Genomic DNA, 114,385 nt, shown 5'->3' on the forward strand with positions numbered 1-114,385 from the left:
TTCACCCAAGCCCCGCCCCGCAGCGCCCCCCTTCGTTTATAGGGGGGGGTTATCCTTATGAAAAATACCGCGCCCCTCGCCCGAGGGCCACAAAAACGGGGGCGGGGGGCGGGGGCGGGCTACCCCCCGCCCCTTCCGCGATCCTCTGTTGTTGTGCCCATCGGTCGAGGTCCGAGATCTTGAACTTCAGCTTCCCACCGAAGTAGCACCTAGGGATGCCGTGCCGTTGCGGCTCTTCGGTACATCCAGCGCTCGGTCATGCCGAGATAGGCCGCTGCTTCGGCGACTCCCACATATTGGCGTTCCATCTGCCGCCTCCTGATCGACCTCGACCAGAGATATACACAATTTTCCCTGCCGCACCCAATGAAGGGACTCAGGACGAGCCGGGGCCCGACCCCCAGCAACCAGCAGGGGGTCAACTGCTGCGCACATATGTCGGTGAAGTACAAGGAGACGGCGCGCGGAGGCCTGGCGGTGAACATCATCGAGTGCTGAGGGAACAGGCCCTGACCTGCGCGTTCGTGTCTTTCAGCGCTGTCAGGGCCTTCCGTGCTTACGCGGCGGAAAGTCCCTGGAATCTCCCTGGGACAGACGCGAAAGTCCCTGAAAAGTCCCTGGGAAAATCCCGCCGATGGGCGTCTCGCCTGCAGCTCGGTAGGCGCCTTGTGCACCACGACGGCTCAGGAAAGCCCCAGAGGTCCCCGCGACGCCGACGACAAGCAGCCGTCCAGTCGATCGCCCGCTACGACCGTGTCGATCTCTCGTGCGGTCGCTATCGCTCGACGAAGACCTCCACCGTCCCGCGGCTCTGCGCGGCCATCGTCGACCGGCCGACCTTCGACAGCGCGATCATCCAGACCGGCGCCAAGTCCTACCGCCGCGCCCACACCAAGGCCTAGGCCGAATTCGCCGCAGCCAGCCGGCACCGGGCAGGCTCCGGGCATGACGGTGCGTGGTGCCCGGAGCCGCCCAACCGCCGGTTCCCCGGAGAGGATGCAGCCCATGCCCGCGCGCGAGAGCGGGACGCGGAGCCCCCGTCACAAGTGCACAACTTGTGTCGCGCCAGGTCAACGACACGTGCACCGGCAAGGACACGCATCCAGTACGGGCGGCACTCCGATCACGCTCGTCCTGCCGAAATGGGTGATGCGGGTTTCCGGTATTCTTGATCGCCCATCAAGCGGGAGACGGGGCGGCGATGACTGCTGACTCCACGGATCACCAGGACCGCCGGTGGACGTTCCTGACCAACCATGCGCGGGTGCTTGCCGCGATCGCCCGGGATCCCAAGGCACGGTTGACCCAGGTCACTACCGCCTGCCAGATCTCCGAGCGCTCCGCCCAGCGCATCGTGACCGATCTCGAAGAGGCCGGTCATCTGCGCAGACAACGGGGCGGCCGGCGCACTCTGTACATCGTCAATCGCGACGGGCTGTTCCAGCATCCGGCGGAGGGCGGCCTGACCATCGGTGCTCTCCTGGAGTTCATTGCCGACCAAGAGCTCCAGGACTCGGACGCCGACGCCGCGCAGTGAGAAAGGATTGCCAGACGTGAAGGCAAGAAACAGTGACATCGAGAAGGCGGCCGATGTGCTGCGCGCCGGAGGTCTGGTGGCCTTCCCGACCGAAACCGTCTACGGTCTGGGCGCCAACGCCGAGGACCCCGCCGCGGTCGCGCGCGTCTTCCAGGTCAAGGGGCGCCCGCCCTCCCACCCGCTGATCATCCACATCGGCGGCGCGGAGCATCTGGCCGACTGGGTCGAGGAGGTGCCCGCGACGGCGCGCCTGTTGGCCGAGCGCTTCTGGCCGGGGCCACTGACGTTGGTTCTGCGGCGTGGTCGCCGGGTGCCGCTGGAGGCGACTGGTGGGCTGGATACGGTGGCCGTCCGTGTGCCCGACCACCCCGTTGCGCTCACGCTGCTGTCGGCCTTCGGCGGTGGGGTAGCGGCCCCGTCCGCCAACCGCTTCGGCTCGGTCAGCCCCACCACGGCGGACCACGTCCGTGTGGAGCTCGGTGATGCCGTCAACTTCGTGCTGGACGGCGGCCCCTGCGAGGTCGGCGTCGAGTCGACCATCGTCGACGCCACGGGCGAGATCCCGAGCGTCCTTCGGCCCGGCGGGGTGACGCGCGAGGACCTCGAAGCGGTCCTGGGGTTCCCGATCACGGTGCCGTCGACGAGCCATGTCCGAGTGCCGGGCCAGCATCCGTCCCACTACGCGCCGCGAGCGTGGGTCGTACTCGTCGAGCCGGAGAAGATCATCACCGAAGCGGAGCTCGCGCAAGAGCTGGGGCACCAGGTGGGCGTCTTCCTTCCCCCCTCTCTCGCCGACGCCCCGGTGAAAGCACACGCCGTGGTGGCAGTCCCTAGTTCGATGGCCGCCTACGCGCGCGGGCTGTACGGGTTCCTACGCGAACTCGACCGACGGGGGTGCGACCTCATCGTCGCGTCCCTGCCGGCGGAGGAAGGGCTAGGACTGGCGATCGCCAACCGGATCCGCCGCGCCGCGGGGCCACGGCCCTCCAAGTGACCACGCCCCGCGATAGGTCGGCTCCCTTGGGAAGGAACCGTCTTGACCGGGCCCGCCAGGTATTGGTGGCTTGTCCTCACCGCCCCCGGACACTGGTGCCAGGCGGATTCGGCTGGGCGCTCACCGGTGTGGCAGGCGCACAGCTCGTGCCGCCAGTCGTCGGTGACGACCGTTCCCCCACTCCCGGCATAGTTCGCACGCCGTTGGCCCGCACTCGGCTGGCGCGGAGGGTGCTGGGCGCGCGGTCGGCTCCGTGAGCCGTCGGGGACGCTCCTCCATGGGTGATCAAAGCCGTGAGCCCCATGGGCTCTTCATCCACATGGAGAGGTGTCCTCTGGCTGCGGCACACCACGCTGAGCAGCCACGGTCGAGGCGGTCAGGATGCGGTCGGAACCGCCGCATCAAGGCCGCGGGCCGCAACGAGCTGAGCGCTGCCATCGGTCAGGCGGTAGTACAGGCCCACCACGGCGGCCTGGCCGGCGGCAACCTTCTCGGCAAGTACCCGGGAGCGGTCCAGCAACAGGTCGACGGTGTGCCGTATGTGCTCGGCGAGGATCTGCTCCTGCTCAACCCGTCCGGCAGCCCGCGCCGCCAGCACGCTGGGGGTCACCCGCTCGACGACGTCCCGGATGTACCCGGCCGGTGAAGGCACCGAGCTCGCCGGTGACGACGGTGATCGCTGTGCCGTGCCCGTTCCGTTCCACCTGCCAGCGTCACCGTCCATGCCGGCTCGGCCGTCGTGACCTGCACGGCCGCCTGGTCCTTGATCGTCTTCGCAGCGATCACGATCACGGCAGTCTTCAGCAGCCCGCAGGCCGCCCTGCTGATCAGGGCAGACCTTAAACGATCAAGAACCACGGCTCCTGTCTCTGTTCTGCCCGGTGTTCCTGGAGGTAGCTTGATGGAGAAGGCCCCTGAAGGAGGGCGATTCGATGCCGTGGTTCATGTGGCTGCTCGCCGCCGCGGCGCTAGGTGCTGCGGAGTTCTTCACCCTGACGCTGGTCTTCGGGTTGCTGGCGGGCGCTGCGTTGGTTGCCGCCGTGGTCGCTGGTGTGGGCATCGGCGTTCTCGGCCAGCTCGTGGCCCTCGGAGTAGCAGCGGCGGCGGGGCTCGTCATCGTCCGTCCTATCGCGCTGCGGCATATGGCACAGCAACCCATCACACGCGAGGGCAGTGACGCGCTGATCGGCAAGCGGGCCGAGGTCATGCAGGAAGTCACCGCGACCCGCGGCCTGATCAAACTCTCCGGCGAAGAGTGGTCGGCCCGCGCCCTCGACGAGAGCCTTGTGATCCCGGTGGGAGCGCTGGTGGACGTCATGGAGATCGAAGGGGCCACGGCCATCGTCTACCCCCGCGCACTCCTTCCATGAACGGCTGAACACACAGCAACGGAGGCACTGTGGATCCAGTTGTCATCCTCACTCTTGTGGCGGCCATCGTCGTCGTCTTCCTCGTGGCCTCCACCGTGCGGATCGTCCCGCAGGCGCGCCGCTACAACATCGAGCGGTTCGGCCGATATCGCCGGACGCTCCAGCCCGGCCTGAACCTGGTCCTGCCGGTGGCGGACCGCATCAACACCAAACTCGACGTGCGCGAGCAGGTCTATTCGTCCGACCCCAGGCCGGTGATCACCGAGGACAACCTCGTGGTGAACATCGACACCGTGCTCTACTACCAGATCACGGACCCGCGGGCGGCGGCCTACGAGGTCGCCGACTACCTGCAGGCGATCGATCAGCTCACCGTGACCACGCTGCGCAACGTCATCGGCAGCATGGACCTGGAGGAGACCCTCACCTCGCGCGAGGAGATCAACTCCCGGCTCCGCGCCGTCCTCGACGACGCCACCGGCAAGTGGGGCATCCGGGTCAACCGCGTCGAGATCAAGGCCATCGATCCACCGCACACCATCAAGGAAGCGATGGAGAAGCAGATGCGGGCCGAGCGGGACAAGCGCGCGGCCATCCTGCACGCCGAAGGGGAGCGGCAAGCCAAGATCCTTACCGCGGAAGGCACGAAGCAGAAGGACATCCTGGAGGCCCAGGGCACGCAACAAGCCATGATCTTGCGGGCGGACGGCGAGGCAAAGGCGGTGGAGCTCGTCTTCCAGGCCGTCCATCGCAACAACGCCGACCCGAAGATCCTGGCCTACAAGTACCTCGAGACGCTCCCGCACTTGGCGAAGAGCGACAACAACACGTTCTGGGTGATCCCCGGTGAGCTGACCGAGGCAGTTCGGACCGTCACGAGTGCGTTCGGTGATCAGGCGACGGCGGGTCCTCCCAAACCTGCGCAAGGTGAGGAAGCGGCCACCGCCGACGCTGACGACACTTCGCGCGGAAGCCGGATTCCAGAGCTCGATGCAAGCTCGACGGTTTCACTCGACGCCGCCACGGCTGCTGACGAGGCGGAGAAGCAGGCCGCCGCCGCGGTGAGCGACGCCAAGGCGGAGGCCGAGGCTGCGATGTCGCCCCAGGTGCCGCGCCGGGGGGAGACGTCCGGCGATTGAGCCCATGCCCGACTGTCGCCGACGACCGCCGTAAGGCTTCCAGAGCTCTCGGTCAGCCCGTGCACTTGATCACGAATGCCATTCATTGCCGGTGCCCGGCGATGAATTCGGCCTGCCTCTCGCGGGCAGCGCCGGTGCTGATGAACAACTCGTCGAAGCGGTGGGGTGTGCCGTGTTACCGCTTCCTCCGGTTAGCGGGCTGCGGGCATGTTGCCGTCGCGCCAGTCGTTCACGCGCTTGCGGATGCTGGGCACCATCGGAAGCACGTCGACTTCTGCGGGCTGGAACCAGCGAACATCCGTCGATTCCTCGGACACCGTGAGGCGCCCGGTCACGGGCCGCGCCAGGAAGCAGACGGAGAACTCTTGCCTCACCTCACCGTCGTCGTGAGCGAAGACGTGGCGCGGATTTGGTGTACGTGCCGACGATGCCGACGATCTCGACGTCGAACCCGGTCTCTTCCCGGGTCTCACGGACGGCGCAGTCGGGCAGCGACTCTCCGATATGCATAGCGCCTCCGGGCAGAGCCCACATGCCGTTGTCGCGACGGCGGGTGCCGCCCAGGGCCTCGGTGAAGCCGCGTGCGACCGCGAGGCCGAGCCCCACTCCGGCGCCGCGTGGTGCGTCGCCGTACCTCTGGAACGGCGCGAAGATCCGTTCCTTGGCCTCGTCGGGAACACCAGGACCACGGTCCACTACCCGCACTTCGACGCGGTCGGCGAGCGCGCTGGCGGAGACAAGGACCGTACTGCCGTCCGGGCTGTACTTGACGGCGTTCTCCACGACATTGGCGACCGCGCGCTCCAGCAGCCCCCGGTCGACGGCGACCATGGGCAGCGTCTCGGGAATGTCCAGCTCCACGCTGTCCTCCGGCACGCCGCCCAGGGCCATCGGCACCACTTCGTCGACGTCGATCTCGCGGATCAGCGGTGTGAGAGTGCCGGTCTGGAGGCGGGACATGTCCAGGAGGTTGCCCACCAGGTGGTCGAGGCGGTCCGCGCCTTCCTCGATGCCTTCGAGGAGTTCGGCTTGGTCCTCCTCGGACCACGCCACGTCGTCAGAGCGCAGCGACGACACCGCGGCCTTGATCGCGGCCAGAGGCGTACGCAGGTCGTGGCTGACGGCGGCCAACAGCGCCGTACGGATCCGGTTGCCTTCCGCCAGTTCCTTGGCCTGGTCGGCCTGGACCTGCAGGCGCTGGCGGTCGAGGACCACGGCGGCCTGAGCGGCGAACGCGGCAAGCACGCGGCGGTCCTCGGCGGGCAGTACGCGCCCGGACAAGGCGAGCGACATGTGTTCGCCGACCGGCATGTCGACGTCGGCGTCTTCAGGACGCAGGAGTGGGCGTGTGTTGCCGACGCCGGCGGTGACCTCCCACGGGTCGACGTCCGTTTCCCGTTCCAGCAGCGCCGCTGTGTCCATGCCGAAGGTTTCACGGACGCGCTCAAGGAGCGCCTCCAGGCTGGTCTCCCCACGCAGCACGCTGCCCGCCAGGTGGGACAGGATCTCTGCCTCAGCACGCAGCCGGGCGGCCTGATGGGTGCGGCGGGCCGCGAGGTCCACGACCGACGCCACCGACACGGCGACCGCGAAGAAGACGATGATGGCGACGATGTCGGCCGGGTCTGCGATGGTCCAGGTGTGCAGCGGTGGCGTGAAGAACCAGTTGAGCAGCAGCGATCCGGCGGCCGCCGAGGCGAGGGCGGGCAGCAGGCCGCCGAGCAGCGCCGCACCGACGGTCAGTGCCAGGAAGATCAGCACGTTGTTCGTGAGGTCGGGGCCCGTGTCGACGTGTCTGAGTGCGTAGGTGAGCAGGAGTGGGCCGAGCACGCCGACCAGCCAGCCGCAGATGATGCGCGAGCGTCCTAGTCGGGCGCCACGCGAGATGGGCAGCCCACGGCCCTTGGCGACCTCGTCGTGGGTGACGATGTGGACGTCCAGGTCGGGCCCCGACTCGCGGGCGACCGTGGCGCTCACGCCAGGGCCGAACATGTACTGCCAGGCTGTGCGGCGGCTGGCGCCGAGCACGATCTGGGTGGCATTGACCCCGCGGGCGAAGTCCAGCAGCGCGGTCGAGACGTCGTCGCCGATGACGTGGTGGAAGGTGCCGCCCAGGTCCTCGACCAGGGTGCGCTGGATGGCGAGTTCCTTGGGCGAGGCCGAGGTCAGCCCGTCACTGCGGGCGACGTAGACGGCGAGGACCTCACCACCGGCGCCCTTCTCCGCCAGCCGCGCGGCTCGGCGGATCAGGGTCCGGCCCTCCGGACCGCCGGTCAGACCGACGACGATCCGCTCGCGCGAACCCCAGATCTTCGACACCCGGTGCTCGCTGCGGTACTGCTGCAGGTAGGCGTCGACCCGGTCGGCCACCCACAGCAACGCCAGCTCCCGCAGCGCGGTCAGGTTTCCGGGCCGGAAGTAGTTCGACAAGGCGGCATCGACCTTGTCCGGCTTGTAGATGTTGCCGTGCGCCATACGGCGGCGCAGTGCCTCGGGTGACATGTCGACCAGCTCGATCTGGTCGGCTCGGCGTACGACTTCGTCCGGCACGGTCTCCTTCTGCCGTACGCCGGTTATGGACTCGACGATGTCGCCCAGCGACTCCAGATGCTGGATGTTGACCGTCGATATAACGTCGATGCCCGCAGCCAGCAGTTCCTCGATGTCCTGCCACCGCTTGGTGTTGCGTGAGCCTGGCACGTTCGTGTGTGCCATCTCGTCCACCAGGGCCACCTGCGGCTTGCGGGCCAGCACGGCGTCCACGTCCATCCCGGTGAACGTGGTGCGCCGGTACTCGATCTCGCGGCGCGGCACCTGCTCCAGGCCGTGCAGCATCACCTCGGTACGCGGGCGATGGTGGTGCTCGACGAAGGCGACAACGCAGTCGGTCCCGCGCTCGATGCGCCGGTGCGCCTCGGACAGCATCGCGTACGTCTTGCCCACCCCTGGTGCCGCACCGAGGTAGATCCTGAGCTTCCCGCGTCCCATGGTGATCGTTACTCCTCGAAGCGGTAGCCCATACCGGGCTCGGTGATCAGGTAGCGGGGATGAGAAGGGTCCGCTTCCAGTTTGCGCCGTAGCTGGGCCATGTAGACACGAAGGTAGTTCGTGTGGTCACTGTGCGCGGGACTCCACACCTCCTGGAGCAACTCCCGCTGCGGGACCAGACGGCCGGGGTTGCGCAGCAGCACTTCCAGCAGGTGCCACTCGGTCGGCGTGAGACGTACGTCCCTGTCACCGCGGGTGGCCTTCTTCGCCACCATGTCGACGGTGAAGTCCTTGGTACGGACGACTCGTGCCCCGGCGCCCGCGACGGGGCCGGCTGCCCTGTGGCGCAGGGCTACGCGCAGCCGGGCCAGGAGTTCCTCCATACTGAACGGCTTGGTGATGTAGTCGTCGGCGCCGCTGTCGAGCGCCTCGATCTTCTCGGCCTCGGCCCGGCGGGCGGAGACGACCAGGATGGGCACCTGGCCCCAGCCACGGAGGCCTTTGATCACGTCGAGGCCGTCGATGTCGGGCAGGCCGAGGTCCAGCAGGACCGCATCCGGCGGCCGGGCGGCCGCCAGCCGCAGGGCGGTGGCACCGTCTGGCGCGGCGTCCACCTCGTATGTACGGGCCTTGAGGTTGATCGTGAAGGCCCTTAGGAGCTGAGGATCATCCTCTACCACCAGCACCCGCGTCATGGCTGTGCCGCCTTCCGTCCGTAATCGTGTGGGGGTGGGTCCGGACAACGGGTTCTCCACCTTCGCCGGTCTTGTGTGCGACAGCTGAGGGACGAGACAGCGGCGGGAGCCGACGGCCGGAGGAAACACCCTGTGGCCGCGGGCTCCCGCACTCACCCCCGACCCCATCAGCTCTGGTCGGCCAGTTCCTTGAGCGCGATGTTGAGTTCGAGGACATTGACCCGGGGCTCGCCGAGGAAGCCGGCGGCCCGGCCCTGGGTATGGTCGTCGACCAGCTTCCGGACCTGGGCGAGGGTCAGGCCGTTCGCCTCGGCGACCCGCCTGACCTGGATGTCGGCGTACTCCGGGGAGATGTCCGGGTCGATGGCGGAGGCCGAGCCGGTGACCGCGTCGACGGGCACCTTCGACTCGGGCACACCGTTGAACTCGGCAACCTGCTCCTTGGCCGCCTTCACCGCCTTGACCAGCCGGGGGTCACTCGCGCCGAGCTGACTGGAGCCGGTGGCCAGCGGGTCGTAATCGCTGTTGGAGGGGCGGCCCTGGAACCACTTGGGGTCCGGCTTGTCGGTGCCCTTGATGTTCCAGCTCTGGCCGATCAGCTTCGAGCCGACCTCCTTGCCGTCGACCTTCACCATCGAGCCGTTGGCCTTGTCGTTGAAGAACGCCTGGGCGATGCCCGTGACGGCCAGCGGGTAGAGGATGCCGGTCACGACGGTGAGGACGAGCAGCATGCGCAGCGCCGCCCACACCAGACGTCCGGTGCTCGCTACAGAAGTGTTCATGGCGATCAGCCGATTCCAGGGATGAGGGAGATGAGGGCGTCGATGATCTTGATGCCGATGAACGGGGCGATCAGTCCCCCGAGGCCGTAGATCCCGAGGTTGCGGCGCAGCATCCGGTCCGCGCTCATCGGCCGATACTGCACACCGCGCAGGGCGAGCGGCACCAGCGCGATGATGATCAGCGCGTTGAAGATGACGGCCGAGAGGATCGCCGACTCCGGCGAGGACAAGCCCATGATGTTGAGCTTGTCCAGCGACGGGTACGCGACCGCGAACATCGCCGGGATGATCGCGAAGTACTTCGCGACGTCGTTGGCGATGGAGAACGTGGTCAACGCACCGCGGGTGATGAGGAGTTGCTTGCCGATCTCGACGATCTCGATGAGCTTGGTCGGGTTGGAGTCGAGGTCGACCATGTTGCCGGCCTCCTTGGCGGCCGACGTACCGGTGTTCATCGCGACGCCGACGTCCGCCTGTGCCAGGGCCGGGGCGTCGTTGGTGCCGTCACCGGTCATGGCGACGAGCTTTCCGCCGGCCTGCTCCCGCTTGATCAGCGCCATCTTGTCCTCGGGAGTCGCCTCGGCGAGGAAGTCGTCGACGCCCGCCTCGTCGGCGATCGCCTTGGCGGTCAGCGGGTTGTCACCGGTGATCATGACGGTCTTGATGCCCATGCGGCGCAGTTCCTCGAACCGCTCCCGCATGCCCTCCTTGACGACGTCCTTGAGGTGGATGACGCCGAGGATCCGGGCACCCTGGTCGTCCTGGACGGCCACCAGCAGCGGGGTGCCGCCTGCCTCGGAGATGCGGTTGGCGGTGGTGTCGGCGTCGTCGGCAACCGTGCCGCCCTGCTCCTGGACCCAGGCGATGACCGAACCGGCGGCGCCCTTGCGGATCTTGTGCCCGTCGACGTCCACGCCGGACATCCGGGTCTGGGCGGTGAAGGCGATCCACTCGGCACCGGCCAACTCGCCCTGGTGGCGCTCGCGCAGGCCGTACTTCTCCTTCGCCAGTACGACGACGGAACGGCCCTCGGGCGTCTCGTCCGCCAGCGACGACAGCTGGGCCGCGTCGGCCAGCTCGGCCTCCGTCGTTCCACGCACCGGCACGAACTCGGCGGCCTGCCGGTTGCCGAGGGTGATGGTGCCGGTCTTGTCGAGCAGCAGCGTCGACACGTCGCCGGCGGCCTCGACCGCACGCCCCGACATCGCCAGCACGTTCCTCTGCACCAGCCGGTCCATGCCCGCGATGCCGATCGCGGAGAGCAGGGCGCCGATCGTGGTCGGGATCAGGCAGACCAGCAGCGCGGTGAGCACGATGAGCGAGGTCTGCTCGTCGGCGCCCGCGTAGATCGCGAACGGCTTCAGTGTCACGACCGCGAGCAGGAAGATGATCGTCAGCGACGCCAGCAGGATGTTCAGCGCGATCTCGTTCGGCGTCTTCTGCCGCGCGGCGCCCTCGACCAGGTTGATCATCCGGTCGATGAAGGTCTCGCCCGGCTTCGTCGTGATCTTGACGACGATGCGGTCGGAGAGGACCTTCGTACCACCGGTCACCGCGGACCGGTCACCGCCGGACTCCCGGATCACCGGCGCGGACTCACCGGTGATCGCCGACTCGTCGACCGAGGCGACACCTTCGACGACGTCACCGTCGCCGGGGATGATGTCACCCGCCTCGCAGACCACCAGGTCACCGACGCGCAGTTCGGTGCCGGGCACCCGCTCCTCGCCCTTGCCGTCCTTCAGCAGACGGCGCGCGACCGTGTCGGTCTTGGCCTTGCGCAGCGTGTCCGCCTGCGCCTTGCCACGGCCCTCGGCGACCGCCTCCGCCAGGTTGGCGAAGATCACGGTGATCCACAGCCAGGCAGCGATCACCCACCCGAACCAGTCGCCCGGATCCTTGATCGCCAGCACGGTGCTGACCACCGAGCCGACCAGCACGACGAACATCACGGGCGACTTGACCATCACCCGGGGGTCCAGCTTGCGGAAGGCATCCGGCAGCGACTTGAGCAGTTGCTTCGGGTCGAACAGGCCCGCGCCGACGCGCCCTTCATCCTTGTGTCCGGTGGGCACGTCCGTGTGCGGTGCCAGAGTCGGAGTGGAGGGAGACGTCTGGGACACGGCGTCCTCTTGCTTCTGCTTCTTGATATCGGTCGTCATGCCGCCAGCCCTTCGGCGAGCGGGCCCAGCGCCAGGGCCGGGAAGAACGTGAGGCCTGTGATGATCAGGATTGAGCCCACCAACACACCGGTGAACAGCGGCTTCTCCGTGTGCAGGGTGCCCGCGGTGGCCGGGATCGGCTTCTGCCCTGCGAGAGAGCCGGCCAGGGCGAGGACGAACACCATCGGCACGAAGCGGCCGAGCAGCATGCACAGGCCGAGCATCGTGTTGTGGTACTCGGTGTTCGCCGCGAACCCGGCGAAGGCGGAGCCGTTGTTGTTGCTGGCCGAGGTGTAGGCGTACAGCACCTCGGAGAACCCGTGCGCCCCGACGTTCGTCATCGACGACTCGCCCTTGCCCAGCGCCATCGCCAGCGCGGTGCCGATCAGCACCAGCGCCGGGGTGATCAGGATGTAGCAGGCCGCCAACTTGATCTCGCGGGTGCCGATCTTCTTGCCCAGGTACTCGGGCGTACGGCCGACCATCAGACCGGCGATGAACACCGCGATGATCGCCATGATGAGCATGCCGTAGAGGCCGGAGCCCACACCGCCGGGCGCGATCTCACCCAGCATCATGCCAAGCATCAGCACGCCTCCCGACAACCCCTGGAAGGAGTCGTGGAAGGAGTTCACCGACCCGGTCGAGGTCATCGTGGTGGAGACCGCGAAGAGGGACGACGGGCCCTCACCGAACCGCTGCTCCTTGCCCTCCATGGCGCCGCCCGCGAGCTGCGAGGCGGTGCCCGGGTGGGCGTACTCGGTGATGGTCACCGCGACGACGCCGAGGAACCAGATGACGGCCATCGCGGCGAGGATGGCGTACCCCTGCTTGACCGCGCCCACCATCTTGCCGAAGGTGCGCGGCAGCGAGAACGGGATCACCAGCAGCAGGAAGATCTCCAGCAGGTTGGTGAAGCCATTGGGGTTCTCGAACGGGTGGGCCGAGTTGGCGTTGAAGAAGCCGCCGCCGTTGGTGCCGAGGTCCTTGATGGCCTCCTGGGACGCGACGGCGCCCGGGCTGATGGCCTGCTTGTCGCCGGTGAGCGTGGTGATCGAGTGGATGTCGCCGAAGTTCTGGATGGCACCGGCCGCGACCAGCACGATCGCTGCGATGAGGGAGACCGGGATCAGGATGCGGACGCAGCCGCGCACCAGGTCGGCCCAGAAGTTGCCCAGGTCTCCGGTGCGGGACCGGGCAAAGCCGCGCACCAAGGCGACGGCTACAGCGATGCCCACGGCGGCGGAGACGAAGTTCTGCACGGCCAGGCCCGTCGTCTGGGTGACGTGGCTCATCGCCACCTCGCCCGAGTACGACTGCCAATTCGTGTTGGACACGAACGATGCCGCCGTGTTGAACGCCTGGTCCGGGGTGATCGGCTTGAAGCCGAGCGACAGCGGCAGCTTGTCCTGCACCCGCTGCAGCAGGTACAGGAACAACACGCTCACCGCGGAGAAGGCCAGCACTCCGCGCAGGTAGGCGGGCCAACGCATCTCCGCGTCGGGGTTGGCGCCCACCGAGCGGTAGATCCACTTCTCGACCCGGAGGTGCTTCTTGGAGCTGTATACGGCGGCCATGTAGTCGCCGAAGGGGCGGTGCACCAGGGCAAGCGCGCCGATCAGCGCGATGACCAGGAGCACATCAGCAAGGACGGGGCTCATGTCGGGCGCTCAGAACCTCTCCGGGAACACAAGGGCGAGGACGAGATAGCCCAGCAGGGCGACGGCCACGACCAGGCCGACGACGTTCTCGGCGGTCACAGCTTCGCCACCCCCCTGGCGATGAGAGCCACCAGCGCGAACACCGCGATCGTGGCGATGACGAAGGCCACATCGGCCATCGCAAGCTCCTGGATGAGGTTCGGAGATGAACGGACCTCTAGAGGGAACCGCCTTCGACGCCGGTTTTCACCCGTCCTTAACGCAGCTCTTACGGGGAGCTGCGAGCCCTTGACGGATCCCTAGCGCGGGTCCTGCCTCGCTCTCTACGGCCGCCCATCCGCCTACGAGGCGGGGTCGGCCAAGAGGAAGGCGTGAATGCGCTCGGAGATGGTGGTCCAGTCCCTTCCGAACCAGATGAAGTGGCTGTCGGCAAGGCTCTCGACCAGCTCAGCGCGGCGCAGGCCCGCGGCAAGGGCCTGGGCATGCGCAAACGGAACCGCTCCATCATGGCGACTGGCGATCACCAGGGACGGCTGAGCGACTCCGGCCATGAGGCGGGTCAGTTCCTCCGTCGCCTTGAGCTCCCTGAGATCGTTCAGGAATCCGTGCCCCGAGCGCATGCGCGACAGGAGCGCGATCAGCTTCGCCCTGTCCCCCGGCCGCAGTGCTGCCACCGTGCTGGGGGCAGTCAGAAGCGTGAGGTCACGAAGGAGCATGCGCAGGCCCGCGTCAGGCATCCGGCGGAGCAGCGTGCGTACGAGAGCCCACGACACGGGCTCTGTCCGGGGAGCGAAGACGACCTGCGCGGCAGTGTGCGTACGGCGATCGGGCCACGGCAGTGGTCCTACCGCGCTCTGCAGGATCAGCCGTCGGCCCAGGGCGGGGTGCCGTGCGGCCATTGCCACTGCGGTGGGGCCACCGCCGGAGACACCGACCACGGCGGCGACGTCGGTGATCCCGAGATGTTCACGGAGAGAAGCGGTGACGTCGGCGAAACCGACCGCCGATCTGCCGGTTGAGACTGGCGTACGTCCGTAGCCGGGACGCGAGGGCACCAATACCGAGCAGTCAGCTTCTGCGTACACCTCCTCGCCGAGCGACAGGCCGGCCCTCATGTGACCACCGTGGAAGAGCACGACGGTGACCGGGCCACGACGCTCCAGGCGGAACTCCACGGCTCCGGCTCCCAACTGAGCCAACTGCGTAGAGCGTTCACCCTTCGCAGACCTGCCTGAGTGAGTCACTCAGGCATCCTGGCATCGACTGAGTCGCCTGTCGTCCCTCTCCACGATGAGGAGCAAGAGGGCGCCACCCTCGCAGCGGGAAGTCAGTCGAGTTCGGCGAAGGCTTCCACCGCCTGGGTCTTGCCGGTGACGATGATGACGTCGCCCTTGGTGATGACCGTCTCGGCGGTCGCGTAGGTGAAGCCCTCACCGGGGCGCTTGATACCGACGACGGTGATCCCGTACTTCGTACGGACCTGGCTCTCCCCGAGCGGCATACCGGTGGCGACTTCCGGGACGACGGTCTTGACCAGCGCGTAGTCGTCGTCGAACTCGATGAAGTCGAGCATGCGGCCGGTCACCAGGTGGGCCACGCGCTCGCCCATCTCGTGTTCGGGCAGCACCACATGGTGGACGCCGAGGCGCTCCAGGATCTGACCGTGCTGGCGGCTGATGGCCTTGGCCCAGATGTTGGGGACCTCCGCCTCCAGCAGGTTGGCGGAGATCAGGATGGACGCCTCGATGTCGGTGCCAATCCCGACGACCGCGCTGCTGAACTCGTGCACGCCGAGTTGCCGCAGCGCCTCGGGGTCGGTGCAGTCGGCCACGGCGGCGTGCGTCAGGTCGTCGCTCAGGCGCTGCACGAGGTGGGGGTCCGTATCCACGCCGAGGACGTCCCAGCCGCGGCGCATCAGCTCGTTGGCGAGGGAACTGCCGAAGCGGCCCAGGCCGATGACGGCGACCCGCTGGTCGCCGCCGTGCTGGTCGGAGGCGTACTGGGCGGTCAGCCGCTTGGTGCGGCGGCGGCGCAGGGCGTGCAGGTAGTTAACCAATGACGGGTCGCTCCTCGGGTAGCTGGTAGCGGCGGGTGCGCTCGCGCAGGGCGAGTGCGGAGACGAGGGTGACCGGGCCGAGTCGGCCGACGAACATGAGCAGGATGACGATCAGTTGGCCGGCGGTGGGCAGGTCAGCGGTGATGCCGGTGGACAGGCCCACCGTGCCGAAGGCGGACACGGCCTCGAAGAGCACCTCCTCGAAGGGTTTGTCCACGACGACCAGCAGGGCGAGGGTCGCGGTCATCACGAATCCCACGCCGGCCAGGGCGACGGTCAGTGCCTGGCGCAGCACGTGCGGGGCCAGCTTGCGGCCCATGACACCAGAGTGCGGCTCGCCACGGAATTCGGCCACCATGGCCGCGCCCAGCACGGCGAAGGTGGACACCTTGATACCGCCCGCGGTGCCGGCGCTGCCGCCACCGACGAACATCAACATGCACGTCATCAGCAGGGTGGCGTCGGTCAGCGCACCGATGTCGACGCTGTTGAAGCCGGCGGTACGGGACATGGCGGAGTGGAAGAACCCGGCGAGGATCTTCTTGTGCCAGTCGAAGGGGCCGAGTGTGTCGTCGTTGGCCCACTCCAGGGCGCAGGTCAGTACGGTGCCGAGGGCGAGCAGGACGGCGGTGGTGACCACCGTGAGCCGGAAGTGCAGCGACCAGCCGCGGCGTCCGGTGAGTCGCTGCCGCCTGTGGTGGCGCAGCAGTTCCAGCAGTACCGGGAAGCCGATGCCGCCCAGGATCACCGCCACCGCGATGGGCAGGGTCACCCAGGGGTCCTGGGCGTACTTGGTCAGGCTGTCGGCATGCAGTCCGAACCCGGCGTTGTTGAACGCCGAGACCGCGTGGAAGAAGCCGAGGTACGAGGCGTCCCAGATGGTCTCGCCATAGCCGAAGCGCAGCCGCAGCGCGAGTACGGCCCCTACTGCCAGCTCGACCACCAGCGTGCAGCCCGCGACGCCCAGGAGGACCTTGCGGACATCGCCGATACCCAGGCTCTTGGTCTCCGCCTGGGCGGTCAGCTGCATCCGCAGCCGCAGCTTGCCCGAGATCAGCAGCCCCAGCAGCGAGGCCATCGTCATGATCCCGAAGCCGCCGACCTGGAACAGGGCCAGGACCACGCCTTCGCCGAAACCGCTCCAGTAGGTGCCGGTGTCGACCACCACCAGCCCCGTCACGCAGACCGCCGAGGTGGAGGTGAACAGCGCCGTCACGAAGTCCGCGGACGAGCCGTCCTCACTGGCCGCAGGCAGCATCAACAGGCCGGTGCCCAGCAGGATCACCGCGCCGAAGGCCATCACCACGGTGCGCGCGGGGTGTGCCGTGAACAGCGACTGCCACCCCCGCCTCGCCCGGGTCGGCCGTGTCCTCAGCGCCGTACTTCCCGCCACCATCCGGCCCTCTCGCCTGTCGCCACCTCGCCAAGACATCGTCAAGGATCCGTCAGGTTCGCGCCAAGATCCCGGCGCCACACCTTAACCGAGGCCCGGAGGGGGCCGATGCGGGTGTAGCCGCGCGGGTTGTCGCCTTCATGGGCGCTGCCCAGACGCCCGGCGACGCCGGGCCCCTGTGATCCTCAACCAGTCTCTTCAAGGGGCCGTATGCGCATGCCAGACGTCTGTCAGGGATGGCCGTACCCTCTTACCCCTGGCCTGCGGCACGGTTTCCATGGATCCTGTGCACAGCGTCTGGCTCCCCCTCGACCGGCCGCCGAGTCCCGCTCGGTGCCCCGTCGTGTGCCAGGCAGTGCGGAAACCTCCGCGTCTGTTACCCGCTGACGCGCTGTCCGCATCCCCCGGGGCGCCGCGACATCCGTCCGGCTCCCCGTCTCCTTCGGATCCGCGCCATCAGGGCATGTCGCCGACCGAGGGGCCGCGTACGTGGTGGGGCTGTCTGGCCGTCGAGATCGTCAACGGGCGTACTACGACGGCGACTAACGCATCGCCCCAGCCCCGGCCCCCGGCCGCCACCGAGGACCGCACGGCGCCTGAACAAGCTCGCCGACCTCCTCATTGGCCGCATCGCCACCTGAAAGTCCCAGAACTCGCGAGGGCCGCTACTTGTCGGCGCGGTAGAGCTGGATGTCCTTGTTCACGAAGAGGTGGACGTACCCGCACCGCCAGCAGATCAGCCCGGTCGCGGGTTCGTCTGCCCATGCCATCTTCATGAATTCCAGGCCGACGCTGTTCAGCAGTACGCCTCGTTCGCGGAACAGGTCACTGCCGCAAACCTGGCAGGTGATCCATACGTCCCCGACTGCTGCCCGGACGGGCTTGCGCGCCATGGCACTTCCCCCCTCGCCCCGTGCGATCACCGGCCTCGGTCATAGGCCGGTGATCATGAAGGTTACCGGGCAAGGACGCTCAGAGACCCTGGCGGCACCTTCCGGTCAGCCGTTGAGATCGCGGTGGTTGAAGCGGTAAGTGCCCGCGGCCACCAGCACCGCGGAGGCTCCGGCGAGGATGCCTGCATCGGCCCACTGCATGCCGTGCTTCAGCGGCTCGCCGCCGATGTAGTAGTGGAAGGGCGAGAGGTACGCGGCCCAGTCGGCGCCCAGCTGGCCCGCGAAGGTGTGGGCGGCATAGGCGAGAATCCCGATGCCCGCGGTGGCGGCGAAGACCACGGCCCGGCGGCCCGTGGCGGCACCGAGCCCCATCGCGAGCGCACCGAACGCCACAGCGAGAAGGGCCAGGTTGAGGCACTGGGCGAGGAACTCGGCCGGGCTGATGGAGGTCAGGTCGGCGCCGTCCCGGATGGCGAGCATGGCGAGCCACACCGCGGCGGCGATGCCGAAGGCCCCTGCGGTCAGCGCACCGAAGCGTTGCAGGATCAGCCGGGTCCGGGTGACGGGGTGGGCAAGGAGGAGGTCGAGGGTGCCGGACTCCTCGTCGCCCGCTGTAGCGCGAGCCCCTGTGGCGGCGCCGTAGAAGAGGGCGAGCAGCGGCAGGATGAGGCCGAAGACGGAGGATTGCAGGTATCCAGCGGCCGAAGTGAGGTCGTCGAGGTGTAAGGCTTCGCGCATGGCCTCGGGAAAGTTCTGTACGGACTCGGCGCCGCCGGTGGCCATCTGGGGGTAGAAGCTCGCGTACATGGCGGCGGCCGGCGTGGTGCCGGCCGTCCAGCCGATCAGCGAGCGGCGGTTGTCGCGGAGGGCCTTGGTGAACACGGTGGCGCGCATGGTGGGTTGATCCCTTCGGGCTGTGGCTGGAACGTCGGTGTGGACAGTCAGACGGTGGCGGTCGAGTGGGGTGCGGCCACGGCGTCCGCGTAGTAGGCGTGGAAGAGGTCGCCGAGAGCGGGTTCAGTCGCGCGCAAAGCAGTGACGTGGTGTCGGGCCGCGGCCTTGACGAGGGCGTCGGGTTCGCCGGCGAGCCGGCCGCGCAGGGTGGTCCCCGCCGGGTCGAGGACGACGTCGTGTACGCCGGGCAGGCGGGCGAAGTCCTCGACTGTGACCGGCTCCGCGAAGGTGATCTCGATGTCCCGGACGGCTCCGGCGCGAAGGTTCGCGACAGCGTCCAAGGCGACCAGACACCCCTCACGCAGGATCCCGACCCGGCGGCGCAGCGCGACTCCGTCAGTGCGCGGGTCCAGACCTAGCACGGTGGCGCCGCCCGAGTTGGGGCGGATCAGGTCGAGCAGCAGCCGGATGGTGGTGGACTTCCCTGCGCCGTTCGGGCCGAGGTATCCGAACACCTCCCCCGCCCGCACCTCCAGGGACAGGCCGGCGAAGTCGAGCGCTCTGTCTACGCTGAGAAGGCCTCTTGCCCCTCCTCCTGAAGCCCAGGCAGGACTGCATGTAGCATCCACTGAACGCAGAAGGTCCAGGAGGATCGGTCATGGTGGAGTGGCGCCCGTGGCGCGCTGCCGTCCGGCCCGTGCCCGAGCCGGTGGCGACGCCGTTCGTCTGGGCAGGGGCCTTCGTCGGCTCGCTCCTCCTGGTGGCCGTACTGGGAGCCGTCGGGGGGCTGGCGAGTTCCGCCATCGCCCTTGTCGCGCTGTGTGCGTTCGCTGCGCTGCTCGGCCTGCCCGCACGCTTCCGCGCCGCTCCCGGCGTTGCCCTCGTGTGCTGGCTGTTCCTCAACGCCTACGCCGTCGCACCGCACGGCGAACTCGCCTGGCAGGGCCATCCCGACCTCGCCCGCGTCCTGCTCCTGTTGGCGGCCGCACTCCTCGGCACCCTCATCGCACGGATCATCAACGCGCTGGGGGCGCATCGACGCATCACACCGGGTCAGGGACAAGAACGAGAGGGACGGGGCCTGTGACGTCAGGCGCGGCACAGTGCGCGCAATTGCCGCCCGGCGGCTGGTCGACGCAACCCGTCCAGGTGAGCCATAAGAGCGAGACAGGAGCCGATCATGCGGGCACGTGACCTGGCGGTGGACTACGAGACGGTCGGCGTCGACAGCGACGCCCTGGACGCCGCGCGGCTGATGGCCGAGCATCGGCTGCCCGCCCTGCTGGTGGTGGACGACGAAGGCGCACCCAAGGCGATCCTGCCCGCCTCTCAGATGATCAAAGTTCTGGTGCCCGAGTACGTCATCGAGGATCCGACGCTGGCCGCGGTCGTCGACGAGCGCCACGCCGACCGGCTGTGCCAGGCCCTGGCGGGCCGCAAGGTCCGCGACTGCCTGTCGAAGAAGATCCCGGCTCCACCAGTCGCCGCGCCGGACGACACGGCGCTGGAGGTCGCGGCGCTCATGTCCCAGGTCCGCAGCCCCCTGGTGGCGGTCGTGGATCGGGACAAGGCCGGTGCGCATCTGCTGGGCGTGATCACAGCTGCGCACCTGCTGGAGCGGCTACTGGCCGCCGCGGCCTGAGCCGAGCGGGCCGTTCCCTTCGTACACGTCAAGGACGCGGAACAGCCCCAGCTGGTTGAGACTGCCGAGCGGCTGGGCCCGTACATGGGTGGCGATCACCCGGGTGCCCTGCGGGCGCGCCGCGCGCAGCACCGTGAAAAACACTGCGCCGCCGTCGTTGCTGAGGTACGTCACGTTTCCCAGGTCGATCTCGAGGACCCTGGGTTGCGAGCGCAGCGTCTGTTGCAGGCGCCGACCGATGCGCCCAGCGTTCTTGGCCGTGATCTCTCCCGAGAGACGGACGACCACACGGTCTGCGGCGGAGCTTTGCTCGCGCCCTCCGAAAGAGATGCAGCAGATGTTTTCCCGCCCGGCGTGGTCCGCCGTGTTCATGAGGTTCCCGGCTGGGAGAAGAGTCCGGCATCCGCGGCTCCAGAGCAGAGGTCTGTCGACTGCCGGCCAGCCTTCCCGGCGCACCTGCCTGTCAGCCTATGTCTTCCTCCTCCTGGCCGATCACCGCCCGAGGGCCGACCATCGGTCACCAGTCGGCCTCAAAGTTGCCAGAACCCGGCAGGGAACGCGCCTCTGCGATGCCCGTCAGCGATCTGTAAAAGACGCATCAAGACCGGGTAAGGTTCCCAGCGGTGTGCCGGGAAGCCTGGTCGGCGAGCAAGGACAGATCTCTCGTTTCCGATCGGGGCGTGTTCCATGGTGCTCGTGGTGGTGTTCGGCGTCGCGCTGTTGATAGCGGTGCTGTTGTCGGGGCTGGCGGCCCGGACCGTACTGTCCACCTCCTTCCTCTTCCTGGTCGGCGGCGCCCTCGTCAGCGACGGGTTCCTGGGGCTGATCCACATCACTCCGGACAGTGAGATCGTGTCCGTGACGGCAGACCTGGCGCTGTTCGCGGTGCTGTTCACCGACGGCATGCACGTCTCGCTGCCCAAGCTGCGGGCCAACTGGCGCAACCCCGCGCGTGCCCTTGGCCTGGGCATGCCGCTGGCCTTCGTTTTCATGGCGCTGGTCACGCACTTCCTGGTGGGCCTGGACTGGACGACGTCCTTCCTGGTGGGTGCCGTGCTCGCGCCGACGGACCCGGTGTTCGCCTCGGCGATCGTCGGGCGCAAGGAAGTCCCGGCCAAGCTGCGGCAGTTGCTGAACGTGGAGAGCGGCATCAACGACGGGCTCGCCCTGCCGGTGGTCCTCATCCTGATCGCCGCGGCCGGCCCTACGGCGGACAGCGCGGAGGCCTCGGGCTCCAAGATCGCCCTGGAGCTGGTGCTCGGCTTGGTCTTCGGAATCGCCCTGCCGCTCCTCGTCAACGGTCTCGTCCGCTTCCGCCTGTTGGGCGCGGAGCCGAAGCTGCAGCCGCTGCTGCCGCTGGCCACCGGCATCATCCTGTACGCGACTTGCCACCTCACGCACGCCAACCCCTACCTCGCCGCGTTCTCGGCGGGTGCGGCCCTCGTCCATGTCTCACCGGAGGCCAAGCAGTCCTTCGAGCCGCTCGGCGAGGCGCTGGCGGAACTGGCGAAGTTCGCGGCGCTTCTGGTGTTCGGCGCGCTGCTGACGCCGGCTCTGTTCGGCGACCTGTCATTCGGCGGCTACGTCGCGGTGGTCCTGGCCATCGTGCTGATCCGCCCGGCCTCGCTGCTGCTCTCGCTGATCGGCACGAGCCTCTCCCGCCGGGAGAAGCTGGTGGCGGCCTGGTTCGGCCCGAAGGGCTTCGCCTCAGTGGTCTACGGCCTGCTGGTGCTGCAGTCCGGGATCCCGCAGGCCGAGGAGGCGTTCACGCTGATCGCCGTCTGCATCGCCTTCTCGATCATCGCCCACAGCTCCACGGACGTCCCCATCGCCCGCGCCTTCGACGTCGAGGACCTCACCGGTATCCCGGACCGGCACGAGGCCGCGAACACCCGCCCCGAGGAGTCTCACGCCGATGCGCGCACGTGATCTGGCCCGACCGTACCCGGCCGTAACGGTCGACGACGACGCCCAGCAGGCGGCGCGTCTGGTCGCCCGTGACCGGCTGCCCGCGCTGCTGGTCGTCGACCAGCAGCAGTACCCGTTCGCCATCGTGCCCGCGGCCCAGGTGCTCAGGACCCTCGTCCCGCAGTACGTCCTGGAGGACCCGCTCCTCGCCGCGGTGATCGACGACCGGTTCGACGACGAGGCCCGCGAAGCGGTCACCGGGCAGTCGGTGGCCATGGGGGTCCCCCGGCTCGAACGAAGTTGAGAGCTGGGGGAGGCTGCCCCGCAACAGGCTCACCCCAGGCGTGGTCGGGCCGGACGTCTCCCCCATGCACATGGCCGCGCTCATGGCGCGCAAGGACTGCCCGGTGGTCGCCGTGATCGAACGCGACGGCGACACGACCAGACTGATCGGCGCGGTCACCGCGGACATCCTGCTGGAGCACTTCGTCGGAGGATCGTGAACGACTGGCACAGCTGGGCAGCGGTCGTCGTCTTCGTCGGCGCGTACGCCCTGATCATCAGCGAGAAGATCCACCGCGTCGCCGTCGCGCTCGGCGGCGCGGGTCTGATGCTGGCGATCGGAGCCACCGACGACAAGTCGGCCTTCTACTCCGAGCACAGCGGCGTCGACTGGAACGTCATCTTCCTGCTGCTGGGCATGATGGTGATCGTCGGCGTGCTGAAGCGGACCGGTATGTTCGAGTACCTGGCCATCTGGTCCGTGAAGCGGGCCAGGGCCAAGCCCTTCCGGGTGATGGCCATGCTCGTCGTCATCACCGCGGTGGCCTCTGCGCTGCTCGACAACGTCACCACCGTGCTGCTGATCGCGCCGGTCACCTTCCTGGTCTGCGAACGCCTCGCCCTGCCGGCCGCCCCGTTCCTCATCGCCGAGGTCCTCGCCTCCAACATCGGCGGCACCGCCACCCTGGTCGGCGACCCGCCCAACATCATCATCGCCAGCCGGGCCGGCCTGACCTTCAACGACTTCCTGGTCCACCTCGCCCCGCTGGTCGCGGTGCTGGTGATCGTGCTCATCGCACTGTGCCGGGTGATGTTCCGCCAGACGTTCGTGTACGACAAGGGCCGAGCTGCCGAGATCATGGCACTGGAGGAACGCGAGGCGATCCACGACCCGCGCCTGCTGATCCAGGGCCTGAGCGTGCTGGCGCTGGTGGTCGCCGGTTTCGTTCTGCATCCGGTGCTGCACTACGAGCCCAGCGTCGTCGCCCTGCTCGGCGCCGGGCTCCTCGTCGCGATCTCCACTGTCGAGACCGGCGATGTCCTGAAGGAGGTCGAGTGGCCCACCCTCGCCTTCTTCGCCGGCCTGTTCGTCATGATCGGCGGCCTGATCGAGACCGGCGTGATCAGCGAGATCTCGAAGACTCTGGCCGACGCGATCGGCGACAACGAGCTCGGCGGTTCCATGACCCTGCTGAGCGCCTCCGCGGTCCTCTCCGGCATCGTCGACAACATCCCCTACGTCGCCACGATGGCCCCCATCACCAGCGACCTGGTCCAGAACATGAACGGCGGCAGCGGTCACACCCTCTGGTGGGCCCTGGCCCTCGGCGCCGACCTCGGCGGCAACGCCACCGCCATCGGCGCCAGCGCCAATGTCGTCGTCCTGGGCATCGCCGAACGCAACCGCCAGCCCATCTCGTTCTGGCAGTTCACCAAGTACGGCCTCGTGGTGACCGCAGTGACCGTGGCCCTGGCCCTGATCTACGTATGGCTGCGGTACTTCGCCCTCGCCTGACCTGGCCGGGAACGCGGAAGGAGGTGTTCGTACGGAACCGTCTATGGCGGCACCAGTGATCCTGATCGCCATACTGGTGATCAGGACAGCGCTGGTGGAAATCCGTCACCCGGGAAGCGCACGCCGGCATTGGGCGTTCGCTGCCAATCCCCGAGCCGTCGGCTCGGGCGTGGTGACAGCGGGTGTCATCTGTGCCGCAGGCTGGCACGCCGCCGGGTACGCCGCTGTGGGATGGGCCGTACTCGCAGGCGCAGTCGTTGCTTACATGGTGGACATGGCGACCAGCAGAGAATGAGCCGCTCAGTGCTGTTGCCACCAACTCCTGTGCTGTGGCGCCCTCTTCAGGCCAGATGCCTCCAAGATCCCCTGGCACACTGCGTTGTCGATGCGATGTCCCAGCCGCTCAAGGACATCCGAACCGCAGACCAACGTTCCCCTCACGACGGAGCAACGGGCTCCCTGATCGAGCTCGTGCCACAGCAGTGGGTTGGCGGCCAGAACCCTTGGGTCCAGTGCGAGGCGTCCGCCCTCTGTGTCACGCAGCACCAGACGCTGCGACACACCCTCGGACATGTGGACCGTCGTCAAGCAGTCCACGCGCACACGGTAGTGGGCGAAGAGACCCCGTGCTTCCAGTCCGTGGCGCGCCGCGCTGATCCGGGGCGGCGTCAGAACGAGGAAGAGCCAACTGCTCGCCACCGACCACCACACGAAGTGCCCGACGGTGGGTTCCATCAGACTCAGGCCGAGCAACGACAGGGCAATGAACAGCAGTACCCCGCTGACAACCGCACTACGCAGTTCGCGAGGCCATGTTCGATCACGCACGGCGTCAACAGCCGTCGAATGAGGGAGAGTTACCGAGGCACGGTGTCTGTGGCGCCGTCTCATGTACTCCAGAGTAGAAACGACACCCTCCCGTGTCTGCCTCCGTGACACGATGGCCCTGGCATGGCCAAATCGCTGCTGGCACCGAGGATGCACGGTCCTGTCCACGCCGAAAGCGAGAACGGCCGACTGTCGGATCACACGTCGCTCTCCGGCCAGCCGAGGAGCCTGGCGCCGATCACCGCGGTCTGCAGGGTGTAGCGGTGCACGGGGTCGGCCGGGTCGGCGCCGGTGAGCTTGTGGATGCGTTCGAGGCGGTACGTCATGGCGCGCACGCTCAGGTTCAGGCGGCGGGCGGCCTCGGCACTCACACAGCCGGAGTCGAAGTAGATGGTCAATGTGTCCACGAGCGGCCGGGCTCCGCCGCGGGCGGCCTGGAGCGGTCCGAGGGTGTTGCGTACGAGGTCGGCCATGGCCTGCCGGTCACGGGTCAGGACGGGATAGACGAGAAGGTCGGCGGAACGCAGCACGGGTTCATCCAGGTCCAGACGGTCTGCCAGGTCCAGGGCGTTGAGGGCTTCCTCGTAGGAGTGGACGACGCCGCCGGCGCCGGGATGAGGACGGCCGATGGCGACCCGGCCGCCATCGGTGGCCGCGTGGGCCTGTTTGGCGAAGAACGTGAGGACGTCGTCCTGGTCACCGGGCGCAATGCAGATCAGCCGCCCGTCCTTGGTGGTGAGCAGGATGCGCCGCTCGCCGAAGCGGGCAACCAAGGCGCTCTCCACGTGCCGGGTCGCCGGGTGGGTGTCGTCGACCGGGACGTCGCTCTGCGCCACGGCGACCGCGTGGGCCCGGGACAGCAGCAGGCCGAAGCGCTCGGCACGCTCGGCGAGGCGGCCGAGGTCGCTGCGGCCGTAGAGGAGGTCGTCGATGAACTCCCGGCGGGCGGCCTCCTCCTGGCGTACGGCGAGCTTCTGCGCCCGCTCATGGCCTTCCGCGAAGGCATCGATCGCCTGCTCGACCGCTGCGAGGGCCCGATCGGTTCCCGGCTCGGGGAGGGATGGCCATACCTCACGGGCCGCGGCCAGATGGCGGCGCACGAGGGCACGCAGTCCGTGGCCGCCCTCTGCGGCGCGTTCCCCCTCAGCGCGCAGGGACTCCAACTCGTCCCGGGCGAGCCGACGGCCCGTCGTACACACGTCGGTCAGCATCCGGGCGTACCCCTCCCAGTACTCATCGGACATCTCCGGCCCTGTCACGCGCCCTCCCCTGATCCTGATGCGCTGATGACGTCTTCTTCACGCGCGGTTGACAAGACTGGCAGACCCCGGACAGATGAGCGCACCGGGTACCGGACAGGGCATCACTGTTGCCAACGGTCCCGAGCTACTTGCTCAACACCCGCACCTCACACCACGTGACGTTCGCGGGCCGCTCGGAGAGTCTGGATGCGCAGGGCCATCACCGCCGCCTACCCGCACTCCGTCGGGCTTCTGGTGCACCGCAGAGCTTCCTCGGTCTCCACGAGGCTGGTGTTGGCGTCGTTCGCCGTCTTCTGTTGCAGGGCGTTCGTCTTCTTGGAGTCGATGTCTTCACCCCGTGCGGTGCCCCAGATGTCGATGATCCGGGTGCTGTCGTTCTGGAGGAACAGAGTTCGGTCCGCATCGACCTGCTCGACGACCTCCTGTTGCCACCGGCCCACGATGTGCTGTGCGGGGTTCACCTTGTAGGGCGGCGGGCTGTCGGCGGTGTCCTTGAGACGCCGCAGTACGTCCGAGCGCCATTGTTCGGCATGTGACTCTGGGATGTCGTCGGCGATGCCGTCGTAGTAGCCGAGGCCGGCGGCGCAGCTACGCGCCGGCCAGGTGTCATCGGCTCCAGTGGCGTGCGCGGGGACGTCTGCGAGGCGTGTGGTGCACTGACGGACATGTGCGGCTCGCAGGTCGGCGTACGCGGCGGGGTCCTCGGACACTGCGCGCAATACGTTGACGAGGTCGTCGAGGCGGGCCGACATGCGGACGGTCGCGCCGTCCTGCCACGGCGCGCTGTCTTCTCGGTCCGTGTACTCGCCGTTGACGCCGTTGAGTATCTCCTGGGTGTCCTGGGCGTAGTCCACCAGAGCCGCCGCGAGTGGGGCGCGCAGGTCGGAGGCGATGGCGGCTTCCCGGCGTCGCTCGATGTCCCCGCTGACCGCGGCAAGGGTGGCCTGCATGGCACGTGCTTCAGCGAGCGTGTGCCGTCCCGGAGTCGAGCCGGTCGCGGCATCACGTATCGCAGTGCCCAGGGTGCGGCAATCCAGCCCCTCTCGGTACGCGGAGCCGAGGGAGCGTTGGACGGCGGTATCGGACAGCAGGCCGTCACAGTCCGACGTGTCCTCGCGCGCGATGAGGGTATAGCCGACCGCTCCGCCGCCGATCAGGACGAGAGCGCCTGCTGTCGCTGCGAAGAGACGTGTCCGGCGTGAGCGGGCTGTTTGGGGTGGCATGTTGTCGTTCATCGGCCGATCGCGTCGTTGGCCAGCTTCTCGCCGGTGGTGTGGTCGTTGCGCATGTCGAACTGAAGGTCGTTGACGGACTTACTCGTTCCACAGGTCCGGGTGCTTCTTCTCGGCCGCGATGATGTCGTCGGTCAGGCCGTGGGTGAGCCGCGGCGGGTAGTCGGCGGTGTCACCGTGCTTCAGCAGGGTGGTCAGCGTCTGGTAGCCGTAGGGCTGGGAGCCGTCGTCGCCGGTTCGCTCGGTGCCGAGTGCGCGCATGTCCTTGCGCCACTGGTCGGAGAATTCCTTGTCCTGGTTGGCGGTGGCGATGTTGTTGGCGAGGGCGTGCTGGATGTTGTTGTACCTGTCCTTGTTCTGGCCGTCGCCGCCCCGTTCGTGCTCCAGGTCCTGAGCCAGGCGCAGGGTGCCCTCGGGACCGAGGTCCTTGAGGAGCATCCGGCTGAACTCGGGGTCCTTCTGGTTGTGGCTCATCAGCCGGTCGAGCTCGTTGAGTTCGGCCGGGGAGAGCTTCTCGCCCTGCTCGTACTTCTGCAGCAGCCTGGACGCGCGCTGCGACTCGTCCTGGTCGACGGACTTGACGGTCTTGTCGTTGAAGCCCTCGTCGCCGCCCTTGCCGGTGTTGCGCCGCAGGGCGTGCGACGCGGAGATGTCGGCGTTGTCGGCGGCCGTGAGGATGACCGCGATCCTCGCCTCCCAGAACTCGATCTTGACCCGGTTGACGGAGGGCGCGTCCGGGATCAACCCACCGCCCGGGATGAGCGGTTCGTCGCCGTCCGGGTCGGGGTTGGTCAGCGACACCTTGCCGGTGGCGCTGATGGTGATGTTGTCCTTCTTGGCGTCCTGTGTGAGCTGGTGCAGGCGGTTCTTGTACTTCTTCAGCTCGTCGTAGGCGTCCTGGAGGACGGCGCGGATGCCCTTGGCCTCGGTCACCGCATCGGTGAACTCCTTGTTCGCCATGACGACCTGGGTCCGTGCGTACAGGGCCGCCGTGCCGTCCAGGCTGGTCCAGCCGGCCTGGTCGAAGTTCTTGACGACCTGCTGGTCGTAGGCCTCGTCCATGGAGTCGTAACGGCGGATGTACTCGCTCCAGGAGTCGACGGCGCTCTGGATGCCGTCAGTGTCGAGGTGGTAGAGCTGTTCGTAGGCGATCACTGGGCGGGTCCTGTCAGCCGAAGTCGGAAAGGGAGCTGCGGACGGCGTACATCTCCTGCTCGTTCGCCGACTCCGTGCGCGTGTAGTTCCCCGCGGTCGTGGTGCACCGCGTGCCGATCTCCTGGCAGAGCTTCTTCAGCTTCGTGGCCTGCTTGTCCCAGCTCTCCATCGTTTTGCTGAGCTCCACGCCCAGTTGTCCGCCCCACAGATCGCCGCTCAGGGCGCCGACCGCACCCCACATGCGCTCATCGCTGCCGACGCGTCCGTGGCTGTGTACGACGCTCGCCACTTCCGTGGACGCCTGACCTGCTCGGTTGAGCGCGGCGGACCTGCACGCCGGACATGCCGTTCGTCTGCACGCCGCCGGAGCCGCCCCCCGGCCGACATGAGCTGGATGCCACCGCTGTCCTGGCCGCCTCCCGTGGTCGCGCGCGGCGCGGGGTCCAGGTCGCGCACGTCGGTGGGATTGCTGGGAGCGGCGATGCGATGGCCGCTTACCGCGTCACCCTCCGCCGCCGAAGTGGTCTGTGTGCCGTCGTAGTTGAAGCCGGGATCGCTGCCGGCATCTGGCGCGGGATCGAAGTCGCGCACATCGGCCTGCGCGGGCGGGGCCGGCATCTGGTACACCGTGCGCAGGTCCACGCCGTTGGCGGACGCGGTCGGCGCGGATATGCGTGGATCCGGCCCGGTGGTCGGCGCGGACACCGGACGTATGTCGTCGAAATCGGAACTCACTGGCTACCCCCGTGGCCGATGGGATGCCCGCTACGGGCATCGCGTCAAATGTGATCTTCCAACGGAGCCTATCCATCCGTACGAGCCGCGATCCACTGGAGACATGTGAAGCTGACGTGAGCATGACTTCACCCGGGTCCCCTCTGGGGCATCCTCAGGCCTGTACCCATCGGGGATGGGCAGGATCAGTCGGAAGGCTGCAGGGGCCGGGAGGGCCAGTCCAGGAGGCGGGCGCCCAGTGCGGCGGTTTGCAGGATGTACCGCTGGTCGGGGTCGGTGGGGTCGTGGCCGGTGAGTTGGCGGATGCGTCCGAGCCGGTAGGTGACAGTGCGGACGCTCACCCCGAGCCGGCGTGCCGTGGTGGTGTTCAGGCAGCCGCTGGCAAAGAACGCGGTCAGGGTTTCCAACAGTGTCTTGGGCCCGCCGCGTGCACCCTCGAGGCCGCCGAGGACGGTGGCCACCAGGTCGGTGATGGCGGCGCGGTCCCTGCCGAGGACCTGGAAGACGAGCAGGTCGGAAGCGTGCACGCACGTGGCGGTCAGGCAGAGCTGAGTGGCGAGATCGAGGGTGCTCCGTGCCTCCTGGTAGGAGCGGACGATGCCGCTGGGACCGGGTCGGGGGCGGCTGACGGCGATCCTGTACTGCTCGTCGACAGCTTGGCGTACTGCGGTGGCGAAGAAGTCCGCAACATCCGGCACCGCGCCGGGCGACACACACACGAGCAGGCTGTCTTTGGTAGTGATCAGTACGTCCTGCGTACTGAACCGGGCGGCCAGAGCCTCTTCGACATAGCGGGTGGTGTCGTCGCCCGCATCGAAGGGGTTGCCTGCCCGGGCGACCGCCACGCTGTGCGGCCCGACCAGCCGCAGTCCGAACCGTTCGGCCCGCTCGGCAAGGCGCCCGAGGTCGGTTCGGCCGTCGAGGAGGTCGTCGACGAACTCCCGCCGCATCGCTTCTTCGCCTCGGATGGTTGCCCGTTGAGCGGTTTCGTAGCCTTCGGTGAGCGCCATGGTCGCGTCGCCGATCGATCTGATCAAGGCCGAGGCGACTTCCATGACGTCGTCGAATTCGCGAGCCCGCCCGGAGGCCGTGAGGTCGGTCCAGGCGTGGCAGGCTGAGTCGAGGTATTCGGCGACCAGGGACCGAAGGGCCGTTCCGTGGCGTGCCGCCGCGCCGGCCAGCCACCGAAGTGCCTCAAGTTCCCCTTCGGTAAGTCGCCGCTTCTTGAGAGAGGTGCCGACCAGCTGCTTCGCATGGCGGTCCATGTCCGCCATCGAGAACATGCCCTCCGCGTCGGCTGCGGCAACCGGGACGGGCACCGTGGCTCCCGGTGTCGCCGGACGCGGATCTCGGAGAGGCTTTCCCGTCGGCATACTCCCATTTTGCCGAGGGTTGGCAAAGTACGACGGGTCGAGACGGCCGTGTTTGCGCCCGCCCCGCAGGCGTCCAGGTGATCCCCGCGGGTAATGGGTGAGTAAAACGCCCGAGTGGAGAGCCATTCGAACAGGGGGTACTGCGTTGTGCCCCGACACCGTCTTGACACCTCGGCGCCAGGAGGATCATCCAGATCCTCCTGGCGGTATTGGGCTGCCTGCTCGCCACCCCCTCTGTGTCCGCGGCGCAGTCGTCACCGACGGTCTCACGAGGCGGATCGACGACACCATCACGCCGGTCGTCGCCGGTCACCTCAAGGCAGGACTGCGCACCGCCGAGCGGGACGAGCACGAGGCGCTCCTGGTCGAGATGGACACCAGCCCATGGCCCGTCAGGCAGAGGCCGAGCGCGACCGGCGCGCCGAGGTCATCCAGGCCAAGGGCATGTTCGAGACAGCCGCCCAGAGACTCGCGGACGCAGCGCAACGCCTCGACGGCACGCCGCGCCCATGCACCTGCGCCTCCTCTCCGCCATGGCCGAGACCTCCAGCGAGCGGAACTCCACCCGCATCTTCCCCGCCATCGATGGAGGTGCTGCGCAGACCAATCCCGTCGAGCGACCGTGCGCTCCGCGGACGAGTCCCTGTCCCCAGGACACAGGTGATCGGCATGAACCCTCCCATGGACGACCGGCGCATCCTCGCGGAGATGGAACGGCACCTCTCCCGGGACGACCCCGAACTGGCCGCACTGATGGACGCGCTGAACCACCAATTCCCCGACCAGCGCAAGGACATCGAGGGATGTGACGACGCCAGCGGCAGGCGGTTTGACTGGCGGTGGAAAGCAGGCATCGCCTTCGTCATCGTCGCGGTGGTGGGCCTCCTCCTCACAGCGATCCTCACTGCCCCGTCGCGCCCTGCCGACGACAATCACGGACCGCCGAACGGCCGACTTCCAGCCGTGACTGGTCACTCGCAGCGCAGGAGCCCCGGTCCCGGGGCGAGCCGTGGAGCAGCGCCCGCCCGGCAAGGGCGACGAAACCCCGAGCCTCCGAAGGGGGAACCTCATGCGCGCACGTGATCTCGCGCAGGCATACATCACCATCGACAAGGAAGCTGAGGCCCTGGAGGCGGTCGGAGTCCTTGTCGAGCACGATCTGCCCGGGCTGCTGGTGGTCGACTCCGCCGGGCAGCCCTACGCGGCTGTGCCCGCCTGCGACCTGATCAGGGCGCTGGTGCCCGGCTACATCCGTGAGGATCCCGTACTCGCTGAAGTGATCGACGAACAGCATGCTGATCATCTGTGCCAGGCGGTCGCTGGGCGCAAGCTCGTCGACTGCCTCCCGGTGGGCAGGCCGTTGCTTCCCACCGCCGCTCCCGACTGCACCGCCATGGAACTTGCGGAACTGATGGCGCGCACCCGAAGCCCCCTCATCGCGGTGATCGAGCAAGGCGCCACAGGCCAAGGCCGTCTCCTCGGCGTCATCACTGCCGCCCACCTGCTGAGACAGCTCCTTCATAGGTGATGGCCCGCCGACCCGGGAACGCGTTCCCGGTCACCGAAAGGCCGGCTCGATGCTCGGACGCAACCGCAACAACCGCACCTTCCTCGGCCGTCTGCCGCTGCCTGAGCGGACGTTCGTGGCGGACGCCCTGCGCACCGAAACGGTCGGCGGGGTGGTGCTGCTCGCTGCGGCCGCGGTGGCGCTGGTGTGGGCCAACACTCCGTTGAGCGAGGCGTACGAGTCCGTACGGGACTTCCACTTCGGCATCGGGGCCCTGGGGCTGAACCTTTCGGTGGCCCACTGGGCAGCCGACGGACTCCTGTCGATCTTCTTCTTCGTCGCCGGGGCGGAACTCAAACGCGAGCTGGTGGTCGGCGAGCTGCGCCGCCCGGGAACAGCGGCATTGCCCGTGATCGCGGCGGTCAGTGGCATGGCGATACCGGCCCTGGTCTACGGCCTTGTCTCGACCGGCCTGGGCGGCACCTGGAACGGCTGGGCCGTCCCCATGGCCACCGATATCGCCTTCGCCCTGGGCGTCCTGGCGGTGATCGACACCCATCTGCCCTCCGCGCTGCGTGCCTTCCTGCTGACGCTTGCGGTAGCCGACGATCTCGGTGCCATCGTCGTCATCGCTCTCTTCTACACGTCGACGATCAACTTCGCCGCCCTCATCGGCGCCGTCCTCGGCCTGTGGCTTTTCTTCCACCTGCACGACCAACGACGCGTGCACGGCTGGTACTGGTACCTGCCACTCGCCCTGGTCATCTGGGGACTGATGTACAACAGCGGCGTACACGCCACGGTGGCCGGGGTCGCCATGGGGCTGCTGCTGCGCGTGGCGAAGGACGGCGAGAGAGGCCGACGCCCGGCCGAACAGATCGCGCACCTGGTCCGCCCGGTCTCCGCCGGAGTGGCCGTCCCGTTGTTCGCGCTGTTCGCGGCCGGCGTCAGCGTCACCGGCGACACGCCGGGGGCGGTGGTCAGTGAACCGGAACCGCTGGGCGTGGCCGTGGGTCTGGCCGCCGGCAAAGTCCTCGGCGTCTTCGGCGGCTCCTACCTCGCCGTGCGCTTCACCCGGGCCCGGCTCAGCCCGGACCTCGCCTGGGCCGATGTGCTGGCCGTGGCCATGCTGGCCGGCATCGGCTTCACCGTCTCACTGCTCATCGGCGAACTCGCCTACCCCGACCCAGCGGACCTTGAGCAGATCAAGGCCGGCGTCCTCCTCGGCTCGCTGGCTTCCGCGCTCCTGGCCTGTGTGCTGCTGCGGCTGCGGAACAACAAGTACCGACGGCTGTACGAGGAGGAGAACCTCGACGCCAACGCCGACGGTGTCCCCGACATCGATCAGGAGAGGTGACCGCCCATGTTCAGGACGGCGACACCCGTCGGCCCTCGCCCTCGGCGAGTGACACTTGCAGTGGGCAGTCACCCTGCTGGTCCGATCCCGCACAGCCCGGCGCATCGGCTCCGACGGAGTGGTGTCCGCCCGGTTCGCAGGAGAAGGCCATGAACAGTTCGGTACGCATGGGACGCGTTCTCGGGGTGCCGCTGCGCATCCACTGGACCGTGCCCCTGCTGGTGATGCTCTTCGGCTACAGCCTGGGCAGTCAGACGCTCCCGGCCACGGCTCCGGACCAGTCGAACGCCACGTACACCATTGCCGGCCTGGCCGGTGCCGTGCTGCTCCTCGCCAGCCTCTTGGCCCACGAGGCCGCCCACGCGGTCACCGCCCGCAGGAGGGACATCAAGGTCCAGAGCATCACGCTGTGGGCCCTGGGCGGGATCACCGACATGGGCCGGCCACGCACAGCCGGAGGAGCTTTCTGGGTAGCCGTGAGCGGGCCGTTCGCCAGCCTGGTCATCGGTGCCGCGGCCCTCGGCGCGGGCATCGGGCTCGACGGCGTGGCCGACTGGGCGGCAGTGCCCGCAGCCGTGCTGCTCTGGCTCGGCTGGGTGAATCTCGTCCTGTGCGTGTTCAACCTGCTGCCGGCCGCGCCGCTCGACGGTGGACGGGTGGTGCTGGCGCTGGTGTGGTGGCGTACCGGGGACCGTGACCGTGCCGAGCGAGCGGCCGCACGTGCCGGGCAGGCCCTCGGGATCCTGTTGATCGCCGGCGGAGGGATCGCCGTGATGCGAGGCGGCCTGGCCGGTCTGTGGCTGGCGGTCATCGGCTTCTTCGTCCTGATCGTCGCCAGTGCGGAACACCAGCGCGCCCGGCTGGCCCCGGCTCTGCGCGGAATGCGCGCGGCGGAGGCCATGTCGAGTCCCGTGGAGACGTACCCGGACTGGCTGACCGTGCAGCGCTGCGTCGATGAGGTGGCCTTGCGAACCCGGCACTCGACCCTGGTCCTGACCGACTTCGAGGGGCGCCCCAGCGGTGTGCTCCACCTCCCGCGGCTCGCGCGGATGCCCGCGCCGCAGCGGGAGGCGCTGCGCGTACGCGAGGTGGCGACGCCATGGGCGCGGTGCACCACCTGCGCACCGGACGACTTCCTGCACGACGTGCTCGAACGGCTCTCCCCGGGCACCGGCCTGCCCATCCTCGTCACCGAAGGGCAGCATGTGGTGGGCATCGTCACCACACGTGATGTCTCACGGATCGTCCAGCGCCATACGCTCCGCGGCAAGGAGAACCACTGACAGCCGCAAGGGGTGGCGAGACTCCGCGACGGCGGCGGGCAGGGACCGGTCGGCGCGGCGCCTTGCCCCCGTGTTGCTCATCGACGGTGCGCACGGAGGTGCCGAAGGCATCGGCGTGCGAGCCTGCACAGCCCGCGCAGGGGATGCAGGGCAGTAGTGCCGTCCGCCCGGGAGGACACCTGTCGAGCGACGAGCGGCGCAACGGGGATGAGGTCGCGGGTGCCATCGATCTCCCACATGCACACGGGCCGGCCCCCGGTCCCTGTCGACCAGTCGACGTGGACGGAGAACGGCCGCGGCGGGTCGCTGGGCAGTTCTACGGCCAGCACCATGGCGTCCCTGCGGCGCCGCCGCTGCGAAGCCACGACTTTCCCGTCGACGAGGAGCTCGACGACGCCCGACGCCCCGCCCGTCTGAACCGAGACCGAATGCCCGTCCCGATCGAGGTGGAAGCGCTGGCTGCTGGCCATGAAGCACCTCCTGACGTCACCGAGACTCAATGACCGCCGGGCGCCGCAGCCGACCTCGGTGGCGGTTCGACCCAGACGGCCTCGGACCGTCCCAACCCAGACGGGGCAGGAGCATCGTTCAAGGACGTGTCCGCCCGGCCGGGTTCTTCGAGGTGACGCTGCGCGCCGAGCTGACCGGCACCTGTTGCGGCACGTACTGCTCGCAGTGTGGGTTGTGGCAGGGGCCTGCGGTCCAGACGGGCACGAAGATGCCCATGGTCTTGTGCCGTTCCACCACGGTTTCCACCGGCTGCTTGCACGAGCGGCAGACATGTCCGGACGGCGATGTCACTCCACGCTTCTGCTCGCTGTTCATAACCGGCATTTTACTGTCCTTTTAGGGTATTTTGGGATCCTTTTGTCTGGGTAGTCCGGCACTGCACCCGGCTCTCGCCGACGGCAGCACCTCCGCCCGGAGGTCACCTGTCATCAGGCGGTTCGGCGGCGTTCTGTGCACCGGTCGGCGGCTCCGGATCGGTTTCGCGAGAGGAGTGCTCTGCGGGAGTGGAGCCGATGGGCAAGCCGTTGTCCGCTTGGGGTCGGCCGTCGGCATGACTGGATGGCGGGGGGAGCAGCATGCTGAGCCCGACAGAGACGGCCAGGACGGTGGCGATGACGGCGAGGCTGAGAAGCGAGGGGATTTCGGGGACGGCGGTGCTGATCGTTTTGTGGGACGCCTGCAGGATGAGTTTGACGCCGATGAAGGCGAGGATGAGCGCCAGGCCCTTGCTCAGGTAGTGGAAGCGGTCGAGCAGGCCGGCGAGCATGAAGTACAGGGCGCGCAGGCCGAGGATGGCGAAGGCGTTGCTGGTGTAGACGATGAAGGCGTCGCTGCTGACGGCCAGCACTGCGGGCACACTGTCGACGGCGAAGACGAGGTCGGCGGCCTCGATGGCGGCAACGACGGCGAGCAGGGGGGTGGCAACGCGTTTCCCGGCTTCCTTGACGAAGAAGTGAGTACCCGCGTAGTCGTCCCGTACGGGGATGATCTTACGGAGGAGCTTGACGGCGATGCTCTTGCCGGGGTCGAAGCTGTCGTCTTCCTCTTTGAGGATCTTGTACGTGCTGTAGAAGAGGACGGCGGCGAAGGCGAAGAGGACGGCGGTGAAGCGGCTGACCACGGCCACACCTGCGGCGAGGAAGATACCGCGGAAGATCAGGGCGCCGAGAACTCCGAGAAACAGTACGCGGTGCTGGTAGGCGCGGGGCACCTTGAAGTAGCCGAAGATCAGCGCGAAGACGAAGAGGTTGTCGACCGACAGGCTCTTCTCCAGCAGCCACGCGGTGGTGTACTCCACCCCGGCGGTCGTCCCGACCACGAGGAAGACGACGGCGCCGAAGATGATCGCGAGTCCCACCCAGACCCCGCTCCAGGCGGTGGCCTCCCGGAAGCCGATGACGTGTGCCTCCCGGTGCGCGAGCAGATCGACCGCCAACGACACGAGCACGGTGACGGCGAACACCATCCACAGCCAGAACGGCACGTCATGCACAGGTCGGACCCCTTGAAGCGTGATCGACCAGCAGCCTTCTTCCGAGTCTGGAGCATGCGAGGGCGGTTGTCTCCCCGGTCCAGGTGCACGCTCGGTGATCCCTCGGCGCTGAGGACGAAGACCGCGCCGGAGATCGGATACCGGGCGCTGTAGAGGCCCACCACTTACGGAAGGTCAGGTGCCCGGGGAGAGAGCTTCCCCGCAGGATTCGCCACGTCGGACAGGCCCTAGCGGAGCCCAGTCAGGCGGTCTTCGACGACGTTCTCGAGCTTGTCGCGTTGTTCCTTGTTCGCGAGCGCGATCAGCCTGGTCTCGACATGCGGAGGCAGGTCCTTGATGCCGAGGTTGACGCCGGACTGGTGCGAGTGGTCGATGAAGGTCAGCAACGCCATCGCCCCGGACATGTCCACGTAGGTCACGTCCTTCAGGCTCAGGGACAGGTGCGACCGGTCGCCGCGAAGGGTGGTGAAGACGTGGTCAACGGACAGGAACGACAGCGGCCCGTCGATGCGGTAGTTGTCGGACCCGTCATGGACGACCGAGGCTTTCCGCCGGCGCGACTTCATGACGTGGACCATGAGCGCGAGGGCGACGCCGACGGCGACCGCCACGGTCAGGTCGACGAGGACAGTGATGATCATGGTCGCGAACATCACCACAACGTCGCCCCTCGGGGAGACATGCGCCTTGCGCAGGCTCTCCCAGTCGAACATGCCGACCGCGGTCAGGATCAGGATCCCGGACAGCACCGCGAGGGGAATGTATTGCACGACGGCCCCGAGGCCGACCACGAGGGCAAGGAGAATGACGCTGTGGGTGGCCGCCGAGAGCGCGGTGCGGCCGCCGCTTCTGACATTGACCACGGACCTGACGGTCGCGCCGGCGCTGGCCAGGCCGCCGAACAGTCCACTGACGGCGTTGCCGATTCCCTGGCCGATCAGCTCCTTGTTGCTGCGATGCCGGTTGCCGGTGATGTTGTCCATGACGACCGAGGTCAGCAGCGAGTCGATGGAGCCCAGCAGGGCGATGCTGAGCGCGGGCAGAACGAGAGTGAGGAGCACCGACCCACCGACGTCAGGGACGGTGATCGAGGGTATCGACTCCGGGATCTTCCCTATGTAGTCGATCGCCGTGTTGAGCGGGACCGGTCCGACGCGCACGTCCTGCAGCAGCGAGTCCGTGAGTCGCAAGGCCAAGGTCATGACCACGAGCGCGATCAGACTCGCCGGAATCGATCTGATCACTCGCGTGGCTACGAGCATGAGCAGGATCGTGCCCGCCACCACAAGGAAGCTGCTCTGCACCTGGTCCAGTTCGCCCAGGATGATGATCAGTGCGATGCCGCCCATGAAACCCGACACCACGGGGTGGGGTATGTAGCGGATGAACGATCCGAGCCTGCACAGCCCGAACAGGATCTGGAACCCGCCGGCCATGATGAACGCGAGGAACGCCCCCTCGAGCCCGTGTGCGGCGATCACCCCGGTGGCGACCACGGTGATGGGGCCGGTGGGGCCGGTCACCTGGGCGGGCGTACCACCAAACACTGCTGCGAAGAATCCGGCGAAGATCGCGCCGTACAGTCCGACCAGCGCACCCTCGGAAGTGCCGGTTGCCGTGATGCCGAAGGCTATGGCCAGCGGCAAAGCCACGATGGCAACGGTCAGGCCGGAAAGAATCTCGCGTGCGATGCGCTGGAACATCAGCCCCTACTTCGGTCGACGGCACACTGAACGCGCCCCCCATCGGGGGGCGTGTTGCCGACCAGGCTTCCCGGCGCTCCGCCCGTAAAGATGCCGTATGGATTGCATAAAGGCAAGACCAAAGCTCTCCATATGGGATTTGCTGACGTTTCATCAGCAATCATCGTCGGCGCACTTGAACTCTGTTACGCGATCAGTGGCCACCGAGGACAGACAGCCGGCTCCCAGTGCGACGCGCTCGAACTGACGTGGACGTTCACCGGTCGCTCCGCGCACCTCCGGCCGGAGTGCCCTCGTCAGTCGTGATCGTGGGCCGCACACACCTCAAGTAGGTGTCGAGGGAGGAAGTCTGGTGCGCCGAGAAGGTGCTGCAACCTGTACCCGCGGCAAGGACATGGTGTGGCGAAGGCGTGCATGCCAGCATCCGGTGGTGCAGCCGTTAGAGGTCATGACACGTATTTGCTACGACAGTCGCCTTCCGCAGCGCCGGAGCGCCGGCTCTTCGTCGGCTTCCCCTCCTCGGCGCCCGGACCGGCTCGTTGAGATCGTTCTCTTCGCCGGCGGACAGAATGTGGTCGGGCGGCTGCGTTTCCGAGTCTGCCCCGAGTGCCGCACAGGCCGGATCCTCGACATCTGGATCAGTGATTCGCGGCAGCGGGAGGGGCTGGGACGCGAGGCCCTCCACATCCTGCTCAACTTGCACCCGGACCACCAGTGGAGCACCACGCAGCAGTCGGGGCCCGGGCGGTCCTTCTTTTCGGCAATGTCCCAGGAGATGGGCACTGATTTCCCTTCCGCAGGCCCGCTCTGTCCCCATCTGCGGGGATGGATCAGGAGAATCTCGCCCGGTCGGAGGCCTGAGGGGGAAGGGTACGGCGGGCAGTCCCGACCCACGACCCGGACGCACAGGCCGCCCCGGTACCGGAGACAACGTGTCCGCGAAGAACCGCCAGTTGAGGGTGCTGTCCGTCCTACCCTTCGCCATGATGGGCACGGTCGCGGCGGTCGACGTTGCCGTCGGTCCGACCGTGGGTTTCCTGCCGTTGGTGGCGGTGGGACCGGCCTTCGCCCCACTGGTGGGCGACTGGCGGCGCACAGTGTGCATCGGAGTGATCGCATTGCTGCTCTGCGTCGGACTGAGCCTGTACGACAACCTGTTCACGCGCGGCGCGGCTACATGACCCTCGGGAAGCGGAGCTGGAAAGTGTCCGTTCGATCGCCGAGGCGGCCCGACGGGTGGTGCTCAAACCGGTGCCCCACCTGGCCGGACAACTACGTGCGGCCGTCTCGTACATGTCCGCCGTGGCCGAGGCCCGCATCGGAGGCGACCTGTACGAAGTGGTCGCCGCACCGCAGGGCGTGCGGGTGATCGTGGGCGACGTACAGGGCAAGTGGCTGGAAGCGGTGGAGACCGCTGCCCTGGCCCTCGGGGCCTTTCGCGAATCGGCCCTGGACGAGACGGACTTGACGCAGGTGGGGCGCAGACTGGAACGGTCCGTCACGCGGCAGTTGGACGGCGAGAAGTCCGTCACCGCGATCCTCGCCGAGGTGAGGGATCGCGAGGTCACGTTCCTCAACTACGGCCATCCCGCACCCCTGTTGATCCGCGCCGACGGAACTGTGGCGCTGCCCGAGCCCCCTTCTTACGCGCTGCCGTTGGGACTCAGCGCTCACGGCGCGGCAGAACCGGAGCCGTTCCACACGGACTTCCTCCCAGGTGACCAACTGCTGCTGTACACAGACGGAGTCACTGAGGCCCGCGACTGCACAGGCCGCTTCCATCCGCTCGCCGAACGCGCACACCTGCTGAAGGAACGTGACTCGGAAACGGCGCTGGAGACCCTGCGGCAGGACCTGCTCCAGCATGTTGACGGTCCCCTCCACGACGACGCCACCATGCTGCTGCTCCGCTACCGTTGACGTGACCCGCCTCGGGCCGAGACTGATCAGGGCTACCACCACCGCGAAAGCATCAGCTTGCCATCCCGTCTGCCGCTATCCGGTGAGTAGTGGGGCCACGGGAGATACGTGGCCCGGCCCGGTCAGTGACTCGGGGGATGCCGACGGCGCCCCCGGGTGGAATAACGGGTGCTGCGGCGTCGGCGTAGCCCGTCGCCGACCTCCCCAATGGCGACCAACAGCGCGGCGGAGGCCGCGCACGCCACGAGGGAGGCAGGCTGTTCCAGGACCTTGCCCAGGAGCCACAAGGCCAGGGCCAGCAGCATCCACCAGGCGGTAACCGACCAGACGAAGCGCCGCCAACGACGCGTGTCCGTCACGGCGCGACCTTCGAGGTCCGTAGCGCGGCAGCCGCCGCCAGCGCGCATCCGGCCACCGCTACCGCGCCGGCCGTCGCCGTTGCTGCCAAGGTGACCGAGGGCGGGGCGTCGGCAAGGCGAGGGATCGTGTTGAGCGGGGCTGCTGCCCACAGGCAGAGCAAGGCCCATCCGCGCGGTCGGGCTGGCGCAAGACGGACCTGCAGGCGGTGCGGTATCTGCCCTGTGAGCAGTGCCAGCCCGGCCGGAAGCAGGGTGAGGGAGGAGACGGCGAGGCCGATCCAGTGCCAGATCATCGGGTTGCGAACGCTCTTTCGTCGAGGCAGGGCGGTGGGGTCAGCTGCGGTGGCCGGCGACAGCCATGATCAGTCCGGCCGTCAGTGTGCCAAGGCCAATGACCAGGACGGGAAAGCCGGGGCCGGGCGAGACGTACATGGCTGTCCCGGCCGCCGTGAGCACGGCACCGATTGCCGTCACTGCAGTGCCGATGCGTCCTTCGGGCATAGCGTTCCTCATCGTATGGGCGGAAGTAGGACGCCAAAGGCAGTGTGCGGCCTGGTGCACGAGATGGCGCTGCGGGCTCCGTTGGCGAGCACCCGGGCCATTGCGGCGAGTCCTGTATGTGGCCGGCCGAGTGGCCGCGACGGCCATCGCCGGGAGGTCTTTCGCGAACGCCACTGCCGCCGACTGCTGCCCGGCCTGCGTAGCGATGCGGTGGCCATCGACACCACCCACCCTGCCCGGGAGCCACCGCCGATGCCGGTGGTGGGCAAGTGGAGGGCGACCGTTCGCGGCCGGTTCACGTTCCGGCTGCTCCCGGTCGCTGCCTGCTGAGTGGACCGAAACCAACGCCGACAGACGGACAAGTACTGGTCAGCGCAGGGCCGATCCCTCCCACTGGCATGGCGAACGGGCCCGTGCTCACCAAGGCGCGAGGTGAGCACGGGCCCGTTCAGGAGCCGGGCCGCGGGGGCGGTCAGACGGTGGTCTTCACCGACTCCTGGTCATCGTCGCCGTCGGCGATCTCGCCGGCCTTGCGGGCTCGGACGAACTCCAGGAAGGAGTTGAGCTCGCGCTTGACGACCGGGGCGAGGAGGTACAGGCCGATGATGTTGAAGACCGACAGCAGGAAGAGCGCGGAGTCGCCGAGGCTGATCAGCGAGTCGAGGGACATCAGGGCGCCCAGGACCACGAACAGGCTCCAGACGGCCTTGAAGACGGTCTCGCTGGTCTTGCTGTTGCCGAACAGGTACGACCAGGCCTTGAGGCCGTAGTAGCCCCAGGTCAGGATCGTGGAGAAGGCGAACAGCAGTACCGCGACGGTGAGCACGGCCGGGAACCAGGGCAGTACGGTCTCGAAGGCGTCGGAGGTGATGGTGACGCCGCCGATCTCCTTGCCCTCGCGGGCATCGCCCCAGCTGGCCGGGTTGGCGATGACGATGGTCAGCGCGGTCATGGTGCAGATGACGACCGTGTCGATGAACGGCTCCAGCAGGGCGACCAGACCCTCGCTCGCGGGGTGGTTGGTCTTGACCGCGGAGTGGGCGATCGGGGCGGAGCCCAGGCCGGCCTCGTTGGAGAACGCGGCGCGCTGGAAGCCGACGATCAGGGCACCGAGCACACCGCCGGCGACGCCGTCGGCCTCGAAGGCGCCCTGCAGGATCTCCTGGAAGGCGTCCGGCACTTGAGTGACGTTGCCCAGGATGACGACGAGGCAGGCCACGATGTAGATGCCGGCCATCGCGGGCACCAGCCGGCTGGTGACCGAGGCGATGGAGCGGATGCCGCCGAGCAACACGAGACCGACCAGCGCGGAGACGACCAGGCCGAAGAGGACGGCACCGGCGGAGGAGGCCAGGAAGCCGTCATCGCCGCCGAAGGTCGAGGAGATCTGCGCGTAGCTCTGGTTGGTCTGGAAGAGGTTGCCGCCGAACAGGCCGAAGAAGAGGATCATGATCGAGGCGAAGACGGCGAGCACCTTGCCCAGCTTGGCGCCGTTGCTGCCGAACCGGTCCTTGAGGCCCTTGGGCAGGTAGTGCATCGGGCCGCCGGAGACGGTGCCGTCGGCGTGCACCTCGCGGTACTTCACACCGAGGGTCACCTCGACGAACTTGGTGGCCATGCCGAGCAAGCCGCACAGGATCATCCAGAACGTGGCGCCGGGGCCGCCCCAGGAGACGGCGACGGCCACACCGGCGATGTTGCCCAGGCCGACCGTGCCGGAGACGGCGGCGGTCAGCGCCTGGAAGTGGTTGACCTCACCGGCCGACCCCTTCTCGTCGTACTTCCCGCGCACCACGTCGACCGCGAGTCTGAACTTACGCAGCTGCACGAACCCGAACCAGCCGGTGAAGACCAGGCCGGCTACGACGAGCCAGGCGACGATGAGTGGCAGTTCCGTTCCGCCGACGGGAACGGCGTAGAAGACGACGTTCTCCAGCCACTCGGCTATGGGCTCGAAGAAATCGCTGACAGCTTCGTCTACGGACTGGGTGACGGAGTCGAGTGACACTGTGGCTACCTCGCTGGCGCGGGACCGGGACACGGGGATCGGTGCCGCCGGTTGATGAGCGGTCTCCGAACGGACAACGGTGTCCATTCGGTGACTGAGGGCACGCGGTCCATGGACGCGGACCGTGATCATCCTGGTCGGAACTGCCGGTGCATACCGACTGCTCCGCACAGCGGCGTGGGATGGCGCCACCTGCGGAGTTGCGTAGTTCTACCACGGCCTTTACTGACTCTTTAGTGACCCAAATCACATGACCGTCAGTAATCCCCGAAAATGCCAGCGAGCGATATCGGACCGTTATCCGGCGACCGAGATCCGTTCAACGGACATCTATAGCTGCACGCTGCTCTGTCACCGTCTCCATGGGGCAAATGGATGTCGAAGGCGCGCAGCGCAGCTGCCTCTGGGCTGTTGGACGTCGGCCGGCCTGGGCAGCGGGGCGCTGGGAGACCATCGCCAGCGCGCCGTTCGCCGCACCCTCCGTGCCGACGCGTATGCGGCGGCCAATAGCTAGGCCAGGTTGACCGTCACGCGGATCGTCAGTGAGCGATGCGTCATGCCCTACTTGAGGTAGACGACACCGTCCGTCGTGATGGCGGGCCGCCCCGAAGTACCGACGACCACGATCTTGATCGTGTGTTTGGCACTCGTGGACCAGGTCTTGGCCCAGATCGCGTCACGGTACTTCGTCGTAGACGACTTCAAGTCAACCGTCGCAGCCTTCGTGCCGTCGATGTACACGTACGCCTGACCCGAGGTGGAGGCTCGGGAGACCACCCAGGCCACCGAACGGCCGGTGAGGGTCCACGTCAGTGAGGCGTTCTTGGACGAGCTGGAGTAGGACTTGCCCCCCAGGTAGCTGGTGGAGGACTTGGTCGTCCAGGTGCCGGACTTGGTAGCCGCCGACTCCTGCAGGATGACCGGGGTACCGGACACGGAGGCCGCCCCGGTGTTGCCTGCCTGGCCGTACGCCGTCATGGACCAGGTCGTCGCGGTGCCGGACTTGCCGGTGCGGTTCGCGCCGGTCGTCGTCGGGCCGTACGTCGCCGTAGCTGGCGCTGTCAGCCTGACCTCCTTCAGCGCGGCGTTGTCGGCGGCCTTCCAACTCAGCTTCAGCGGAACCGCCGTGGTGTTCACCGTTCCGGTGCGCAGGGCGAGGTTCGGCTTGGTGGTGAACGTCGGGGCAGTGGTCTCCGCGACGACCGTGACGGCCGGGGAGATGGCGGTCTTGCCTGACTGGTGCGTGGAGCGGACCTGCACCTTGTGGGTGCCCGCGCCCAGCGTTGCCTTGGCGGAGGTGGCGCTGCCCGCGACCGCGGCCGCGGTCTTGCCGTCGACCAGCAGCTCGTACTTCGAGATCAGTGACGACGGTGTGGTGGCCGCCCAGCTCACCGTGATGCCGGCCCTGGTGTAGTACGTCGTACCCGACAGTCCCGCGCCGGTGACGGACTTGATCGCGAGCCCGGTGACCGGCCCGGCGGCCCAGCTGCGAATCGTGTCCTCTGGCTCCTGGTGCCCGTACTGCAACATCGCCCGGCGCTCCCTCCAGCAGCACCACGACGCCATCACCGCACGCGGCGCCCGCCTCGTGGCCGTCTCCCCGCCGATCCCCGACGAGTCCCTGACCCTGACCGAGAAGCACGGCCTGGCCTTCGACGTCCTCAGCGACATCGGCTCCGGCACCGCCAAGAGTTACGGCCTCGCCTTCGACCTCCCCGACGACCTCGCCGCCGTCTACGACAAGCTCGGCTTCGACCTCCAGCGCGTCAACGACGGCCACCCGCGAACCCTCCCACTGCCCGCCACCTACGTCATCGACCGGGCTGGCGTGATCCGCTGGGCCTTCGTCAACACCGACTACACCACCCGCGCCGAACCGGTCTACATCCTGGCAACCCTCGACTCACTGGGCTGATCACGCCGCACTGCGTGAGCCGTCTGCGGACGAGGCCGTCACCTCACAAGTGGCACGGATTGCCGCACTCGGGTTAACCCGAACCGCCGTCAGGCGCGGGCGAGTTCGGCGGCACCGAAGGAGACGTCGAAGCGGTCGCACCAGATGCTCACGCTGGAGTAGCGGGACGGATCGACGTCGGCGGGCACGGTGTAGTTCTGGCTTCCCTTGTTGCCCTTGAGTTTGCCGAGGCTGACGTATTCGCCGTCGTCGAAGAGGTGCCAGCCGGCCTTCCCCTGCTTCACCGGCGCGTCGGTCAGCCATACCCGCAGGTCCGGGCCGTTGCTGGTGTCGAGGTTCTCCAGCCGGACGACATGGGAGCCGTCGGCGAGCCGTACGAGCTTCACCGTGCCCGAGGTCGTGTGCTCGTGGCTGATCAGCTCGCCGCCGGCCAGCGTCTTCGGGGCGGGCGCCGGGGAGGAGGACGCGGAAGGCTCCGTCGTGGGCGCAGCGGCGGTCTGCACGGCCCCGGGCAGTGCCTCCTGCACGGTCTCGTCCTGCCACAGCTTCCACGGCTGGAACCAGTACAGCCCGAAGCCGGCACCGGCGACAGCCACCGCCAGCACCCCGATGATCAGCGGCCTGCCCACTGCCTTCCGCACACGTCCCATTCCCGCCTCGTTTCCTGAGAGTCCTGTCGCTCCCCCATTCAACGGGGCGGGCGGCCGTCGTGTGTCCCGAGAGAGATGACGGAACCCTTACGTCGCCGGCGCGAGGGGCGAACGTATGACCATGCCCATTCGTCCGGAGTGACGGACTTGCGAGCCGCCGTCCCGTCGCCGCGAACCTGTCACCGCGCCCGGTCCCGGCACCGCGGCGGATTGGTTAGACCGTGATGGCAGTGCCGTCGAAACAGCTGAGGGTGAAGACAGCGTCTTCCAGGATGACTTCCTTCGCCTCGCGCAGGACGCCGATGGCGACCTCCTCGCCCAGTCGCACCAGCTTCGGTGTAGTCGGTGGCGTCAGTGCACGCCGGCCATGTTGCGGCCGGTGGCGATGTTGGCGTGTGAACACCTCCTCACCGACCTCCTCACCGACCTCCGGCTGAGTGCCGGGGAGGCGGCGCCGCCGTTTCCCGGTGGGGGGCTCGTGCGGTGTGGGTCAGGCGGTAGGAGCGTACGACCGCGACCAGGCAACCGGCGGCCAAGGCCGCGGCCCAGCCGCCCAGGGCCCGCAAAGGCCCGCCTGCGGACGCTCCCGGCTCCACACCGCGCGGTGGCACGCGCCCCTTGGGGTCGTACACGACGGCCAGCGCGTCGCCGGCTCGTGTGGTTTGTCCGCAGCCGCGCCAGATGCGGACCTCCAACTGCACACCATCCCGGCCGGCCACCGAGCACAGGTAGCGGCCGCGGCTGGACACGGCCGCCGGACCGCCCTCGACCGACGTCACCACCACGGACTCCACCCGTCCCCGCTCCGCCAGCACCAGGCCCGCCGCCGCCTGCGGCGCCTGGAACGCCAGGCACACACCGAGCACGGCGACGAGACCGATCAGCGCCCGGCCCGCCCGCACCAGGACGAGATAGAGGACGAGCGCCGCCGCGCAGACCAGGCCGGCCGTACCCTCCGCCAGCACGGGCAGCCCGTACCAGGCGCCGACGACCGTGACGCCGACGATGACCCCCACCCCAAGAGCTCCCGCGAGGAGCCCCTCACCGACCAGCCACCACGGTGGCAGGCCGACGAACTCCGCCGGACCCCAGACCGTGGAGCGCAGATGCGCCCTCAGGGCGAGCTCGGACGCGGGCAGGGGGCGGCCCGGTCGGCGCATGCGCATGTCCACCTCAAGCGTCGTTCCGAATCCCGGCCATGGCCTCGCATCCTGCCGCCACGAGCGGATGATCCGCACTGCCCGCGGCAGGACACACAGCTGCGGCCTCAGTTGCCGGGATCGGGCAGCAGGCCGCTTTCACAATTCCCTTGCATTATGCAAAACGTGCGGGCTGCGGAGAAGTGACGCCGGGATAGGTGGCCCACACCGCGTCAGGCGTCACGCGCCACAGGGACGTCGACCGCCCAGCCGAGCGGGGGCGGTTCCGCATCGTCCAAGGCCGGGGCAGGGGGCTCTCCTCCGGCCTCGTTGAAAGCAGCGAGGGCCTCGATGAGCGCCAGCCGCTGCGTCGGCGTGAGCCGTTCGACGATCGCAGCGATCTCGGCGCGGCGCCGGGCGGTGACGTCCGCGACTGCGCGCCGTCCCTCCTCGGTGAGCTGTAGCAGGGTCTCGCGGCGGTTGTCGGGGTTCGCCTTGCGGTCGGCGAGCCCGGCCGCGATCAGCCGGTCGACCATCCGCATCGCCGTGGACGGCGCCACCTGCAGCAGGTCGGCGAGCGCAACCAGCTTGGTGGCCCCGCGCGTGGACAGCACTACCAGCATCCGGAACTGCGGGAGCGTCACCCGCTCCTCGACCTCGGCCAGCGACCGGGCCGAGACCGCCACCAGCAGGCGCGACGCGGTCAGCACCGCCCGGGTGACTGCATCAACATCGTCCGTGGCCCCTGCAGGCATCTCTCGCTCCGGCATGCGTCCTTTCTACCGTGCTGAACTCCCTGCTCACTCACCCGGCGGGGGCAGGTGACGGTGTTCATGACCGTGGTAACGCAACAGGAGCATCGCGGCGTCGTCATGGTGCGGCCCGGCGGCATGCTGGACCAGGTCCTCACGCAGCGCCTCCAACGCGCGGTGCGCGTCGGGATCCTTCAGCAGGTGCGCGCGCTCGTCGAGCGGATAGAAGCGGCCGGCCTCGTCACGGGCCTCGGTGACCCCGTCGGTGTACAGCAGCAGTTGCTCCCCCGGCGCGAAACCCACCCGGTAGGGCTTGGGACCCTCACCGCCGTGGGCGCCCAGGCCCAGCGGGAGGGAACAGGAGGGCGGCTGCGGGAAGTCGGCACTGCCGTCACGGCGTACGAGCATCGGGGCAGGGTGGCCGTAGTTGAGGAGGACTACCTCCTGTTCCGAGCCGATCTCCGCGAGGATCGCGGTGACGAACTTCTCTCCCTCCAACTCCCGGTCCACACTGCGTTCCAGGCGCTCGCCGAGCCCCACCAGGTCCGGCTCGTCGTGGGCGGCCTCCCGGAAGGCGCCGAGCACGACGGCGGCCGTCTCCACCGCGGCCAGACCCTTGCCCTGCACGTCCCCGACGATCACGCGTATGCCGTGCGGGGAGGCCACCACCTCGTACAGGTCACCGCCGATGCGTGCCTCGGCGACCGCCGAGGTGTACGACACCGCCGCCTGCAGCGGCCCCGCCGTCAGCGGCACCGGGCGCAGCAGCACCCGCTGCGCGACCTCCGCGATCGACCGCACGCTGGCCAGCTCCGCCTCCCGGCGCGAGCGCATCACGGCCGCCGCGATACCGATGCCGGTCACGCCCGCCACCGACCCCATGGCCGCGAAGCCCCGGCGTTCCTGGAACAACCCGTTGTAGAGGCCGAGCCCCACGCACAGCAGTAGCGCCGCCACGCCGATCAGGGCGGTGCGGCGCCATCCGCCCAGCAGGCCGGCGAAGGCGGGCCCGAGCGACACCAGGGGCAAGAGCCCCACCCCGGGCCCGGCCACGACGTCCACGACCGCGACCCCCGCCATCGCCATGACCGGCATGCCCGACAACACCCTCGAGCTCGATGGCGGCTTCTTCGCGGTCATGGCGTACTCCAGCGGTGTCACAACACTGGAGAGCCGCCCGGTCCAGGCGCCCCTCCCCCGCCTTTAGACTATGCAAAGGTGACTTTGACGCGACGGCTCCCACCCTGACCCTTTACCCAATCGAGGCATGGGGCCGACTTCCACCGACCGCGGAAGGCCACCATGGCGCACTCAGACACCGCACCACACCGCCCTCGACTCCCTGCCGGATGGCGACGCCTGGCCCTGCGACTACCGATCATGCTCTTTCGGGCAGGGCTGGGGCGCCTCTTCGGGAAACGCCTGGTCCTGCTGCACCACATGGGCCGCGTCAGCGGCCTCGACCACATGACGGTCCTCGAAGCTGTGTCGTATGACCCGACGGGTGCGAGCTGGATCGTGGCCTCCGGTTTCGGAGTGAAGGCCGACTGGTACCAGAACCTGCGCGCCCGGCCGAAGACCCTCATCCAGTTCGGAAACCGCTACCACGCCGTCACCGCCCGCTTCCTCCCGCCCGACGAAGGCGCCGAGATCATGGCCGACTACGCACGCCGGCGTCCGCGGACGGCCCGCCGCCTGTGCGCGTTCATGGGCTTTCCCGTCGACGGCGGCGAGGCGTCGTTCCGCGAGGCGGGGCGGGCGATTCCCTTCGTACGGCTCGACGCCGCGGAGGGTCAACACCGGCACGGCCGCGAACGCGCGTGACGCCCCGGACCGGACCGACCGTCCGGGGCGCCGGGCCGCGGCGGCCGCTTTCCCTTACACCGCGGCGATGCCCTCCATGCCGGACTCGGCGAAGGCGGGCAGTCCGGTGGCGGTGGTGACCTTGGTGAGCGAGCCGTCCTGCCCTATGCGGAAGCCGTCGACCGTGCCGGAGACGGCGTTCTGCACGTACAGGAACCTCTCGTCCGCCGTCACCGCCAGATCGATGACACCCTGGGACTTCGCCGACGGCGGCGTGGCGATCCCGACGTCATTGGTGAGCACGAGCCTGCCGCGGCCGTCGGTGCGGTAGCCGGTGACGGTGGAGTTGCCGGTGTTGCCGCCGTAGACGAAGTCACCGGCGCGCTCCAACCAGCACAGAGTGTCCTGGCCGTTGGCCAGCGGTTGCTGCACGACCTTGAGGCGGCCGTCGGCGCGCACCTTGTAGGTGCTCACCGTGGACTTGGCAGCCTCGGCCACCAGCATCCGCCCGGACCTGTCGAAGGTAACGGCGAACGGCACCTCTCCGGCCGACTCGTTGACCACCGGCCGAGGCGCGGGGCTTCCGTCACGCTTCATCGGGAACACTTCGATGCTGTTCGCGGACTTGGTGGTGACGACCAGCGCACGACCGTCAGGGGTGAAGGCGACCTGGCCCGGCGAACTGCTGAAGAGCGGCACCTTTTCGTTGTCCAGTCCGAGGGAGCGTTGCGACCCTCGCAGCGGCTTCAGCCCCTCGGCCGTGATGCGGAAGCCCTGGACACTGCCCTCTTCCCCGGCGTTCATGACGTACGCGAGGCTGCCGTACACAGCGATCGAGGACGGGAAGTCCCCGCCGGAGTCCACCACTTGGCGGTCCGTCAGCCTATGGCCTTCGACCCTGAACGAGGTCACGGTGCCGCTACCCGCGTTGACGGCCAGCAGCCGTCCTGATCGGTCGTCGTAGACGAGCGATCCCTGTGAGGCGAGGGAGTCGGTCGGCGCGTCGACCTGGTCGCCGCCCTTGCCGCCGGTCGCGTGGCGGCCCGCGGCGGTCAGTTTGCCGTCGTCGCCGCGCTTGAAGACGTGGATCGTGTTGCCGTCGAGCTCGTTACCTTGGACGAAGACGGCGTGGTCGGCCCCGGCACCCCCCGCCCCTGCGTATGGGCGAGCGGTCTGCCCCGCCGAGGCGACGGTCACCGTCGTGGCGGCCGCCGCAGCGGCGAGGATCCCGGCTCCGGCGACCGTGAGCCTGACCTGTAACGGGGACTTACGCCTTGTGTGCCTGCTCATGCGTTGCTCCTCGGACCTCCTGCAGCCACCACTGGCCGGTGGCTGACAGCACCAGAGTTGTCCGTGGGGCCGGTGAGGCCAGGCACTTTCGCGACGGCGTCAGGTTCTCGTAAGGTCTGCGGGCCTCATCACTTGGCACGCCGTGCGGCGACCAGCGTGTGCAGCGCACGTCGACGCGGGAGCTGAGGACGCACGGGACACACATGGGCCGTCGGCGGGCTCCCCTCTCGTCTCGACCGCTTCACCGACCGTGCCGGAAGCGAAGCGATGTACACCGGCTCTCGCGGCAGTTTGCCGTCGGGGCCTCGCCGCTGAGGTCGCCAGCTGCTCACGAAGCTCTGTCGGACGTGGCTTCCCGCCGTGCCCGGCGGAGCTCTCTGACGGTGAAAGCACCTGCAGTTGCTGTCGCACCCAGCGGCAGGACCGGGAGCAGTGCCCCAATGCCCCACGAAATGAGACCTGTGTCCACGACTTCGTAGCTGCCCCACGGTTTCTGTGCGGCCCGGATGGTCTGGCCCTCGCGGCCGTCGTACTGGACCTTCACGGTGTGCGTGATCGTGGTGTCCAGTTGAGGGCCGCTGCAAACGGTGTGGCTCCCTCCGCGTCCGCCCCCTTCAAGGTGGCACTCTGTGAACCGGACCTCCACAGCGTTTCCCAGCAGATCCAAGCGCGCGAGCCCGGTGATCACCGTCCACGCTGTCGCTGCGGCGCACAGCAACGTGAGAGTGCTGTAGCCGACGATTGCTCGTCCCCGCCCCTTTGCCATATGCCCAGCATGCCGGTCTCTGCGGTCACGTTGGCGGCAGTCAGGTGACATCCCGACATTGCCGCCCGGCGCAGGCTGCGGGGAAGAGGTCAGTCGTGCGGCTTCTTCACAGCTTCACAAGCCGCAGAGACCCCGATGTGGGGACCATGGCGCCCCTCGCCTGCCACCCTGCGACAGCGCCTCCGGGGCGTCGCGTTCCGGGCAGCTCGGCTCGGACGGCTTGCACTCCGTTCTCGGCCGCGGACGACCGGGCGGGATCAGTCCTGCGTCGCGCTAGAGCCGACGGCCCCAACCGCACCGCGTCCAGCAGGCCATGAACAGCACACATGCCGGAGTCCGGCAGTGGGCGGACTTCCAGAGTGCGCGTCAAGGACGTGCCAGCGACGCGTTGAGCGCCTGTAAGGTTTCGTACTGGTTGCCCGGGAAGCCTGGTCGGCGATCTTGAGAGAAGAGTCACCGTCGATCGGAGGGCTGATCAATGGCTGCCGGCGTCAGTGCGATAGGCCGCGGTATCGCTGAGCCGCGGCCAACAGCCCATCTGGCTTCTGGCAGTTCGCCAATCACGTCGTGATCGTGGCCACCTTGCTGTGGCACGCTCGGCCAGACATGTGAGGCTCCGCCCCTTCGCCCTCGCCTGACCCGGAGGTGTCGTACAACATGGTCGTGTTCCCCCAGCCCACGCGAAGGGTTCCGCGTCCGGGACACATGATCGTGTGTGGTGACGATGCGCTCGCCGAGCGGCTGGCCGACGAACTCACCACGGTGTACCGGGAACGGGTCACCCTCGTCGTTCCGAACGCGCAACGCACCGGTGTCGCAGCTGGATGGGCGCGCGCTTCGGTCCTGCTCGACCGGATGCAGGCGGCCATGAACGGTGGCGACGGGGAACTCGGTGCACCCCACGTGGTCGAGGCGACTGCGCTCGACGAGGCCACCCTGGCCGAGGCGGGCGTGCGCGAGGCCGCCGCGTTGGCCCTGGTGCATGACGACGACGAGACCAACATCCGCGCCGCGCTGGCCGCCCGTCGGCTCAACCCCCGGCTGCGCCTGGTCATCCGGCTCTACAACCGCAAGCTCGGCCAGCATCTCGAGCAACTCCTCGACCAGGCCGCTGCACTCGCCGTCCCCGGCCTGGACCCGGAAGCCCTGGACACCTCCACCACCATCCTGTCCGACGCCGACACGGCAGCCCCCGCCCTCGCGGCCACCGCCGTCGCCGGTACCAGCAAGGTCGTCCAGGCGGACGGACTGCTGCTGCGCGCCGTGGAGCGCACGCCGCCGGGCCACGGCCACGTGGCCGATCCCGGCCTCTGCACGCTCGCGTTGCTGTCGTCGACCACCAACGACCCGGCGGGCGCGGAGGGTTCGGACGCCAGCGGCCAGGAGGGACCGATGCTTCTGCCCGACGACGACACGGTTGCCACCGCCACGGGACAGGGCATGGTGGTCCTCGAAACCGTCGCGCACACGGGATCCGCTCCCCCGACAAGCCGCCTTGCCGGGCGCGGGGTTCCGCTGGGCTCGTTGTTCTCGCGCCGGCTGCGCTGGTCGCTGGCCGGGCTGGTGGGCTGTGTGCTGGGCCTGGCGGTCGCGAGCTGGCTGACCGGTGACGACCATCCCCTGCACGCCGCCTACCTCACCCTGCTCGACCTCTTCGCGATCAATGACCCAGCCCTCGGCAAGTCCACTTCCCGCCAGGTACTCCAACTCCTCGCCGGCCTGGCTGGACTGCTGCTCCTGCCCGTCCTGCTCGCAGCCGTCCTTGAAGCGCTGGGCACCTTCCGCACGGCCTCCACGCTGCGCCGCCCGCCGCGCGGCATGTCCGGCCACGTCGTCCTGCTCGGCCTCGGCAAGGTGGGCACCCGCGTGCTGGCACGGCTGAGGGAGCTTGAGATTCCCGTGGTGTGCGTGGAGGAGGACCCCGAGGCGCGCGGCATCCCGCTGGCCCGCCGGCTGCGCATGCCAGTCGTTCTCGGGGACGTCACCCAGGAGGGGGTCCTGGAAGCCGCCAAGGTCCACCGCGCGCACGCCCTGCTGGCCCTGACCAGCAACGACACCACGAACTTGGAAGCGGCCCTGTACGCCCGCTCCGTCAAGCCCGACCTGCGAGTGGCACTGCGCCTGTACGACGACGAGTTCGCCGCGGCCGTCTACCGCACCCTGCGCGCCGCCCACCCCCGGGCCCTGACCCGCAGCCGCAGCGTCTCCACGCTGGCGGCTCCCGCCTTCGCCGGAGCCATGATGGGCCGCCAGATCCTGGGCGCCATCCCGGTCGAACGTCGCGTGCTGCTCTTCGCCGCCCTCGACGTCGCCGGGCATCCACAGCTCGAAGGACGCACGATCGCAGAGTCGTTCCGGCCGGGCGCCTGGCGCGTCATCGCCCTGGACACCGCAGAACCGGGCGAGCGACTGCCCGATCTCGCCGCCGCCCCGGCGCACGACGGCACCGACCGTCCCGCCGGACTCATATGGGATCTCCATCCCGGATACCTCCTGCGGCCCCAGGACCGGGTGGTGCTCGCCACGACCCGGCAGGGGCTGGCCGAGCTCCTCGGCCGGCAGCCGCAGCTCCGGGCGCGGCCTGCGGACACGTAGCCGCAGCCCTGTGGTCGCTCGCCCGGCCGGGGCCTCATGTTGTTCTCTGCCGGTCGATCAGCATCACCCGGGTGTCCAGCGCCGCACCGCCCGCGGCTGCGTCTCCGGTCGTGACGAGACGGTTTCGGGTTGTCGGGTCAGCCGAGCCCGCCGGCCTTGAGCACCACGGTCAGGTACGCGCAGAGGCCCACCACCTGTGCGAGGAACGCCATCACGGTGTGGACGGCGAGATGGTGGCGTGGACCGCCCCCCAGACAAGCGCGGGCCGCCGGGCTCACTCGGGGTCGGTGCCTCGGCGACTTGTCCCGCGTCTGCCGTTCGAGGGCCACGCGCAGGGCACGCCGCCCCGCGGCGGTGGTGACACCGAGCCGTACGCCGTGCACGTCGCGGACGAGCAGGGTGCGCTGCTGAACACCGCCGTACGTGAATGTCGTCCACAGCCGGACCGAGGTGATCCGGTCCAGGTCGATCGAGCGCGGGCCGGTCAGGGTGCGCGCGGTCATCACAGTCGCCGAACGGCGCGCCGGAGGACGTTCCTGGCAGAGGTCGGGCAGGAGCACCCATGCGGCGAGGCCGGCCACCAACCCAGGTGCCGTGGCCCATGGGCTTCCCCCGGTGAGGCGACTGAGCACGAGGGGAAGCACCGCCAGCGATGCCACCGTGCCCGCGACCGCGCGGGCACGTCGGCGGACGATGACCGCGGCGGGTGCGGGGTCGGCGCTCCGCATCTCAACGCTCGTCACGGACGGGGGCCGGCCGGGCCGCGTGCCGAGCCGCGGGATTCGCCATGAGACGGCGCGGATCGGCGGCCCGGTCGATCGCCGACTCGACGGCGGCGACCCGGTCGGCGAGCAGGCCGAGGGCCGCGACCGCGCGGGCGAGCGCAGCGAGTTGGGGGTCCCCCCGGCCGAAGGTTGGGGGAGGGTCGTCCCCGGGGCCGCCGAGGGACTGCGTGCGGACGTACGCGGTCTTCACCTCGGCCCAGCGCACGACCTGCTCGGGCGTCAGCGTGCCGCGCAGTTCGGCCAGCTTCAGCAAGTTGGCCTCGGCCCCCGTGGTGAGGGTCTGGGCCTCGGCGGTGTAGTGGTCGTCGATGACGGCGGCGAGCTCGGCGTCGTTCATCACGGGCTGGATGCGCTGGGCGATCTTGTTCATGTTGCGGTAGGAGCCCTGGAGCTGGAAGGGCGGTTCGGTGCGGGTGGCGTCGGTCCGGGCGGCCGAAGCGATGTAGGCGGCGTTTACGGCCAGGACCGTGTCCCTGGCTGTGAGCAGGTGGCGCAGCACGGCCAGGATCCGCTCCAGTTCGGCGGGCCCGTATGCATGCGTAAGCCTGTCGGCCCGTGCTGTGGGGTCTGCCGCGAGCCGGATCAGCAGCTCCACGTCGGTGCGGTCGCGGCCGGCGAGCGGGGCGAGGGCCGGGTTCGCGGTGAGCGCGTTCTCGACGAAGCTGAGCGCGAAGGCGTCCTCCTTACCGGTGAGGACGTCGCCGAGGTTCCATACGTCGGCGCGGTTGGCGAGCATGTCGGGGACGCGGAAGCGGCTGCCGGACTCGGTGTAGGGGTTGCCGGCCATGCAGACCGCGAAGCGCTTGCCCCGCAGGTCGTAGGTGCGCGGCTCGCCGTTCCACACGCCGTCGATACGGCGGGTGGCGTCGCACAGCGGGATGAACTTCTGCAGCAGCTCGGGCGAGGTGTGCTGGATGTCGTCCAGGTAGAGGAGGATGTTGTTGCCCGCCTCCAACGCGAAGTTGATCTTCTCGATCTCCTGGCGAGCCGTGGCGTTCGGGGCCTGCGCGGGGTCGAGCGAGGAGACGGCGTGACCGAGTGCCGGGCCGCTGACCTTGACCAGGATCAGGCCGAGCCGGTCGGCGACGTACTCCATGAGGGTCGTCTTGCCGTAGCCGGGCGGGGAGATGAGCAGGAGCAGGCCGCCGGTGTCGGTGCGCTTGGTGTCGCCGGTGGTGCCGACCTGCTTGGCGAGGTTGTCGCCGATGAGCGGGAGGTACACCTCGTCGATGAGGCGGTTGCGGACGAAGGACGACATCACCCGCGGCCGGAACTCGTCCAGGCGCAGGCGGGCGCGCTCCGCGGTCACCAGTGAAGTGCGGCGGTGCTGGTAGGCGCGGTGGCCGGGGACGTCGCGAGTGCGGAACGCCCTTGTGCGGGCGAGGAGTTCGTCGACGCGGACCGTGAGGGTGTCCTCGGTGATGCGCGGGTGCGTGCCGAGCAGTCCCTCGACGGTCTCGGTCAGCGGTGCGTCGGACTCGTAGCGGGGCAGGTTCCGGCAGAGCTCGGCGGCCACCGCCTCGGACAGGTCGCCGGGCGTGATGTCCATGCCGGTGGAGGCGGCGTACGAAGACAGCCACGCCTCGGCCAACTGGTGCCGTGCGGCGAGGTCGTCGAAGGCGGCAAGGTCCTCGGCGTACCCCGAACCGTCCACCGTGCGGTGGAACTTGTCGAGCAGGGTGCGGGCACCGGTACTGAGGACGAAGCCGTCGGGGCCACTGGTCAGCTCGTCGAAGAGGTACGACGCCGAGGCCGCCGGGAGTCCTTCGGCTCCCTCGCTGCTTCGCCCGGACCAGGTGTCGATCGCCTCCGCCAGCTCCGCCTGGAGGTCGGCTGTCGCGGGTGCCAGGCCGAACGTGTCCCGCGCGCGGGCGAGCGAGACGGCGCGCCGCCGCCAGTCGGCACGGTCCTGGTCCGTCGTGCCGTGGGCCCAGAACATCTGGGCCGCCGCCCGCACGGCGGGCTGGTGGCGCAGAAGGCCCGCCGCCTCGTGCAGGCGGAGCAGCGCGGCGAGGATCAGAGCCGCGTCGTGGTCGTGCACCCCGCGCTCGTACCCCTCGTCGTACGCCTGCTCCGCGGCGTTGCGCACCAGCGCGGGGAGGTCTGCGTCGGCCAGGTGCTCGGGACCGAGCTCGTCCAGCAGCCGGGCGGCGAGGTGTTCGGCGCGGTAGACCTCGGGCGACTCGGAGGGCAGCGGCCGGTCCCAGTAGGGGCGGGTGGCGGCGAGGTCGGGGTCCGTGACCGGGGACCGGTAGTCCGTGCCGGTGAGCGCGAAGGCGAGGGTGTCGCCGTGCGGGACCAGGGTGAGGTCCAGGAGCTGGGTGTTCACGGCGAAGCGGTGGCGGCCCAGGCGGAGGGTGCGGCCGTCGTCGGCGTACAGGTCGGTGCGGTCGCGCAGGGCGCGGGACGCCTCCTGGCGGGCGGCCTTGAGACGGCCGTCCACCTCCTCCGCCCGTACCGTGTCGCCGAGTTCGCGCAGCTCGTCTGCGATGCGGCGGATCTTGGCGACCAGCGGGTCGGAGGTGAAGTACGTGGCGACGGCGTCGGCGTCGGCGAGCGTGGCGGCCCGGCGCGTGACGGTCTGCAGGACGCGGCCCGCCGAGTCTGCGAGCCGTTCGGCACGGCGGGCGCGGGCATCGGCGAGGCTCTGCTTGCGGGCGGAGAACGCCTCGTAGACCTCCGTGCGCTTGTCGGCCAGTTCGCCGAGGAAGTCGTCGTACTCCGCGAAGCGCGACTCCAGGTTCTCCAGCCGGACCAGTAGAACCGCCAGCTGCTCGTCGCACGCCTCGGGTGTGTCCGCCGCGGCCAGCGCGCCGGCGACCGCCTGACCGAGCAGCGCGAACTCGGCGGTGAACTCGGCGCGCCCCTCGCGGTCGAGCAGTGCGCGACGGCGGGCACCGAGCATGGCGCGGGCGCGGTTGACGCCGCCGAGCACCTCGGCTATGCGCTCCAGGATGGACGTACGGACCGTGGCGTCGCCGATGTCGAGGCCGGAGACGACGTCCGTGATCGTCCGCAGCCCGTCGGCCAGTTCGTCGAGCCTGGCGGTGACCGGCGCGGCCTCGGCGACGGTGGTGATCGCCTCGGCGTCGGTGACCAGCCGCTCGATGTCCTCGTGATGGCCGGCGAAGGCGTCGTCGCGGGCCAGGTGGTCGACGGCCCGCCGGCCGAAGGCGACGAGGTCCGCCTCAGTTTCGGTGGCGAGTTCGTCGATGCGGGCGGCGTCCGCGTACCGCATCTCCTTGAGGGTGAGCAAATGCCCCTGCGCGTGGCGCAGTTCGGTGAGTCCGGTCACCCAGGCGGCAGCGCTGCGCGGAGCCTCACCGCGCAGGCGGCGCACCACCGTGGCGATACGGGCCGCGGCCTCGCCGAACGCGTCGGCGGCCTGCCGGGTCAGTGCCTGGACCGTCTCGAACTCGGCCAGCACCTGTTCGGCCGTGGCCCGCACCTGCGTGAGCGGTGTACGCAGATCGCCCAGCTCCGGCCGGTCCAGCCAGTGGTGGCTGTCGGCGGCGCGGACGCAGGCGGCGGCCAGCGCCTCGTACACCTCGCTCGTCGGGATGGTCTCGGCGACGGAACGCGTGATGGACAGGCAGTCGGAGATGCCGCGGACGAGGTCGGCGTTGCCGACGCGGGCCAGCGGTCCGGTGCCGACGGGCTGGGCGGCGGCGTGGGTGTCGGAGACGTACGGCGAGTTCCACAGCTGGACCGGATGGACGCGCTGCGGCTCGTCGCTGTCGGCGCGCAGCACCATGAGGGTGCCGTCGTCGAAGAGTGCCCAGCCGTGGCAGAACAGCGGGGTGGCGGCCTCCTTGCGGATCATGTTGTACGGCAGGAGCAGACTGCGGCCCTCATCGCGCGCGTGGAAGGCGAACAGCACGTCCTCGCCGTTGGGTGAACGCACTTCGCGCTCGAACTCCAGGTCGCTCGCGTCGAGCTCGAACGTCTTGTACGCGCCCGTGGCGAGGTAGTAGCCGCCCGGGAACACGATGCCCTGGTCCTCGGGCAGCCGGCGGCACGCCTGCCGGATGCCGTCGAGGCGTACGACGGTCCTGGTGAGGGTGTTGAACACCAGGTACCGGTGCGTGTCCTCCTTGTACGGGCGGATCCGGAGAAGGATCAGAGCGCCCACCCGTGCGTGGGCGATGTCCGCGTCGGCGAGCGACTGCAGCGGCTCGGCGACCGGTTCGCTGTGAATCCCCTCTCCCGTCTCGGTGTCGTCCTCGGTCTTGACGGTCAGCGCCCCGCCGACGGTCGCGACGAAGACCTCGCCCTGGACGGAGACGTGCGGGTGGCGGCCCAGGACGTGGTCCTCGCGGGTCGTCCGGGTCCATACGACGTCGTGGGAGGGCGGAAGGACGTAGTCGCGTTCGCCGCGCGCGTCCAGGAAGGCAGGCCGGCCGTCGTCGGTGACCGCCCAGCGCAGTACGCGGATGTCCCCGGCCTTCTCACCGGTCTGGAACACGGCCAGCAGCTTGCCGTCGACGCGGCGCAGCTGGAGGAGACGAGCCTGCCTGTAGTAGCGGTACAGGGCCGCGAACTCCCGCACGAAGCCCGGGTCGTCCAGCAGGCCCGGCACCGCGTCCGCGGACAGCCGGTTCCCGTCGCGGTCGTGCAGCGCGAGGACATCGCCCACCGTGATCTCGGACTCGATCGCGAGCGCTGCGTTGTAGCCGAAGAGCAGTGTGTCCCCGACGGCGACGATGTCACGGGGCACGCATCCGTGCCCGGTCCGCAGCCGCTCACTGCCGGCCAGTTCCAGCCGCATCGCGCCGAACTCCTCGACGCGGCGGGCGTTGAGTGCCTCGGCGCGCCGAGCGAGTTCGGCGGCCTGCGCGGCGAGCCGGTCGCGCAGCACCTCGTATGTGCCGGTGTCGACGGCGTCGTGCGTCACCGGGTCCAGGCCGGTTGCCATGGATCGTGCATCCCTTCGAAGAAGTGCGGGCCGGAGCCGCCGTCCCCTGTGCGGCGGCTCCGGCACCGCGGCTCATCAGGCCCTGACGCTGCCGTTGAGGGCGGCGAGAGGAGTGTCGGCAAGGCCCAACTCCCCCGCTTTGTCGAGCAGTTGCTGCACCTGGCCGACGTTCGAACCGCCTGACTTCATCAGCTTCATCAACAGCGCGGACACGGTCAGGTTCTGTACATCGGCGGTGGAGACCGAGCCGAGGATCCGGCTCAGGTCGTCGGTGAAGTTCGCCGTGCCGTCCAGCCAGGGCTTCGCCAGCGCCTGGGCGGTCTCGGAGTGCTGGACGAATCCGTCGACGCTCTTGCCGAGCGCGATCGAGGAGACCAGCCGGTCGAAGAAGACGGAATCTCCGCCGACGATGTTGATGTCGGCGTTCTCCAGCCCGGTGGCCAGCACCGTGGCCTGCGCCTCGGCGACCTGCCGCTGCACCTCCAGGCCGGCCAGCCGGATGTCCTTCTCGGCCTCCAGCCGCAGCCGGTACTCCTCGTGCGTACGGGACGCCTCGTCCAGCGCAGCCATCGCCGCTGCCTTCTCGGTGAGACCCGCGGCCTCGGCCTTCAGCTTCTCGCCGATGGCCTCCGCCTCCGCGAGCGCCTTCGCCCGGGCACCCTCCGCCTCGGCCCGCATCCGCGCCTCGGTGGCCTCGGCCTCCGCACGGCCGGCCTTCTCGACGACCTCGGCCTCCTTGTCGCGGACCTGGACGACGGCCAGCCCCTCGGCGGCGGACTCCGCCTGGATGCCCTCGGCGAGCCGCAGCTTGGCCCGGGCGTCGAGGTCGGCGCTCTTCAACCGGGCCTCGGCGAGGGTGAGTTCCTCGGCGGCACGGTGCACGGCGGCCTGCTCGGCGGCCTCCGCCGCCTTGATGTCCTTGACCAGCTTCTCCTGCGCCTCCGCCTCGGCGGCGATGATCACGGCCTGCCGTCCCCGCTCCGCCTCCTCCACGGCCCGGAGCTTCTTGATGGACTCCTCCTGCTCGGCGACCGTGCGGTCGACGGCGACGCGCTCGCGGACGACCTCGGCGATCTCCCGCTTCTCCGCCTCGACCTCCTTGGCGGCGGCGATCCGGGTCAGCTCTGTCTCCCGCTCCCTGGCGATGACCTCCAGGAGGCGGTCCTTCTCAATGCGCTCGTTCTCGATGGCGATGACCCGCTCGCGGTTCTTCGCGGCGACGGCGACCTCACGCGCCTGGTTCTCCCGCTGGACGCCGAGCTGCTCCTCCGTGCGCAGGAACGCGCCCTGCGCCCGCAGCCGCTCCTCCTCCACGACCCGCGCGGTCTCGGCCTCCTCCCGCGCTCGTACGGTCTCGATCTCCCGCCGCTGCTTGATCTCCGCGTCGGTCTGCCGCCGCTCCAGCTCCAGGATGGCCTCGCGGGCGTCGACGTTCTGCCGGGTGATCTCCTTCTCCTCGGTGCGCTGCGCCTCGTTGGTGCGCACGTGCTCCACGGCCGTCAGCTCGGTGATCTTCCGGATGCCCTGGGCGTCCAGCACATTGTTGGGGTCGAGCTGGGAGAGCGGCGTCTGCTCCAGGTAGTCGATCGCCGCGTCCTCCAGGTGGTAGCCGTTCAGATCGACGCCGATGACCTCGATGATCCGGTACCGCAGCTCCTCGCGCTTGGTGTACAGGTCGGTGAAGTCCAGCTGCTTGCCGACGGTCTTCAGCGCCTCGGAGAACTTCGCGTGGAACAGCTCCTGCAGAGTGTCCCGGTCACTCGCCCGCGCTGTGCCGACGGCCTGGGCGACCTTGATGACGTCCTCCACGGTCTTGTTGACCCGTACGAAGAACGAGATGCGGATATCGGCGCGGATGTTGTCCCGGCAGATCAGCCCGTCCCGGCCGGTCCGCGTGATCTCGATGGTCTTCACCGAGATGTCCATCGTCTCGGCCTTGTGCAGCACCGGCAGCACGACCTGCCCGGTGAAGGTCACATCGACCTTCCGCATCTTGGAGACGATCAGCGCCTTGCCCTGCTCCACCTTGCGGAACAGCCGGGAGACGACGAGCAACATGACGAGCGCGATGAGCAGGCAGGCGCCTATGCCCACGGTGATGGCATTCATGACAGACGTCCTTGCAGAGAGACGTGAAAGTGCAGAAACGGGTGAGAAGTTGACGCCGGGGGCGCGGGATTCAGGCGGCGTGGCCGCGTCGATCGAGCCCCGGGTCGCAGCGGAGACCGCGGATCTCCTCGTAGACGGAGAGCGGGCCGGTAGCGCCCATGGGCAGGCGGTCGGCGCCACCCCGGTGGAGCGGGACCACGGCGGTGGAGCCGTCCCATGCGGACATCTCGACGTGTCCGGCCCCAGCATCCGACTGTCCGGCGAAGCCCGACGGGGACGGCCCGGGTTCGTCAGGCAATCGCCGGCGCAGAGGTCGTAGGCACCGACCGGTCAGCCGCCAGGCGACGCACACTGCCCCGAACGGCAACAGCAAGCAAGTCAGGATGCGGAGGACACCGGCCGGCACTGCCAGGCCCAACAACACGGCGGCACCGAGACTCAGCAACCAGGCGAACCCGGTCAACAGCGAGAACGCGACCGCGACCGGCACCCCGCCCATCCCCCAGGCGTCCAAGTCGACGTCGGCGTCGAAGCTGTCGGACGCTGCGGCGCCTACAGCGACCAGCAACCAGAAGACGACCACCACCACGAGGGCGGCCGTGAACAGGAGGGTGGGAAATCCGGCTGCGGCCACAAGAACCGTCCGCATCCCCTAACCCCCAGCCTGTGTCCGGGCACGGCTCTCCTTCAGGTCCCGATGCCGAGACACCTGCCGGTGTCCGGCATCGGGACCATCCGCCGTGCTCCCCTGCCGTCATCCTGCACGCTCCGAGAGCTTGGCCGCATTGCCGGATACCGGCAGTGTTCCAACGGGTCTGGATGCCGGGGACTGCTAAGAAGTCGTCACCGGAGCGTCAAGAGAACAGGGAACGTGTGACAGAGCGTCAGCGGGAGTCATCAGACAGTCGATGAGCCGACAGAAGGCCTCCGGAGGCTGGTCAGGGCCGGCATGCGGCTCGGCCAGCATCGTTTCCAGAACGTCGGCCACCCAACGGTGCCGGGTCGAGCCGTCGTGCACCCAGTCCGTGCCGAGTTCGGCAAAGAACTCGGTGATGTACATGCTGGAGCGGTAGGGGAAGTACCTCGGTTCGGAAGAGCTGTCAGGTTCGTCCGAACCCAGATTTCCACAAACCAGATCGCCAAGAGATTCAAGCGTTCTCCTTCTGAACTTCACGACCGAGTCCCCTCCCCCGTCGCCGCACCAAGTCGGCTGTACACGCGCCGTGCCAGCCCAGCAGCATCCGCGCACGTGCCCTTCGCTTCCGCAAGGTCGATACTGCCGATAACAGGGTTCCCACCGAACCGTCTCCGGCCAACACCCCGAAACCTGACGAGCCGTCATTCAAGTCAGCATCGAGTCGGCATCGGCACCGCCAGGACCCGCTTCCGACCGACACGTACCGCCAAGATCGACTACCGGCCTCACCCAGTCCGACCTGCAAAAACGCAGGTCATGAGCCCGTCTGTTAGCCTGGCCGGGAGGTACCCACGAGTATGCGTGACATTCTCCCGGTGATCGGCGGCTGGTACGCGGCCCGGGCGCCGTTCGGGCTCGCCATGGTGGTCTCCACCAGCCGCAGCGCCCCGCGCGATCCCGGGGCCGCCATGGCGGTGGGCCCCGACGACGAGGTGGTGGGCAGTGTGTCCGGCGGCTGTGTCGAGGGGGCCGTCTTCGAACTCGCGCGGGAGGTCGTGGCGAGCGGCGAGGCGCGGCTGGAGACCTTCGGGTACAGCGACGAGGACGCGTTCGCGGTGGGGCTCACCTGCGGCGGCGAGATCACCTTGCTGGTACGTCCCGTGACGGCCGTGTCGGATCCGTCCTTCGGCGAGGTCGCCGAGTCGGTCGCGGCGGCCCGGCCGGTGACCGTGGCGACGGTGACCGACGGACCCGCGCCGCGCGGAGCGACGCTCGCGGTGTGGCCGGACCGGGTCGCCGGGACGCTCGGCACGTCCGGCCTGGACGCGGCGGTCACCGCCGACGCGCGCGGCGAACTCGCTCTCGGCGCCACGTGCCTCAGGCACTACGGTCCGCACGGCGAGCGCCGCGAGGACACGGTCACCGTCTTCCTGCACTCCTTCGCGCCACCGCCCCGCATGCTGGTCTTCGGCGCGATCGACTACGCCGCCGCGGTCGCCCGCATCGGCGACTTCCTCGGCTACCGGGTCACCGTGTGCGACGCCCGCCCGGTCTTCGCCACGCCGAAACGCTTCCCGGACGGCGTCGAGGTGATCGTGGACTGGCCGCACCGCTACCTGAGCGGCACCGACACCGACGAGCGCACCGTGATCTGCGTGCTCACCCACGACCCGAAGTTCGACGTACCGCTGCTGGAGGAGGCACTGCGCCGCCCGGCGGCGTACATCGGGGCGATGGGCAGCCGTCGTACGCACGAGGACCGGATGCGTCGGCTGGCCGGAGCCGGGCTCGGCGAGGGCGAATTGGCCCGGCTGCGCTCTCCGGTCGGGCTCGACCTCGGGGCCCGTACGCCCGAGGAGGTCGCCGTGTCCGTCGCCGCCGAGATCGTCGCGCTGCGCTGGGGCGGCAGCGGCGCCCCGCTGACGGCGACCGCCGGCGCCATCCATCCGCACGGGACGCGAGTCCGCCCGCGGGGAGCGTGAGGGAGGAAGCCATGGAAGTCGCCGCGTGTCTCGGCACCAGCAGGTGGCTCGAAACCAGTAGGTGTGAAACCGGCGCGAAGGGGTAGTCACGGCACATCGGAGGCGTAACGGAGGCAACCGTGCCCCCGGAACGACGCCTCTGAGCGGGAAGGAGGTCCATGACAGCGCATTGCAATGACCGGGCCGCTTCCCCAAGCAGGAGCGGCCCGGTCCCTGTGAGGCGCGGCTCCTTTTGAGACGCGGCTCCTGTTGGTGCCGGCCGTCAGCGCGGCGGCAGCCGGTGCAGTTCCACGTCCGCGAGACGCCCCTCGGTCACGGTGGCGGTCATATAGGTGCAGTGGGGCTGGCGGCGGCGGTCAGTCGGCGAGCCGGGGTTGAGCAGCCGCAGCCCGGTCGGGGCGGTGGTGTCCCAGGGGATGTGGCTGTGCCCGAAGACCAGGACGTCGAGGTCGGGGAAGCGGGCGGCGCAGCGCGCCTCGCGGCCCTTCGCGGGGCCGGTCTCGTGGACCGCGCCGAAGCGCAGGCCGTCGAGCTCGACGTACGCCACCTCGGGCAGCCGGGCGCGCAGGTCCGGTCCGTCGTTGTTGCCGTGGACGCCGACGAGCCGGGCGCAGCGGTTCTCCAGCAGGTCGAGCGTGGCCATGTCGACCCAGTCCCCGGCGTGGAACACGACGTCGGCGCGCGGGAGTTCGGCGAGCAGCGGATCCGGCAGTGCCTTGGCGCGCTTGGGCAGGTGGGTGTCGGACATCAGCAGCAGGCGCACACCGTCAGGCTACCCGCGTGCGCGATCCGCCGGCCGGTTCCGCACGCGTGGTCGCGGTGGTTGATCGGTGGACAAATCCACGGGCAGGGTTAGCATTTGGCCACGAGCGCCGTAATCCGACGCAAACGCCCAGCGACCCTCAGGGGGGCTCGAAGCCCGATGCCGGTCAAGGTCAGCGTGGTCGTTCCCGTGTACAACCCGGGGATCTATGTCGAGGACTGCGTCGCCTCACTGCTCAGACAGTCGCTGCCGCCGGACGAGTACGAAGTGATCTTCGTCGACGACGGTTCCACCGACGACACACCCGCCCGGCTCGACGCGCTGGCCGCCGCGGATCCCCGGGTGAACGTCGTTCACCAGCCGAACTCCGGCTGGTCGGGCAAGCCCCGCAACGTCGGCATCGCCGCCGCCCGGGGCGAGTACGTGATGTTCGTGGACCACGACGACCACCTCGGCGACGAGGCCCTGGAGCGGATGTACGCCTATGGCGTGGCCAACGGCGCCGATGTCGTGGTCGGCAAGATGGCCGGCAAGGGCCGCGGGGTGCCGGTCGAGTTGTTCCGCCGCGACCACCCTCGCGCCACCGTCGAGAACGCGCCACTGATCGACAGCCTCACCCCGCACAAGATGTTCCGCCGCGCCTTCCTCGACGACATCGGCCTGCGCTTTCCCGAGGGCAGAAGGCGCCTCGAGGACCACGTCTTCGTCACCGAGGCCTACCTGCGCGCGAGCAACGTCTCGGTGCTCAGCGACTACGTCTGCTACTACCACGTCCGCCGGGACGACGCCTCGAACGCCGGCTTCCAGCGCTTCGACCCCGGCGGCTACTTCAAGAACCTGCGCGAGGCCCTGGACGTCGTCGAGCGCCACACCGAGCCGGGCCCGCTGCGCGACCGGCTGTTCCGCCGCTGGCTGCGGGTGGAGATGGTCGAGCGGATGCGCGGGCGGCGGTTCCTGGCCCTGCCGGCCGACTACCGCCGGGAGCTGTTCGACGAGATCCACCAGGTCGTCGTGGAGCGTTTCGGTCCCGGGGTGGCGGCGGGGCTGCAGCCCACGCAGCGGGTCGTGGCGGCGTTCATCGCCGCGGACCGGTTCGAGGACGTGGAGGCCTTCGCCGGCTGGGAGGCCGGTATCGCCCTGACGGCCGTTCCGGAGCGCGTGGAGTGGTCGGACGGCACACTGCGGATCGGCTTCACGGCCGAGTACACGTCCGGCGGCGAACCGATGACCTTCGCCGCCGATCCGTCGCGCACGGCGCTCGACGGGCCCCCGAAGGACCTCGCCGCGGCGATCGCCTGGGTGGGCGCCGACACCGTCGCCCGGTTCGGCAAGGCCGGCGCGGACCTGCTGCTGCGCGAGCGTTCCAGTGGCGCCCAGTACTTCCAGCCGGTGGAGTTCACCCGGGAAGAGATGCCGTGCGGGGACGACGGCCCGGTCCGGCTGGTGCTTCACGCGACCGCCGCCGCCGACCCCGCCACGCTCACGGGCGACGGTCTGTGGGACGCCTTCGTCCGCGTGAAGCTGGGCGGCTGGACCAAGGAGTGCCGCCTGGGCCCCGCCCCGCGCCAGGACCGCCCCGCCCCGCACGCCGGTGTCGTCGGCGGCCACGTGGTCCTGCCGTACTGGACCGCACCGCACGCGCACCTGGCCCTGGACGTGGACCGCGCGACCCACCGCCTCGGCCTCGGCGCCCTCGCCCCGGACGACGTCACGGTCTCGGGCGACCGGCTGCGCGCACCGCTCCCGCTGTACGTCCCCGGCCACGGCACCGAGGTATCCCTCCGGCTCACCTCGTCCGGCGGCGCCCAAGACGCCCCCGCCACGCTGTCCCCCGAGGGGTCCGGGGCGGTGCTGGAGGCCGTCCTGCCCGTCGGTGATCTGCGGGGCGGGACCTGGCGGACGGCGCTCGGGGCTCCCGGGCCGCGGTTCCTGACGCTGCCGCTCGCGCTGCGCGCCGGGGCCGACGGCGTCCACGTGGTGCGGGCTCCGCGCCCGGGTGCCGTACGACGGTTCGCCCGCAAGGTGCGACGCAGTCTCGGTACGGCCCTGCGACGGGCGGCGGCCCGCGTCAGGGCCCACAGGAGGTGACGGACGGCATGCGCCCCCTTGGCATCGAAGGGGCCTGGGCGCTCGAGCCCGAGGTGTTCCCGGACGACCGGGGCAGTTTCCACGAGTGGTACCGGGGCGAGGAGTTCCGCGAGGCCACCGGCTACGACCTGTCCCTGGCACAGGCCAACTGCTCGGTCTCCCGCCGGGGCGTCCTGCGCGGGGTGCACTTCTCGGACGTGCCGCCGGGCCAGGCCAAGTACGTCACCTGTGTGCGCGGCGCCGTCCTCGACGTGGTCGTCGACCTCCGCGCCGGCTCCCCCGCCTTCGGCCGCTGGGAGGCGGTGCGCCTCGACGACGACAGCCGGCGAGCGCTGTTCGTCGCGGAAGGCCTCGGGCACGCCTTCATGGCGCTCACCGACGACGCCACCGTGATGTACCTGTGCTCGACCGGCTACGCTCCGGAGCGCGAGCACGGGGTGCACCCGCTCGACCCCGAGCTGGGCATCGCCTGGCCCGAGGACATCCCGCCGGTGCTCTCGGCGAAGGACGCGCGGGCACCGTCGCTGGCCGAGGCCGAACGGGCGGGGCTGCTCCCCTCGTACAAGGCCTGCACCACCCACTACGAGCGGTTGCGCAACGGACGGTCCGGAGGCAGCTGACGGTTCTGCTACGCCCCGAAGCCTCCGGTCACTCCTTCGACCGCCTTCCGCAACGGCTCCCACCCCCGCGACCGCCCGACCCCCAGTCCGCGAGCCCGCGCCAACGCCCGCCAGAAGCCCGCCCCGAGCAACTCCTCCGGCGCCACGGCCCCCGCACGGTCCAGGATCGTCTCAGGCACTTTCTGCGGATCGGGCACCTTGTACTCGGCCACGATCTCGTCGTACCGGTCCCGCAGCACCCTGTTACGAGGATCCGCGCCGAACACCACGAGCTGGCCGGTCGGCTGGGTATCGACGAGAACGGTCACCAGATCAGGACGATGGCGCCCCAGAATCTCGGCGATCTTGTACACGTCACCGGTCCACGCCCCGGTGTGCCGGTCCCGCGCCGCCTCGTCGACGTTGCGCGGCAGCATGTCGTCGAAGACGATCACGCTGGTCCAGTCGGAGTGCCGCTCGATGTTCATGAAGTCCCGCAGCGCGTACTCGAACAGGTGCATGCCGTCGATGAACGACAGGTCGAGCACGGTCCGGCGCCAGTACCCCAGCGGGCTGCGCCCGCGGCGCAGGTTGCGCAGGGGATGGCGGCCGCCCTTGAGGTGGATCAGCGGGTTGTCGCGGGCGAAGAAGTCGTCGCTGGTGGCCTTGACCAGGTGGACGTCGCAGCGGATCTCCGTGACGACCTTGAAGGCGGGGTCGACGGCGATGGTGGGGACGCGGGAGAGTCTGAGGCTGCGGCCGTCGTTGACGCCGATCTCCAGGTAGTTGCGGTTGCCGCTGACCTTGTGCAGCTCCTTCAGGAACTCATGGCGTTTCACGAAGGGTCTCCTTGCGGATCCGGGGCAGTGCTTCGTGCAGGGCGGTGCGCCAGTCCCGCGCTCGCGTGAGGCCGAGCCGCTGCCTGCGGCCCTGCGCGAGGACGCTGTACGCGGGACGGGGTGCGGGCCGGGGGAAGGCCGCGCTGGTGACGGGGTGCACCCGCTCGGGGTCGGCGCCGAGGAGCCGGAAGACCTCGCGGGCCAGGTCGTACCAGGTGGCCTCGCCGGAGTCGGTGGCGTGGATGATGCCGGTGGCGTCGACGCCGACGCGCGGGCCGAGGCCGGCGATGAGCGTGGCGACGTCGGCGCTCCAGGTGGGCTGGCCACGCTGGTCGTTCACGACGTCGACGGTGTCCCGGCTCCCTTCGAGCTCGATCATCGTCCGGACGAAGCTGCGGCCGTGGACGCCGTACAGCCAGGCGGTGCGCACGATGGCGCTCGCAGCGGGGAGTTCGTCCAGTACGGCCCGTTCGCCGGCGAGTTTGGTGCGGCCGTAGGCGGTGTTCGGGGCGGTGGGGTGGTTCTCCGCATAAGGGGTCCGGGCGTCGCCGGCGAAGACGTAGTCGGTGGAGACGTGGATCAGGCGGGCCTCGTACGTGGTGCAGGTGTGGGCCAGGAGGCCCGGGCCGTCGCCGTTGACGCGCAGGGCCCGTTCCTCGTCCTTCTCGGCGTCGTCGACGGACGTGTACGCGGCGCAGTTGACGACCACCTCGGGACGGTGCGCGGCGAGGGCGCGGTCGACGGCGTCGGGGCTGGTGACGTCGAGGGCACGGTGGTCGAGGCCGGTCACCTGCTCGCCGCGCGCGCGGAGTTCCTCGACCACGTCGCGGCCGAGCATGCCGCCCGCGCCGGTGACCAGCCACCTCATCCGTGCTCCTGACCGGCGCGGCGTTTGAGGGGTTCCCACCAGGCGCGGTGGTCGCGGTACCAGGCGACGGTGTCGGCGAGGCCCGAGGCGAAGTCGTGGCGGGGCCGGTAGCCGAGTTCGGTGCGGGCCTTGGTCCAGTCGACGGAGTAGCGCAGGTCGTGGCCCTTGCGGTCCTCGACGCGGCGCACCCGGTCCCAGTCGGCGCCGCAGGCCTTCAGGAGCAGGGCGGTGAGGTCCTTGTTGCTCAACTCGGTGCCGCCGCCGAGGTTGTAGACCTCGCCGGGGCGGCCCTTGGTGCGGACGAGTTCGATGCCGTGGCAGTGGTCGTCGACGTGCAGCCAGTCGCGGACGTTGAGGCCCTCGCCGTAGAGCGGGACCCGCTCGCCGTCGAGGAGGTTGGTGACGAACAGCGGGACGACCTTCTCGGGGAACTGGTGCGGCCCGTAGTTGTTGGAGCAGCGGGTGACGCGGACGTCGAGGCCGTGGGTGCGGTGGCAGGCGAGGGCGAGCAGATCGGAGGAGGCCTTCGAGGCGGAGTACGGCGAGCTGGGGCGCAGAAGGTCCTCCTCGGTGGCGGAGCCCGTCTCGACGGAGCCGTAGACCTCGTCCGTCGAGATGTGCACGAAGGGTTCGACGCCGTAGCGCAGGGCCGCGTCCAGGAGGGTCTGGGTGCCGAGCACGTTGGTGAGGACGAAGTCGCCGGCGCCGGCGATCGAGCGGTCGACATGGGATTCGGCGGCGAAGTGCACCACCTGGTCCGCCTCGGCCATCAGCTTGTCGACCAGTTCGGCGTCCCGGATGTCGCCGCGCACGAACTCCAGCCGGGGGTGGTCGAGTTCGAGGTTGTCCAGGGTGCCTGCGTAGGTCAGCTTGTCCAACACCGTGATCCGGGGCGCCTCGGGGGCGTCGCGGGCGAGCAGCGTGCGGACGTAGGTCGAGCCGATGAAGCCGGCGGCGCCGGTGACGAGAAGGTTCATGTGTGGATCTGCACCTTGCTGTGGTCTCCGAGGACGAGTCGGTGGGCGCTGGGGACGCTGGGCGCGGGGGTGACCTCGACGTGCCGGCCGATGAGGGAGGACTCGATCCGGCCCACCCCGTCGATCGAGGAGTCCCGCAGCACGATGGAGAACTCCAACTCGCTGTCGGTGATACGGCAGCCCTCCGCGATGGAGGTGAAGGGGCCGACGTAGGAGTCCTCGACGATCGTGCCCGCGCCGACGACTGCGGGGCCGACTATGCGCGAGTTGACGATGCGCGCCCCTTCCTCGACGACCACCCGGCCGATGGTCTCCGACGCGTCGTCCACGTCACCGTCGATGCGACGCGCGAGGCTCTCCAGGACGGTCCGGTTGACCTCCAGCATGTCGGTGACGTTGCCGGTGTCCTTCCAGTAGCCCTTGATGACCGTGCAGCGCACGTCGGCGCGGGCGTCGATCAGGTGCTGGAGGGCGTGGGTGATCTCCAACTCGCCGCGCCAGGAGGGGGTGATGGCGCGGACGGCGTCATGGATCACCGGTGTGAACAGGTAGACACCGACCAGGGCGAGGTCGCTCTTGGGGTGCTCCGGTTTCTCCTCCAGGCCGATCACCTGTCCCGCGTCGTCGAGTTCGGCGACACCGAAGGAGCGCGGGTCCTGGACGCGGGTGAGCAGGATCTGGGCGTCGGGGCGGTTGCCGCGGAACTCCTCGACGAGGTCGGTGATTCCGCCGACGATGAAGTTGTCGCCGAGGTACATCACGAAGTCGTCGTCGCCGAGGTAGTCGCGGGCGATGAGGACGGCGTGGGCCAGTCCCAGCGGCCGTTCCTGAGGGATGTAGGTGATCTCCAGACCGAACTTGGAGCCGTCACCGACCGCGTCCCGGATCTCCTCGGCGGTGTCACCGACGATCACGCCGACGTCGGTGATGCCGGCCGCGGCGATGGATTCAAGCCCGTAGAAGAGCACGGCCTTATTGGCCACCGGCACGAGCTGTTTGGCCGAAGTGTGCGTGATCGGCCTCAAGCGCGTACCGGCGCCACCGGACAGCACGAGAGCCTTCATCTGCTTCACCTTAGCCCCGATTCCGCCGATTTGACGGTGCCGGGATTGGCTTGTTCGCAACTTCCGGGCCGCCGGGCGTGCATCGGGATCCGGCCTCACCCGCCCAGGGCGATCTCGCTCCACACCTGTTTTCCGCCACTGACCGGCACCGTTCCCCAGGTCGCCGACACGGCCTCGACCAGGAGGATGCCGCGGCCGCCGGTGGCCTCCCAGCTGATGCCGGCCGGTTTGACCGGCGTGCGGGGTGAGGCGTCGGCGACCGCCACGCGCAGCCGGCGATTGATGAGGGTGAGGTCGAGGCGGACCCGGCCGTCGGTGTGCACGAGTGCGTTGGTGACGAGTTCCGAGACGACGAGCAGAGCGGCGTCCATGTCCTGCGGCGGCAGCCCCCAGGTGCGCAGGGTGCGCCGGGTGAAGCGGCGGGCGTGGCCGACGGCCTGCGGGACGCGCCAGACCGTCCAGCTCTCGCGCAGCGGGCGCACCGCCATGCCGTCGTAGCGCATGAGGAGCAGGGCGATGTCGTCGCTGCGGCGGGCTCCCACGAGCAGGGTGTCGGCGAGGAGCCCGAGGTGGGCGGGGTCGGAGCGGGCGAGGTCATGGGCGAACCGGTCCATTCCGGCGTCGATGTCGGCGTCGGGGGACTCGACGAGGCCGTCGGTGGTGAGGGCGACCACGGTGCCGCGCCGGAGGCTGAGCGGGCTCATCGGGAAGTCGGCCTGCCGCATCACTCCGAGCGGGGGTCCGCCCTCGGCCTCGGCGATCTCCGTGCTGCCGTCGGGGTGGCGCAGCACCGGCGGGAGGTGTCCGGCGCGCACGCACCAGGCGGAGCCCTCCTCCAGGTCGACGTCGACGTAGGCGCAGGTGGCGAAGAGGTCGGTCTCCATGTCCATGAGGAGGCGGTTGGCGTGGTGGACCACCACGTCCGGCGGGTGCCCCTCGGCGGCGTAGGCGCGCAGGGCGGTGCGCATCTGGCCCATGAGGGTGGCGGCGGCCGCGCTGTGGCCCTGGACGTCGCCGATGACGAGGGCCACGTGGTGGTCGGGCAGTGGGATCACGTCGTACCAGTCGCCGCCGACCTCCAGCCCGGCCGTGGTCGGCAGATAGCGGGCGACGGCCTCCGCGCCGGGCAGCCGGGGCAGGCGGCGGGGCAGCAGCTGGCGCTGGAGCATGCCGACGAGTTCGTGTTCGGCGTCGAAGGCGTGGGCGCGCGACAGGGCCTGCCCCGCGAGGCCGGCGGAGGCGGTGAGCAGGGCGCGTTCGTCGGCGCCGAAGTCGTGCGGGGCGTCCCAGCCGATCAGACAGGCGCCGGCCATGCGGCCCCCGGCGGGCAGGGGCAGGACGGCGAGGCCGCCGGGGCCGACGTCGGCGAGGGCCGGTTCCAGCGCACTGCCGGCGGGCCAGATCCGGGCGCGGCCCTCGCGCAGGGCGGCGGCGAGGGTGGGCATGGCGCGCACGGGCGCGTCGGGCCATTCGGTGCGCCACTCCAGGCGCCACAGCTCCGGCCACGACTCGGGTTCGGGCGGGTCGAGGACGGTGACGACGAGGCGGTCGTTCTCCAGCTCGGCGAGTGCGATGCGGTCGGCGCGCAGCGGCCCCCGCAGGGCGGTGACCACGGCATGGCTGACGTCCCGGACCGTGCCGGCGGTGGCGAGGGCGGCGGCGAGACGCTGGACGCGGGCCACGTCGGTGACCTCGGCGCGCAGGGTGGAGGTGTCGGCGACGGTGCCGACGAGGCGGGCCGGGTTGCCCTCGCCGCCGGGCAGGAGCCGGCCGCGCAGCCTGAGCCACTTGGGCGGTCCGGTGGGCTGCAGGACCCGGAACTCCAGCTCGCGTTCACCGATGGACATGTGGCCGGCCTCGACGACGGACATCAGCGACGGCAGGTCCTCCGGGACGGTCAGGCCCAGCAGGGTCTCCACCTTGCCGTCGAAGTCGTCCGGGCCGAGGCCGAACAGCTCCAGGATGTCGTCGCCGACCTCGACGCGGCCGCTGTCCATGGCGAGGCTGAACGCGCCGGCCGGCAGCTCGCCGCCCTCGGCGGTCGCGGGCAGGGCGGGAAACGCGACGGCCTCGGCGACCAGCTCCAGGCACCCGCGGTCCTCTCTGTCGAAGCCGCCCGGGCTCTCGCTCACGGCCACCACACAGCCGCCGCCGTCGTCGCCGTGGGCAGGCAGGACGGCCAGGTGGAAGTCCCGCGACGGCGCCCGCCGGGACTCCGCGGAGTCGGCGAGCTCCCGCGGGGTGAGCCACACGGAGCGGCCGGTGCGGTGGGCGTCGGCGACCGGGGACCGTCCGGCCAGGGCGTAGCCGTCGCGCAGCCCGTACAGGGCCCGGGGCACGCCCACGGACTCGATCAGGCACAGCAGCTCGCCGTCCTCACTCGGCGTGTACACGGCGGCGAAGGCGGCTCCGGCGAAGACGAGCGCCTGCTCCAGGACCCGGCGCAGCCGCTCGGGCGAGTCCGGCTCGACGGCAAGCGCCTTCAGGGCACCTTCGGCGCGCAGAGTCCTCGTCCTGCGTCCCGCGGCGCCCTCGTTGACCACGTCCGCCATTACAGCGCTTATGAGACACCTGCGCAGCCCCTGTGACGGTTCGATGGAACGTCGACGAGGGCCGCGATCGAAATCCTCCGAACAGTTCTTGACGCATGCGTTCCGCACGGTGATCTCGTGACAGGCATGACTGTCCGTGCCCGCCCGGCCGCTGAAAGTCTCGGCGTCGGGCCACGGAGGGGGACGCATGGACAAGCGGTACGAGGTGTACGCGCTCGCCGACCGGCACTTCTACGAGACGCCCGAGCGCATGCCGGCGCAGTCGCCGGGCACCGGGCTCGGCTACGAGCCGGCCCGGCGCGAGGTGCCGGAGGGCTGGGACGCGGCGCGGATCGGTGACTGGCTGACGCTCACGCCGCTCGACGCGGACGGAAAGCCGGTGCCGGGCCCGGCCCAGGGCTGGAAGATCCATGCCTCGGCCACCCGGGCCAACGCGGAGCGGATCGCCGCGATCGTGTGGGACTACTGCGTCCCGCGGCGCATCCCGTTCAAGTTCGTGCCCGGTCCGCATCTGCTGCATCTGCGCAACACCAAGTACGCGGCCCGCGACACCAGCGGCAAGTTCGTCACGATCTACCCCACCGACGAGGAACAGCTGCACGTCGTGCTGCGCGAGCTCGGCAAGCTCCTGGAGGGCTTCGAGGGGCCGTACATCCTCACCGATCTGCGGTGGTACGACGGCCCGCTGTACGTCCGCTACGGCGCGTTCGCCCGCGCCTTCGTCGTCGACGAGCGCGGCTCGCTCGTGCCGGCGGTGGTGGACGGCGAGGGCAAGCGGGTGCCGGACCGGCGGGCGCCGTCCTTCCAGGTGCCGGAGTGGGTGACGCTGCCGGCGTTCCTGGAGCCGCATCTGACGGCACGCAACACCACGACGGTGGGCGAGCTGCCGTACCGCATCGAGAAGGCACTGCACTTCTCCAACGGCGGCGGGGTGTACGCGGGCACCGACACCCGGGACGGGCGCAAGGTCGTGCTGAAGGAGGGGCGGCCGCACGCGGGGCTGGCCGCCGACGGGGCGGACGCGATCGCCCGGCTGGAGCGGGAGAAGGCGGCCCTGGAGCAGGTGGCGGGGACGGGCGTGGTGCCGGAGGTGCGGGACTGGTTCACGCTCGGCGACCACCGGTTCCTGGTCATGGACTTCCTTCAGGGGCGCCCGCTGAACTCGTTCTTCGCCGAGCGGCATCCGCTGCTCACCCCGGACCCCGACCCGGAGGCGGTGGCGCAGTACACGGCGTGGGCGGTGCGCATCCACGGGGCGGTGGAGCGGGCGGTTCAGGCGGTGCACGCGCGCGGGATCGTCTTCAACGACCTGCACGTCTTCAACATCATGGTCGGCCCCGACGAGGAGTCGGTGTCCCTGCTCGACTTCGAGGCGGCGGCGCCGGTGGAGGAGAACGGCCGGCAGGTGGTCGCCCACCCCGGCTTCTTCGCCCCGCCGGACCGCAAGGGCATCGACGTCGACCGCTATGCGCTGGCCTGTCTGCGGCTCGCCCTGTTCCTGCCGGTCACCACGCTGTTCGTGGTGGACCGGGGGAAGGCGGCCCACCTGGCGGAGGTGATCCTCCGTCAGTTCCCGGACGTGCCGAAGGAGTTCCTCGACGAGGCGGTCGCGGAGATCACCCGGGACACCACCGTGCGCGCGCCGTCCTTCGTCGAACCGGGCGACTGGCCGTACAGCCGCGACTCCATGGTCAAGGCACTGCTCGCCTCGGCCACCCCGGAGCGCGACGACCGGCTCTTCCCCGGCGACATCACACAGTTCAACGACGGCGGCGGCCTCGGGCTCGCGCACGGCGCGGCCGGCGTGCTGTACGCGCTGGACGCGGTCGGCGCCGAGCGGTACGAGGAGGGCGAGCGCTGGCTGCTGGCCCGGACAGCGCCGCCGCCGACGGGCACACCGCTGGGGCTGTACGACGGTCTCGCGGGCGTCGCCCACGTCCTGGACCGGCTCGGTCACCGGCAGCGTGCCCTCGACCTGGTCGAGCGCGTCCTCGCGGAACGGTGGCAGAACCTCTCCTCCGACCTGCACGGCGGCCTGGCCGGACTCGGGCTGGTCCTCGGTGAACTGGCCCGCACGACCGGCGAGTCGGAGCTGCGGGACCGTGCCGCCGAGGTCGCCGACATCCTCGTACGACGACTCGCGCAGCCCCTCGCGGACACCCCGAAGCGACGCCGGGCCGGGCTGCTGCGCGGGGCGACCGGTCCCGCGCTGTTCCTGCTGCGGCAGTACGAACGCACCGGTGAGCCCCTGCTGTTGCGGGCCGCCGAAGTGGCGCTGCGCCGGGACCTGGACTGTTGCCTGACGCACCCGACCGGCTCGCTGGAGGTGGACGAGGGCTGGCGGACGCTGCCCTACCTCGGTGAGGGCAGCGCGGGCATCGGGATGGTCCTGGACGACTACCTCACCCACGGCACCGACAGCGACGGGGAGTTCGAGCGGGCCCGCACCGGGATCCTGACCGCGGCCACCAGCCGCTTCTATGTGCAGCCCGGTCTCTTCCAGGGCCGCGCCGGGATGATCCTGCACCTCGCCCGCACGGACACGCCCGGCGCGAGCGGGCGGCGGCTCGCCGAGCAGATCGACGGGCTCGGCTGGTTCTCGATGGACTACCAGGGCCTACTGGCCTTCCCCGGCCACCAGATGATGCGGCTGTCGATGGACCTGGGCACCGGAACGGCAGGGTGCCTGCTCGTGCTCGGCGCGGCCCACGCGGCCCCCGGCGATCCGGCCACCCCACATCTGCCGTTCCTGCCGCCGCTCGGGCGGCCCACAGAACGCGGTTCCGCGACCTGACGGAGCCGTGACACAACCCGTCCCCACGGGTGGACGACACCGATAGGAAGGAAGACGACATGGCACTTCTCGACCTGCAGGCGATGGAGTCCGACGAGCACACGGGCGGCGGCGGCGCCAGCACGCTCAGCCTGCTGTCCTGCGTCAGCGCGGCAAGCCTGACGCTCTGTCTCTGACGATCATCGTGCGCCCATGACTCCGGGCGGTCCGCTCCCGCGAGGGAAGGGCCGCCCGGGGTCCTGCACACCGTTCTGGACACGGTCCTGCATACGGCTCTGCAACGGTCTTTCTGCACACGGTCTCTGCACACACCGAGGGGTGAGGGGTGCGGCCCCCATGACACAAGCCAACAGGCCGGCCATCAGGACGCTGCCCGGGCCGCTCGGTCCGGCCCCCGCCCGCTGGCTGGTCCTGTGCCTGGTGAGCACGGCCGCCACCGGCGCCGGCCTGCTGCTGCCCGCCGCGCTGGGACACACCCTCGACCTGCTGCTGACCGGAGCCCCGGCGACCCGCTGGGTGCTGTACTGCACCGCGATCGTCGTACTGCTCGCCCTGCTCGACGCCTGCGAGACCGTGCTGGGCGGCACGGTGGACGCCCGCACCACCGCCTGGCTGCGCCGACGTCTGACCGGGCATGTCCTGGCCGTCGGTCCGCGCGCCACCGCACGCTTCGGATCCGGAGACCTCGTCGCGCGCCTCGTCGGCAACGCCGCCCAGGCCGGCACGGCACCGACCGCCCGGGCCGCTCTGCTCGCCGCGCTCGCCGGACCCGTCGGGGGCGTGGTGGCCCTCGCTCTGATCGACCCGTGGCTCGCGGCCGTGCTGCTGGCCGGGGCACCGGTGCTGGCCGTGCTGCTGCGCGCCTTAGCCCGCGACACCCGGGAATGCGTGACGCGCTACCAGCAGGCGCAGGGCCGGATCGCGCAGGCCCTCTCGGAAGCCGTCGGGGGCCATCGCACCATCGAGGCGGCGGGTACGGCCGACCGGGAGACGGCACGCATCCTGCGGCCGTTGCCCGAACTGTCCGAGGCCGGGCACCGTATGTGGCGGGTGCAGGGGCGGGCCGCGGGCCGGTCCGTCGCCGTGGCCCCGTTGCTCCAGCTCGGCGTCGTCGCCGTGGCAGGGGTGCTGCTCGCCGGGCACCGGCTGACGGTGGGCGAGGTGCTCGCGGCCTCCCGGTACGCGGTCCTCGCCGCCGGCGTCGGCGTGCTGGTCGGCCATCTCGCGGGCCTGGCGCGGGCCCGGGCGGCGACCGCCCGCCTCGGCGAGGTGCTCGCCGAACCCGCCCCCGGCTACGGCGACCGCTCACTCCCGCGCGGTCCGGGCCGGCTGGAACTGCGCGGGGTGACCGCCCGGCGAGGTGGACGGGCCGTACTCGACGGCGTCGACCTCGTGGTGCCCGGCGGCACGACGCTCGCCGTGGTGGGCCGGTCGGGCGCGGGCAAGTCGCTGCTCGCCGCGGTCGCCGGACGGCTGGCCGAGCCGGACGCCGGAGAGGTGCTGCTCGACGGGGTGCCGCTGCGCGCGCTCACCCACGACGCGCTGCGCCGGGCCGTCGGCCACGCCTTCGAACGCCCCGCCCTGCTGGGCGGCACGATCGAGGAGGAGATCGGCCTCGGTCTTCCGTCCCCCTCCCCCGCGCGCGTCCGGGAGGCGTCCCGTACGGCCCACGCGGACGAATTCGTACGCCGCCTGCCCCAGGGTTACGCCACCGCCGTCGCCGACGCCCCGCGCTCCGGCGGGGAGTCCCAACGCCTCGGCCTCGCCCGGGCGTTCGCCCACGGCGGCCGTCTGCTGATTCTCGACGACGCCCTGTCCAGCCTCGACACGGTGACCGAGGCGCGCATCACCGCGGCCCTGGTCGACGGCGGCCCGCACGGCGGCACCCGGCTCCTGATCGCCCACCGCGCCGCCACGGCCGCCCGCGCGGACGCGGTGGCCTGGCTGGACGGGGGGCGGGTGCGGGCGGTGGGGCCACACGAGCGGCTGTGGCAGGACCCCGAGTACCGGGCGGTGTTCGCGGACGGGGAGTTCACCGAAGAAGCCGTGGCTGATGGGGAGTTCGCGGACGGGAAGCGGCCATGACCGAGGGCGTACACCGGCGCGGTCTGCGCTTCCTTCGGGACCGGTGGCGGGTCGTGGTGCGGCTGGCCGGCTGGTCCGTCCTGGAGACCGGGCAGACCTTCCTCACCGGATACGCGCTCGCCCGCGCCCTGGACGAGGGGTTTCTGGCCGGGCGTCCCGGGGTCGGGCTCGCCTGGCTGGGGGTGGCCGGGCTCGGCGTGCTCGTCGGGGCGTACGGCACCGTGCGGGTGTACGGCGCGGTCGCCGCGCTGGTCGAACCGCTCCGGGACCGGCTGGTCGCGCGGGTCGTCGGACGCGGGGTGCGCGAGGCGGACGCCGGGGCGCTGTCGGGGCTGACCCAGCAGGTCGAGATCGCGCGGGACACCTTCGCCGGGCTGGTGATGGTGTCGCGTTCGTTCGTGTTCACCGCGATCGGCGCCATCGCGGGCCTGGTGTCGCTCGACCCGCTGCTCCTGCTGGTCGTCGCGCCTCCGCTCGCCGCGGGTCTGGGCCTGTTCGCGGCGACGCTGCGACCGCTGGCCCGCCGCCAGGAGGCGTTCCTCGTCGCCGACGAGGCGCTGGCCGACCGGCTCGGCGCCGTCTGCCCGGGGCTGCGGGACATCACGGCGGCCGGTGCGGAGGAACGGGTCGCCGCCACCACGGGCAGCCGTGTCGACGCCGAGTTCCGGGCCGCCCGCTCCCTCGCCCGCTGGGGCGTCCTGCGCGTGGCCTCGCTCGCCCTCGGCGGCCAACTCCCGATCGTGCTGCTCCTCGCCTGCGCACCCTGGCTCCTCGACCACGGCGTCACCCCCGGCGCCCTGGTGGGCGCCCTCGCCTACGTCACCCAGTCCCTCCTCCCCGCCCTGCACAACCTGGTCCACGGCCTGGGCACCAGCGGCTCACGCCTGGCGGTGGTACTGCGACGCCTTACCCGCGAAAGCTCCTCCGGAGGTGGGGCGGGGGCCGACGCCGGAGCCGAGGATGAGGCCAGGACTGGAGCTGGGGCCGGCACCAGGGCTGAGAACGAGGGCAGGTCAAGGACCGCGCCGGATTCGGCGCCCCGTACACACCCCGCCGACGGGACACCCACTGCCCCCACTCACCCCACCGAAGCACCCTCCAGCCCACCCGCCCTCTCCCTGAGCTCCGTCACCTTCGCCTACGGCCCCCACGCGACCCCCGTGATCGACGACCTGGACCTCACCCTCCCGCCCGGCGCTCACCTGGCCGTCGTCGGCCCGAGTGGTATCGGTAAGTCCACGCTCGCCGCGCTGGTCGCGGGGCTGCTGGAGCCGGGGCGTGGCACCGTCCGGCTCTGTGGGCATCCGGTGCCGGGGCCCGAGGCGGCCGCGCTGCGGGTGCTCATCCCGCAGGAGGCGTACGTGTTCACCGGCACGCTCGCCGAGAACCTCGGGCATCTGCGGCCGGATCCCGTGCCCGAGGCCGAGTTGGTCGCGGCGGCCGAGGCCGTGGGGCTCCTGCCGCTGTTCGAGGCGCTCGGCGGGCCCACCGCGACGGTGGATCCGGCGGCGCTCTCCGCGGGCGAACGGCAGCTCGTCGCCCTGACCCGGGCCTATCTCGCCCACGCCCCGCTCGCCCTGCTCGACGAGGCGACCTGCCACCTGGACGCGCGGGCCGAGGAGCGCGCCGAACGGGCCTTCGCCGAGCGGCCGGGCGGGACCCTGGTGGTCGTCGCCCACCGCATCAGCTCGGCCCGTCGCGCCGACCGCGTACTCGTCATGGACGGCCGGCACACGGCGTACGGCACCCACGACGAACTCGTGTGCCGCTCGGCGTCGTACCGCGCTCTCGTGGGCGGCTGGACGCCCGGGCCGTCAGAGCCACCCCTCGCCCTGGGAGATCCGGATCGCGTCGATGCGATTGCGGGCCCCGGTCTTGCGGGTGATGGCCGCCATGTAGTTGCGCACGGTCCCGTGGGACAGGTGCAGACTCCCCGCGATCTCCGCCACCGAGGCTCCCTCGGCGGCGAGGGATAACACGCTCAGCTCCCGCCGGGTCAGCGGCATCTCGGCGGCCTTGAGGAAACCGAAGCCCAGCGAATCGTCGACGAAACGTTTTCCCTCGGCAACGCGCCGGATCCCGTGCACGAGCTGCTCGGGCGAGCCCTCCTTGTCCACGTAGCCGAGCGCCCCCGCCTCGGCGGCTCGCTTCAGCAGCCCCGGCCGGTGCGCGCTGGCCAGTACGAGGAGCGGGGGCGGTGTGCGGTCCGTCTCGCGTGTGCGGAGGTCGCCCAGCGGCGGGATGCCATAGGCGTCCGAGCAGTCGAGGTCGGCCGCGCAGACGTCCGGCCGCACGGATCGCAGACGTCCGGGCGCGCTCTGCCACGAGGCGTCGAAAACCCCGAGGTCGGGTTCGTTGCGCAACCACTCCGCCAGGACCGATCTGACCAGACATGTGTCGTGCACCAGAAGCACCCGGATCACTGCCCGTCCCTTCGACTCGCCGTACACCGGTTCCGTGGTGAGGAGCGCGTGCCCCATTGTTCGTGTTCGGCACCACCACTGGGCGCGAAGAACCGGCCATCAGGGTGCGCGGGGGCGCACGCGAGGCGCCCGTCCGCCGCCCCGCGCTTCCACCGCGGGGGCATGACGCGGGCCCGAGGGGGTACCCCGCGGACCTCGCCGTGCCGTGGGTACCCGTGTGCCCGCGCACGGCCCCGCGCCGGTGCCGCCGGGGGTACCGCCGGGCGCTCGCCGGGCGCTCGCCGTGCGCTCGCCGTGCGCTCGCCGTGCGCGAAGCGCCGTGAGGGAGGAGATTTGAGCCCTGGGGCCCGGCGCGCGTGAGCGGCTCGGGTCGCCTCCGGGACGCGCCCGTGCGAGGAGGTGGTCGGCGTGTCCGACGGGCAGACGTCCGCCCAGGCGCCGGCGGCCGCGAGAACGCGGGTCGGCCGGCCACTGCTGTCCCTGGCGCTGGCGTCGATGATGGACGACGTGCACGCGCACTCCGGTGCCGTGTATCTGCTGGCGGCCGACGAGCCCGTACTGGAGATGGCGGTGATGGCGGGGCTGCCGCGGGCGTTCGCGGCGCCGTGGGAGCGGGTGGGGCTGAGCGCGCCGATCCCGGTCGCGGAGGCGGTGCGTGAGCGGCGGCTGGTGTGGGTCGGGGGCGAGGAGGACATGGCGGCCCGGTATCCGCGTATCGCCCTGGTGCTGCCCTATCCGTTCGCGCTGGCCGCGCTGCCCGTGGCCACCGGGACCACCGTCTACGGCGCGATCTTCGTGACCTGGCCCGGTTCGCATCCTCCGGAGCTGTCGGAGCGGGAGCGGGAACATCTCACGGCGGCCTGCCGGCGGCTCGCGATGCGGCTGGAGCGCGCGAAGGAGGACAGCCGCCCGCCGCTGCCCGAACCCGATCTGCTCGCCGGGCCCGCGTTCGGCGGCGCGGCCGGCACCCTCGGTACGGTGGAGGCGGCGCGGATGGTGTCGCGGCTGCCGTACGGGCTGTGCTCGCTCGATCTGCACGGCCGGATCAGCTTCGCCAACCCGGCGGCGGCCGAGCTGATCGGCGTCCCGGCCAACCGGCTGCTCGGCAACCAGCTGTGGGCCTCGGTGCCCTGGCTCAACGACCCCGTGTACGAGGACCGTTACCGGGCCGCGCTGATGAGCCAGCACACGACGTCGTTCGTGGCGTTGCGCCCGCCCGGCGACTGGCTGTCCTTCCGTATGTATCCGAGCACGACCGGCCTGAGCGTACGGATCACCAGAGCCCGCGCGGTGGCCGAGATGGGCCGCAGCGGACCACAGCCCGGCGATGCGCCGGCCCGGCTGGTGACCATCTCCCAGGTACTGAGCCTGGCCGGTGCGCTCACCGAGGCGGCGGGCGTGCAGGACGTGGTGCAACTGGTCGCGGACGAGATCGTGCCGGCCGTCGGCAGCCAGGCCCTGGTCGTGCTGGGCTCGCGGGCGGGCCGGCTGCATGTGCTCGGTCACCGCGGCTATCCGGATCCGCAGATCGTGGAGCGGTTCGACGGGCTGCCGCTGACCGAGCAGACGCCGGGTGTCCAGGCCCTGAGCAGCGGGGTGCCCGCGTTCTTCGAATCGCAGCAGCAGCTGGAGCGCCTGTATCCGGCACGGCACGCGACTCCCGACGGCTTCGCCGCCTGGGCGTATCTGCCGCTGATCGCCTCCGGCCGCCCGGTCGGCACCTGTGTGTTCGCCTATGCCGAGCCGCATCCGTTCCCGGCGGACGAGCGGGCGGTGCTGACCAGTCTGGGCGGGCTGATCGCACAGGCGCTGGAGCGGGCCCAGCTGTACGACGCGAAGAACCAGTTGGCGCACGGTCTGCAGGCCGCTCTGCTCCCTCACTCACTGCCGTCGCTGCCCGGCATCGAAGCGGCCGCGCGCTATCTGCCCGCCATGCAGGGCATGGAGATCGGCGGCGACTTCTACGACCTGGTGCCGACGGAGCAGGGCCTGACGGCGGCGGCCGTGATCGGGGACGTGCAGGGCCACAACGTCACCGCGGCCGGTCTGATGGGACAGATCCGCACCGCCGTACGCGCGTACACGACCGTCGGTCAGGCGCCCGAGGAGGTCATGCGCAGCACCAACCGGCTGCTGCTCGACCTCGGTTCCGACCTGTTCGCCAGCTGTCTGTACCTGCGGCTCGACCCGGAACACGGGCGGGCGGTGATGGCCCGCGCCGGGCATCCGCCGCCGCTGCTGAGACGGCCGGACGGACGGGTGCGGGTGCTCGACCTCGCCGGTGGCCCGCTGCTGGGCATCGACGGCTCGCCCACCTATCCGACGACGGAGGTCGACCTCACTCCGGGCTGTGTCCTCGTCCTCTACACCGACGGACTGATCGAGTCCCCCGGCGTCGACATCGAGGACGCGCTCGCCGATCTCGGCCACGTGCTCGCCGAGGCCGGGGAGCAGCCCTTGGACGAGCTGGCCGATCTGCTGATCCGGCATGCCGCGTCGGTGCGGGAGCGGGTCGACGACGTGGCGCTGCTGCTGTTGCGGGCACGGGGCTGACGGCCCGGCTGTCGCGGGCGCGAGGTCGGCAGTCCCGCAGACGCGGCGGTCCGGCCCTCCCGCCGGAGGGCCGGACCACGTGCTCGTCCGGATCACTCGGATCCGTGCGTCGGTGTCAGGGCGTCAGTTCCCCACGCCGTTGCCGACGATCTCGCCGAGGCCGTTGCCCGTGCCGTCGGCGTTGCCGTTGCCGACCTCTTCACCGGCACCGGCTTCCTCACCGCCGACCTCTTCACCGGCTCCGGCCTCTTCACCGGCGCCCGCTTCCTCACCGGCTCCGGCCTCCTCGCCGGCGCCCGCTTCCTCACCGGCTCCGGCCTCTTCACCGGCTCCGGCCTCCTCACCCGCGCCCGCGCCGCCCGCGGCGTCACCGCCGAGGGTCGCGCCGACCGCCTCCAGGGCGGTGGTCACCGGCTGGAAGAACGTCTCGCCGCCGACCGTGCAGTCACCGCTGCCGCCGGAGGTGAGGCCGATCGCCAGGCCGTCCTGGGTGAACAGGGAGCCGCCGCTGTCGCCGGGCTCGGCGCAGACGTCGGTCTGGATGAGCCCGGTGACCGTGCCCTCCGGGTAGTTGACGGTGGCGTCGAGCCCGAGGACCTGACCGTCGCTCAGCCCGGTGGTGCTGCCCATCCGGAAGACCTGCAGACCGACCTCGGCCTCCGCGGCCTGGCTGATCGCGAGGGTCTGGTCGCCGAGGTTGACCTCGCTCGGCGCCTCGGTCGCCGGGTCGTCGTACTTGACCAGGGCGAAGTCGCCGTCACCGGGGAAGGTGGACTGGTCGACGGTGGCGATCGGCTGACCGCCCTCGGCGTCCGACCACTCGTTCCCGGCGAGCGTGCAGTGCCCGGCGGTCAGGAAGGCGGGAGAACCGTCGCCCGCGGTGACGTTGAAGCCCGTGGAGCAGCGTGAGCCGCCGGCGAAGATGGCGTCGCCGCCGGAGAGGAACGTCTTGAACGTGCCGGCCGACTTCTTGATGGTCGCCATGCCGGAGCCGAGGCTCTGGACGGTCGACTCCAGCTGGTCCCAGTTGTCGCCGGTGACGGTGGAGTCGGCGGTGACGAGGATCTTGTTCGTTCTGGGGTCGACCGCCCAGGCCGTACCCGGGATGGTCGCCTCGGACTTCAGGGTCTGCGCGCCGGACTCGAGCTCGGACAGGCTGTTGGCGACCTCGCGGACCTTCGCGCCGGCCTTCTTCGCCTGGACGATCACGTTGTTGTTGTCGCCGGGGATGACGTTGACGACGAGCTGCTGGCTCTCGGTGTCGTAGTACGAACCGGCGAAGGCGTCGCCGAGCAGTCCCTGGAGCTGCGAGGCGAGATCCGACGCGTCCGCCGCCTTCAGGGTCTTGGGGGCGGCGGCGTCGGTCGACGCGCCGTCCTGGGACGCGTTGGCGTTCGGCAGCAGGATCGCGGCCGCTCCGAGCGCCACCACGCTGCCCGCGGCTATCGCGGCCTTGCGCTTCGGAATTCGCTTGTGACTCAAACTTCTCGACCTCCTGGGGGACGGGGTCTGTGCCGCCGTTCGTCCGACGGCTTTTCGGGGCGCCTGGTTGGCAGTTGGTACGCACGGGTCGCCCGGGGCGTTCAACTCCGTTTGCGCGCGCCCCGCCCGAAACACCGAATCGGCCAAGGACCGCGCCCGCGGGTCCTGCGGCGGGAACAATCCCCCATATGACGATGACCACGGCCGAAGCCGACAAGATCCTCTCCGCCAACTTCGCCCCTTGGGTCCTTCAACTGGGCCTGACCGTCGAGGCGGTGGAGGAGCGCCGCGCGATTCTGCGCATGCCCTGGTCGGACGGGCTCGCCCGGGAGGGCGGCGCGCTGTCCGGGCAGGCGCTGATGGCCGCCGCCGACACCGCCACCGTGATCGCCGTGTCGGCGGCGCGCGGGGCGTACGGGCCGATGACGACGGTGCAGCAGTCGACGTCTTTCCAGCGCGCCGTGATCGGTTCGGATGTCCTGATCGAAGCGGTGGTCACCAAGCTGGGCCGCCGTATGGCGTTCGCCGACATCACGCTGACCGACGAGGGGTCGGGGAACACCGCGGCCCGAGCGAGCACGGTCTACGCACTAATGGGCTGACACGATCCGCTACCGATCGGTAGCGGTCCGTCGTGAACACCGATCGGAATCCTGGCTTCAGGGAATCTGCACATTCAATACTCAACGAAGTCACCGGGCGCCAAGGTTCTGCACAAGGTGCTACCGACGGTCACCCCCTTGGGGCGGGAGTGTCGGATTCGCCGCGAGACCGGCCGGGCCGTCGCGCGGCGGACGCAACAGCTCGCCCGAGCCGATGCTGTGACGCATGTGAAGAAGTCGCCGACGAGACGTGCGCACATCTGCACGCATCGATGCCACTGAGATCAAAGTGCCCTGGTGAGACCGGAGTTTGATTGGAAGCCCCTACCCGCAGCGTGCTTTGATCCATCGCACCGCAGGGGTCGCGAACGGCTTCCGGAAACGGGCGCCGGGCGCCTGCGGTCGCGGCCGTCATCTGTCCCCAGAGGGGGCCGCTCCCCCTTGTGAAATACCCATTAGGAAGGGAAGTTCCATCATGAACTCCACCCCCCAGGTTGCGACCGTCGAGATCTCCGACGCCGAGCTCGACAACGTCTCCGGCGGCCTGCAGGTCAACGCCGTGAACGGTGCCCTCGACGCTGTCAACGGCATCGCCCCGGTCTCCGGCCTGGTCGACACGGTCGTCGGCACCGTGGAGGGTGTCACCGGCCTGCAGACCGCTCCGGTCACGAACCTGGTCGCCGGTCTCTGATCGCGCCTTCGTAACCGCTGAGTCCCGGAGCCGTTCCCGGCTCCGGGCTCTTCGGGTGCCGTAAACCCAAACCGGCACCGCCCGCACCACGACCGGCCCTCGCGAGCCGGTCTCCGCTCATCCTCAGGTGAGGGAAGTTCCGTGCAGTTCCGCCAACAGGCCCTCGCCAAGCTCCAGTCACCGGAGGAGCTCGACCTTCCGGTGCGCTTCGCCCGCCCGCAGGGCTGGCTGGTGCTCTCCGTGACGGTGGTCGTCATGGCCGCCGCGTCCGTGTGGGCGGTGAGCGGTTCGGTCGCCTCCACGGTCGGCGCGCCCGCCGTCCTCACCCACGGGCAGGGCAGCTACATCCTGCAGAGCCCCGTCGCCGGACAGGTCACCGCCGTCCTCGCCGAGCAGGGCCAGCGGCTCCCGGCGAACTCCCCCGTGCTGAAGGTCCGTACCGCCAAGGGCGACACGGTCGTCCGTACGGTCGCCGCGGGCCGGGTCACCGCGCTCGCCGCGACCATCGGGCAGATCATCTCCACCGGCGCGAACGTCGCCGCCGTGGAGAAGGTCGCCCACACCAAGGACCCGCTGTACGCCACGGTGTACGTCCCCGCCGAGAACGCGGCCTCCATCCCCGACAAGGCCGCCGTGGACCTCACCGTCTCCTCGGTGCCCACCCAGGAGTACGGCGTCCTGCGCGGCCATGTGAAGTCGGTGGACCGCTCCGCGCAGTCGGCGCAGCAGATCGCCGCGTTCCTCGGGGACCAGCAGCTGGGCGAGCAGTTCACCAAGGACGGCAGGCCGGTCGCCGTACTGGTGAAGCTGGACAAGGAGTCGGGCACCAAGAGCGGTTACCGGTGGTCGTCCGCGGACGGGCCGCCGTTCTCCCTCACCTCCATGACCATGGCCGAGGCCTCGATCCGGCTGGCCGACCAGCGCCCCGTCGATTGGCTGCTGCCGTGAGCGCCGCACAGGAGACACGCAGTCGGCGGCGCGCCGCCCCGCCGAAGCGCCCCGTGCCCAAGGGGCGCTCGAAGACCGTCCGCACGCCCACCGTGCTCCAGATGGAGGCCGTGGAGTGCGGCGCCGCCTCCCTCGCGATGGTGCTCGGCCACTACGGCCGCCATGTCCCGCTGGAGGAGCTGCGCATCGCGTGCGGCGTCTCCCGCGACGGTTCGCGCGCCAGCAACCTGCTCAAGGCCGCCCGCAGCTACGGTCTGACGGCCAAGGGCATGCAGATGGACACGGCCGCCCTCGCCGAGGTGAAGACGCCGGCCGTCCTGTTCTGGGAGTTCAACCACTACGTCGTCTACGACGGCATGGGCCGCCGCTTCGGCCGCCGCGGCGTCTACATCAACGACCCCGCCAAGGGCCGCCGCTTCGTGCCCATGGAGGACTTCGACGGCAGCTTCACCGGCGTCGTCCTCGTGATGGAGCCCGGCGAGGACTTCAGCAAGGGCGGCCGCAAGCCGGGCGTGCTCGGCGCGATGCCGGCCCGGCTGCGCGGCACCGCGGGCACGATGCCCGCCGCCGTCCTGGCGAGCCTGCTGCTGGTGGTGGTCGGCGCGGCGGTGCCCGCACTGAGCCGCACCTACATCGACGAGTTCCTGATCGGGAACCAGACCTCGCTGCTGAGCGTGCTGTTCGCGTCCATGGGGACCTGCGTCGCGCTCACCCTCGTACTGACCTGGCTGCAACAGGCGAACCTGCTGCGCGGCCGCATCATCTCCTCCACCCTCTCCAGCGCCCGCTTCCTGCGGCATCTGCTGCGGCTGCCGGTGACGTTCTTCTCCCAGCGCAGCCCGGCCGACCTGGTGCAGCGCCTCCAGTCGAACGACGCGGTGGCCGAGACGCTGGCCCGCGACCTCGCGGCGGCGGGCGTGGACGCGGTGGTCGTCGTCCTCTACGCGTTCCTCCTCTACACCTACGACCCCCAGCTCACCTTCGTCGGCATCGGCGTCGCCCTGCTGAACGTCGTCGCCATGCGCGTCGTCATCCGCCTGCGCGCGACCCGTACGGCAAAGCTGCGCGCGGACAACGCCCGGCTCACCAACACGGCGTACACCGGCCTCCAGCTGATCGAGACGATGAAGGCGACCGGCGGCGAGGACGGCTACTTCCGCAAGTGGGCCGGACAGCACGCCACCACGCTGGAGGAACAGCAGCGCCTGGGCGTCCCGAGCGCCTGGCTGGGCGTGGTGGCGCCCACGCTCGCGACGCTCAACAGCGCGCTCATCCTCTGGATCGGCGGTATGCGGGCGGTCGAGGGCGGCATATCCGTCGGCCTGCTGGTCGCCTTCCAGGCCCTGGTCACCCGCTTCACCGCCCCGATCACCCGCCTGAACGGTGTCGCGGGCCGCATCCAGGACTTCGCGGCCGACGTGGCCCGTCTGAAGGACGTGGAGAACTTCGAGGCGGACCCGCTCTACGGCCGCCCCGGCGCCGGCGAGTCGACGCGCCGCCTCAACGGCCACGTCGAACTGCAGAACATCACCTTCGGCTACAGCCCGCTCGACAAGCCCCTGCTCACCGGCTTCGACCTGACGGTCGGCCCGGGCCAGCAGGTCGCCCTGGTCGGCGGTTCCGGAAGCGGCAAGTCGACGGTCTCCCGGCTGATCTCGGGCCTGTACGCCCCCTGGGAGGGCGTCATCCGCATCGACGACCAGCGCATCGAGGACATCCCGCGCGGCGCGCTCGCGTCCTCCGTCTCCTTCGTCGACCAGGAAGTGTTCCTCTTCGAGGGCACGGTCCGCGACAACGTGGCGCTGTGGGACCCCTCCATTCCCGACGACGCGGTGGTGGACGCGCTGCGCGACGCGGCGCTCTACGACGTGGTCATGCGCCGCCCCGGCGGCATCCACAGCAAGGTCGAGCAGGACGGCCGCAACTTCTCCGGCGGACAGCGCCAGCGCCTGGAGATCGCGCGGGCGCTGGTGCGCCGCCCCAGCATCCTGGTCCTCGACGAGGTGACGAGCGCGCTGGACGCCGAGACCGAGCAGGTCGTGATGGACAACCTGCGCAAGCGCGGCTGCGCCTGCGTGGTGATCGCGCACCGGCTCAGCACCGTGCGCGACAGCGACGAGATCGTCGTACTCCAGCACGGCACCATCGTCGAACGCGGGCGGCACGAGGACCTCGTCGCGCGCGGCGGCGCGTACGCGGCACTGGTCAAGGAGCGGTGAGATGACCTCCGTCCACGAGGGCGACCTCGTTCTCAACGCGCTCGGTCAGATGGGCACGCGCATCGACTGCGCCGGATTCAACCGTCTCGACCTCGAAGGCCCGCAAGTGCTGTGGCTGGTCGCGTCCGGCGCCGTGGACCTGTTCGCGGTCGACGCCGGGCAGCAGGGCCACTGGCACCACCTCGGCCGCCTGGAGGCGGGCTCACTGCTGCTCGGCCCGGTCCCGGGACCGCAGCACACGCTGGTGGCACGCCCGCTGCGGGACTGCGTGGTGCACCGCATAGGGCTGCGCGAGCTGTACCAGCCCGCGAACACCCAGACGTGGTCCTACGACGAGTACGGCAACCCGCAGTACGTCCCGCCGCAGACCAGCCCCCTGGAGTACGCCCTCGCCCTGGGCGTCGGCCGCAGCCTCTCCATCCTCTTCCAGGCGCCGATGGCCACCGAGCGGGCCGCCGAGGTGACCGACGACGACGTCTTCTGGATGCAGGTGCCGCCCGGCAGTGTGCAGTACGGCTCGCTGTACGGCGCCGAAGCCGCCGCCGACCTGCTGATGGACCCGGCGGTCTGGCAGTCCATGGTCGACCAGCAGTACCGCCTGCTGACCACCCTCGACCGCTGGATCGAACAGCTGGAGCGCACCCACGAGACACGCACGGCCGAGGGCATCAAGGCCGGCGAGGCGGTGCGCGCCCAGGCCGACCGGACGCTCCTCGCGTCCATCGGCAAGCGCGGCGACAAGCGCACGACGTCCGCCGACGCGGACGCCAGTTACGCGGCGTGCAAGCTGGTCGCCGAGGCGGCCGGGATCACGCTGGCCGAGCCCGCGCAGAGCGGCACCGAGAGCGACCGGCTCGACCCGGTCGAGCGGGTGGCCATCGCCTCCCGGGTGCGCACCCGGGCCGTACGGCTGGACGGGCGTTGGTGGCGGGACAACGTAGGGCCGCTGGTGGGCCACCGGGCGCTGTCGGGTGCGCCGGTGGCGTTGCTGTGGCGGCGTGGCGGCTATGTCGCCGTCCATCCGGCGACCGGCCGGGAGACGCCGGTGGAGAAGGCCAACGCCGAGGAGTTCGAGCCGCGGGCCGTGATGTTCTACCGCCCGCTGCCCGACCGCGCGCCCAGCCCGCTCAGGCTCCTGCGGTTCAGCATGCGGGGCACCGGCGGGGATCTGACGAACCTGCTGATCAGCGGCCTGGTGACCGTGGCGATCGGTGCGCTGGTACCGATCGCGACGGGCAAGATTCTCGGTGAGTTCGTGCCGAAGGCCCAGACCGGGCTGATCGTGCAGTTCTGTCTGGCGGTGATGATCAGCAGCGTCGTGGCGGCGGCTTTCATGCTGCTGCAGAACCTGACGATCCTGCGGCTGGAGGGCCGTATCGAGGCCACGCTCCAACCGGCCCTGTGGGACCGGCTGCTGCGGCTGCCCACGAAGTTCTTCACCGAGCGCTCGACCGGCGAGCTGGCCAGCCAGGCCATGGGCATCAGCGCGATCCGCCGCCTGATGGCCGGAGTCGGCCCCGTCGTCGCGTCGTCGGTGACGGTCGGCGCGATGAACCTGGCGCTGCTGTTCTGGTACAGCGTGCCGATGGCGATGGCGGCGATCGGCATGCTCGTCGTCATCGCGGCCGTGTTCCTGGGGCTGGGGCTGTGGCAGGTGCGCTGGCAGCGGCGGCTGGTGGTGCTCGGCAACAAGCTGAACAACCAGGCGTTCCAGACGCTGCGCGGACTGCCGAAGCTGCGGGTCGCGGCGGCCGAGAACTACGCGTACGCGGCCTGGGCGGACCGGTTCGCGCGCAGCCGTGAGCTGCAGCAGAAGGTGGGGCGGATCAAGAACCTCACCACGGTGATGGGCGCCGTGTACCTGCCGGTGTGCACCCTGCTGATGTTCATGCTGCTGGCGGGACCGGCGCGCGGGTCGATGTCGGCGGCCGCGTTCCTCACGTTCAACACGTCGGTGACGATGCTGCTGACCTCGGTCACCCAGCTGACCGGCTCGTTCGTGTCGGTGGTGGCCGCGCTGCCGCTGTTCGAGGAGATCAAGCCGGTGCTGGACGCGACGCCCGAGGTGCGCACGGCGAGCACCCGGCCGGGCCCGCTGACCGGGGCGATCGAGGCGCGCCGGCTGTCCTTCCGGTACTCCGACGACGGTCCCCTGATCCTCGACGACGTGTCCTTCGAGGTGCGCCCGGGCGAGTTCGTGGCGATCGTCGGCCCCAGCGGCTGCGGCAAGTCGACGCTGCTCAGGCTGCTGATCGGCTTCGACAAGCCGGTCTCGGGCAGTGTGCTCTACGACGGCCAGGACCTGTCGGCGCTCGACCAGTCGGCCGTGCGCCGGCAGTGCGGGGTCGTGCTCCAGCACGCACAGCCGTTCACCGGGTCCATCCTGGACGTCATCTGCGGTACGGAGCCGTACACGCCGGAGGAGGCGATGGCGGCGGCCGAGATGGCGGGGCTCGCCGAGGACATCAAGCGGATGCCGATGGGGCTGCACACCATCGTCTCGGGCAGCGGGGCGATCTCCGGCGGCCAGCGGCAGCGGCTGATGATCGCGCAGGCGCTGATCCGCCGCCCGCGCATCCTCTTCTTCGACGAGGCGACCAGCGCCCTCGACAACGAGACCCAGCGCACCGTCATCGAGTCGACCAAGGCCCTCAACGCCACCCGCATCGTCATCGCACACCGCCTGTCCACGGTGCTGGACGCCGACCGCGTGATCGTGATGGAGGACGGCAAGGTGGCCCAGCAGGGCCCGCCCGCACAGCTCCTCGCGGACACGAACGGGCGGCTGCACGAGCTGGTGCGACGCCAGATGGCGTGAGCGCGGTGCCGGACCAAGTTCAGGGACGGCTCAGGGCTGTGCGGGGCAACCCCTGAGTCGTCGCCCTGAGGGCGACCCCGACCACGACCCGGTGCGTTCCCTGATTCCCGTCCTGTGCGGTTGTGGCCCCGGTTGGATCACTGCCACCTTCGATCTTGCGGGTCCTGCCCGTGATCCGTTTCGCAGGACGCTCGGAAGGGACTTCATGCGGTCACTCATCAGAGCGCTCACCGCAGCGCTCGCCGCCGGGTTACTCGCCGGGGCGTCGACGCCGGGCGTGGCGTCGGCGCAGGCCGGCCCGCCAAGCAGCGGCTCGACGACACAGGAGGCGATCGACTGGAAACCATGCGCCCAGGACGCCACGGCGGAGTGCGGGACCCTGCGCCTGCCCGTCGACTGGGCCCGCCCTTCGGGCGAGACGTTCGATCTCGCGGTGGGCCGTCGCAAGGCGACCGATCCGGATCGCCGCGTCGGGGTGCTGCTGGTCAACCCGGGCGGGCCGGGCGCCTCGGGTGTGCGGTTCGCCGTGGCGGACGCCAAGTCCCACTTCAGCCCCGACATCCAGGAGCGGTTCGACATCGTCGGGTTCGACCCCCGGGGCGTCGGCGCGAGCCATCCGGTGAAGTGCTCCACCGCACTGCTGCGCCAACGGCCGTCGGTCTACCCGCGCAACCAGACGGAGTTCGATCGACTCGCCGAGTACAACCGCGTGTTGCGCGAGGACTGCCGGCGGCACACCGGCCCGCTCTTCGACCACGCCGACACCTTGAGCGTGGTCCACGACATGGACGCGCTCCGCGAAGCGCTGGGCGAGGAGAAGATCAACTACTTCGGCCACTCCTACGGCACGCTGATCGGCGAGCAGTACGCGGAGGAGTACGGCGACCGCATCCGGTCCATGGCCCTCACCGCGAACATCGACCACAGCCTCGGCGCCCGCGCGTTCCTCGTCTCCTCCGCGGCCGCCGCCGAGGACTCGTTCCACCAGTTCGTGAAGTGGTGCGAGCGCACCAGCTCCTGCGCCCTGCACGGCAGGGACGTCACCGCCGTATGGGACCGCCTGCTCGCCAGGGCGGACCGGGGGGAGATACGCGATCCGGAGCGTCCGGAGCGGACACTGACCGCGCACAACATCGCGTTCGACGTCTTCCTGAAGTTCTACGGTCCGCGCTGGGACGAGCTGGCCGCCCAGGTGGCGGCCCTCGACGCACAGGCGCCGGCGGAGCGGCAGCGATCCGGGCAACCTCGCCAGGACCGGCCGCCGCTGTCGCGGGAAGCGGACCAGCAGACGGAGGCGGAGCCGTTCCACGCGGTCTTCTGCCAGGACTGGCGCATCCGGGCGAAGGACTACCGGGAGTACGCCGAGCTCACCCGGGCCGAACTACGGGCCGCGCCGCACATGCGCGGTTCACCGCGCGTGCACCAGGCGGTCGCCGGGTGCATCGGCTGGCCCGACGAGGTGAACAACCCGCAGCACCGTCTGCGTATCACCGAGGCACCCAAGATCCTCATGCTGCACTCACGGCACGACCCGGCGAACCACTTCACATGGGCGGCCAATGTCCACCGGCAGACCAGGGGGACGACGGTCCTGCTGCCGTACGAGGGCGCCGGACACAGCGTCTACGGGCGCAGTGACTGCACCCGTGGTGCCGTGGACGAGTACCTCACGAAGCTGAGAGTCCCGAGTGCCGGGAGCAGCTGCGCCCCCGCCGGGCCGCACTGACCGGACTCAGGAGTCCAGGCCGGGAACCGGGGCGCCCGAGGGGACGCCGGCCGCAACATAGCCGTCGTACAGCTCCTTCCACGGCGCGTCGGCCCCGGCGTGCGCTCCCTCGAAGCGCTCCCCGCGCACGTGCGCGTCGAGGGCGGCCAGGCAGACCTCCCAGCCGGCGCCGTTGCGGGCGGCGGTGTTCTCGGCGACGAGGATGTTGGTGAGCGTGAAGCGGGTGCGGCTGTCGTCCAAGGCCTCCAGGTCGAAGTGCAGCTCGTCGCCGCCCCACTCGAAGGACAGGTGCCGGGGTTCGTCCACGGCGATCACCCGGCCCGTGGAGTCCTCCATGTTCGGGTCACCGCTGAACGTGATCGTGCCGCCGGGGTGCAGCTCGATCTCGGCGCGGGACGGGAACCAGTGGGCCAGTTCGTCGGCGTCGGTCACGCACTGCCAGACGCGCTCGACGGGATGGTCGTAGGTACGGCTGAAGCGGACGGCCGGGCGGCCGTCGTCCAGGGTCAGATAGGTGCCGGTGAGATCGGCGGTCATGGTGGATCAGTCCTTCGTGGTGGGGGCATGTCGTCCGAGGTCTCGTCGAGTCGGCGGCCCAGGGCGTCCAGGCTGCGGTTCCAGAGCTCGCGGTACGGGGCCAGCCAGGCGTCGAGTTCGGCGATCGGGGCGGGATCGAGGGCGTACACGCGGCGCTGGGCATCCTGCCGCACCCGCACGAGGCCGGCCTCCCGCAGCACCTTCAGATGCTTCGACGTACTCGGCTGGCTCAGCCCGCATGCCTCCACGATCTCCCCGACGGGCCGCGGCCGCTCCAGGAGCAGCGCGACGATGGCCCGCCGGTGGGGATCGGCGAGGGCGCTCCACAGCGAGGTATCGGACACCCGTCCAATATGCCCCTGTGGTTATATTCCCGTCAAGGAATGTAAAGCCCGCTCCTGTGCGCCCCCGTTGCTCCCGCCCTGAAACGGGTACTGGCGACGCATGCGAATCAGCGTCGTGGATGTGGGGTCCAACACGGTCCGGCTGGTGGTGGCCGATGCGGAGGACGGGGTGCCGCTGCCCGTGCACACCGAGAAATGGCGGCTGAGGCTGTCCCAGCAGGTCAGGCCGGGGGACAGCATCCCCGAGGAGGCGGTCGAACGGTTGGTCGGCGCGGTCGCCGCCGCGAGCCGGACCGCGACCAGATGGGGCGCCACCGCTCCCCTGGCCTTCGCGACCGCGGTGGTGCGCGCCGCGCCGAACCGCCAGGACGTGGTGCGTACCGTGCGCACGCGGACGGGGGTGAGTCTGTGCACCCTGCCGGGTGAGGTCGAGGCCGAGCTCACCTTCCTCGGGGCCCGGCGGTGGATGGGCTGGCGGTCGGGGCCGCTCGCCCTGCTGGACATCGGCGGCGGCTCGCTCGAAGTGGCGTTCGGTCGTGGCCGGTTACCGGACTTCGTGGCGTCGCTGCCGCTCGGCGCGGCACGGCTGACCCATGAGTTCTTCGCCGACGAGGACCCGCCGGCGACACGGCAGGTACGGGCGCTGCGCCGCAAGGTCCGCCATCAGCTGCGGGACGTCGCGGCCCGGATCCGCTGGGAGGGGCCGCACACGGCGACCGCCACCTCGCGTACGTTCCAGCAGCTGGGCCGTCTGTGCGGGGCCGCACCGGGTCGGCACGGTCCGTTCATGGAACGGCAGTTGGCGCGTGCGGACCTGCGGGAGGCCATCGGGCGCCTGGCCGCGCTGCCCGCCGCCGAGCGCGCCCTGCTGCCCGGCATCTCCGCACCGCGTGCCGCGCAGAGCCTGGCCGGCGCGGTGGTCGCGCACACGGCGATGAAGCTGACCGGGCTCAGTACGGTGACGATCTGTCCGTGGGCGATCCGCGAAGGGATCATGCTGCGGCACATCGAGGACGGCGCGTCCTGGTGGGCGGAGATCAGCCGCCTCAACGACGAGGCCGTCCTGTCCGACCCGGTGCCCCTGCGGATCGCGAGCGCGCCCGCGACCAGCTGACCGCAGGAGAGGCTCACGCCACGCAACCACCCGACGACGGAAGGAGACCCCGTGACCGACGGCACGAATCAGCACGGCAAGAAGCAGCACGAGGAGCACCCCGAGACGGCGTTCGAAGAGGTCATCGACGAGATCTCCGACGCCGAGCGCCGCACCCGGGACTCCGCCGGGCAGCGCCGCCGCAGGGGTGAGGCCGGCGATGCCATCACCCCCAACAGGCGCGCCCAGGAGGAGTCCGAGGGCGAGTGACCGTGGCGGGTGGCCCGGCGCCCCACGGGTACTCGGCGGTCATGACACACGACCTCCGCCCGGCCCACGGCGACGAAGGGCCCCCGCTGCCGACCGCGCGGGGCCCCGTCTCCGCTGCCGTCGAGGAGTATCTGCGGGGTGCGGGCCCGCCGCCCCGGCACCAGGACGTCGCCGGCACGGCCGTCTACGGCGACGACCTCCAGCTGGCCCTCTACCTCTGCTACGAACTGCACTACCGCGGTTTCGCCGGCGTACCCGAGTCCCTCGAGTGGGATCCGGAACTGCTGCGCGTCCGCGCCGCGCTGGAACACCGCTTCCTGACCGGCCTGCGCGCGGACGCCCCCGCCCACGACAGCGTCGAGGACGCGCTGGCCGACCTTCTCGTCGAACCCGTCGACGGCACGGGAGTCAGTCACTTCCTGTGCGCCGAGGGCGAGTTGTGGCAGCTGCGCGAGTACGCGGCCCAGCGCTCCCTGTACCACCTCAAGGAGGCGGACCCGCACGCCTGGGTGCTGCCCCGGCTGTGGGGCAGGGCCAAGTCGGGCATGGCTGCGGTGGAGTTCGACGAGTACGGCGGCGGCCGGCCCGAACGCGTCCACGCGCGCCTCTTCGCCGACCTGATGACGGACCTCGACCTGGACACGACATACGGGCGCTATCTCGACGCGGCGACCGCGGAGGCCCTGGCCACGGTCAATCTGATGTCCCTGCTGGGGCTGCACCGGGCACTGCGCGGCGCCCTGGTCGGCCACTTCGCGGCGGTCGAGATCACCTCCTCACCGGCCTCACGGCGGCTGGCCGAGGCGATGCGTCGCACGGGCGCCGGGCCCGCCGCCGAGCACTTCTACGACGAGCATGTCGAGGCGGACGCGGTGCACGAGCAGGTCGTACGCCATGACGTCATCGGCGGCCTGCTCGCCGAGGAGCCGCACCTCGCCCCGGACGTCGCCTTCGGCATCGACGTCACCGGGTTTCTGGAGGACCGTCTCGCCGACCGGCTGCTCGGCGCCTGGCGCGCGGGCCGGACGTCGCTGCGCACTCCCCTGCGGTCCGAGATGCCCCTTACTTCCTGAATGCCGGGGTACCCGGGGCCGGTGAAGCCACTGGTCCCCCCGGGCGTCTACGCCCCTCAGGAAGACACCGCCCTGCTCGTCGGCGCCCTGCACGACGAGCCGCTGCCCGACGGCGCGCACGTCCTCGACGTGGGGACCGGCTCGGGCGCGCTGGCGATCGAAGCCGCCCGACGCGGCACGTATGTGACCGCGGTGGACGTGTCCTGGCGGGCGGTGTGCGCGGCGCGGCTGAACACCCGGCTGGCCGGGCTCGATGTCCGCATCCGGCACGGCAACCTCTTCGCCCCGGTGCGGGGGCAGTCGTTCGACCTCATCCTGGCCAATCCGCCGTATGTACCCGCGCCGGACACGGGCCGCCCGCCGCACGGTGCGGCCCGGTCCTGGGACGCCGGCCGGGACGGGCGGCTCCTCCTCGACCGCATCTGCCGGGAGGCCCCGGCCCTGCTGCGCCCCGGCGGCGTTCTCCTGGTCGTGCACTCGGCGCTCAGCTGCCCCGGCCGGACACTGACGAAGCTGCGCGGGGCAGGGCTGAAGGCATCGGTGACACGGCGTCGGATGATCCCGTTCGGCCCCGTGCTGCGGTCGCGGGAGGGATGGCTGCGGGAGCGCGGCCTGCTGTCCGCCCCGGACCAGAGGGAGGAACTGGTGGTCGTCCGTGCCGAACTCCCCGTCTGACGAGCCGCGCCGCGTCAAGGTCCAGCGCCAGGGCCCCCTCTTGGTGGAGGGCCCGGTGGAGGTGGAGCTGGAGGACGGCACGATCGTCGCCTCCGACCGCTTCCGCGTCGCCCTGTGCACCTGCCGCCGCAGCCGCCGCTACCCCTGGTGCGACACCAGCCACCGCGACCGGGGCAAGGAACGCTGAGCCGGTCAGTCGAAGTACGACTCGAGGGTGCCGCGGCGCCGGATGTCGAGCGTCGCGCAGTGGAACGAGCCCCCGAACGGTGCGTAGTGCAGCAGGTCGCAGGGGATCGGCTCGAAGCCCCACTGTTCGAGCGCGCGCAGCATGCCGGTGTGGTGGCGCTCGGCGATCACTCGCTTCTCGTCGACCATGAGCACGTTCATGCTGAGCCATTTGCCGCACATGGAGGTGAGCCTGAGCAGGCGGTCGTCGATCGGATCGGGCTCGGGAGCGACCAGGACGTCCCAGGAGTTCAGGACGTCGGGCAGGCGGTCGACGTCGATGTACTCGGGATTGACCAGGACCTTGCCGGGGGCCGGCAGGACGAAGGTCGTGTCGATGTGCATGGGCGTACGGCAGCGGCTCTCGATCTCGTGGATGCGATAGCCGGGCCCGAGATGGCGGCGCAGCCACTCGATGCCCGTCCGATTGGTGACATTGCTCCGGGTGACGAACAAGTCGCGGCCCGCGCGGACGAAATCCGCGGCGTCGAAGACCGGCTCGAACTCGGTGAGGACGTAGCGCATGGGTTCGCCGGGCCCGGGCGCGCGGAAGCCCGGCTCGAACAGCTCGTCGGTGAGCTGGGGCTTCGGCGCCGCCGTCCAGCGCGCGCCGCGCCGGAAGTAGTCCTTGAGGATCGCGCGATAGGAGTGGGTCTCGAAGTACCGGCACGGCCATGCCATCGGGGTCTCGATGATCTCGTCGCCGATCACGAGCAGACTGTCACGCGGACAGGTGTTGCAGAAGCCCCGCGACGACCAGTGCGGGGTGCCGAAGCGTCGGCTGTGGTCGACCGCGTCCGGGCGCCGGACCGTGACGTCGAGGGACCGCAGGAGGGCGATGAACCGTTCGAGTTCGTCCCGCGCCCCCTCGATCAGCGCGCGCGGATACCTGAATCCGCCCGCGAGCCCCAGCAACCGCCCCGTCCAGGGCGGGACGTTGCAGGTGACGACCGGATGGCGGGACGGGATCGTCGCGCCGTCGAGACGCCCGACGACGATTTCCTCCAGCGGGTCCCACTCGTTGTGCGAGTTGACCGGCGAAGCAGGGTGTTCCTCCACAGCACTGGCGGGTACCCCGCGCTTGCATGGTCACTCGCAGTGAGTCAATCACTTCTGGCTGCGTTCACCAGGTCGAGTGAACCAGATCTTGCGCGCGGCGCCGCAGGGGTGCCGACCCTCGCCTCCGGGTAACAACCCTGATCAAATGCGCCCTTTTCCGAGGTGGAGCCGACATGACGCCGGACGCCGACGACCGCGCCCCCCATCCGACCGAGGACATGGCCATGGACCCCTTCCGGTCCGTGCCGCCCCCGGCGAACGCCCATGCCCGCACGCGCAGATGCGGCCCGTTCACCGTGGTCGAGGTCCTGGGTGAGATCGATCTGGCGACGGCGGCGCTTCTTGCCGAGCATCTGGACGCGGCGACGGCGAGACCGGAGTCGGACGTGGTGGTCGATCTGCGGCGGGTCGACTTCTTCGACTGCTCGGGGCTGCGCGTCCTGTGCCGGGCCGAGAGGCGGGCCAGGGACCGTGGCGGCCGCCTCCGAATCGTCTCCGACGCGCCGCGGCTGCGGCGGCTGCTGCACGGCGCGGGCCTGCTGGGCCGCCTCGCGCCCTTGCCGCGTGTCCCCGGGGAGAACGGGTGACCCCGTAGCGGTCCGAGGTGTCGGCCGGGCGGCCCCACTCCGCCCGACCGACCCCCGATGCGAGATCACAGAGGGCCCCTCGGCACGGCTCGTACTCCCCATCCGCGAGCCTGTGCCGAACTGCACGGGGACCGTGCGATCCCGGTCCTTAGAACGCGAAGAGACTCGTGGTGTACGAGCCCTTCACGCACTCGTTGGAGAAGGTGCGCTCATAGGAGACACGCTGGCCCTGCCACACTCCGTCGACGGTGACGATCACGGGGTCGTACTGCTTGGTGCACAGCATGCCGTTCTGGGCCGTCAGGGCCTCGAAGTTCCCGCCCACACCGCGCAGTTCGGCACAGGCCGAGGCGGAGTCGGGATGGGTGCCCGAGGGCGTCGGGGAACAGCTCAGGGTGACCGCGCGCACCGGGGTGGTCATGGTGGCGCTGTCACCGTGGGCCACGGTGAGCACCAGGGCCGAGGGTGCGTAGAGCGAGGCGGGGGCGGCGTCCGGGGTGGCCAGGGCGGATCCGGTGAGGGGTCCGCAGACGGCGGTGGCCGTGAGGCCGAGGGTCGCTGCCCAGCGCGCGGTGTTCCGCATTGTGTGCATCCTTCCGCTCGAGTTGAGGGTGTGCCGGCTCCGGCGCGATCGGTGCCGGAGCGACGAGCGGGAGTCTGCCGAGTCCGCTGCCGAAACTCACATCGACACCACCGGTTTCAGTAACCTTGCGTATTGAATCAGTGGCGTGAAGTAACGGACTTCGAACGTTCCACCGCCGGAAGTTGGCGGTTCTTGATCGTTCCAAGTCGCCGAGTGGCCGGATCCCACACGCTCAGCAATAGGCCTGAAACATTCCGGTTGGGCCCTCCGGTTGAGCTCTCGGCTTACTCGGCCGCTGTCCCTTGCATTCGTGGACGGGCGGAGTAATCGTCATTACATGATTACCAGCGAACAACGACAGAAGCTGCGCGGCTGGTTCGCCGGCCGTCTGCCGGACGACCTCTTCGAGGAGCTGGTCGAGGTGACGGTCGACCGCGAGGAGATCACCGTGATCGGCCGTATCCCCGCACCCCACCTGGCCGAGGGCGTCTCCGGCGCGGAGCGGGAGGCGGCCGTGGAGGGCCGGATCCAGGAGTTCCGGGAGCGCACCCGGGAGACCCGGATCGGGGTGGCCCGTGAGGCGGAGCACCGGTTCCGCCGGAAGGTCTCCTGGGGAGTGGAGTGCGACGGCGAACGCGCCCTGTTCACCCATATCGCCGCCCCGGTGATGACCCGGCTGCGTCAGCCCGAACGGCAGGTCCTCGACACCCTGATCGCCGGCGGGGTCGCCCGCAGCCGCAGCGACGCCCTCGCCTGGTGCGTACGGCTGGTCCAGCGGCACACGGACGACTGGCTCACCGAACTGCGCGAGTCCCTGGAGCACGTCCAGCGGGTGCGGGCCCAGGGGCCGGACACGGAGCGGCAGAGCACACCCACGGACACTGACTGATGGAGGATTCGTCCACTGAGGGAACCGAAGCTTCCTCGCCGCCCCCACGGCGTTGTCAGACCCGTCCGCTACGTTGCGAGCATGACCCACTTCGTACTGGTGGCAGGGACATGGCTCGGAGCGTGGGCGTGGGACGAGGTGGCGGCCGAGCTGCGCTCGGCCGGGCACGACGTTCATCCGCTGACGCTGTCCGGTCTCGCCGAGAAACAAGGTGTGCCCGCCGGGCAGCAGACGCACGTGCGGGACATCGTCGAGGACGTCGAACGCCTTGATCTACGAGATGTCGTCCTCGTCGGGCACAGCTACGCAGGCGTGCCGGTCGGCCAGGCGGCCGAGCGGATCGGCGACCGGCTCACCCGTGTGGTGTTCGTCGACGCCATGGTCCCGGTCGACGGCGAGTCGGCTCTCTCGGGCTGGCCGAGCGACGAGGTGCGGGAGGCGATCGGCGCGAGCGGCTTCTGGCCGCCACAGACCGCCGAGGACTACGTGGGTCAGGGCCTGACGGATGAGCAGATCTCCCGGATAGTGAGCGGCTCGACCCCGCACCCCGGCGACACGGCGACCGAAGCGGCTGTGCTCGCGGGCGACCTCGGCGAGCTTCCGGTGACGTACATCAAGTGTCTCCTCGACGGCGACGAACCCTGGGGGGCCGCGGCCGAGCTCCTCAAGAGCGACCGCTGGGAGCTGGTGAACATGGACACCGGGCATTGGCCGATGTTCTCCCAGCCGCGCGAACTGGCGCGCATCCTGCACGAGTCGGCGACCCGCCCCTGACCCTCCCCTCCTGCCTACTGGTCGGTATGGTCGGCGTACTGCGCGTTCTCAGCGACGAGAGGCGGGATGCACGGCATGGCGAAGCACTGGGCGGACTTCCAGTACGAGATCTATCTGAACGGCATGGCGGGGGCCGTCCCCCGGCTGCCCACCGATCTGACCCGGCTGGAGGAGCTGACCGAGCAGCGCCTCGGTCCCGGTCCCGTCGGCTATGTGGCGGGCAGTGCGGGCGACGGCAGCACCGCCCGTGCCAACCGGGCGGCGCTGCGGCGGCGCCGGATCGTGCCGCGCATGCTGCGGGACGTGCACGAGAGGGACCTGTCCGTCGAGGTGTGGGGGTGCTCCCTGCCCGCTCCGCTGGCGCTGGCGCCGGTCGGCGTGCTGTCGATCATGCACCCGGACGCCGAGTGCGCGGCCGCCCGGGCCGCGGCGGCGCAGGGCGTGCCGTTCACCCTCTCCTCGGCGTCCAGCACGCCCATGGAGCAGGTCGCGGAGGCGATGGGCGACGCCGAGCGCTGGTTCCAGCTGTACTGGCCGAAGGACCCGGAGGTGGGCCGGAGTTTCCTGAACCGGGCGAAGGCGGCCGGGTTCAGCGCGCTCGTCGTCACCCTGGACACGCCGATGCTGGCCTGGCGGCCCCGCGATCTCGACCAGGCGTATCTGCCGTTCCTGCGCGGCGTGGGCACCGCCAACTACTTCTCCGACCCGGCCTTCCAGGCGGGCCTGGCCAAGCCGGTGCACGAGGATCCGAACGCAGCCGTGATGCACTTCGTCGGCATGTTCTCGGACCCCGCCAAGACCTGGCCGGACCTGGCGTTCCTCCGGGAGAACTGGGACGGCCCGATCGTCCTGAAGGGCATCCTGCACCCGGACGACGCCCGTGCGGCCGCCGACGCGGGGATGGACGGGGTCGTCGTCTCCAACCACGGCGGCCGCCAGGTGGCCGGCTCCATCGGCGCGGCGGACGCCCTGCCCCGGGTCGTGGAGGCGGTCGGCGACCGGCTGACCGTGCTGTTCGACAGCGGCATCCGCACCGGCGACGACGTCTTCAAGGCCCTCGCCCTCGGCGCGCGGGCGGTGCTCGTCGGGCGGCCGTACGCGTACGGGCTCGGCCTCGACGGACAGGCGGGCGTCGAGCACGTGATCCGCTGTCTGCTCGCCGAACTCGACCTCACCCTGGCCCTGTCCGGGCACGCCTCCCCCGCCACGATCGGCTCCGCCGACCTCACCGAGGATTCCGCATGACGCCCACGAAGAACGTCCTCGCCGTCGTCCCGCCCCATGTGGGCGGTCGTGACATCGGCGCCGGCCTCGCCACGCTCTTCCCCGAGGGGGCGGACGTCACCGTCGTCGAGGTGACCGACGAGGACCCGGCCGCCCTGCGCGCCGCGCACGTCGTCATCACCGCGCTCGCCCCGGTCACCGCCGAACACCTCGCCGCCGCCCCGGAGTTGGAGCTGGTGCAGTGCGCGAGCCACGGCTTCGACTACGTCGATGCGGACGCGGCGCGCGAGCGCGGAGTGCGTGTGTGCAACATCGGCTCCAGCGGTGCCGAGGCGCAGAACGTGGCCGAGCAGACCTTCGCCCTCATGCTCGCCCTGGCCAAGCAGATCGTCCCCGCGCACACCGCGCTCGTCGAGGCCGACTGGGCGCTCCCCCGGCTCCAGCACTCGCTGACCGAACTGTCCGGCAAGGCACTCGGCATCGTCGGCCTGGGCCAGATCGGGCGGCAGGTCGCCCGCCGCGCGACCGCGTTCGACATGAGCGTCGTCTACACGGGGCGACGCCGGCTGCCGCCGTCGACGGAGGCGGAGTTCGGCGGTGCCCGCCATGTCCCGCTCGACGAACTGCTGCGCACCGCCGACTACGTCTCCCTGCACGCCCCGCTCACCGACGAGACGCGGAACCTGCTGAACGCCGAGCGGCTGGCGCTCCTCAAGCCGTCGGCGTTCGTGATCAACACCGCGCGGGGCGCCCTGATCGACCAGGACGCTCTCGCGGACGCACTGGAGAAGGGCGCCCTGGCCGGGGCGGGCATCGACGTCTTCGACCCCGAACCCCCCACCCCGGCCCTGCGCCTGCTCCGCGCCCCGAACGTGGTGCTCTCCCCCCACGCCGGCGGCGTCACCCGCGAGACCCTCGTCCGCATCGCCCTGGCCGCCGTCCAGAACGTGACCGCCTTCCTGTCGGGCGGGGCACCGCAGGACGTCGTGAACTAGGACCACCGGCTGAGCGGCCCGGCACCGGACAACCCGGTGCCGGGCCCACTCCTACGCCTCCTCCCCCGCCAAGCCCACCGCCCGCGCCGACGGTGTCTCGATCTCCGCACTCGACAGTGACCCGGGGCTGGCCGACGCCGCCGGATCGGTCAGCCAGCGTTGCTCGTCGGAGCCGTCGCGGACCTTGACGACGATGTCGGCGCCCGCGTCCGCCGTGGTGAACGTCAGGGCGAGCCGCTCGTCCCAGCGGGGCAGCAACTCGCCCTGCACGGTGAGGTCGTAGCGCACGTCGTCGGCCCGCTTCGAGTCGTCGTCGACGCATGTGCCGAGGATCACCACTCCGGCGTCCGCATGCGAGTCCAGACACAGGTCGGGCTCCGCCACGCTGCGCAGCAGGCCGTCCTTCTCGTACGACCACTGCTGGGTGTCGTCCGAGGAGCACTCGGCCAGCTCGGTACCGGCCTTGGCCTTCGGCTCGCCCCGGATGCCGAGGCACAGCTCGGCGTCGGCGTTGCGCAGCCGCGTCCGGCGCGGGGCGTTGGGGAGCTGGGCCGTGCCGGGCGGTGAGGAGGAGACCGCGGGGGGCACCTGCGGTCCGGTCCCGCCGCCGGTGGCGGAGGCGGCCGGGGCGACCCCGTCGTCGTCCGACAGCAGCCCGGACGCGAGCATGATCGCGATCAGTCCGGCGGAGGCCACCCCCACCCCCGTGAGCAGCGTGCGGGAGCGCGGTCCACCGGGCGCCCTGCGCATCTGTGCCGGGATCCGCGGCAGCAGCCGCCGTCCGGCACCGTGCCGGGCGGCGCCTTGGGGACGGGGCCCGTCGCCCTGGGTACGGCCGGGTCTGGTGTCCAGATAGCGACGCGCGCCCCAGCCGAGCACCGCCTCGGCGATGAGCACCCCCAACCCGCCCTCGAAATGGCTCAGTTGTTCGGCGGCGTTGCGGCAGTAGCGGCACTCCGTCAGATGCTGCTGGACATCCGGCAGCAGTGCCCCGCCCCGGCGAATCGGGACGTCGAGGAGGCGGTTGTAGAACCGGCAATCCTTCGTCGGCGCGAGTTCCCTATGGGCATGTACACAACCTTCGCGGAATTTATCACGCGCCTGTTCGAGTGCGGCCGCGGCCGTAACGGTATCCATGCCCAGCAGACCGGCGGGGACGCTTAACGGCTCGGCCTCGACCTCGGTGTGCCAGAGCAGACACCGGGCAAGTCCCGGAAGCGCCTGGAATGACCGGTCGGCGAGCTTCCGATTTTCGGGCGTCATGGACTTCGCGGTACGCATACCCCGACCACCCGCGGGTTTCTCCAGCTCCGGCATAACGCCTGATATTCGGTCCTCGGTGGACCACTGCCGGACCACGTCCCGCACGGCCACGAGCAGCCGGGGACGCAGCGCGGCGGCCGGTTCGCCCAGCGCCAGGCGATCGAGGACCTGGTGGAAGGCGGCAGCGGTGACCATGTCGGCGACGTCCGCCGGGGAGGCGAGACAGATCACCGCGTATTCGTGGACCGGGTGCCAGTGCCGCGCCATGAGCAGCGCGACGGACGGAGCGGCCTCACCGTCCGGACGGCCCCGCAGCCGGGCGGCGAGACCTTCGTCGGATTCCTCGGGAACCCCGCCGGGCGGGGGGTAAGGAGGGCGAGGGGGGTGGGGGGTGGGCACTGAACGGATTCCTTCCCACGCGCATGACTCAGAAGTTCCGGTCGCCGAAAAGGAGAACGACTTGGTGTGTACCTCTTCGACGCGAGCGCGGGGAGCGCGAATTCACCAACGTCCATCCGCCCGGTTCCCCACGGAACGAATGAGCCCGGCCTTTTCCCACCCCCCACGGGTAGTTCACCCTTGCACAGCACACCAATGACCAACAAGGCACTTGGGCAACATCCGCACCTTTGAAAGAAAGTCAGATACCGCGGCAACTCTCCACAGCGGCACGAGCTTTCGCCATTCCGTGCGCTCCGCGTGAAACGCGCGCACCCGCCGGAGCACCACGCGCTCCGGCCGGCCTCAGATCTGCCAGGAGCGCAGCCGGTCCGCGGCGCCGTACACATCGACCTTGCCGGAGATCAGGTCACGGGCCAGGTCGACGAGAGCACCGTAGGGCGGGTCGATGCCCACGCCGCTGACGAACATGTAGGCCACCGCGGACGCGCAGGCGAACCGGGCGTTGGCCGAGGGAAGCGGCTTGAGCAGGGCGAGGGTGTGCAGCAGCGCGGCGGCCCGCCAGGCCGGGTCGGAGTCGACGCCCAGGCGGGGCGGGTCCACGCGATGGCGTGCGACGGCGGCGACCAACGCGGAGAAGTCGTTGATCGTGGGCTGGTCCGGCAGGACCTCTTCGTGACGCTGGAGCAGCCAGGGCACGTCGATATGGATCACGGGTGCCATCGGTCAGGCGGCCCGTCCCGCGCCCTTGGCGGACGGTTCGTCGTCGGGGAAGGCGGCCGCGAACTCGTCGGCGTGCGACGCGAAGAACCGGCGGAACGCCTCGGCGCCCTCCTGCAGTGCCCGATGCCGCGCTATGTCGGCCGCTGCGGCCTCGCGCACGAGCGCCTTCATCGACGTACCGCGTTCCTTGGCGATCTGCCGCAGGTCCTCTAGCTCGCGGTCGCTGAACTCCACGTTGAGAGCTGGCATGCCCTCACGGTACCGCTCGGGTACTCCAGCGTAAATACGCGCAGGTCAAGTGTGATGTACGCCGGTACCAGGGGATGCGGAACGGCACGTCGGGGACGAGGCCGCGCCCTGCGATGTCGAGACGTGGGTCACATTCCACCGTGGGATGTCACATTCCGATCCCCGCCGGGCCTCGCAGTAGTGAGCGCTCACCGGGAGGCCCACCGCATGTCCGACATCCCCATGACCGTCACCGCCGAGGCGACCGGCGTCTTCGTCGAGCACCGTGAACTGATGTTCGGCGTCGTCTACAACATGCTCGGCAGTGTCGCCGACACCGAGGACGTACTGCAGGAGACCTGGCTGTCGTGGTCGGCGCGGAACAGGGGGGCGCCGCGGGACACGATCGCCAATCCGCGGGCGTACCTCGTGCGGATCGCCGTGAACCACGCGCTGGCGCGACGGGCCGCGATCAGCCGCCGCCGGGAGACGTACGTCGGCCCGTGGCTGCCCGAGCCGCTGGTCGCGGACGGCGCGGACGACGGTCCCGACGACCCCGCCCTGCGCACCGAGTCCGTGTCGCTGGCGATGCTGGTCGTCCTGGAGTCGCTGTCGCCGCTGGAGCGTGCGGTGTTCGTGCTGCACGAGGTGTTCGGGTACCCGCACACGGAGATCGCGGAGATCATCGACCGCAGCCCGGCGGCCGTACGCCAGCTGGCGCACCGCGCGCGGGGGCATGTGCACGCGCGGCGGCCGCTGTACGAGGCTCATCCACGGGTGCGGCGGGAGGCGACCGAGCGGTTCGTGCGGGCCGCGGTGGGCGGGGACATCGCCGCGCTGCTGGAGGTCCTCGCGCCCGACGTCACGGTGTGGACGGACGCCGGCGGCAAGCGGAAGCCGGCGGCGCTGCGTCCCGTGCACGGGCGGGACAAGGCGCTCCGGTTCTTCGGCTCGTACGGGAGGAAGGGCGGTGGGAGCCACCTGGAGCTGCGCTACCGGCGGGTCAACGGCGACGACGCGGTGGTGCTGTTCCAGGGCGGGGAGCCGTACGCCGTCCTGGTCCTGGACCTCACGCCGGACGGCGAGCGGGTGTCCGGTGTCTACGTCGTCAGCAACCCCGACAAGCTGACGCACGTGCGCCGGGAGGAGGCGTGAGCGCCCGCGAGCTGCCCGGCCGGGGTGAGCGGGTCGCGGACTGGTTCGACGGGCGTCTCGGTATCCACTCCCTCGGCCGGAGGTATCTGCGCAAGGTCTTCCCGGACCACTGGTCCTTCCTGCTCGGCGAGGTCTGCCTGTACAGCTTCGTCGTCCTGATCCTGACGGGCGTGTACCTCACCCTCTTCTTCCACCCCTCGATGAACGAGGTGACGTACCACGGCAGTTACGTCCCCCTCAACGGCGTCCGCATGTCCGAGGCGTACGCCTCCACGCTGGACATCAGCTTCGACGTGCGGGGCGGGCTGCTGATGCGCCAGCTGCACCACTGGGCGGCGCTGGTCTTCGTCGCCGGGATGCTCACCCACATGATGCGGCACTTCTTCACGGGGTCGTTCCGCAAGCCGCGGGAGGTCAACTGGCTGTTCGGCTGGTCCCTGCTGTTCCTCGGCCTCTTCGAGGGCCTGTTCGGCTACTCGCTGCCGGACGACCTGCTGTCGGGGACGGGTCTGCGGTTCGTGAACGGCGCGCTGCTGTCCGTCCCGGTCGTCGGGACGTATCTGTCGATGTTCCTGTTCGGCGGGGAGTTCCCGGGCCATGACGTCGTGGCCCGCTTCTACTCCCTGCACATCCTGGTGATCCCCGGCATCATGGCGGCGCTGGTCGTGGCGCACGTCGTGCTGGTCGTGTACCACAAGCACACCCAGTTCGCCGGCCCCGGGCGCACCGAGCGCAATGTCGTCGGCGCCCCGTTCATGCCGGTGTACCTGGCGAAGGCGGGCGGCTTCTTCTTCCTGGTCTTCGGCGCGCTCACGCTCATGGCGGCGGTGGCGACGATCAACCCGGTCTGGACGTACGGCCCTTACCGCGCGGACCAGGTCTCCACGGGCGCCCAGCCCGACTGGTACCTGGGCTTCGCCGAGGGGCTGGTCCGGATCATGCCGGGCTGGGAGATCACGCTGTGGGGTCACACCCTGGTGCTCGGCGTCCTCATCCCGATCGTCGTCTTCCCCCTCCTGCTGGTCTTCATCGGCGTCCACCCCTTCCTGGAGGCGTGGCTGACGGGCGACAAGGACGAGCACCATCTCCTGGACCGTCCGCGCAACCGCCCGGTCCGCACGGCGATCGGCGCGGCCTGGATCAGCCTCTACCTCCTGCTCCTGGCGGGCGGCGGCAACGACATCGTCGCGACCCGGCTGCACCTGTCGATCAACATGGTGACCTGGACGATCCGGATCGCGGTGTTCGTGGTCCCGGCGGCCGTGTTCGTCATCACCCGGCGCATCTGCCTGGGCCTCCAACTCCGCGACAGGGAGCGGGTGTCGCACGGCCGCGAGACGGGTGTGATCAAGCGGTTGCCGCACGGCGAGTACGTCGAGGTGCACGAGCCGCTCACCCAGGCGCAGGTGCACACCCTGAGCGCCCACGAACGGCCGGGGGAGCTCGTGCGACGCGACTCCTAGCACTCCCCCGCCCTGTCCGCCGCCCGCTGTGCCGATCCTCTTCCGCAGCGGACCCTGACCCCTAATCTTGTGTCACGGGCGTACAGCGAGCCGTCGGACAGGGCAAGGGAGCGCGCCCCGGGCGGGCGCCGGAGGGGGGGACCTCCTTGTGCGAGGAGATCGAGGACCGCATACGGCGTGCCGCCGTGGACGTCCTGGTGGGCAGCGACAGCCTGCGCTCGCCCGAGGACCGGGAGCAGTTCCTGGACCTCGTACTCGACCGGCTCAGGCGCACGGGGCGGCTGCCCCGCCACACCATCCCGCGCAGCCAGTTCGTCGCCCTGCTGCTGTTCTGCATGAAAAGCCCGCTCGACGGCCGCGGACCGGACGGCCTCGCGTGCCTCGCGGCCGTCCTCGACCTGCTGGACCCGGGTTCCGCGGAGTCGCTGCAGATGCTCCGGCTCCGTGACGAGTGGAAGGCCGCGCGGACACTGCCGGCCGAGTTCACCGAGTCCTGGGGCCTGTTGGCCCAGTCCCTGCTGTCGCTGCGGCTCACCGCCGACGAGCGCCGACGCCTGGTGGGCCAGGCGACCCTGTCCCGATTACGCGTCCTCCCCGACCACTCCACCACCGCCTGGTCGGACTTCCTCTACCTGGTGGGCCAGAACACGGCACCGGGGCAGGTGCCGCCATGGATGGCGTACCTGGACGAGGCGTCGGCGTGGATGGACGCGGCGCACCGCCAGGAGGTCCGCGCGATCAACCGGCATCGCGCCGTGCGCTGGGAGTTCGGGGACGCCCTCGACCGCAGACGGTACGTGCGGCCGGCCGAGCGCCGGCCCGTCACGCACGACGAGCACCTCGCCATCCGGATCATGCCGGCGCCCTTCGACGAGGGGCACTACACCGTGTCCCACTGGTTCCACTCCGACGCCCGGGGACCGGACTTCGAGGGGCGCCGTGACAGCTCGGTGATCCCGTTCGCCGATCTCCAGCGCACGGTCAGCGAGGTGATCTCCGAGGTGGAGCGGGCCGAGGGCGACCGGCCGGGACAGCTGCGACTGGAGTTCGTGCTCCCGCTGGAACTGATCAACCTGCCCGTCGAGTCATGGCCGTTGGACGCCTCCGAGGAGTCACATCTGCTTCTCGGCATGAGCTATCCGGCGGTGGTGATCCGGAGTCTGGACCGGCTGCTGGACCAGCGCTGGCACGGCTGGTGGCGGCTGCGCTGGCAGAAGCTGCGCCAGGAGCCGACGACCAGCTCCGTCTACATGAGCATCCCGAACAACAGCCCCCAGCATCCGCACCGGGTCGCGGCCGGGCTGCTGGACGAGGGGCACGTGGCGGCCGTGCTGAGCGAACCGCCCGAGGCCGGACGGGCGCACGGCTGCCTGGAGTTCAGGACGGCGCTGCGCACGGGGTACCCGGTGGTCGTGTGGCACCGGACGAGCGAGTCGACGACGGAGTTCCGGCAGGTGCTCAGCGACCTGTTCGCCGGCGGCTTCGCCGATCTGCTGCCGCGGATCACCCGGTTCCGCCGGCAGGCCGCCGCGCTCGGCTCCGGAACGCCGGAGCACCACATCGGCCGGCATCTGGCGGTGCTGTGGGACGACCCGGACCGCAAACCGCTGTGACCCGGTCCCCTACCCCGGACCGGCCGCCCGCGGCCGGTCCTCGCAGGAAGGATGCGCCCATGGACTCCTGGTGGCTCTACCGGGGCACCGGCGTGCCGCTGAGCCAGGCCGAGCGCGACCGCCGCTGGCCCGCTCCGCCGCCGTGGCGGACCTACTCCGGCGCCCCGGAAGAGCCGCCGCCCCTCCCGCAGGACGAGGCGGCCACCAGGATCCTCGGCCCTGTGGGCACGCCGTGGGCCGCCGATCCCGACGAGGTGCTGCGGGTCAACCTCGCGCTCCGGCTGCGCCGTCCGCTGCTCGTCTGCGGCGAGCCGGGCTCGGGCAAGTCGGCGCTGGCGTACCGGATCGCGCGGGAGCTCGGTCTGGGGCCGGTGCTGCGCTGGCGGATCACCGGCGGCAGCACCCTGCGGGACGGGCTGTACGGCCCCGCGGGCGCCGGTTCGGTGCGCCTGGGCCCGCTGGGGACCGCGCTGCTGCCGCGTCGGCTGCCACGCGTCGTCCTGGTCGACGACCTCGACCGGGGCGGTTTCGACCTGCCGGACGAGCTGCTGGCCGTCCTGGAGGACGGCGGGTTCACCCTTCCCGAACTCCTCGGCTCCGCCGAGCGGCCGGAGGACTCCGGCACCCTCGTCCACACCTGGGAGACAGGCGGCACGGCCATGGTCCGTCACGCGCGCGTCCACTGCCACGAGCCGCCCCTCGTCGTCGTCACGACCAGCGGCGAGCGGGACCTCCCGCCCTCCTTCCTCCGGCACTGCCTGTGCCTGAACCTGCCGCCGACGGCGCGGGAGCGACTGGCCGCGCTGGCCCGGGCCCGCTTCCCCGCCGTCGCCGCGGCGGACCTCGACGCGCTGCTCGACCTGGCCACGGAGGAGTCCCGTCGGTCCGGCCCGGTGACCGGGCGGCTCCTCGACGCCCTGCACCTCGTCGAGGCGGGTGCGCCCGGCGGAAGCCGGGAAGGAACGGAGGACGGGGAGGCAGCCCTCGACGCCGTCTGGCGGTGGGTTGCCGTGGAGGGGCCATGACATCCTTCGACGGCCGGGACGGCGTTCCCCTGAGCCGGGCCGCGAGGGCTCCGTGGGCAGACCCCGGCCGGTGGACGGACATCACCGACCCTCAAGGCACGCTGCGTGCGCTGCGCCGGCTCCGGAAGGTCCCGGTACACCGCCCCCGGGACGCGGTGGTGGCGGTGGACAGCGACCTCGGTATGGCGGTCTGGCACGACACGGCCGCGGAGTTCACCGAGCTGCTGCGGCGTTCGCGTGCTTTCCGCCGCGTGGACCGGTGCGCTCTCCAGGGGCGGCCGCCGGGAGGCGGTCCCACCGCATCCCCGGGGCGGCTGACGCTGGTGGTCACGGACGGCAACGCACCCGGCTGGCGCACCGGTGCGCTGGGGCGGACCCTGCACCGCTGGGCGCGGACCGGCCCGCTGGCCGTCGTCCACCTGCTGCCCTACCAGGCGTGGCCCGAGGCCGGCATCCCGACCTGGCCGCTGTCGCTGTGGTCGGCGGGCGCCGGGGCGCCGAACCGCGGACTGGGTACGCGACCGCGGTCACCCGGGCTGGGCACGCCCGGGGAAGCGGCGGACGGCACCTCGTATCTGCCGGTCCCCGTGGTGGAGTTGGCCCCCCGCAGCCTGGAGTCGTGGGTGCGGCTGGTCACCGGGCCCCGCGGGACGTCGGTCCGGCTTCCGCTGACCTTCGCCGCCACGGGCCAGGGCGGCACGCCACCGGAGCGCACCCCGTCCGAGGCCGCCGAACGCGTCGCCGCCTTCCGACGCTCGGTGTCGCCCGAGGTCCTGGCGCTCGGCCCGCTGATCGCGGCGACCCCGCTGGCGGTCCCCATGGTGCGGCGGGTGCTGACCCGGCTGCGGCCACGGGCGCGGATCTCCGACTTCGTCCAGTTGCTCACCCATGGACTGATCCACCCGGTCGCCGGCCCGCCCCCGGCGGCCGTCCTCACCGGTCCGCGCATCGCCTACGCCTTCGCGCCGGGCGTACGGGGCGAACTGCTCGCGACGGGGCGGACGGAGGAACTGCATCAGGTCGTCGATCTGGTCGAGGAGGCCCTGGGCCCCTCGGCCCGCGGGCTGTGGCGGGTGCCCGAGCTCCTGGCCGGACGGGACAGCCCGCCGCCGCGCAGGGCGGACGAGGAGACACGCGCCTGGGCCGAGGCCGAGATCGCCGTACTGCACGCGCTGTCGGGTCCCCACGCCGCTCAGGCACGCGCTTTGGAGCGCGAGATCGTGGAGGCCGGGGCCCTGCGGGTCCACGCGAGCCCGGCCGAGGCCGCCGGTACAACACCGACACCACCCCATTCGCACCTCCGGAAGCAGGAGGCACTGGTGAACGAGCCGAGCAACGGACCGCAGCCGCGCACCGACGTCCCGCCCGGCGGGCCCTCGGGTCCGGCGGACCGGCGCGCCACCCGCGGCACCCCGGACGTCTGGGGCAACGTACCGCCGCGCAACCCCAACTTCACCGGCCGCGAGGACCTGTTGGAGGCCCTGCACCGCAGACTGCGCAGGGAGAAGGCGACGGCCGTGCTGCCCAACGCCCTGCACGGAATGGGCGGTGTCGGCAAGTCGCTGCTCGCCGTGGAGTACCTCTACCGCTACATGGGGGACTACGACGTCGTCTGGTGGATC

Annotated in this window: 97 protein-coding genes and 6 pseudogenes (1 of these 103 cut by a window edge); 48 read left to right on the plus strand and 55 right to left on the minus strand. The window is 70.2% G+C overall.

The annotated features are described in order from the left end of the window. Positions 1-785: 785 nt before the first annotated feature. The 3 genes and pseudogenes from ACIREI_RS09435 to ACIREI_RS09445 all read left to right on the plus strand — a co-directional run. Positions 786-902 (plus strand): annotated as a pseudogene (locus ACIREI_RS09435) (AAA family ATPase); the annotation flags it as partial. 299 nt (positions 903-1,201) lie between these two features. Then, positions 1,202-1,537 carry a helix-turn-helix transcriptional regulator gene (locus tag ACIREI_RS09440; protein WP_403329486.1) on the plus strand — a complete coding sequence of 112 codons (336 nt, stop codon included), beginning with the start codon at positions 1,202-1,204 and terminating at the stop codon, positions 1,535-1,537. A 16-nt stretch (positions 1,538-1,553) separates the two neighbouring features. Continuing rightward, positions 1,554-2,531 carry an L-threonylcarbamoyladenylate synthase gene (locus tag ACIREI_RS09445; RefSeq protein ID WP_403329489.1) on the plus strand — a complete coding sequence of 326 codons (978 nt, stop codon included), beginning with the start codon at positions 1,554-1,556 and terminating at the stop codon, positions 2,529-2,531. A 376-nt stretch (positions 2,532-2,907) separates the two neighbouring features. Here ACIREI_RS09445 and ACIREI_RS09450 read toward each other — a convergent pair. Beyond that, a pseudogene (locus ACIREI_RS09450) lies at positions 2,908-3,177 on the minus strand (carbonic anhydrase); the annotation flags it as partial. A 286-nt stretch (positions 3,178-3,463) separates the two neighbouring features. Here ACIREI_RS09450 and ACIREI_RS09455 point away from each other — a divergent pair. Then, positions 3,464-3,901, plus strand: coding sequence for an NfeD family protein (locus ACIREI_RS09455; protein ID WP_403329492.1), 438 nt, complete (start codon positions 3,464-3,466; stop codon positions 3,899-3,901). Between the two features lie 29 nt (positions 3,902-3,930). Continuing rightward, positions 3,931-5,040: an SPFH domain-containing protein gene (locus tag ACIREI_RS09460; RefSeq protein ID WP_403329495.1), complete on the plus strand. Its 1,110-nt coding sequence runs from the start codon at positions 3,931-3,933 to the stop codon at positions 5,038-5,040. 191 nt (positions 5,041-5,231) lie between these two features. Here the strand turns inward: ACIREI_RS09460 and ACIREI_RS09465 are convergent, their stop codons facing one another. The 13 genes from ACIREI_RS09465 to ACIREI_RS09525 form a co-directional block, all read right to left on the minus strand. Continuing rightward, on the minus strand, positions 5,232-5,414 hold the full coding sequence (locus ACIREI_RS09465; protein ID WP_403329498.1) for an NUDIX hydrolase: 183 nt from the start codon (positions 5,412-5,414) through the stop codon (positions 5,232-5,234). A gap of 1 nt (position 5,415) precedes the next feature. Continuing rightward, positions 5,416-8,028, minus strand: a complete 2,613-nt coding sequence (locus ACIREI_RS09470) for a DUF4118 domain-containing protein (protein WP_403329500.1) — start codon at positions 8,026-8,028, stop codon at positions 5,416-5,418. A gap of 8 nt (positions 8,029-8,036) precedes the next feature. Further along, positions 8,037-8,723: a response regulator gene (locus tag ACIREI_RS09475; protein WP_403329503.1), complete on the minus strand. Its 687-nt coding sequence runs from the start codon at positions 8,721-8,723 to the stop codon at positions 8,037-8,039. A 167-nt stretch (positions 8,724-8,890) separates the two neighbouring features. Continuing rightward, positions 8,891-9,505, minus strand: a complete 615-nt coding sequence (gene kdpC, locus ACIREI_RS09480; protein WP_403329506.1) for a potassium-transporting ATPase subunit KdpC — start codon at positions 9,503-9,505, stop codon at positions 8,891-8,893. A gap of 5 nt (positions 9,506-9,510) precedes the next feature. After that, positions 9,511-11,667 carry a potassium-transporting ATPase subunit KdpB gene (gene kdpB / locus ACIREI_RS09485; protein WP_403329509.1) on the minus strand — a complete coding sequence of 719 codons (2,157 nt, stop codon included), beginning with the start codon at positions 11,665-11,667 and terminating at the stop codon, positions 9,511-9,513. Next, positions 11,664-13,328, minus strand: a complete 1,665-nt coding sequence (kdpA, locus tag ACIREI_RS09490) for a potassium-transporting ATPase subunit KdpA (protein ID WP_403329512.1) — start codon at positions 13,326-13,328, stop codon at positions 11,664-11,666. Before kdpA ends, kdpB begins: the two co-directional genes overlap by 4 nt. A gap of 9 nt (positions 13,329-13,337) precedes the next feature. Then, positions 13,338-13,427, minus strand: coding sequence for a K(+)-transporting ATPase subunit F (kdpF, locus tag ACIREI_RS09495; protein WP_037802756.1), 90 nt, complete (start codon positions 13,425-13,427; stop codon positions 13,338-13,340). Between the two features lie 242 nt (positions 13,428-13,669). Then, on the minus strand, positions 13,670-14,572 hold the full coding sequence (locus tag ACIREI_RS09500; RefSeq protein WP_403329515.1) for an alpha/beta fold hydrolase: 903 nt from the start codon (positions 14,570-14,572) through the stop codon (positions 13,670-13,672). Positions 14,573-14,655: 83 nt separating this feature from the next. Then, entirely contained in the window at positions 14,656-15,384 is a 729-nt protein-coding gene (locus ACIREI_RS09505; RefSeq protein WP_403329518.1) for a potassium channel family protein, read from the minus strand. Then, positions 15,377-16,780, minus strand: coding sequence for a TrkH family potassium uptake protein (locus ACIREI_RS09510; RefSeq protein WP_403329521.1), 1,404 nt, complete (start codon positions 16,778-16,780; stop codon positions 15,377-15,379). The genes ACIREI_RS09505 and ACIREI_RS09510 overlap by 8 nt, the downstream gene beginning before the upstream one ends. A gap of 662 nt (positions 16,781-17,442) precedes the next feature. Beyond that, on the minus strand, positions 17,443-17,670 hold the full coding sequence (locus ACIREI_RS09515) for a hypothetical protein (RefSeq protein WP_403329524.1): 228 nt from the start codon (positions 17,668-17,670) through the stop codon (positions 17,443-17,445). Positions 17,671-17,775: 105 nt separating this feature from the next. Next, a complete protein-coding gene (locus ACIREI_RS09520) occupies positions 17,776-18,564 on the minus strand; it encodes an ABC transporter permease subunit (protein ID WP_403329526.1) in 789 nt (262 codons plus the stop codon). A 47-nt stretch (positions 18,565-18,611) separates the two neighbouring features. Then, positions 18,612-19,193, minus strand: coding sequence for an ATP-binding cassette domain-containing protein (locus ACIREI_RS09525; RefSeq protein WP_403329529.1), 582 nt, complete (start codon positions 19,191-19,193; stop codon positions 18,612-18,614). A 29-nt stretch (positions 19,194-19,222) separates the two neighbouring features. Between ACIREI_RS09525 and ACIREI_RS09530 the strand changes: the two genes are divergently transcribed. Continuing rightward, entirely contained in the window at positions 19,223-19,651 is a 429-nt protein-coding gene (locus tag ACIREI_RS09530; protein ID WP_403329532.1) for a hypothetical protein, read from the plus strand. Between the two features lie 93 nt (positions 19,652-19,744). Beyond that, positions 19,745-20,206, plus strand: a complete 462-nt coding sequence (locus ACIREI_RS09535; protein WP_403329535.1) for a CBS domain-containing protein — start codon at positions 19,745-19,747, stop codon at positions 20,204-20,206. On the opposite strand, the gene ACIREI_RS09540 is transcribed toward ACIREI_RS09535, so the two are convergent. Further along, entirely contained in the window at positions 20,186-20,578 is a 393-nt protein-coding gene (locus ACIREI_RS09540; protein ID WP_403329538.1) for an STAS domain-containing protein, read from the minus strand. The genes ACIREI_RS09535 and ACIREI_RS09540 overlap by 21 nt on opposite strands. A gap of 315 nt (positions 20,579-20,893) precedes the next feature. Between ACIREI_RS09540 and ACIREI_RS09545 the strand changes: the two genes are divergently transcribed. The 4 genes from ACIREI_RS09545 to ACIREI_RS09560 are packed head-to-tail and all read left to right on the plus strand — an operon-like array spanning position 20,894 to position 23,912. Continuing rightward, entirely contained in the window at positions 20,894-22,135 is a 1,242-nt protein-coding gene (locus ACIREI_RS09545) for a cation:proton antiporter (RefSeq protein ID WP_403329541.1), read from the plus strand. After that, positions 22,122-22,418, plus strand: a complete 297-nt coding sequence (locus ACIREI_RS09550) for a hypothetical protein (RefSeq protein ID WP_403329543.1) — start codon at positions 22,122-22,124, stop codon at positions 22,416-22,418. Before ACIREI_RS09545 ends, ACIREI_RS09550 begins: the two co-directional genes overlap by 14 nt. Positions 22,419-22,458: 40 nt before the next feature. Then, complete coding sequence (locus ACIREI_RS09555; protein WP_403329546.1) at positions 22,459-22,617, plus strand: hypothetical protein; 159 nt, start codon at positions 22,459-22,461, stop codon at positions 22,615-22,617. Continuing rightward, positions 22,614-23,912: an SLC13 family permease gene (locus tag ACIREI_RS09560; protein ID WP_403329548.1), complete on the plus strand. Its 1,299-nt coding sequence runs from the start codon at positions 22,614-22,616 to the stop codon at positions 23,910-23,912. The genes ACIREI_RS09555 and ACIREI_RS09560 overlap by 4 nt, the downstream gene beginning before the upstream one ends. A gap of 1,025 nt (positions 23,913-24,937) precedes the next feature. Here ACIREI_RS09560 and ACIREI_RS09565 read toward each other — a convergent pair. The 6 genes from ACIREI_RS09565 to ACIREI_RS09590 form a co-directional block, all read right to left on the minus strand. Continuing rightward, on the minus strand, positions 24,938-25,984 hold the full coding sequence (locus ACIREI_RS09565) for a PucR family transcriptional regulator (protein WP_403330863.1): 1,047 nt from the start codon (positions 25,982-25,984) through the stop codon (positions 24,938-24,940). Positions 25,985-26,211: 227 nt separating this feature from the next. Beyond that, positions 26,212-26,952, minus strand: a complete 741-nt coding sequence (locus tag ACIREI_RS09570) for a hypothetical protein (protein WP_403329551.1) — start codon at positions 26,950-26,952, stop codon at positions 26,212-26,214. A 363-nt stretch (positions 26,953-27,315) separates the two neighbouring features. Further along, a complete protein-coding gene (locus ACIREI_RS09575; protein WP_403329553.1) occupies positions 27,316-28,389 on the minus strand; it encodes a hypothetical protein in 1,074 nt (357 codons plus the stop codon). Between the two features lie 13 nt (positions 28,390-28,402). After that, a complete protein-coding gene (locus ACIREI_RS09580) occupies positions 28,403-28,576 on the minus strand; it encodes a hypothetical protein (protein WP_403329556.1) in 174 nt (57 codons plus the stop codon). Positions 28,577-28,605: 29 nt separating this feature from the next. Beyond that, on the minus strand, positions 28,606-29,124 hold the full coding sequence (locus tag ACIREI_RS09585) for a hypothetical protein (protein ID WP_403329559.1): 519 nt from the start codon (positions 29,122-29,124) through the stop codon (positions 28,606-28,608). 185 nt (positions 29,125-29,309) lie between these two features. After that, positions 29,310-30,398, minus strand: a complete 1,089-nt coding sequence (locus ACIREI_RS09590) for a PucR family transcriptional regulator (RefSeq protein WP_403329562.1) — start codon at positions 30,396-30,398, stop codon at positions 29,310-29,312. 780 nt (positions 30,399-31,178) lie between these two features. On the opposite strand from ACIREI_RS09590, the gene ACIREI_RS09595 reads away from it, so the two are divergent. The 4 genes from ACIREI_RS09595 to ACIREI_RS09610 all read left to right on the plus strand — a co-directional run bounded on the left by ACIREI_RS09595 (position 31,179) and on the right by ACIREI_RS09610 (position 34,644). Further along, entirely contained in the window at positions 31,179-31,580 is a 402-nt protein-coding gene (locus tag ACIREI_RS09595; protein WP_403329565.1) for a DUF3040 domain-containing protein, read from the plus strand. Then, on the plus strand, positions 31,567-32,025 hold the full coding sequence (locus ACIREI_RS09600; protein WP_403329567.1) for a CBS domain-containing protein: 459 nt from the start codon (positions 31,567-31,569) through the stop codon (positions 32,023-32,025). The genes ACIREI_RS09595 and ACIREI_RS09600 overlap by 14 nt, the downstream gene beginning before the upstream one ends. A 49-nt stretch (positions 32,026-32,074) precedes the next feature. Continuing rightward, complete coding sequence (gene nhaA, locus ACIREI_RS09605; protein WP_403329569.1) at positions 32,075-33,361, plus strand: Na+/H+ antiporter NhaA; 1,287 nt, start codon at positions 32,075-32,077, stop codon at positions 33,359-33,361. Positions 33,362-33,510: 149 nt separating this feature from the next. Next, positions 33,511-34,644 carry a site-2 protease family protein gene (locus ACIREI_RS09610; RefSeq protein WP_403329571.1) on the plus strand — a complete coding sequence of 378 codons (1,134 nt, stop codon included), beginning with the start codon at positions 33,511-33,513 and terminating at the stop codon, positions 34,642-34,644. A gap of 77 nt (positions 34,645-34,721) precedes the next feature. On the opposite strand, the gene ACIREI_RS09615 is transcribed toward ACIREI_RS09610, so the two are convergent. The 4 genes from ACIREI_RS09615 to ACIREI_RS09630 form a co-directional block, all read right to left on the minus strand. Then, positions 34,722-35,114: a hypothetical protein gene (locus ACIREI_RS09615; protein WP_403329574.1), complete on the minus strand. Its 393-nt coding sequence runs from the start codon at positions 35,112-35,114 to the stop codon at positions 34,722-34,724. Positions 35,115-35,232: 118 nt separating this feature from the next. Then, positions 35,233-35,469 (minus strand): hypothetical protein, encoded by a 237-nt coding sequence (locus ACIREI_RS09620; protein ID WP_403329577.1) that lies wholly within the window; start codon positions 35,467-35,469, stop codon positions 35,233-35,235. Between the two features lie 103 nt (positions 35,470-35,572). Next, a complete protein-coding gene (locus tag ACIREI_RS09625) occupies positions 35,573-36,646 on the minus strand; it encodes a TerC family protein (RefSeq protein WP_403329580.1) in 1,074 nt (357 codons plus the stop codon). A gap of 227 nt (positions 36,647-36,873) precedes the next feature. Then, positions 36,874-38,349, minus strand: a complete 1,476-nt coding sequence (locus tag ACIREI_RS09630) for a SulP family inorganic anion transporter (RefSeq protein WP_403329583.1) — start codon at positions 38,347-38,349, stop codon at positions 36,874-36,876. 983 nt (positions 38,350-39,332) lie between these two features. On the opposite strand from ACIREI_RS09630, the pseudogene ACIREI_RS09635 reads away from it, so the two are divergent. After that, positions 39,333-40,269 (plus strand): annotated as a pseudogene (locus tag ACIREI_RS09635) (PP2C family protein-serine/threonine phosphatase). A gap of 122 nt (positions 40,270-40,391) precedes the next feature. On the opposite strand, the gene ACIREI_RS09640 reads toward ACIREI_RS09635, so the two are convergent. From ACIREI_RS09640 to ACIREI_RS09660, 5 genes and pseudogenes are all read right to left on the minus strand, one after another. Next, a complete protein-coding gene (locus tag ACIREI_RS09640; RefSeq protein WP_403329586.1) occupies positions 40,392-40,628 on the minus strand; it encodes a hypothetical protein in 237 nt (78 codons plus the stop codon). After that, positions 40,625-40,921: a hypothetical protein gene (locus tag ACIREI_RS09645; RefSeq protein ID WP_403329588.1), complete on the minus strand. Its 297-nt coding sequence runs from the start codon at positions 40,919-40,921 to the stop codon at positions 40,625-40,627. Before ACIREI_RS09645 ends, ACIREI_RS09640 begins: the two co-directional genes overlap by 4 nt. Before the next feature lie 40 nt (positions 40,922-40,961). After that, positions 40,962-41,129 (minus strand): hypothetical protein, encoded by a 168-nt coding sequence (locus ACIREI_RS09650; RefSeq protein ID WP_403329591.1) that lies wholly within the window; start codon positions 41,127-41,129, stop codon positions 40,962-40,964. 472 nt (positions 41,130-41,601) lie between these two features. Next, a complete protein-coding gene (locus ACIREI_RS09655; protein ID WP_403329594.1) occupies positions 41,602-43,137 on the minus strand; it encodes an alanine/glycine:cation symporter family protein in 1,536 nt (511 codons plus the stop codon). A gap of 561 nt (positions 43,138-43,698) precedes the next feature. Further along, positions 43,699-44,631 (minus strand): annotated as a pseudogene (locus ACIREI_RS09660) (N-acetylmuramoyl-L-alanine amidase); the annotation flags it as partial. A gap of 10 nt (positions 44,632-44,641) precedes the next feature. Between ACIREI_RS09660 and ACIREI_RS09665 the strand changes: the two are divergent. Further along, positions 44,642-45,052 (plus strand): annotated as a pseudogene (locus tag ACIREI_RS09665) (peroxiredoxin-like family protein); the annotation flags it as partial. Between the two features lie 89 nt (positions 45,053-45,141). Here the strand turns inward: ACIREI_RS09665 and ACIREI_RS09670 are convergent. The 4 genes from ACIREI_RS09670 to ACIREI_RS09685 form a co-directional block, all read right to left on the minus strand. Continuing rightward, the gene (locus tag ACIREI_RS09670) at positions 45,142-45,702 is read right to left on the minus strand and encodes a DM13 domain-containing protein (protein ID WP_403329597.1); all 561 of its coding nucleotides are present in this window, start codon (positions 45,700-45,702) and stop codon (positions 45,142-45,144) included. 419 nt (positions 45,703-46,121) lie between these two features. Then, positions 46,122-46,862, minus strand: coding sequence for a hypothetical protein (locus ACIREI_RS09675; protein ID WP_403329600.1), 741 nt, complete (start codon positions 46,860-46,862; stop codon positions 46,122-46,124). 212 nt (positions 46,863-47,074) lie between these two features. Next, the gene (locus ACIREI_RS09680; RefSeq protein ID WP_403329603.1) at positions 47,075-47,611 is read right to left on the minus strand and encodes a MarR family winged helix-turn-helix transcriptional regulator; all 537 of its coding nucleotides are present in this window, start codon (positions 47,609-47,611) and stop codon (positions 47,075-47,077) included. A gap of 30 nt (positions 47,612-47,641) precedes the next feature. Continuing rightward, positions 47,642-48,733 (minus strand): PP2C family protein-serine/threonine phosphatase, encoded by a 1,092-nt coding sequence (locus ACIREI_RS09685; protein WP_403329606.1) that lies wholly within the window; start codon positions 48,731-48,733, stop codon positions 47,642-47,644. Between the two features lie 162 nt (positions 48,734-48,895). On the opposite strand from ACIREI_RS09685, the gene ACIREI_RS09690 reads away from it, so the two are divergent. After that, positions 48,896-49,417 carry a nitroreductase family deazaflavin-dependent oxidoreductase gene (locus ACIREI_RS09690; RefSeq protein ID WP_403329609.1) on the plus strand — a complete coding sequence of 174 codons (522 nt, stop codon included), beginning with the start codon at positions 48,896-48,898 and terminating at the stop codon, positions 49,415-49,417. Between the two features lie 54 nt (positions 49,418-49,471). Here the strand turns inward: ACIREI_RS09690 and ACIREI_RS09695 are convergent, their stop codons facing one another. Beyond that, complete coding sequence (locus tag ACIREI_RS09695; protein WP_403329612.1) at positions 49,472-50,686, minus strand: lactonase family protein; 1,215 nt, start codon at positions 50,684-50,686, stop codon at positions 49,472-49,474. A 1,471-nt stretch (positions 50,687-52,157) separates the two neighbouring features. Between ACIREI_RS09695 and ACIREI_RS09700 the strand changes: the two genes are divergently transcribed. Next, positions 52,158-54,047 (plus strand): NAD-binding protein, encoded by a 1,890-nt coding sequence (locus tag ACIREI_RS09700; RefSeq protein ID WP_403329615.1) that lies wholly within the window; start codon positions 52,158-52,160, stop codon positions 54,045-54,047. 137 nt (positions 54,048-54,184) lie between these two features. Here the strand turns inward: ACIREI_RS09700 and ACIREI_RS09705 are convergent, their stop codons facing one another. The 5 genes from ACIREI_RS09705 to ACIREI_RS09725 form a co-directional block, all read right to left on the minus strand. After that, positions 54,185-54,775, minus strand: coding sequence for a hypothetical protein (locus ACIREI_RS09705; RefSeq protein WP_403329617.1), 591 nt, complete (start codon positions 54,773-54,775; stop codon positions 54,185-54,187). Between the two features lies 1 nt (position 54,776). Next, entirely contained in the window at positions 54,777-59,747 is a 4,971-nt protein-coding gene (locus tag ACIREI_RS09710; RefSeq protein ID WP_403329620.1) for a DNA repair ATPase, read from the minus strand. Between the two features lie 75 nt (positions 59,748-59,822). After that, entirely contained in the window at positions 59,823-61,856 is a 2,034-nt protein-coding gene (locus tag ACIREI_RS09715) for a flotillin family protein (RefSeq protein ID WP_403329623.1), read from the minus strand. 70 nt (positions 61,857-61,926) lie between these two features. Next, positions 61,927-62,505: a hypothetical protein gene (locus ACIREI_RS09720; RefSeq protein WP_403329626.1), complete on the minus strand. Its 579-nt coding sequence runs from the start codon at positions 62,503-62,505 to the stop codon at positions 61,927-61,929. Between the two features lie 183 nt (positions 62,506-62,688). Continuing rightward, entirely contained in the window at positions 62,689-62,916 is a 228-nt protein-coding gene (locus ACIREI_RS09725; protein WP_403329628.1) for a hypothetical protein, read from the minus strand. A 434-nt stretch (positions 62,917-63,350) separates the two neighbouring features. On the opposite strand from ACIREI_RS09725, the gene ACIREI_RS09730 reads away from it, so the two are divergent. Next, on the plus strand, positions 63,351-64,475 hold the full coding sequence (locus ACIREI_RS09730) for an XdhC family protein (RefSeq protein WP_403329631.1): 1,125 nt from the start codon (positions 63,351-63,353) through the stop codon (positions 64,473-64,475). Between the two features lie 262 nt (positions 64,476-64,737). On the opposite strand, the gene ACIREI_RS09735 is transcribed toward ACIREI_RS09730, so the two are convergent. Then, the gene (locus ACIREI_RS09735; protein WP_403329633.1) at positions 64,738-65,238 is read right to left on the minus strand and encodes a metallophosphoesterase family protein; all 501 of its coding nucleotides are present in this window, start codon (positions 65,236-65,238) and stop codon (positions 64,738-64,740) included. 159 nt (positions 65,239-65,397) lie between these two features. Between ACIREI_RS09735 and ACIREI_RS09740 the strand changes: the two genes are divergently transcribed. Continuing rightward, entirely contained in the window at positions 65,398-67,326 is a 1,929-nt protein-coding gene (locus ACIREI_RS09740; protein ID WP_403329636.1) for a glycosyltransferase family 2 protein, read from the plus strand. 8 nt (positions 67,327-67,334) lie between these two features. After that, complete coding sequence (rfbC, locus tag ACIREI_RS09745) at positions 67,335-67,946, plus strand: dTDP-4-dehydrorhamnose 3,5-epimerase (RefSeq protein ID WP_403329639.1); 612 nt, start codon at positions 67,335-67,337, stop codon at positions 67,944-67,946. Positions 67,947-67,954: 8 nt separating this feature from the next. On the opposite strand, the gene ACIREI_RS09750 is transcribed toward rfbC, so the two are convergent. The 5 genes from ACIREI_RS09750 to ACIREI_RS09770 form a co-directional block, all read right to left on the minus strand. Next, positions 67,955-68,764 carry a class I SAM-dependent methyltransferase gene (locus tag ACIREI_RS09750; RefSeq protein ID WP_403329641.1) on the minus strand — a complete coding sequence of 270 codons (810 nt, stop codon included), beginning with the start codon at positions 68,762-68,764 and terminating at the stop codon, positions 67,955-67,957. After that, complete coding sequence (rfbD, locus tag ACIREI_RS09755) at positions 68,751-69,632, minus strand: dTDP-4-dehydrorhamnose reductase (RefSeq protein ID WP_403329644.1); 882 nt, start codon at positions 69,630-69,632, stop codon at positions 68,751-68,753. Before rfbD ends, ACIREI_RS09750 begins: the two co-directional genes overlap by 14 nt. Further along, positions 69,629-70,609 (minus strand): dTDP-glucose 4,6-dehydratase, encoded by a 981-nt coding sequence (gene rfbB, locus ACIREI_RS09760; RefSeq protein WP_403329647.1) that lies wholly within the window; start codon positions 70,607-70,609, stop codon positions 69,629-69,631. Before rfbB ends, rfbD begins: the two co-directional genes overlap by 4 nt. After that, positions 70,606-71,673 carry a glucose-1-phosphate thymidylyltransferase gene (locus ACIREI_RS09765; RefSeq protein WP_403329650.1) on the minus strand — a complete coding sequence of 356 codons (1,068 nt, stop codon included), beginning with the start codon at positions 71,671-71,673 and terminating at the stop codon, positions 70,606-70,608. The genes rfbB and ACIREI_RS09765 overlap by 4 nt, the downstream gene beginning before the upstream one ends. Before the next feature lie 95 nt (positions 71,674-71,768). Next, positions 71,769-74,225, minus strand: a complete 2,457-nt coding sequence (locus ACIREI_RS09770; protein WP_403329653.1) for a SpoIIE family protein phosphatase — start codon at positions 74,223-74,225, stop codon at positions 71,769-71,771. Positions 74,226-74,412: 187 nt separating this feature from the next. On the opposite strand from ACIREI_RS09770, the gene lanKC reads away from it, so the two are divergent. The 4 genes from lanKC to ACIREI_RS09790 all read left to right on the plus strand — a co-directional run bounded on the left by lanKC (position 74,413) and on the right by ACIREI_RS09790 (position 81,080). Then, positions 74,413-77,019, plus strand: coding sequence for a class III lanthionine synthetase LanKC (lanKC, locus tag ACIREI_RS09775; RefSeq protein ID WP_403329656.1), 2,607 nt, complete (start codon positions 74,413-74,415; stop codon positions 77,017-77,019). A 59-nt stretch (positions 77,020-77,078) separates the two neighbouring features. Beyond that, positions 77,079-77,195: a SapB/AmfS family lanthipeptide gene (locus ACIREI_RS09780; RefSeq protein WP_019759682.1), complete on the plus strand. Its 117-nt coding sequence runs from the start codon at positions 77,079-77,081 to the stop codon at positions 77,193-77,195. A gap of 160 nt (positions 77,196-77,355) precedes the next feature. Then, positions 77,356-79,104 carry an ABC transporter ATP-binding protein gene (locus ACIREI_RS09785; protein WP_403329659.1) on the plus strand — a complete coding sequence of 583 codons (1,749 nt, stop codon included), beginning with the start codon at positions 77,356-77,358 and terminating at the stop codon, positions 79,102-79,104. Beyond that, positions 79,101-81,080, plus strand: a complete 1,980-nt coding sequence (locus ACIREI_RS09790; protein WP_403329662.1) for an ATP-binding cassette domain-containing protein — start codon at positions 79,101-79,103, stop codon at positions 81,078-81,080. The genes ACIREI_RS09785 and ACIREI_RS09790 overlap by 4 nt, the downstream gene beginning before the upstream one ends. Here the strand turns inward: ACIREI_RS09790 and ACIREI_RS09795 are convergent. Further along, positions 81,003-81,584: pseudogene (locus ACIREI_RS09795) on the minus strand (LuxR C-terminal-related transcriptional regulator); the annotation flags it as partial. The gene ACIREI_RS09790 and the pseudogene ACIREI_RS09795 sit on opposite strands and share 78 nt — an antisense overlap. Before the next feature lie 342 nt (positions 81,585-81,926). Between ACIREI_RS09795 and ACIREI_RS09800 the strand changes: the two are divergent. Further along, the gene (locus ACIREI_RS09800; protein WP_403329665.1) at positions 81,927-84,080 is read left to right on the plus strand and encodes a SpoIIE family protein phosphatase; all 2,154 of its coding nucleotides are present in this window, start codon (positions 81,927-81,929) and stop codon (positions 84,078-84,080) included. A 123-nt stretch (positions 84,081-84,203) separates the two neighbouring features. On the opposite strand, the gene ACIREI_RS09805 is transcribed toward ACIREI_RS09800, so the two are convergent. Continuing rightward, positions 84,204-85,562 carry a S1 family peptidase gene (locus ACIREI_RS09805; protein WP_403329668.1) on the minus strand — a complete coding sequence of 453 codons (1,359 nt, stop codon included), beginning with the start codon at positions 85,560-85,562 and terminating at the stop codon, positions 84,204-84,206. 188 nt (positions 85,563-85,750) lie between these two features. Here ACIREI_RS09805 and ACIREI_RS09810 point away from each other — a divergent pair, with 188 nt between their 5' ends. The 6 genes from ACIREI_RS09810 (at position 85,751) to ACIREI_RS09835 (ending at position 94,566) form a co-directional block, all read left to right on the plus strand. Further along, positions 85,751-86,164 carry a PaaI family thioesterase gene (locus tag ACIREI_RS09810; protein WP_403329671.1) on the plus strand — a complete coding sequence of 138 codons (414 nt, stop codon included), beginning with the start codon at positions 85,751-85,753 and terminating at the stop codon, positions 86,162-86,164. Positions 86,165-86,639: 475 nt separating this feature from the next. Further along, positions 86,640-86,855, plus strand: a complete 216-nt coding sequence (locus ACIREI_RS09815; RefSeq protein ID WP_403329674.1) for a type A2 lantipeptide — start codon at positions 86,640-86,642, stop codon at positions 86,853-86,855. A gap of 141 nt (positions 86,856-86,996) precedes the next feature. Continuing rightward, positions 86,997-87,803, plus strand: a complete 807-nt coding sequence (locus ACIREI_RS09820; protein WP_403329677.1) for an HlyD family efflux transporter periplasmic adaptor subunit — start codon at positions 86,997-86,999, stop codon at positions 87,801-87,803. Then, positions 87,800-90,022 carry an NHLP family bacteriocin export ABC transporter peptidase/permease/ATPase subunit gene (locus ACIREI_RS09825; protein WP_403329680.1) on the plus strand — a complete coding sequence of 741 codons (2,223 nt, stop codon included), beginning with the start codon at positions 87,800-87,802 and terminating at the stop codon, positions 90,020-90,022. The genes ACIREI_RS09820 and ACIREI_RS09825 overlap by 4 nt, the downstream gene beginning before the upstream one ends. A 1-nt stretch (position 90,023) precedes the next feature. After that, positions 90,024-92,840: an NHLP bacteriocin export ABC transporter permease/ATPase subunit gene (locus tag ACIREI_RS09830; RefSeq protein ID WP_403329683.1), complete on the plus strand. Its 2,817-nt coding sequence runs from the start codon at positions 90,024-90,026 to the stop codon at positions 92,838-92,840. Positions 92,841-93,045: 205 nt separating this feature from the next. Continuing rightward, a complete protein-coding gene (locus ACIREI_RS09835) occupies positions 93,046-94,566 on the plus strand; it encodes an alpha/beta fold hydrolase (RefSeq protein WP_403329686.1) in 1,521 nt (506 codons plus the stop codon). 6 nt (positions 94,567-94,572) lie between these two features. Here the strand turns inward: ACIREI_RS09835 and ACIREI_RS09840 are convergent, their stop codons facing one another. Both ACIREI_RS09840 and ACIREI_RS09845 read right to left on the minus strand, forming a co-directional pair. After that, positions 94,573-95,103 carry an SRPBCC family protein gene (locus tag ACIREI_RS09840; RefSeq protein ID WP_403329689.1) on the minus strand — a complete coding sequence of 177 codons (531 nt, stop codon included), beginning with the start codon at positions 95,101-95,103 and terminating at the stop codon, positions 94,573-94,575. Continuing rightward, a complete protein-coding gene (locus ACIREI_RS09845) occupies positions 95,100-95,447 on the minus strand; it encodes an ArsR/SmtB family transcription factor (protein WP_403329692.1) in 348 nt (115 codons plus the stop codon). The genes ACIREI_RS09840 and ACIREI_RS09845 overlap by 4 nt, the downstream gene beginning before the upstream one ends. A 100-nt stretch (positions 95,448-95,547) precedes the next feature. On the opposite strand from ACIREI_RS09845, the gene ACIREI_RS09850 reads away from it, so the two are divergent. From ACIREI_RS09850 to ACIREI_RS09870, 5 genes are read left to right on the plus strand one after another with little or no spacing between them, the layout of a single operon-like run. Next, a complete protein-coding gene (locus ACIREI_RS09850; protein WP_403329695.1) occupies positions 95,548-96,561 on the plus strand; it encodes a Ppx/GppA family phosphatase in 1,014 nt (337 codons plus the stop codon). Positions 96,562-96,612: 51 nt separating this feature from the next. Continuing rightward, positions 96,613-96,810, plus strand: a complete 198-nt coding sequence (locus tag ACIREI_RS09855) for a hypothetical protein (protein ID WP_403329697.1) — start codon at positions 96,613-96,615, stop codon at positions 96,808-96,810. A gap of 41 nt (positions 96,811-96,851) precedes the next feature. Beyond that, complete coding sequence (locus tag ACIREI_RS09860) at positions 96,852-97,883, plus strand: iron-containing redox enzyme family protein (protein WP_403329699.1); 1,032 nt, start codon at positions 96,852-96,854, stop codon at positions 97,881-97,883. Beyond that, positions 97,884-98,558, plus strand: coding sequence for a HemK2/MTQ2 family protein methyltransferase (locus tag ACIREI_RS09865; protein WP_403329702.1), 675 nt, complete (start codon positions 97,884-97,886; stop codon positions 98,556-98,558). It begins immediately after the preceding gene. After that, complete coding sequence (locus ACIREI_RS09870; RefSeq protein ID WP_403329704.1) at positions 98,539-98,745, plus strand: CDGSH iron-sulfur domain-containing protein; 207 nt, start codon at positions 98,539-98,541, stop codon at positions 98,743-98,745. Before ACIREI_RS09865 ends, ACIREI_RS09870 begins: the two co-directional genes overlap by 20 nt. Before the next feature lie 5 nt (positions 98,746-98,750). Here ACIREI_RS09870 and ACIREI_RS09875 read toward each other — a convergent pair whose 3' ends face one another. After that, entirely contained in the window at positions 98,751-99,842 is a 1,092-nt protein-coding gene (locus tag ACIREI_RS09875; RefSeq protein WP_403329706.1) for an amidinotransferase, read from the minus strand. A gap of 173 nt (positions 99,843-100,015) precedes the next feature. On the opposite strand from ACIREI_RS09875, the gene ACIREI_RS09880 reads away from it, so the two are divergent. Beyond that, a complete protein-coding gene (locus tag ACIREI_RS09880; RefSeq protein ID WP_403329709.1) occupies positions 100,016-100,429 on the plus strand; it encodes an STAS domain-containing protein in 414 nt (137 codons plus the stop codon). Between the two features lie 148 nt (positions 100,430-100,577). Here the strand turns inward: ACIREI_RS09880 and ACIREI_RS09885 are convergent, their stop codons facing one another. Next, the gene (locus ACIREI_RS09885) at positions 100,578-101,012 is read right to left on the minus strand and encodes a protease inhibitor (protein ID WP_403329712.1); all 435 of its coding nucleotides are present in this window, start codon (positions 101,010-101,012) and stop codon (positions 100,578-100,580) included. 337 nt (positions 101,013-101,349) lie between these two features. Here ACIREI_RS09885 and ACIREI_RS09890 point away from each other — a divergent pair, with 337 nt between their 5' ends. From ACIREI_RS09890 to ACIREI_RS09905, 4 genes are all read left to right on the plus strand, one after another. Beyond that, positions 101,350-101,901: a hypothetical protein gene (locus ACIREI_RS09890; protein WP_403329715.1), complete on the plus strand. Its 552-nt coding sequence runs from the start codon at positions 101,350-101,352 to the stop codon at positions 101,899-101,901. An 81-nt stretch (positions 101,902-101,982) separates the two neighbouring features. Then, positions 101,983-102,675, plus strand: coding sequence for an alpha/beta fold hydrolase (locus tag ACIREI_RS09895; RefSeq protein ID WP_403329717.1), 693 nt, complete (start codon positions 101,983-101,985; stop codon positions 102,673-102,675). A gap of 75 nt (positions 102,676-102,750) precedes the next feature. Beyond that, entirely contained in the window at positions 102,751-103,920 is a 1,170-nt protein-coding gene (locus tag ACIREI_RS09900) for a lactate 2-monooxygenase (RefSeq protein ID WP_403329720.1), read from the plus strand. After that, complete coding sequence (locus tag ACIREI_RS09905) at positions 103,917-104,894, plus strand: 2-hydroxyacid dehydrogenase (protein WP_403329723.1); 978 nt, start codon at positions 103,917-103,919, stop codon at positions 104,892-104,894. The genes ACIREI_RS09900 and ACIREI_RS09905 overlap by 4 nt, the downstream gene beginning before the upstream one ends. 51 nt (positions 104,895-104,945) lie before the next feature. On the opposite strand, the gene ACIREI_RS09910 is transcribed toward ACIREI_RS09905, so the two are convergent. The 3 genes from ACIREI_RS09910 to ACIREI_RS09920 all read right to left on the minus strand — a co-directional run bounded on the left by ACIREI_RS09910 (position 104,946) and on the right by ACIREI_RS09920 (position 107,528). Next, positions 104,946-106,556 carry an RICIN domain-containing protein gene (locus ACIREI_RS09910; RefSeq protein ID WP_403329726.1) on the minus strand — a complete coding sequence of 537 codons (1,611 nt, stop codon included), beginning with the start codon at positions 106,554-106,556 and terminating at the stop codon, positions 104,946-104,948. Between the two features lie 345 nt (positions 106,557-106,901). Beyond that, positions 106,902-107,279, minus strand: a complete 378-nt coding sequence (locus tag ACIREI_RS09915) for a toxin Doc (RefSeq protein ID WP_128435748.1) — start codon at positions 107,277-107,279, stop codon at positions 106,902-106,904. A 3-nt stretch (positions 107,280-107,282) separates the two neighbouring features. Beyond that, entirely contained in the window at positions 107,283-107,528 is a 246-nt protein-coding gene (locus tag ACIREI_RS09920; protein ID WP_093909931.1) for a hypothetical protein, read from the minus strand. Between the two features lie 207 nt (positions 107,529-107,735). Here ACIREI_RS09920 and sigJ point away from each other — a divergent pair, with 207 nt between their 5' ends. The 5 genes from sigJ to fxsT form a co-directional block, all read left to right on the plus strand. Next, the gene (sigJ, locus tag ACIREI_RS09925; protein WP_403329730.1) at positions 107,736-108,662 is read left to right on the plus strand and encodes an RNA polymerase sigma factor SigJ; all 927 of its coding nucleotides are present in this window, start codon (positions 107,736-107,738) and stop codon (positions 108,660-108,662) included. Then, positions 108,659-110,125 (plus strand): cytochrome bc complex cytochrome b subunit, encoded by a 1,467-nt coding sequence (locus ACIREI_RS09930; protein ID WP_403329732.1) that lies wholly within the window; start codon positions 108,659-108,661, stop codon positions 110,123-110,125. Before sigJ ends, ACIREI_RS09930 begins: the two co-directional genes overlap by 4 nt. A 146-nt stretch (positions 110,126-110,271) precedes the next feature. Beyond that, positions 110,272-111,738: a hypothetical protein gene (locus ACIREI_RS09935; protein ID WP_403329734.1), complete on the plus strand. Its 1,467-nt coding sequence runs from the start codon at positions 110,272-110,274 to the stop codon at positions 111,736-111,738. A 59-nt stretch (positions 111,739-111,797) separates the two neighbouring features. Then, positions 111,798-112,763, plus strand: coding sequence for an AAA family ATPase (locus ACIREI_RS09940; protein ID WP_403329736.1), 966 nt, complete (start codon positions 111,798-111,800; stop codon positions 112,761-112,763). Further along, on the plus strand, positions 112,760-114,385 hold the start of the coding sequence (gene fxsT, locus ACIREI_RS09945; protein ID WP_403329738.1) for an FxSxx-COOH system tetratricopeptide repeat protein. It continues 2,274 nt past the right edge of the window; the window shows 1,626 of its 3,900 coding nt (coding positions 1-1,626); the start codon lies at positions 112,760-112,762; its stop codon lies off the right edge, out of view. The genes ACIREI_RS09940 and fxsT overlap by 4 nt, the downstream gene beginning before the upstream one ends.

This window comes from Streptomyces sp. NPDC093591 (assembly GCF_044764885.1).
GTDB lineage: Bacteria > Actinomycetota > Actinomycetes > Streptomycetales > Streptomycetaceae > Streptomyces.

What these genes read in the sequence shown, in the direction of transcription:
- rfbB (WP_403329647.1), bottom strand. Translation starts at nt 70,609, where the DNA reads ATGAACCTTCTCGTCACCGGCGCCGCCGGCTTCATCGGCTCGACCTAC.
- ACIREI_RS09740 (WP_403329636.1), top strand. Translation starts at nt 65,398, where the DNA reads ATGCCGGTCAAGGTCAGCGTGGTCGTTCCCGTGTACAACCCGGGGATC.
- kdpA (WP_403329512.1), bottom strand. Translation starts at nt 13,328, where the DNA reads ATGAGCCCCGTCCTTGCTGATGTGCTCCTGGTCATCGCGCTGATCGGC.
- ACIREI_RS09535 (WP_403329535.1), top strand. Translation starts at nt 19,745, where the DNA reads ATGCGGGCACGTGACCTGGCGGTGGACTACGAGACGGTCGGCGTCGAC.
- ACIREI_RS09610 (WP_403329571.1), top strand. Translation starts at nt 33,511, where the DNA reads ATGAACAGTTCGGTACGCATGGGACGCGTTCTCGGGGTGCCGCTGCGC.
- ACIREI_RS09545 (WP_403329541.1), top strand. Translation starts at nt 20,894, where the DNA reads ATGGTGCTCGTGGTGGTGTTCGGCGTCGCGCTGTTGATAGCGGTGCTG.
- ACIREI_RS09645 (WP_403329588.1), bottom strand. Translation starts at nt 40,921, where the DNA reads ATGATCTGGCACTGGATCGGCCTCGCCGTCTCCTCCCTCACCCTGCTT.
- ACIREI_RS09880 (WP_403329709.1), top strand. Translation starts at nt 100,016, where the DNA reads ATGACGCCGGACGCCGACGACCGCGCCCCCCATCCGACCGAGGACATG.
- ACIREI_RS09590 (WP_403329562.1), bottom strand. Translation starts at nt 30,398, where the DNA reads ATGGCGGACATGGACCGCCATGCGAAGCAGCTGGTCGGCACCTCTCTC.
- kdpB (WP_403329509.1), bottom strand. Translation starts at nt 11,667, where the DNA reads ATGACGACCGATATCAAGAAGCAGAAGCAAGAGGACGCCGTGTCCCAG.
- ACIREI_RS09725 (WP_403329628.1), bottom strand. Translation starts at nt 62,916, where the DNA reads ATGTACATCACCGAGTTCTTTGCCGAACTCGGCACGGACTGGGTGCAC.
- ACIREI_RS09715 (WP_403329623.1), bottom strand. Translation starts at nt 61,856, where the DNA reads ATGAATGCCATCACCGTGGGCATAGGCGCCTGCCTGCTCATCGCGCTC.
- ACIREI_RS09840 (WP_403329689.1), bottom strand. Translation starts at nt 95,103, where the DNA reads ATGACCGCCGATCTCACCGGCACCTATCTGACCCTGGACGACGGCCGC.
- ACIREI_RS09815 (WP_403329674.1), top strand. Translation starts at nt 86,640, where the DNA reads ATGAACTCCACCCCCCAGGTTGCGACCGTCGAGATCTCCGACGCCGAG.
- ACIREI_RS09905 (WP_403329723.1), top strand. Translation starts at nt 103,917, where the DNA reads ATGACGCCCACGAAGAACGTCCTCGCCGTCGTCCCGCCCCATGTGGGC.
- ACIREI_RS09570 (WP_403329551.1), bottom strand. Translation starts at nt 26,952, where the DNA reads ATGCAGGCCACCCTTGCCGCGGTCAGCGGGGACATCGAGCGACGCCGG.
- ACIREI_RS09890 (WP_403329715.1), top strand. Translation starts at nt 101,350, where the DNA reads ATGATTACCAGCGAACAACGACAGAAGCTGCGCGGCTGGTTCGCCGGC.
- ACIREI_RS09690 (WP_403329609.1), top strand. Translation starts at nt 48,896, where the DNA reads ATGGCGCACTCAGACACCGCACCACACCGCCCTCGACTCCCTGCCGGA.
- ACIREI_RS09440 (WP_403329486.1), top strand. Translation starts at nt 1,202, where the DNA reads ATGACTGCTGACTCCACGGATCACCAGGACCGCCGGTGGACGTTCCTG.
- ACIREI_RS09900 (WP_403329720.1), top strand. Translation starts at nt 102,751, where the DNA reads ATGGCGAAGCACTGGGCGGACTTCCAGTACGAGATCTATCTGAACGGC.
- ACIREI_RS09720 (WP_403329626.1), bottom strand. Translation starts at nt 62,505, where the DNA reads ATGCGGACGGTTCTTGTGGCCGCAGCCGGATTTCCCACCCTCCTGTTC.
- ACIREI_RS09700 (WP_403329615.1), top strand. Translation starts at nt 52,158, where the DNA reads ATGATCGTGTGTGGTGACGATGCGCTCGCCGAGCGGCTGGCCGACGAA.
- ACIREI_RS09670 (WP_403329597.1), bottom strand. Translation starts at nt 45,702, where the DNA reads ATGGGACGTGTGCGGAAGGCAGTGGGCAGGCCGCTGATCATCGGGGTG.
- ACIREI_RS09455 (WP_403329492.1), top strand. Translation starts at nt 3,464, where the DNA reads ATGCCGTGGTTCATGTGGCTGCTCGCCGCCGCGGCGCTAGGTGCTGCG.
- ACIREI_RS09510 (WP_403329521.1), bottom strand. Translation starts at nt 16,780, where the DNA reads ATGGTGGCGGGAAGTACGGCGCTGAGGACACGGCCGACCCGGGCGAGG.
- nhaA (WP_403329569.1), top strand. Translation starts at nt 32,075, where the DNA reads ATGCTCGGACGCAACCGCAACAACCGCACCTTCCTCGGCCGTCTGCCG.
- ACIREI_RS09730 (WP_403329631.1), top strand. Translation starts at nt 63,351, where the DNA reads ATGCGTGACATTCTCCCGGTGATCGGCGGCTGGTACGCGGCCCGGGCG.
- ACIREI_RS09850 (WP_403329695.1), top strand. Translation starts at nt 95,548, where the DNA reads ATGCGAATCAGCGTCGTGGATGTGGGGTCCAACACGGTCCGGCTGGTG.
- ACIREI_RS09650 (WP_403329591.1), bottom strand. Translation starts at nt 41,129, where the DNA reads ATGCCCGAAGGACGCATCGGCACTGCAGTGACGGCAATCGGTGCCGTG.
- ACIREI_RS09865 (WP_403329702.1), top strand. Translation starts at nt 97,884, where the DNA reads ATGCCGGGGTACCCGGGGCCGGTGAAGCCACTGGTCCCCCCGGGCGTC.
- ACIREI_RS09765 (WP_403329650.1), bottom strand. Translation starts at nt 71,673, where the DNA reads ATGAAGGCTCTCGTGCTGTCCGGTGGCGCCGGTACGCGCTTGAGGCCG.
- ACIREI_RS09620 (WP_403329577.1), bottom strand. Translation starts at nt 35,469, where the DNA reads ATGAACAGCGAGCAGAAGCGTGGAGTGACATCGCCGTCCGGACATGTC.
- ACIREI_RS09475 (WP_403329503.1), bottom strand. Translation starts at nt 8,723, where the DNA reads ATGACGCGGGTGCTGGTGGTAGAGGATGATCCTCAGCTCCTAAGGGCC.
- ACIREI_RS09530 (WP_403329532.1), top strand. Translation starts at nt 19,223, where the DNA reads ATGGTGGAGTGGCGCCCGTGGCGCGCTGCCGTCCGGCCCGTGCCCGAG.
- ACIREI_RS09810 (WP_403329671.1), top strand. Translation starts at nt 85,751, where the DNA reads ATGACGATGACCACGGCCGAAGCCGACAAGATCCTCTCCGCCAACTTC.
- kdpC (WP_403329506.1), bottom strand. Translation starts at nt 9,505, where the DNA reads ATGAACACTTCTGTAGCGAGCACCGGACGTCTGGTGTGGGCGGCGCTG.
- ACIREI_RS09520 (WP_403329526.1), bottom strand. Translation starts at nt 18,564, where the DNA reads ATGCGCGCCACCGTGTTCACCAAGGCCCTCCGCGACAACCGCCGCTCG.
- ACIREI_RS09595 (WP_403329565.1), top strand. Translation starts at nt 31,179, where the DNA reads ATGGACGACCGGCGCATCCTCGCGGAGATGGAACGGCACCTCTCCCGG.
- ACIREI_RS09680 (WP_403329603.1), bottom strand. Translation starts at nt 47,611, where the DNA reads ATGCCGGAGCGAGAGATGCCTGCAGGGGCCACGGACGATGTTGATGCA.
- sigJ (WP_403329730.1), top strand. Translation starts at nt 107,736, where the DNA reads ATGTCCGACATCCCCATGACCGTCACCGCCGAGGCGACCGGCGTCTTC.
- ACIREI_RS09675 (WP_403329600.1), bottom strand. Translation starts at nt 46,862, where the DNA reads ATGCGCCGACCGGGCCGCCCCCTGCCCGCGTCCGAGCTCGCCCTGAGG.
- ACIREI_RS09630 (WP_403329583.1), bottom strand. Translation starts at nt 38,349, where the DNA reads ATGTTCCAGCGCATCGCACGCGAGATTCTTTCCGGCCTGACCGTTGCC.
- ACIREI_RS09705 (WP_403329617.1), bottom strand. Translation starts at nt 54,775, where the DNA reads ATGCGGAGCGCCGACCCCGCACCCGCCGCGGTCATCGTCCGCCGACGT.
- ACIREI_RS09885 (WP_403329712.1), bottom strand. Translation starts at nt 101,012, where the DNA reads ATGCGGAACACCGCGCGCTGGGCAGCGACCCTCGGCCTCACGGCCACC.
- ACIREI_RS09550 (WP_403329543.1), top strand. Translation starts at nt 22,122, where the DNA reads ATGCGCGCACGTGATCTGGCCCGACCGTACCCGGCCGTAACGGTCGAC.
- ACIREI_RS09770 (WP_403329653.1), bottom strand. Translation starts at nt 74,225, where the DNA reads ATGGCGGACGTGGTCAACGAGGGCGCCGCGGGACGCAGGACGAGGACT.
- ACIREI_RS09860 (WP_403329699.1), top strand. Translation starts at nt 96,852, where the DNA reads ATGACACACGACCTCCGCCCGGCCCACGGCGACGAAGGGCCCCCGCTG.
- ACIREI_RS09830 (WP_403329683.1), top strand. Translation starts at nt 90,024, where the DNA reads ATGACCTCCGTCCACGAGGGCGACCTCGTTCTCAACGCGCTCGGTCAG.
- ACIREI_RS09615 (WP_403329574.1), bottom strand. Translation starts at nt 35,114, where the DNA reads ATGGCCAGCAGCCAGCGCTTCCACCTCGATCGGGACGGGCATTCGGTC.
- ACIREI_RS09600 (WP_403329567.1), top strand. Translation starts at nt 31,567, where the DNA reads ATGCGCGCACGTGATCTCGCGCAGGCATACATCACCATCGACAAGGAA.
- rfbD (WP_403329644.1), bottom strand. Translation starts at nt 69,632, where the DNA reads ATGAGGTGGCTGGTCACCGGCGCGGGCGGCATGCTCGGCCGCGACGTG.
- ACIREI_RS09565 (WP_403330863.1), bottom strand. Translation starts at nt 25,984, where the DNA reads ATGTCCGATGAGTACTGGGAGGGGTACGCCCGGATGCTGACCGACGTG.
- ACIREI_RS09685 (WP_403329606.1), bottom strand. Translation starts at nt 48,733, where the DNA reads ATGACCGCGAAGAAGCCGCCATCGAGCTCGAGGGTGTTGTCGGGCATG.
- ACIREI_RS09785 (WP_403329659.1), top strand. Translation starts at nt 77,356, where the DNA reads ATGACACAAGCCAACAGGCCGGCCATCAGGACGCTGCCCGGGCCGCTC.
- ACIREI_RS09920 (WP_093909931.1), bottom strand. Translation starts at nt 107,528, where the DNA reads ATGCCAGCTCTCAACGTGGAGTTCAGCGACCGCGAGCTAGAGGACCTG.
- rfbC (WP_403329639.1), top strand. Translation starts at nt 67,335, where the DNA reads ATGCGCCCCCTTGGCATCGAAGGGGCCTGGGCGCTCGAGCCCGAGGTG.
- ACIREI_RS09710 (WP_403329620.1), bottom strand. Translation starts at nt 59,747, where the DNA reads ATGGCAACCGGCCTGGACCCGGTGACGCACGACGCCGTCGACACCGGC.
- ACIREI_RS09695 (WP_403329612.1), bottom strand. Translation starts at nt 50,686, where the DNA reads ATGAGCAGGCACACAAGGCGTAAGTCCCCGTTACAGGTCAGGCTCACG.
- ACIREI_RS09470 (WP_403329500.1), bottom strand. Translation starts at nt 8,028, where the DNA reads ATGGGACGCGGGAAGCTCAGGATCTACCTCGGTGCGGCACCAGGGGTG.
- ACIREI_RS09790 (WP_403329662.1), top strand. Translation starts at nt 79,101, where the DNA reads ATGACCGAGGGCGTACACCGGCGCGGTCTGCGCTTCCTTCGGGACCGG.
- ACIREI_RS09835 (WP_403329686.1), top strand. Translation starts at nt 93,046, where the DNA reads ATGCGGTCACTCATCAGAGCGCTCACCGCAGCGCTCGCCGCCGGGTTA.
- ACIREI_RS09940 (WP_403329736.1), top strand. Translation starts at nt 111,798, where the DNA reads ATGGACTCCTGGTGGCTCTACCGGGGCACCGGCGTGCCGCTGAGCCAG.
- ACIREI_RS09540 (WP_403329538.1), bottom strand. Translation starts at nt 20,578, where the DNA reads ATGAACACGGCGGACCACGCCGGGCGGGAAAACATCTGCTGCATCTCT.
- ACIREI_RS09895 (WP_403329717.1), top strand. Translation starts at nt 101,983, where the DNA reads ATGACCCACTTCGTACTGGTGGCAGGGACATGGCTCGGAGCGTGGGCG.
- ACIREI_RS09515 (WP_403329524.1), bottom strand. Translation starts at nt 17,670, where the DNA reads ATGGCGCGCAAGCCCGTCCGGGCAGCAGTCGGGGACGTATGGATCACC.
- ACIREI_RS09915 (WP_128435748.1), bottom strand. Translation starts at nt 107,279, where the DNA reads ATGGCACCCGTGATCCATATCGACGTGCCCTGGCTGCTCCAGCGTCAC.
- lanKC (WP_403329656.1), top strand. Translation starts at nt 74,413, where the DNA reads ATGGACAAGCGGTACGAGGTGTACGCGCTCGCCGACCGGCACTTCTAC.
- ACIREI_RS09780 (WP_019759682.1), top strand. Translation starts at nt 77,079, where the DNA reads ATGGCACTTCTCGACCTGCAGGCGATGGAGTCCGACGAGCACACGGGC.